A 115343-nucleotide genomic window follows, 5' to 3' on the forward strand; every position below is an offset into this window, starting at 1 on the left:
TCATGACCGGCCCGTACGGGCTGTACTCGGGGTCCAAAGCCGCGGTGGAGCGCATGGTGCTGGCCGCCGGCAAGGAGCTGGGGGCGCGTGGCATCACGGTCAACGCCGTCGCGCCCGGGCCGGTAGACGACGACTTCTACCGAGCGGCCGAGACGCCGGAGTCCATCGCGGCCGCCACGCACCACAGCCCGCGCGACCGGCTCGGTCACCCGGGCGACATCGCCCCCGTGGTCGGCTGGCTGATCAGCGACGAGGCCGGCTGGGTCTCCGGTCAGACCGTACGCGCCAACGGCGCCATGTTCTGAGCTCGTTCTCCAGCCCGTTCTGCGACGGAGTGCCGACCGTCCGCACGAGCCTCAGGTAGCGCATCGGCGGGGGAGATGCTGCCGCGCGTGACGCTATCTCGTTGATCGTCCGGGGGTGGCCAGGCTGTGGAGTTCCAGGCCTCTGCCCTGCGACATTTGCGACTGAGGGGCACGGGTTGCGGGAGGCGCAGTTGATCCTTCGCATGCGGCGGCTGGTCGCGTCGGGGCTGGTGTGCGTTTGCGTCTCCACGGGATGTGCGGGTCGGGAGAGCACCTCGCTCCTCGACAAGGGGACGCTGGTGGCCGGAGTACGCCCGGACCTGCCCGGGATCGGGTCCGTCGCAGCGGGCGGCGGGCTCGAAGGGCTGGACGCGGACGTCACCCGGGAGATCGCCAGGCGGCTGCGGATGAAGGCGCGGATCGTTCCGGCGCGGGCGGCGGACCGGGAGCCGATGCTGAACGAACGGCGCGCCGACCTGGTCCTGACGTTCTGGATCCGGCCCGACTGGAAGCAGCGCCTGGCGTTCGCGGGCCCGTATTACCCCTCGTACCAGGACATCCTCGTCCGCGCCGGCGAGCGCCGGGTGCGGAACGTACGCGACCTGAAGGGCCGCAAGATCTGTGCGGTCACCGGTGCGGGCGCCGCCGACCAGGTCACCAAGGAACGCCAGGTGGCCGCGGTGCAGGTGCCCGCGAGCAGCTATGACGAGTGCACGGCCATGCTGAGGTCCGGCCGGATCGACGCGATCACGACCAACGACACGATCCTGGCGGGCCTCAAGCTGCGCAACGGCGCGGCGTTCCGGCTGGTGAACGCCCGGTTCGGGGAGCAGCGCACCGGCATCGGCATGCGCCGCGACGACCCCGACGGCTGCGAAGCGGTCAACAAGGCGATCACGCAGATGTACCAGGACGGCACGATGGCCCGCCTGATGAACAGATGGTTCAGCGGCTCGGGACTGGACCTCTCCTCCCTGAACGTCCCGGAGTTCGAGGGCTGCCCCACGCAGTGAGCCGGCCGGCGAGAAGCGGCGCCCCGCGCGGACGAAGAGTGGCTCCTCGCCAATGAGAGGCACCTCGCCGGTGTGGCTCAGCTGCTGACGCTGACCTGACCGACCGCCCCGAGAACGGCCATCCCCCCGAGTGCATGGATCAGCTGACCGTGCTGGGTTTGCGGGCTAGGACTAGGCGGTAGTGCGGGGTGCCGTCCTTGCGGTGGCCTAGGGATGGCAAGGGGGCCGTTGTCACGGTGAATCCGGCGGCTGTGAGGTCGTCGCGGACTGTGGAGAGCGGGCATGTGCGGTAGTACATGACGAAGGGGGGACGCCACACGGCGTTGCGGGCTCGCATGGCGAGGTCGAAGCCGAGGAGCGCCCAGTACAGGCCCGAGGTGATGGAGGGCGGGGCGCCGATCGGGAAGGCGAACAGGCCGCCCGGGCGTAGGGCGCGGTGTACGCCGGTGAAGAGCGCGGGGCGTTCGGCGGGCAGGAAGTGTCCTAGCGCTCCGAAGCTGACCGCCAAGTCGAAGCCTGAGGAGAAGGGCAGGGCGCGGACGTCGGCCCGTACCCACTCGGCATCGGGGTGTGCTGTGCGCGCTTGGGCGAGCATGCCGGCGCTGAAGTCGACGCCGGTGATCTGTTCGCGGCACAGGGGCGTGAGGACCTGCATGCCCGCGCCCGTGCCGCAGCACACGTCCAGTCCGTGATCGAACGGGCCGAGGGGGCGCAGGGCCTTGGCGGTCGCGTCGAGGATGCCCTCGGGGGTACGGAACGGCGTGTGGTCGAACTTCGGAGCGAGCAGGTCGTAGCCGTCCTCGACCGAGGACAGCGCCTGGATCGCCAGTTCACGAAGGGACGGACCTTGAGGCGAGAACACCGGGCAAGGCTACTTGCCGGGGGCGGCTCGGAGCCTTCGGGCGATCAGGTCATGCGTCATGTTGTGCGTATCGGGGTTGTTGTGTGAGGCGGCGCTGGCGTTCGGTGGTGGCCAGGTAGAACGCCCAGGCGAACGCGAAGCTGGTGAACAGGCTGGAGACGAAGTACAGCCACGGGCGGTTGATGCCGCGGCGGCGGCCGTCGACGATCGTCATGAGCGGGAGCAGGATCACGTTGCCGATCGTGTAGTCCTGACCGGCCGAGCTCGCGGCGGGGTTGGCGTACATCAGCTTGATGTACTGCGCCCAGCTGCCGTCGCCCCAGATCGGGTTGGTGTTGCCGTCGGCGTACTCGATCACGAAGCGGATGTTGAAGTACCAGCCCACCGCGATGGACGCGACGCCGACGACGTAGTAGACGCACTCGAGGCTTGAGAGCAGGGGGCCCGTCTCCGTACGGCGGAAGATCGCGGGGTTGGAGGCGACCAGGAACCACACGACTGCCACGCCCAGGACGGCGTGCACGAGGAGCGACACCATTTCGCCAGCGTCGGCTCGGTGGCGAGTTTTGTCAATATTGTCGAAACAGATAGCTTGGGGTCCATGGTCCGGTCGGCGCAGACGGCGCGCAGTGAACGCACCCGCGAGGCCCTGCGGCGTGCCGCCGTGGTCCGCTTCCTCGCCCAGGGCGTCGAGGACACCTCGGCCGAGCAGATCGCCGCCGATGCCGGGGTGTCGTTGCGGACCTTCTATCGTCACTTCACCTCCAAGCACGACCTGCTCTTCGCCGACTACGACGCCGGCCTGCACTGGTTCCGCAGGGCGTTGGCGGCACGTCCGGACGACGAGTCGATCGTCGAGTCGGTGCGTACCGCCATCTTCGCCTTCCCCTACGACGTGCAGGCGGTCACGCAGATCGCGGTGCTGCGGTCCGAGGCGCTCGACTCGGAACGGATCGTCCGCCACATCCGGCAGGTCGAGTCGGACTTCGCCGAGGCCGTCGCCGAGCGGCTGGCGCGGATCGCCGCCGAGCGCCCGGCGCGGACCACCGCCGGGCGGCCGGCGCGCAGGACGGCCGCGGAGGGCGAGGCGTCGCTGGACGAACGGCTCGCCGTCGCGGTGACCGCGCGGTGCATCACCGCCGCAGTCTTCGGCGCGATGGAGGTCTGGATGCTGCGGGAGGAACGGTCGCTGGCCGAGTTGGCCGAGCTGTGCCACTCCGCGCTCACCTCGATCGAACGTGGGATGGTCGACGGCATGTTTCGTCACTATTGACGAAACGTGCGGCTCGTGTCAGCTTTCCCAGGAAGCCAAGAGAAGCGGGAGGCGGCACGATGCGAGGCTGCGACGCGATCGTCATCGGCGCCGGACACAACGGGCTCGCGGCGGCGACCCTGTTGCAGCGCGCGGGCCTGAACACGATCTGCCTGGAGGCCAAGCGGTACGCCGGCGGGATGGCCTCCACCGTGGAACTGTTCGACGGCTACAAGTTCGAGATCGCGGGCTCGCTGCAGTTCCCGACCTCGGCGACGGTCAGCCGCGAGCTCGGCCTGGACACGCTGCCCACCATCGACCTGGACGTCATGTCGGTGTCGTTGCGGGGCGTCGGCGACGACCCCGTCGTGTACTACACCGACCTGATGCGGCTGATGACCCACCTGGACGAGGTGCACGGCACCGAGGTGGTCACCGGCATGGCCGACCTGATGGCGTGGAGCCAGGCGCCGGCCCGTGCGCTCGGGCGCTTCGACGCCGGGCGGCCGCCCAGGACGCTGGACGAGATGTACGCCTGCGCGACCACTGAGGCCGAACGGTCCAGCATCACCGACCTGCTGTTCGGATCGGTCACCGACGTACTCGACCGCTACCTCCCGGACAAGGAGAAGCACGGCGCGCTGCGGGGGATGCTCGCGTTCCTGGCGGTCAACACCACCTACCGCGGCCCGGCGACGCCGGGCAGCGCGGCTGCCCTGGCCTTCGGCCTGGCCGTTCCCGACGAGAACGCGCTGCTGATGAAGAAGCCGCGGGGCGGCATCGGAGCGCTCACCGCGCATCTGCAGGAGCTGTTCACCTCGGCCGGGGGAGAGCTACGGCTGCGTACGGAGGTCGAGGAGATCCGCGTGACCGGCGAGCGCGTGGCGGGCGAGGGCTTGACCGGCGGACGCGTGCCGGGCGGGCGCGTGCCGGGCGGGCGCGTGCCGGGCGGGCGCGTGCCGGGCGGGCGTGTGCCGGGCGGGCGCGTGCCGGGTGTACGGACCCGCGACGGCGAGGAGTTCGACGCTCCGATCGTGGTCTCCTGCGTCGCCCCCGACCTGACGATCACCCGGCTCGTATCGCCCGGCGCGGTCGCCGCCGACGTACGCGAACGGTTCTCCCGCGTCGACCATCGCGGCAGCTACGTACAGATGCACTTCGCCCTGGACGGAGCGCCGGAGTTCGCGGCACCGTACGAGCTGCTCAACGACCCGGCGATGCAGGCGGCCATCGGCTTGTTCAGCACGCCGGAGGAACTCCAGCAGCAGTGGGAGGACTGCCGACGCGGGATCGTCCCGGCCGACCCGGCCATCGCGTTCCAGATCCCGTCGGCGCACGACCCCGACCTCGCGCCGCCCGGCAAGCACGCGGCGTCGGCGTTCTCCCTGTGGTTCCCGGTCGAGACCGACCACGCCGACTACGCCCGGCTGAAGAACGAGATGGGCCAGCGTGTGATCGACAAGATCGGCCGGCTCGCCCCCGGCTTCGCCGACCTCATCACCAAGCACACCACGTTCACCCCGCGCCACATGGGCACCATGTTCGGAGCGCCCGGCGGCGACTACTGCCATGGCCTGCTGCACCCCGAGCAGCTGGGCCCCAACCGCCCCGGGCCGAACGGATACGCCGACCAGCCGCTCGGCATCGACGGGCTCTACCTGGGCAGCGCCGGGTGTCACGGCGGCCCGGGCATCACGTTCATCCCCGGCTACAACGCCGCACAAGCCGCCCTCGGCAGGACCTGACGGCGCGGGGTCGGTTGCGCGTAATCGGGTGGCTTTGGGGTGGGCGGGCGTGTGAGGCTTCTGGTGTGGCGCTCCCAGACGATCAAGGTCGTTCCAAGTCCGTGCGGTTCGTCGCCTTGCCGGAACGGGTGATGGCCGCGTTGGCGGAGGGGGATCTGACGGGGGCCAACACGGTGGCCGGGGTCGTTCTCAGCGACTACTTCGTCACCGAGGACGCGCGGTCGCTGTGGAGGCTTCGGCTCCATCAGATCGCCGGTGACCCGAGCGCGTCGGGCTGGATCGCGCGGGCCGCGGTCGCCGAGCCTGAGGGCGTCGTCGTCGGGCACGCGGGGTTCCATGGCCCGCCTGACGGGGCGGGGATGGTGGAGGTCGCCTACTCGGTCGCCCCTTCGTACCGCCGCCAGGGGTATGCGCGGGCGATGCTCCTCGCGTTGCTGGAACGGGCCGTACGCGAGCCTGAGGTCCGGGTCGTCCGGGCGTCGATCCGGCCGGACAACGTCGCCTCGCTCGCCACGCTCGCCGGGCACGGGTTCGTCGAGATCGGCCAGCAGTGGGACGCGGTGGACGGCCTGGAGGTCGTCTTCGAACGTCCCGCCGACTAGCCCAGCCGCTCGGCGTAGCTCGGCGCTCGCCTTAGCCCGGCCGCATGGCTCAGCTGAGCCGCTCAGTCCGGCAGCCCGCCTTAGCCCGGCCGCATGGCTTAGCTGAGCCGCTCAGTCCGGCAGCCCGGCAGCCCGGCGCAGCTCGGCCGCATGGCTTAGCTGAGCCGCATGGCTTGGCTGAGCTGCTCGGCTCACTTCCGCTGGAGGGCCATGCCTTGAGCATCGGGGCGGGCGATCAGCTAAGGCGGCCACCACCTGCGTAAACGGGCGGCTGGTGGGTGCGGCCAGGGCCCGTCGGGAGGGGTATTGGCGGGTGGCTTAGGGCGGCCTAGGGGTGCCGGCGCGGCCTAAGGCGTTCTAAGCCCCATAGATAGGGCTTCGTCCCGATGCCCGAGGTGCCGCCTTAGGGCGAATCTTAAACATGTCGGGCCGGGGAGGCCGGCCCGCAGCAGAAGGAGAAAGTCATGATGCACCCGGACGTAGCCAAGGTCATCGCCGACGACCGCGCCCGCCAGCTGCGGAACGAGGCCAAGCTTCGCCGCCAGGCCGCCAAGGCCAGGGCCCGCAAGCGCTGACGGTAGTCCGAAGACATCCCCCATCCGACACGAGCCCAAGGAGAACGACAATGATGCACTACGACGTAACCAAGACCATCGCCAACGACCGCATCAACCACCTGCGCGCCGAGGCCAAGGCCGCCCGCCGCGCCGCGAAGGCCCGCCGCCGGTGACCCGGCAGGGTCCTGGTGCCGGTCCGGGAACGCGTCCGGACACGCGACCACCCGACCTGCCCGGCTGTCGCGTCGAACAGATCAGACGCCCCCGTCCATCTCCCGCCAGGGAAAGGGACGGGGGCGTTTTAGCGTCTTGTCCGGAGCTGGATGGCGCGACGAATACTTCAAGGTGAAAGTGATCAGGTCAGCCGATGGGAGAAGCGCGGCTGGGCCGAGCGTTCACCGATGCCGCTCTAGCCGGCCTCCGTCTGCCTCCGTCTGCCCTCGGCTGACCTGGACCATCTGCGCCCCCCGGCCTGGATCGTTCCGAAGCACCCCTCGATCAGCTTCGGGTTCGTGGTGTTCTAGCGAACAGGATCTTCATGGCAGATGTTTGTGGGAGCATTTTGGGATGGAGTGGGGCGGAACGCGCGGGGTTTTCGTCTCAGATGTGGTCTCGGGGGCGTCTGATGAGAGGAGCAGTGAAGTGTCTTCCGCCTACGTGACAGCGAAGCGGACCCTGGACGAGCTGCTCGACGCCTCGCCGGCGTTGTTGGACACCACGTTCGACCAGCTCCGGACGCTGCTCGTGGTGTACGAGACAGGGTCGGCACTGCGGGCCGCGCGCGCCCTCGGCCGGGAGCAGTCGAGCGTTCAGAAGCAGCTCGACACGCTCAATCGCACCTCGCAGGCGCTGTGCGGCGAGATGCTCACGTTGCGGCAGGGGAGGGGACGGGACTTCCTGTTCACGCCCACCGGCGAGGAGACCGTCGAGCTCGCCCACCTCACGATGTCGCAGTGGATCGGCGCCATCACGTGGGGGCGCCGGAGGCTCGGGCGGATGCTCTCGGTCGGGACGACCGAGTTCACGCTGCCGATCATCTCCAGGTCCTGGGACCGGGTGCAGCGGGAGTTCGAGCAGGACGAGGTCGAGTTCAAGGTCACGCACGTTCGGACCAAGGACCTGTGGCAGCGCCTGGAGACGCGGCAGGTCGACCTCATCTGCGGCAGCGTCCTCAGCACGCCCGAGACGGACGAACGGCTGCGCGACTATGAGGTCGTGGAGTTCATCCGCGGGCAGCCGGTCATCCTGACCAACCTGCCCGAGGAACGCCTGCCCAGCGGTCCGATCAACGCCAGCCGGTTGGACGAGCTGCCGCTGGTCGTGCCACCCGCGGGCCTCGTCGCCGACCTGCTCAACTGCTGGTACGGGCCCGTCTTCCGCGACCGGCTCGATGTCGTGGCCGACATAGACGACATCCACTACGGGCTGTCGCTGCTGCGGTCCGGCTTCGTGCGCGGCTGCATGATCGTCACCGGCTCGATCGGTGAACGGGTCGCCGCGCAAGGCGGGCCCGACGACATGCCGCTGCGCGCGCTCCCGCTCGAGGGAGACCTGGAGCCGCGAGCCGAGATCATGACCGGCGCGTTCGTACGCCGCGCCGACCTGGAACGCTACGCCGACGGCCATCCGCTCAACCGCCTATGGATCGCCGTTCAGGAAGACGCCAAGACCTTCGCCGCCAACCGCCCCGCCCCCGACTACCTCCCCCGCTAACCCACCCCCCGCTAACCCACCCCGCCGTGAGGCGGCTTGAGGGTGTTGTTAGAGGCCTAGGAGGCGGAGGACCGGGGCTAGGAGGTGGACGACCGGGCCCAGGAGGCCGTCGATGCCGCCGATCTTGATGCTGATGTCGGGCTCGGGGTCGGCGTCGGCCCAGGCGGTGGCCGGGGCCGTGACGAGCAGGGCTGTCGTGGCCAGGACGGTCCAGGCTCTCATCGGATCCTCCAGAGGTCGGATGGATCCGATCTTTCATCACCGAGAGTGAGCACGCACGGACGTGCGCGAGTTTTCGACCGTGTGTCGGGGTCGGTTCGCGGCCTGGTCGTCAGTTCTTGATCTGGTTGTCGACCACGTCGAGGCTCGGGCGGGCGCCGAGGTGCTGCATGGCCTGAACGGCCAGGCGGTTACCGGCGGTGAGGGCCTCGGCCGGGGGCTTGCCCTCCAGCCACGCGGGCAGGAAGCCCGCCACGAACGCGTCGCCGGCGCCGGTGCCATCGATGATCTTGTCGATGGGCTCGGCGGGAACGGAGATCGGCTCGGGGCGGCCGTTGGTGTACCAGAGCGAGCCGTCGGCGCCGGACTTGATGACCACCTGCGGGTACCAGGCGGTGAGCACCTTGGCGGCCTGCGCGGGGGTGTCGCGGCCGGTCAGGACCTCGGCCTCGTCGGCGTTCACCACCAGGAGGCGGGCGCCCTGCGTCCATTCCAGGTAGGGCTCGGCGCCCATCCGCTTGAGCGGGGAGGACGAGCCGCCGTCGACCGAGATCGACATCTGCGCCTGGCGGGCCAGCTCGAACGCGTGGGTCGCGGCCTTGCGCGACCCCTCGTTGATCAGCGAGTAGCCGGACAGGTGCAGGTGCGTTCCCTGGTTGAACAGGTCCTTGCAGCGCTCGATGTCCTCGGGCAGCAGCGCCGCGTTGGCGCCGGGGTCCGACAGCATCGTCCGGTCGCCCTTGTGCGTGATCAGCACGACGCAGGTTCCGGTGGGGCGCTCCTGGTCCATCACGAGGCGGGCGTCCACGCCGTACCCCATGAGTTCCATGTCCCTGTTGCGGCCCGCGATGTCGGAGCCGCGGCGGCCGACGAACGCCACCTCGATGCCCTCGAGGGCCAGCCAGGACGCCACGTTCGCACCCGAGCCACCCCCGTGCGAGGTCACGGCGGCAGGCGTGTCGCTCCCCTTTGCCAGGGGGAACGCAGCACGGGCAACGGTGTCAGTCATCAAATCGCCGACCACGACCACGCGCGTCATGGAGTCATCACCTCGATCAACACGGCCCGCGCGAGCGGCTTCTGGGGCGTGTGCTTGACCGTAACAGTTCTTGGACCCCGAATAGGTCTCGAACGCGCAGCGAAAGCTCAGAACACGGCTTTTTGCGTGCTGGTCCAGGCCGTTCCGGCCGTTCCGGAGCCAAGACCGAACCGGATTCGGCCTGGCGGTGCGCGCCGTTCCACAGCCGTCCCGCAGTCCGTCCCGCGGCCCGTGCCGCAGTCGTGCCTCGGCCCGTGCCGCAGTCGTGCCTCGGCCCGTCCCGCGGCCCGTGCCGCACTCGTGCCTCGGCCCGTGCCGCGGCCGTGCCGCAGGGGAGGCCCAAACGGGGGTGCGGGTGGGGTGGTGGCCTACTCTCGGGTACGTGACGGAGAGGTATCCGGATCATTGGGAGGCCGACGTCGTCCTCACCGATGGCGGGACCGCGCATCTGCGGCCCATCCGGAGTGACGACGCCGAACTGCTGCGCGCCTTCTACGCCCGGCTCTCGTCCGAGTCGATCTACTACCGGTTCTTCTCGCCGCGACCGACGCTGACCGATCGCGAGATCGAGCACTTCACGACCGTCGACTACGACAAGCGCGTCGCGCTGATCGCCACGATCGCGGGCGAGATGGTGGCGGTCGTTCGCTACGACAGCCTGACGGATCGGCCCCTCACCGCCGAGGTGGCGTTCCTGGTGGAGGACGCTCATCAGGGCCGCGGGCTGGGCGCCGTTCTGCTGGAGCACATCGCGGCGGCGGCCAGGGAACGCGGCCTGGAGCGGTTCGTGGCCAGCGTTCTGCCCGACAACCGGCGCATGACGCGGGTGTTCCGCGAGGTGGGCTACCGGGCCGAGCAGCGCTTCGAGGACGGCGTGATCGAGCTCGTCCTGGACCTGGAGCCGACCGACACCTCGGTGGAGGTCATGGCGGCGCGCGAGCACCGGGCCGAGCACCGGTCGATCCAGCGGCTGCTGTTCCCCGCGTCGGTGGCCGTGGTCGGGGCCAGCCGCGCCGAGCACAGCGTCGGCCAGACCGTGCTGCGGAACCTGCTGGGCGGCGACTTCACCGGGCCGGTCTACCCCGTTCACCCGACCGCGACCGCCGTTGCGGGCGTACGGGCCTACGCCACGGTCCTGGACATACCGGACGACGTGGATCTGGCTGTGGTCGCCGTACGCGCCGACTCGGTGCACGAGGTCGTCGAGCAGTGCGCGGGCAAGGGCGTGCGCGGGCTGGTCGTGGTGTCGTCGGGCTTCGGCGAGACCGGCGCGGAGGGGCGGGCGCGCCAGGAGGAGCTCGTACGCCTCGCCCGCGCGTACGGCATGCGCGTGGTCGGTCCCAACTGCCTCGGCATCGCCAACACCGACCCCGCCGTACGGCTGAACGCGACCCTGGCGCCGACCATGCCGGGCCGCGGCCCGGTCGGCTTCTTCTCGCAGTCCGGCGCGCTCGGCATCGCGATCCTGCAGCGTACGGCCGAACGGGGACTGGGCCTCTCGTCGTTCGTGTCGGCGGGCAACCGGGCGGACGTGTCCGGCAACGACCTGATGCAGTACTGGGAAGAGGACCCGGCGACCAAGGCCGTTCTGCTGTATCTGGAGTCGCTGGGCAACCCGCGCAAGTTCGCCCGGCTGGCCCGGCGCCTCAGCCGCCGCAAGCCGATCGTGGCGGTGAAGAGCGGCCGCAGCACGCAGGGCGTGCCGATCGGGCATGCGGCTCAGGCGCTCAGCCTGCCTGACCACGCGGTGAGCGCGCTCTTCGCGCAGGCCGGCGTGATCCGTGTGGAGGACCTCTCCGAGCTGTTCGACGTCGCCCAGCTGCTGGCCTACCAGCCGCTCCCGGGCGGCGACCGCATCGCGATCATCGACAACTCCGACTCGCTGGGCCTGCTCGCCCAGGACGCCGCCGTCGCGCTCGGCCTGGACGCCCGGCCGCCGGTCAACCTCGGGCCGCTCGCCAAGGCCGAGGAGTACGAGGCCGCGCTCGCCGAGGTACTCGCCGACGACACCGTCGACGCCGTCGTGGCGCTGTTCACCCCGCCCACGATCGGCGGCTACGACCTGCGCGTGCCGGAGAAGATCCTGCGCCTGGCCGCCGGAAGCACCAAGCCGATCGTCGCCACGTACCTGGGCTCCAAGGGCATGCCCGCCGACCTGCGGGTCGTCGCCCCCGACGGCTCGGCCGCCGAGGGCTCGGTGCCCTCCTACCCCGCGCCGGAGGACGCCGTACGGGCCCTCGCGTACGCCATCCGCTACGCCCAATGGCGACGCCGCCCGCCTGGCCGCATGCCCGAATTCGCCGGGACCGACCGCAAGCGAGCACGTGGGCTGGTGGAGGAGTGGCTGGGCGCCGGAGACCCTGGTCCCGGCGCTGGCCCCGGTCCCGTCCAGGCCACCGCCGCTCAGGCCGCTGAACTCCTGGCCTGCTACGGCATCCAGGTCGCCCCTCGTACGGCAGACGACCAGGTTGGCGGCCCGGATGCCGTTGCCACCGCCGTTGCTGGTGCTGGTGGCGGCGCCGCTGGTGCTGGCGGCGTTCCGGCCCGGATCGTGACGATGGAGGACCCCTCGTTCGGGGCCGTGATCTCGTTCGGCCTGGCCGACGAGACCGCCGCGCTGCTGGACGATCGCGCCTACCGCCTGGCCCCGCTGACCGATGTGGAGTCCGCCGAGCTCGTCCGCGCCATCCGTACGGCCCCCTTGCTCCTCGGCCATCGCGGCGCCGACCCGGTGGACGTGACCGCGCTGGAAGAACTCCTCCAACGCGTCGCCCGCCTCGGCTACGACCTCCCGGAGGTCGCGAGGCTGGAGCTCAACCCGGTCCTGGTGAGCACCACAGGCGCTTCCGTACGCGAGGTAAAACTTCGCCTAGCGCGCCCCCTGGGTCCGCGCCCCGAACTGGGCCCCCGTCGCCTCCCTTAAACAGCAGCCACACGTTCGCCGCGATCAGCGCCGCGTATCTGGTCGCGCCAATCGGCATCGTCATCGCCGTACGACCGCCTGGCATGCCCGTATGGACCAGCGCCTGCCCGCCGGCCCTAAGCCCCGGCAGAGCAGCGCGAAACGCCTGTCCGGCAGGGCGGAACAGCGCTCGCACGGCCGTCCTAGGTCCTGGCTGAACGACAGCCCGCTCGCCAGTCTTGAACCTGGCGCCCGCCCGGCCAGTCTTGAGCCCTGGCGCGGCGCGGCGGCCGGCGCCCGGCGCCCGGCGTCAGTTCTGACCATGGCTGAGAACCACCGCGCCCAACCGTCCACGCGCCGTATGCGCAGGCGTGGCACGTGTACTGGCGGGTTGGGTGACCGCGGCCGTGGCCCAACCGGGTGGTTGGTCAGGTGGTCAGCCCGGTGGGGTGGGGGGGAGTGGGCTCCGGGGTCGGCGGGACCGGGTCCGGGATGGGACCTGGCGGGCTCGGCTCGGCCGGCGGGCCCGGTGGGACCGGGCTCGGCTCCGGGCTGGGCGGGATCGGATCGGGCGCAGGCCCCGGCGGGATGGGGCCAGGCGGGCTCGGCGCAGGGCCGGGCGTAGGCGGGCCAGGTGCGGGCGGGCCAGGCGAGGGCGGACCGGGTGCGGGCGGGCCCGGGGAAGGGGCAGGCGCGGGCGGGCCCGGGGCCGGTTCGGGCGGCGGAACGGGCGGTTCCGGCGCTGGGATGGGCGGTTGCGGGCCTGGCGGAGGTCCCGGGGTGGGCGGTGGTACGGGGCGTGGCGAGGGCATCGGATCGTTGTATTCCATGGAATGTCCCCTACCCCGGGGGCGGGATGATGACCATGTTCGGGGCGGCGTCATGTGCGCGGGCGGGGCGGGACAGGGCAGGATGGACCCCATGAGGGAAACCCGAGCGACGGCTCACGGGTTGCGTACCGCCATCGAACGCAGCGGTTACTACCCGGCCCTGGTCGCCGACGCGGTCGAGTCCGCCGTGGGCGGCGAGCAGGTGAACGCCTACGTCGTACATCATGAGGCGACCTTCGATCCCGCGATGGAGGTGCGGCGGCACGTGACCGTGCTGGTGCTGTCGCCGTCCAGGCTGCTGGTGTGCCACACCGACGAGCACCCGCCGGGCGACGGGATGGCCCAGCCGCACGCTTCCACGACGACGGAGGCCGTACGGGTGGACCGCGTCCAGTCGGTCGCGGTGACCCGCGTGGTCCCAGATCCGGCTTCGTACGTTCCGGGCGTTCCGCCCACCGAGGTGGTGCTCACCATCGGCTGGGGCGCCATCGCCCACATCGATCTCGAGCCCGCCACCTGCGGTGACGAGAACTGCGAGGCCGACCACGGCTACACCGGGAGCGTGACCGCCGACGACCTGTCGCTGCGGGTCAGCGAGGCCGCCGACGGGGCGGACGCGGTCGGACAGGTCCTGGCGTTCGCCGAGGCCCTCTCCGCCGCCACGGCCCGGTGACCGCCCGGTGACCGCCGCGCCGCCACCCGCGCAGCCCGCGCAACCGTCACCCGAGCAGCAGCCGTCCGCGGAGCGGCAGCCTGCGCAGCAGCCGCTCACGCAGCCGTCACCCGCGCAGCCGTCACCCGCGCAGCCGTCACCCGAGCAACCGTCACCCGGGCAGTCGCCACCTGCGCAGCCCACGGTCCCGGTGCCCCGGTACGGAACGGGGGCGCTCGCGGATCTGCCGGTATCGGTGCTCGCGGCGCTGGGCGTTCCGGGCGGCCAGAACGTGCTGGACCTGCCCACCCTGCCCCGCCAGTGCGTGCTGATCATCGACGGGCTCGGCTGGGAGCAACTGCGCGCCCATCCCGAGGACGCCCCGTTCCTCGCCTCACTCGAGGGCGGCCCGCTGACCGCGGGCTTCCCGGCCACGACCGTCGCCAGCCTCGGCTCGCTGGCGACCGGCCTGCCGCCCGGTGGGCACGGTCTGCTGGGCGTTCAGGTGGCCGTACCGGGCGCCGGGCGGCTGATCAACTGCCTGCGCTGGGGAGACCCGGAGATCGAACCTGAGACCTTCCAGCCCGCCCCGACCGTCTACCAGCGCGCCGCCGACGACGGCGTCTCCGTCTCGTACGTCGCGCTGGGCTTCTACAAGGGCACCGGCCTCAGCCGCGCCACCACGCGCGGCGCCTCGTACCGGCCCGCCGAGGACCTGGGCGAGCTCGTCGGCCGCACCGAACGCGCGCTGCGCGAGGGCGACCGGGCGTACGTGACCGTCTACCACTCCGACCTCGACTCGACCGGCCACCGCTACGGAACGGGTTCGCGGGACTGGCGCTTCCAGCTCCGCTTCGTCGACCTGCTGGCCGAACGCATCGCCTCCGTCCTGCCTGACGGCGCCGCGCTGTACGTCACGGCCGACCACGGCATGGTCGACCCCACCGACCGCGTCGACTTCGACGAGACACCCGCGCTGCAGGCCGGTGTCGCCATGCTGGGCGGCGACGCCCGCTGCCGCTACGTCTACACCGCGCCTGGGGCCGAGGTGGACGTTCTGGCGTCGTGGCGCGAGACCCTCGGCGACCGCGCCTGGGTCGTCTCGCGCGACGAGGCCGTACGAGCTGGATGGTTCGGCCAGGTCGACCCGGAGATGGCCCCCCGCATCGGCGACGTGATCGCCGTCCCGTTCACCGACATGGCCATCATCGCCTCGCAGCGAGAGCGCATGGCCTCCTTGATGGTCGGCATGCACGGCTCCATGGTCTCCGCCGAGCAGCTAGTCCCCCTCCTCAAGGTAATCCGCCCCTAACCCCAGCTCGACCGCCTCCAGGGCTCGCCGGCCGTTGAGAGCTACTAGCTCGGGCAGACCACGACCGACGCGAGGCAGTTCACGGGGACAGCGCGGGCTGACCACGGGGACCAGGGCGGGCTGACCACTGGGGGACTGTCGCGGGGCCGACCACGGGGACTGGCCGACCGTACGCGCCTGAGCGCGCTGCGATCGGTCGCTGACTACGCTGGGGCGATGTGACGAACGATGCCGCGCCTCTCCCTAATCCGGGCGCCGACGGTCAGACTGGCGATGTGCAGCCTCTCATCGACGTGTCCGCACTGGCCCCACTGCTGCGGCGGGAGCCGCCGCCGATCCTCCTTGACGTTCGATGGCATCTGGGCGGCCCGCCCGGGATCGAGGCCTACCGCCACGGCCACCTGCCCGGCGCCGTCTTCGTCGACCTGGACGACGACGTCGCGGGCCCGCCCGGCCCGGCGGGACGGCATCCGCTCCCCAAACCCGCCGACTTCGAGGCCGCGATGCGCCGCGCCGGGGTGACCGGCGACCGCCTCGTGGTGGTCTACGACGACGCCGACTCGACCGCGGCCGCCCGCGTGTGGTGGACGCTGCGTTACTTCGGGCACGAACGTGTCCGGGTGCTGGACGGCGGTTACAGGGCCTGGACCGAGGCCAAGCGCCCCGTGACGACCGAGGACCCGACGGTCAAGCCCGGCGACTTCATCGCTCGTCCTGGCCGCCTGCCGCTGCTGGACGCCGAAGGTGCGGGCGACCTGGCCCACGGCGGCGTTCTGCTCGACGCCCGAGCGGCCGAACGGTACCGAGGCGAGGTCGAGCCGGTTGACCCGGTCGCGGGCCACATCCCGGGCGCGGTCAGCGCCCCCACGATGGGCAACGTCGGCGTGGACGGCCGCTTCCTGCCAGCTGGCCTGCTGCGCGAGCGCTTCGCCAAGCTAGGCGCCACGGACGCGGTCGACGTCGGTACGTACTGCGGCTCAGGCGTCACCGCCGCCCACGAGATCCTCGCGCTCACCGTGGCGGGCGTCCCGGCCGCGTTGTACGTGGGCTCATGGTCCAACTGGGTAGCCGACCCCGACAACCCAGTAGCCACAGGCGACTCCTGACCCCATCCCGCAGTCACCCACCCTCCGCGGCCGTGCCGCGGCCTTTGCGGCTGCGGATCGCGTATTGCTCAGCCGGCGGTGCCGCCCGCACATGTCCGCTGGCGTGGATGCGGAGGCTGCTGCGGACGCGGATCGCATGCCGCTGCGGCTGGCAGCATGCGATCCCGTACGCGGGTCGTCGGCCAGCGGTCCGCGTCGCCCCTTAGCCTGCGCCGAAGCAGAGGAAGCCGGCGGTGCCCGGTGTGCGCGGGGTGGCTGCCAACGCTTGGCGTGGCGACAGGCCGGCCGCCAGCCCGCGGTGGAAGGCGAGCATGAACGCGGGCGCGTCCTCGTCCCGTACGGGCGTGACGCTCGCGATGACCGTGGCGGTACCGAGGCCGAGCAGGACCCCGACCATGCCGATGACCGCATCGTCCGCTGCCGCGCGCCCGACGTCACATGCTGATAGGACGATGATCTCGGGTGGCGTGGTGAGCTCCTCCAGGTCGTACGCCATCAGCGGCCCGTCCTCTAGGCGCAGCCGCGAGAAGAGCGCATTGTCCGCGCGGAACTCCCCATGAGCCGCAATATGCACGAGCGACGCACCCTCCATCGCCTCGTGCACGTCTTTGGCCGTTCGGGGCATGTGCGCCTTCGGATAGAGACCTTGTAGCCCGGACAGCTCGCGCTCTGCGTGGCTAAGGTCAGGGCCCGCGGCCAGTACGACATGCCCTGGTCGTCCGCTCTTAGCCGCGCGCAACCAAGAGGCAGCCGAGGGAACGATCGTGAACGGCCGTTCCGCCAAGCAGGGCAACACGGACCAGGGCAGCGCGTGCAGCACCCCAGTTGGTGCTATCACCAGTTCCCGCTCGCCCAGGTCTTCCAGCAGAGGCCCAAACAGAAGCCCGTCCAGCTGGTCGGCCCCACACTCTCCACGCCCCAGCCCGAACCTGACCGTGCCGACCTCCCGCTTCACGTCGTCGTATGAACCAAGGCAGTGCCGCCGCATGCGCCCGTCCGCAGCGGTCACCGCATGAAGCTCAGAACCGATGCGAATCATCTCGACCAGCGCCCGGCACTCAAGAGCACTTGCCAGCTCCCGACTTCCACCCGCCGCATCCCGAACTCCCGGCTGCCGAAGCGCGCTGGCCCGGATCGCCGACTCGAGCCGTTCCACGTCTACAGCCGACACATCGCCGCGCGCCGTCGCGTGCGCGTGGTTGCTGCTGAGCATGCGGAGTTCGGTCAGGGCTGCGGCGCGTTCTGGATCGGCAGGAGGCCGTACTGACGTAGGACGCCGTACGATCGCGCGCCGACGTTCCTCTGTGGTGAGAAGCTCCCGAGCCGACCGCGCCAGACTCAGGCCCAGGTCCGCCAGCTCCTCGCCCATCCCGGCCGAGCGCGCCCGCAGTTCCAGGGCTCCGAAGACCTCCGCGTGCTCCTCAAGCACCCGCAGCCCGGCCCAAACGGCCGAAACCGCCCCCCGCTTGTCTCCGCGCGTGTGGTATTCGAGGGCCTCCGCATGCCACGCGGCCACCTTGAGCCGTGCAGAGCCCCGAACATCCCTTACCGGCTCCAAGAGATGACCTGCCGGTCGCCTAAGGTGCAGCGCCACGCGTGCAGCAATGATGCGGGCCTCGACGGAAGCCTCTGCCCATCCACCTCGCTCCATCCGTTCAGCCGCCGCGACCGCCGTACGAAGGAAAACCCCTGAGCGTTCCCCAGAAGACCATCGGGCCCTAAGGAGGACATGCTCGGCGACAAGCATCCACCCGGCGCGCTCCTGTTCGGCGAACACGGCTCGCGCTTGCTCAGCAGTGGCCGCCGCCTGTTCGCAGTCCCCATCCGCCAGTTCCGCGTACGCGAGCAACAGGAGCCCATCAGCCACGTCACACGCGTACCCCTGCGCCCTTGCGGCCCCCAACGCAACCGCCAGCAAAGCCCGAGCCTCGCCCGTAAGGCCGACCCCCATGAGCGCCTCGGCCTGGTCGAACCGACACTGCACCAGTCGCTCCTCCGTAAGCCCCGCCTCACTATCAACGAAAAGCCCCAGCGCCCTCGGAACGTCCCCGCGCCGTGCGACCACAAAGGCCAGATTCCCCCTGGCCATCGCGGTCAGATAGCGCAGCCCCGCCTCTTCCCCCGCCGCGACCGCCTCCGCAAGGAAGCCCTCTGCCACCTTCAAGTCGCCGCACATGGCCCGCGCCAGGCCGAGGTTGATGAGCAACCCCATCAACGCAGCCGGATCACCACCTCGCCGAAGCCTCCGCATGGCCGGCGCCGCGACCTGGTGGGCGTCCGTGATCTGCCCCGCCCGAGCCATTGCACAAGCCACGTTGGCAGCGAGCCGATCCGCATCCACCCCCGTCAGTTCGCCCGCCAGCCCAGCCGCCGCGAACGCCCCAGGAAGGTCCCCACTCGCTGCGAGCAGCCCCACAAGGTTCATCTGAACGAGGGCCTTCGCATAGGAAGACCCCGCAACAGCCAGGGCCTGCTGCAGATGCGCGATCCCTTCCTCGAGACGCCCCAGTTCCTTGGCTGCCAGCCCCGCCGCCCGCAACTCCTCAACGAGCTCCGCGCCCTGCGCCTCCTCCGCCCGTTCCACGGCCCGCTCGTAAGCAGCCACCGGATCGTCCGACACCAGCCACAACAACCCACCCGGCTCCAGGCCCATCCCACTTGCCGCATCAGCAGCGGTGTGTACGCCGCTGTATGAGCCGCCTCCGGCGCCGCCCGCACCTGCACCGGCGCCGCCCGCACCTGCACCGGCGCCGCCCGCACCTGTACCGGCGCCGCCCGTAGTGGTGCTGCTCGGTACAACGCCGCCCGGAGCTATGGCCTCCACGCCGCCCGGAGCTATGGCCTCCACTGGAGCAGCGCAAGAGGCGCCATCGCCCAGCTCGCCGGGCGAGCCGCCTTCGTGGCCGCCCGGAAGGGGGTAGCCGCTGGCGCACGCAGTTGCGCTGGCGGGAGGACTCCCGTACGTACCGACGGAACGGCCAGCCACACAGTCGCGTTCGGTCGGACTCATGCCGCGCATTGCATCGTCCTCAGCCGCTTGACCAGAGTCACCAACACCAGGCGTGCAGAAGTTGCAAGGCTCCCCGCCGCCCTCGAACGGATTGTCGGAGGCTCCTGTTACGTTCCGCATGTGGTTGGTCACCGATATTGCTCCGATCTGTGGGATGGGGGGAGGAAGGTCAGAGACGAATCCAGCTGGTCACGATCGCCGTGCCGTCGGGGAGTGAGAAGACAAGGCTGATCAGCCCCTGCGGGATGGAGAGCAGCGCGAACTGCCCGGCGGGGTCGGCTCGGGTAGCGATCTCCTCGTGCGCGTGACCGAGGTGCCGTACGCGCACGTGGGCGGTCGTCGCAGGCACCAGGCGGCCGATGAGCTCGACGTCCCGGCCGTCGGCGGTCACCTCGACCTCGACCGCCAGATCGGCCCCGGCGAACGTCAGGGCCCGCGTGGACTCGCCGCGCATGCCATGGGCGGCCTGCCCCTGATCCTGAATGAGCTCGGCGAGCCCGGCGCCCGGCTCGCGCCAGGCAATGGCCGAACGCCCGGCAGCAAGCACATGCCCGGGCACCGGATCTACGCCATGGAACGCCGCCCGGACCTGGGAGAGGAGATCGTCTTCGTTCATGCCGCGGGCCTCCGTCGTGGGCCGGTCGACCCGGTCGTTCGTCGGGTGAGTCGCCCACCGTTCCGCGTGGGCTGAGCAAAAGAGAGAAGGTGGTTCACTGGCCGAGCTTTCGGCGGAGGTTGTCCAAACATCGAGCACGCGTCGGGCCGATGCTGCCGATCGGCATGTCGAGCGCTGCCGCCAGATCGGCGTACGTGGGAGCCAAGGCGAACATCCGCAACAAGGCCTGGCAGCGTTGCGGGAGCGTGTGAATGGCCGCGGCGACGCGCCCGAGCCGTTCACGAGCCACAGCGACCTGTTCCGGCCCTGGCGAGCTGGAGTCGGGGATCTCGCTCGGCAGTTCACGGCCGCGACGCTGAGCCACGCGCAGGCTCTCGCGCCGCGCCGTCACGGCGAGCCAGCCTCCGACCGCTGCCGGTTCGGCGATCTGGTCGATCCGTTCGACCAAGCGCAGCCAGGTCGTCTGCACGACGTCCCCGCTGTCGGCGTCGTTCAGTGAGAACGACCGGGCGATCGACCACAGCAGGCCGCTGTAGCGATCGACGAGCTTGGCCCAGGCCGCGCCGTCTCCGTCGCGTGCCCTGGCCACGAGATAGGCATTGTCATCTTGCAGGGCCATACGAGTCTCCTCGCGAGGCCCCCCGCTGCCGATGACATTAGGCCCGCCCCGACGCGCGCACGGCCCGACACAGCCCGCGGTTACCTCTTCGCCGCCATGCCGTGTTCAAGGCCTGATGATTACCTCGCCCACCACCGGGGTAACCGCCGCCTGCCCAGCCAAGCCCCACCCCGACAAATGCCCCCCGACCCCACTGAACCGGCCGTGCTGAGTCCTGGTCGCGCTGGGCGGTGGGTGGTGGGGTGTTAGTCGGTGGTGAGGATGGTTTTGGTGGTGTCGCTGGTCATGTGGTCGGCGAGGACCTTGGGGGCGTCGTCCAGGTCGGCCAGGCGGGTGGTTACGGCCTCGGGGTGGAGGGTTGTGGCGGTGACCAGTTCGAGGACTTGAGGAATGAGCGTACGGGTGTGGGCTCGGCCGATGTGGACGGTCACGTTGCGGACGAAGAGGAGGCTCGCGGGGATGCGGGCCGCGTGGCTCAGGGTGCCTACGCTGCTGCACACTCCGTCGGGAGCGGTCTTGGTCAGTGCGGTCCGTACTCCTCGCGGGGATCCGCTGATGTCCACCACGAGTGGGGTGAGGGGGTGGCGGCGCAGTTCGGAGGGGGTGATTGTCTCCAGGCCTAGTCCGGCGGCCTCCTCGCGCACCTGGCTGCGGGCCTCGCAGAAGGTGATCCGGCGGGCTCCCAGGGCTTGGGCCGTCAGGGCGGCGTAGAGGGCGGTGCTGACGCTGAAGGGATAGCGGGACGCGAGGGAGCCGATGATCAGGACTTCGGTGCCGGGGTCGCGTTCGAGGAGTCGCGGCAGGTGTGGGGCCACGTGCCGGAACCCGTCGCAGACCGTGTCGGCCAGGCTTGCCACGGCGGCGGGGTCTACGCCGTCGGGCAGCGGTACGAGCATGGCGTCGGCGTACGGTACGCCGACCAGGTCGGCGTAGGTGCCGCCCCAGTGGCCGCCGATCAGTCCGAAGCCGTACATCGATACTGGGGGTACGGCGCGGCAGCTGCCTGTCAGGCCGGCTTGGCAGGCGCTGCACTTGCCGCAGCTGATCTCGAAGGGGACCACTACGCGGTCGCCCACTTGAACGGTCTGCACCTGGGATCCGACGGCGACCACCTCGGCCACGCATTCGTGACCTAGCTGCAGCGGCCGGGGGAAGGGCGTACGGCCGAGGACGAGCGGCCGGTCCAGGTCGCAGGTGGCCATGGCGATCGGGTGGACCGTGGCTCCCAGCGGGCCTGGTGGGGGAGGCGCGGGTACTTGCCGCCACGAGAGGCGGCCGCTTGGTGAGACGACCAGCGCTCGCATTCGCTCGCGTCCGGGACTGAATCGCTCACGTGTTGCTTTGGCGACCGCTGTGCGTAGCCGGGAGAATCGTTGGTCGGCGTTCCAGCCGAACATCCCCTTCGACGCGGCGGCCATGTCGCGCGGGTCTGTCGTGGCCAACTGCCGCACCGTGCCATACGGCCGAAATCGAGTCGCTGCCATATCGCCCCCTCCGCTCTTTCACCGTAAACCCGGGACTCCCAAGGTCCCCGGCGACCCCCGTTCACGACAAAGCGCCTGGGCTAGGTGCTTGTCTCGGTCTGGTCGAGCGCGCACGGTCAGAGCGCGGCGACGTTGCTGAGGGCCTTGCAACGTGACCCCTGAGCGGCGATGGAGCTTGCGATGGTCGTTTGCGTGTTTCGGTGCGGGGTTGGACGGGGCGGCTGGGGCCGATCCCGTTTTTGGGCTTGTCGGGTTCAGGGGCTGTTAGCCGAGGGGGGTTAGGTTGACGGCCTCTTTGAGGAAGAGGACGGCGTCGATGGTGGTGATGTGGGTCGGGTCTAGGGGGAAGTAGGCGAAGTCGTTGGAAACGCGTGGGGTCGGGGTGGGGACGGCCTCGGCTAGGTGGCGGGCGTTGATTAGGGAGTGGTCCCAGGGGAGCTTGGAAAGGGCGCCTTCGAGGGTTTCTGGGGGTGGGGTGTCGTTGGCAATGGTGCCGAAGGCTGAGGCTATGAAGGCGTAGCGGTCGCCTAGGTGGGTTTCGGTGATGGCGCCGGCGCTCCACCAGTCGATGCGGTGGTCGCCGAACGACATGACGCTCTTGTGGCGCTGCAGGTGGAGGTTGCTGGCGAAGACGAGCGTGGGGTTTTCGGCAGCGATGGCTCGGAGGTTGGCGGCCATCATGGTGTCGCGTAGGGCGGATAGGCGGCCCCAACGTTCTGGGGTGTCCTCGGCCATGTAGCGGTGGTAGCGGAGCAGGCCGACGGCGGTACGGGCGTAGAGGTGTGCTCGTTCTCGGGTCTGGGCGTCTAGGCGGGGTGTCTGAGTGTCGAGGAGTGCGACCATGTCGTCGGCGATCAGGCGGAGGCGCTGGGCGTTGGGGGACTGGCCGATCGATTTGGACGCGTCCATGGCCGTGGCCTCGTTCGACCAGGGGTCGTCCGGGCCCAGGAGGGCGTCGAGGGTTTCCCGGGCGCAGGGGAGCGGGCCCTCTAGGAGGTCGTAGAGGCCGGTGAGCGCTTGGCGCGGGCTTGCGGCCCAGTATTCGAGCGGGCCGTCGAATCCGTGGAAGCGGAGCTTCTCGTCGTGCTGCCGGTTGTACGCGTGCATCCAGCGCACCAGCTCGCGGTTGGCGGGTGAGGTGCCGAAGCTGTGGCTGAAGCCGCGTTCCATGACGTCGTCGAGCGTGCCTTCGCCTGTCGCCAGGTAGTCATCGACGATGAGGCCCATGAGGCAGTCGCTCTCGATGGCGAACGAGCGGTAGCCCTCGTGCTCGACCAGGTGCCGGAAGAGCTCGTTGCGTACTTCGCCGAGTTCGCCTACGAAGTGCCGGGCCTCGCCCAGGCCGAGGAGGCTGGGCTTGGCGGGAAGCGACTGGAGGAACGCCGAGATGGCCGCGCCATCGAGTGGCCGGGCTGTGTTCTTGAGGTCCATTCCTTCAACGGTATCGTTGAACCTTCGGTGGAAACTTTGGCGCGGATATGGCGAGTTGACAGGGGCTGAGCTTCAAACGATGGTGCATTCGTGAGGCCGGTCGATCTGGCGCGTGAGCATGGGCTGTCCACTCAGGCGATCCGGAACTATGAGGACGCGGGGATCCTGCCTGCGGCCGAACGCACCGAGCATGGCTATCGCACTTACAGGGCGTTGCATGCGCAGGCTTTGCGCGCGTTCCTCGCGCTGGTGCCCGGGCACGGTCACCAGACGGCGACGTCGATCATGCAGGCGGTCAATCGAGGGGCCGCGGAGGAGGCGTTGCGGGTCATCGATGAGAGTCATGGGCAGCTGCTCGATGACCGTCGTGTGCTGCAGGCCGTTGAGGCTGCGCTTGTGGATCTGGCGCCGGTGCCGTCCGTGCCGTCCGTGCCGTCCGTGCCGTCCGTGCCGTCCGTGCCGGAGGAACGTGGTGAGGTGTTCATCGGGCCGCTGGCCAGGCGGCTCGGGCTGCGTCCCGCCACGTTGCGCAAGTGGGAGAACGCCGGGCTCGTTCGGCCGCGTCGTGATCCGCAGACGGGTTACCGGGTCTACAGCGCGGCCGACGTACGGGACGTTCGGCTGGCTCATCAGCTGAGGCGGGGCGGCTATCTGCTGGAGCAGATCGCTCCGCTGATCGATCAGGTTCGGAACGCGGGAGGGATCGCTCCGCTGGAGTCGACCTTGCGTGATTGGCAGGGGCGGCTGTCGGCTCGGGGGCGCGCGATGCTCACGGGCGCTGCTGAGCTGGACGAGTATCTGCGGCTCTGCGATAGGTGATGGTCAGGTCGTCTTCCCAGTTCGTTCCGTCGTGCGACAGCTGGCTTTGGCCCTCGATGGTGTCGCCGTTCTGGCTCAGCTTGCCGGTGAAGCGCTGGTGGAAAGGACCCACGTCGCCCCAGAACCGCCACTGGCGTTCGTTGATGCTGACGGCCAGCACCCGGTGTACGCCGCGTACATCGAAATAGTGCATCGACAAGCGGCCGTCGGTGACGCCGGTGATCGCGATCGCGTCCGGGATCTCCGGATGGTCGTACCGCGAACGTTGGATCAGGAACGTGCGGCCCTCAAGCCACTCGAACGTCACCTGCCCCTTGATGAACGCCCCGGGAAGCCCCACGTGCGTCGCCTCGATCTCCCACGCGCCGATCAAGCGCTCCGCGGCCTTGAGCTCGGGCGGTTGGGGTTGGCTGTCTGACATCGTCCGGTCCTCCATCCGGGAGCCTGACCGCGCAGCGAAGGGGCCGAGCGCGGGCGGTGCTGAACGTGAACGCGAACGTCCAGCGATCTAACCCGTTCAGCTAACCAGGCTCGGGATCTTCGCTCCACCTGTCCTCTGGACGCCCCTCACCTCAGAGGATGATCACGCCCAGGTCGGGGAGCGTGGGGGAGGAGTGCGGGTCCAGGACCTGGTCGGCGGCTTCTACTGCGGAGAGGTCCTGTGAAGCGGCCAAAGCGGCTATCCGCCCGGCTACCGCGGGAGTGGCGAAGGATGTGCCGCTCCAGGTGGCGTAGCCGTTGAACGCGTCCGGATCCAGCCCGTTCACCCGAGGTTTGGGGCCGTCGAAGCGAACGTACGCGCTGGGAACGGAAACCCCTGGCGCGCAAGCGTCCACCCACCACCCGTAGTTGGAGAACCAAGCGCGATCGCCGCTGTCCAGAGCCGCCACCGCGATGACCGCCTTGAGCGCCGCAGGAAAGAAAGGACGGTCCGACCCCGAGTTCCCCGCGCAAGCGACGACCACCGTACGACGCCCCAGAGCAGAGATGGCCCGGGACATCACGGGCGAAGGCCGGTCGTCGAACGTGTAGCAGCCGATGGAGAGGTTGACGATGTCGGCGCCGCCCTGGTGCTTGAGCCACGACAGGGCGCGGATGACGTCGACCTCGTCGCCCACACCGTCGCCGCCGATGACGCGGCGGGCGAGGATGCGGGCGGTGGGGCAGTGCTGGAGGAGGACCCCGGCGATGAACGTGCCGTGGCCGGCCTGGGCGTCGAGTTCGAAGTCGAGGTCGGCGTCCAGGACCTCGGCGACCTCCTCGCGCTGCTCCATGTACCAGTCGGTGCCCTCGTACCAAGGATGAGGCGACAGGCCGGTGTCCAGGACGGCGATGGAGACGTCGCGGTGGGCGGTGGCTTCGGGGGCGGGGATAGGGGCCGAGGGGCGCGGAAGGTCGGCGGGGCCGGACCACCACATGGGCTGGCCGTGCACGATGTGGTTGGGGGAGACGCTCAGGCGGCGGTGACGTCCTTCGCCCGCGAGGGTCGCGGAGAGTTCGCAGACGTCGACCTTGGCGGGGGCGCGCAGCCGCAGGCGGGTGACGCCGTGCTCATCGTGCCGCGAGTCGTACCAGCGGCGAACCAGTTCCTCGGCGGCCGACGCGTCGTGGTCGGCGACGAGGATCTGGTCGCGGCGGATGAGCGCGGGGCGGCCGGGGAGGGCTTCCACGATCTGGGCGTCGCGGTGGCGTGCCAGGAGCCGTTCCAGCCGTACTTCTTGGTCGAACATCGACACCAGCCTTAACCGTATGTGACTGAGGGTGACTGCATCATGCCGCATCGTGTCCGCGTTGAAACGGGGTGGCGGGCGGCGTGGCGCGGGTGCGTTACTGGAGTTGTGATCGGACGCCTCGCGCTTCCCCGGTCGGTACGGCTGCCGTGGGAGCGCGTCGGGAGCCTGGCGGCCGGTGTGATGCCGCTGCTGGCGTTCCCGCGCGCCGATTTCGGGTGGCTGGCGTGGGTGGTGCTGGTGCCCGGGATGCTGCTGATGCTGAACGCGCGGGACGTGCGCGAGGCCGCACTGCGCGGGTGGTGGTTCGGCGCCGGGTTCCTGCTCGCGGCGCTGTACTGGACGTTGCCCGACATCGGCCCCGGGCTGCCGCTGCTGGCGATCGTGTTCGGCGTGCCGTGGGCGGCGTGGGGCGCGGCGGTGCGGTGGCTGATGCCGGAGCGGCCGCTGGCGGCCCTGGTCGTTCTGCCGAACGGGTGGCTGGCGATCGAGCTGATCCGTTCCTGGCCACGCCTGGGCGGGCCGTGGGCGCTGCTCGGCGCGACGCAGTGGCGGTACCCGGCGGTGCTGAGCCTCGCGTCGGTGGGCGGCGTATGGCTGATCTCAGTCGCGATCGTCGCGGTCAACACCCTCGTCGTGCTGTTCATCGTCCGGCGCCGGGTCTGGCCGGTCGCCGCAGCGGCCGCGATCCTCCTGGCCGGCCCCCTGACGTACACGCTGACCCCCGCGCCCCCCGCTCCCACGTCCGCGACGCCCGGGCTGACGGGTGGGGGTGGGGGCGGGGATGGGCGGATGTTGCGGGTGGCGTTGGTTCAGCCGGGGATTGTGCATGACCCGGCGGAACGGCTCGCGGCCAGTGAAGGGATCACTGCCGGTCTGCCTGCCGTGGATCTGGTCGTGTGGGGTGAGAGCAGCGTTGGGTACGACCTGGATCGGCGCACCGACATCGTGGACCGCCTGACCGCCCTCAACTCGCGCGGTGACCTGCTGGTGAACGAGGACGCTCGGGACGCCAGGGGGCGCATCTCCAAGAGCTCGATCCTGGTCGGGCGGAACGGCCCACGCGACCGGTACGTGAAGACGCGGCTGGTGCCGTTCGGCGAGTACATCCCGTTCCGTTCGAGCATCGGCTGGCTCAGCCGGATCAGCGCGGCGGCGAGTGAGGACCGGGTGCCCGGGACCGGCCCTGAGGTCATGTCGGCGGGAGGTACGACGATCGGGCCGCTGATCTGCTTCGAGTCGACGTTCCCCGACCTCGCCCGTACGGTCGTGAACCGTGGCGCGCAGGTCATCGTCTACCAGTCGTCGACGTCCTCGTTCCAGGACAGCTGGGCTCCGCGGCAGCACGCGGCGCTCGGCGCCGTTCGCGCCGCCGAGACCGGACGGCCCGTCGTTCAGGCGGCGCTCACCGGAGTCTCGGCCGCTTACGATTCACGTGGCCGACGCCTCACGCACCTCGATACCGACGGCCGTGGTGCGACCTTGGTCACGTTGCGATTGCCGAACGCCTCGTCCCGCACGCTGTACGACCGCTGGGGCAACTACGTTCCCTGCCTTGCGCTCGCCGTCACCTTCGGTGCCGCAGCCGCCGCCGCGTACACCCTCCGCCGCGGCTCACGCGCCACCGGTGCCCGGCGCGACCGCCCCCTGTGAGATCCACGCAGCCCCCCGCCCGACCGCTGGTTCGCCGCCTCTGCGTGCCCTGCGCGCGCTCGTCGTCCCGGCGTTTGCGGGCGGGAGTGTTTTCGCAGGTGAACGGAGGGCCCGGCAGGGCAGGGACAGGTGTCCCTGGTAGGCGGGACGCGTCTGTCCTTACTGTCAGTATTGCGACGGCCACCTGACCACCGCTCGCAGCCACCGCGGATGGGGGTTTCCGCGAGAAGTGCGAGCGGGGTCGTCGCTTTTTCTGCGTTCACCACCGGTCCGATGCGGACCTCCGCGAGCGGGCGTGCGAGCTCAGCCGTCGCCCGGACGCGATGTTGGACCGCGCGAGGCGCGCGGTCAAGCGTTCGGCAAACAATGGTCGTGCGGTGGTGTGTCCGGTTCCGATGATGCACAATGAGGGACGCGGACGCCGTCTTGGGACGTACGAGGCCGTAGGGGAAGACGAGCCTCAGTACAGATCCAGGAGGTCCGGTGACCGCACGTGGCGTTTTTTACGTCCACTCCGCGCCACCTGCGCTGAGCCCGCATGTCGAGTGGGCCGCCGCAGGTGTTGTTGGCGTGCCCGTTTCCCTTGAATGGGCTGATCAACCCGCAGCGCCCGGGACGCTGCGCGCTGAGCTCCATTGGGAGGCGGCGCCGGGAACGGCCGCCGGCATCACCTCGGCGTTGCGCAACTGGAAGTTGCTGAGGTTCGAGGTCACCGAGGACCCGACCCCCGGCTCCGATGGCGTGCGCTATAGCTTCACGCCCTCGCTGGGCGTCTTCACCGGCGTCATCGGAGCCAGCGGCGACATCATGGTCCCCGAGGACCGCCTCCGCTCGGTGATGGCGAACGCCGCCGTGGGCAAGACGACCCTTGAGCACGAGCTGGACCGTTTGCTCGGCACCCCATGGGACAACGAGCTTGAGCCCTTCCGCCGCGCCGGAGACGGAGCCCCCGTCCGCTGGCTTCACGCTGCTGTTTAATCCTTTTCCGGCCTCGGGGCCCTCGCCTGGCGGCTCGGGGCCCTCGCTGGCGCCTCGGGACCCGAACCGCAAAAGCGGCGGGCGCGGCATCGCTTCGCGATCTGAGCGGGGAGCCTCGCCTTCGGCGTTGGCTCCCCGCTCAGGTAACGCGCCCGCGTGCGGGTCGGCGTTGATGGGCGGAGAAAAGAAAGTGGCAGGCGCGTTAGGAACGCGTATTGGTGGGGAAGCTTGGGGCGTCCGGGGGGACAGAGAACGGCCCGGCAGCCGGTGGGGCTGCCGGGCCGTCTCTTGTGCGGCGTAGGTGCGCTTCTGAGCGCTAGATGCGGTCCTGAGCGCTCGCTGCGCGACTGAAGCCTAGAGCGCTCGCTGGAAGGCGACGGAGACGTTGTGGCCGCCGAAGCCGAACGAGTTGTTGAGCGCGGCGAGGGGGCCGTCGGGGAGCTTGCGGGGCTCGCCGCGGACGATGTCGAGGTCGACCTCGTCGTCGAGGTCCTCGAGGTTGGCGGTGGGGGGGATCAGGCCGTCCCGCAGCGCCAGGATGGTGAAGACCGACTCCAGGGCCCCGGCGCCGCCGAGGAGGTGGCCCGTCATCGACTTGGTGGCGGTGACGATCACCTTGGCGCAGACGTCTTCGCCGAGCGCGGCCTTCATGGAGGCGAGCTCGGCGACGTCGCCGGCCGGGGTCGAGGTCGCGTGCGCGTTGATGTGCGCGATGTCCTCGGGCTTCAGGCCCGCGTTGTCCAGGGCGCGGCGCATGGCCTTGGCCTGGCCGGCGCCGGACGGGTCGGGCAGCACGATGTCATAGGCGTCGCCGGAGTAGCCGCAGCCGGCGGCGATGCCGTGGATGCGGGCGCCGCGGGCGCGCGCGTGCTCCTCCGACTCCAGGATCATGACGGCCGAGCCCTCGCCGAGGACGAAGCCGTCACGGTTCTTGTCGTACGGGCGGGACGCGCGCTCGGGCTCGTCGTTGCGCGTGGACATCGCGCGCATGGCGCCGAACGAGGCCATCTGCAGCGGGTGGATGCAGGCCTCGGTGCCGCCGCAGATCACCACGTCGGCGCGGCCGGTGCGGATCATGTCGATGGCGTAGCCGACGGCCTCGGCGGACGAGGCGCAGGCGCTGACCAGCGCGTGCGAGCCGGCCATCGCGCCGTACTCGATGCCGACGTGGCCGGACGAGCCGTTCGGCATCAGCATCGGGACGGTGAACGGTGAGACGCGGGTCCAGCCCTTGTCGCGCCACACGTCGTAGCTGTTGAGGGCGGTGTGCAGGCCGCCGATGCCGCTGGAGACGACGACGCCGAGCCGGTCGCCGTCCACCTCGAAGCCCTCGGCGTCCTCCTCGTAGCCCTTCTTGGTGCGCGCCTTGAAACCGGCGCTGCCCCAGGCCTCCTTGGCCGCGATCAGCGCGATCGCCTGGCTGCGGTCCAACCGGCGCAGCGCCTGCTTCGGCATGACCTCGGAAGGGTCGACCGCGAGCTGCGCGGCGAACTGAACCGGGAGTTCCTCGACGTTCTCCCACTCAAGGGTCCGCACTCCGGATTTCCCGGCGAGCAACGCGGCCCAGGTCGACGGCAGGTCGCCGCCGAGCGGGGTCGTTGCACCAAGGCCGGTGACGACGACTTTGGTGGTGCTGGTGCTCATAGCGAGTACTCCTCAAGAAGACTGGGGGATGGAACGCGACGCGCCGCCCGATGCCGGGGGCCCAGTGGAATGGAAGTAGCGGATCCGTACGACGCTGGACGGATCCGTACGACGGTGTACGGGGCCGCGACGGCGCGTCGCGCCGGCGACCTTAGGCCTGCAGGTTCTGGACGAAGTTGATGACGTCCTTGACCGTCTTGAGGTTGCGAAGCTCGTCGTCGGGGATCTCGACGCCGAACTTGTCCTGCGCGGCCACCGCGATCTCTACCATCGACAGCGAGTCGATGTCGAGGTCGTCGATGAAGTTCTTCTCCGGCGTCACCTCGGCCTTGTCGATGCCGACGATCTCGTCGATGATCTCGGCGAGGCCGTCCAGGATCTGCTGCTCGGTGGCTTCTGCCATGTTGGTGCTTCTCCTCCTTGGTTGGTCCAGAGCACTGTGCGCAGGACGGATGCCTACGGGATCTGGATGACTTGGGCAGCGTAGGCCAGTCCGGCACCGAACCCGATGAGCAGGGCCGGGGCTCCGGACTGGACGTCGCCGCGTTCGATCATGTGGGCCAGCGCCAATGGGATGGACGCGGCCATGGTGTTTCCCGAGGTGACGATGTCGTCCGCCACCACGGCGTTGGTAGCGCCCACCTTGCGGGCGATCGAGTCGATGATGCGCAGGTTCGCCTGGTGCGGCACGATGGCGGCCAGCTGCTCGGGGGCGATCCCGGCGCGTTCGCAGGCCTCCAGCGCGACCGGGGCGATCGCGGTGGTCGCCCACCGGAACACCGCCTGGCCCTCCTGGGTGATGAACGAGGACCGGTCGGCGATGGAGATCATGTGGGAGCTGTCGCCGGCGCTGCCCCACACGACCGGGCCGATGCCGGGCTCGTCGCTGCCGGTCACCACCGCGGCGCCGGCGCCGTCGGCGAAGATGATGCAGGTCGAACGGTCGGTCCAGTCGATCCACTGCGAGGTCTTCTCGGCGCCGATCACCAGCACGTTGCGGGCGCCGCCGCCGCGTACCGCCGCGCTGGCGGTGGCGAGGGCGTAGCAGAAGCCCGAGCAGGCGGCGTTCAGGTCGAACGCGCCGGGGGCGTTGATGCCGAGCCGGTAGGCGGTGGGCGCGGACACGTTCGGCATCGGCACGTCGTGCGAGGCGGTCGCGACGATGACCAGGTCGATGTCCTCGGGGGCCAGGCCGCTGGCGGCCAGGGCCTTCCCGCCGGCGTGCACCGACATGTCCACGAGGGTCTCGTCGGGCTCGGCGATGCGCCGTTCCCGGATGCCGACGCGGGTGCGGATCCACTCGTCGTTGGTGTCGACGGTCTTGGCCAGGTCGTCGTTGGTGACGACCTTGGCGGGCTGGTAGTCGCCGAGCGCCAGGATGCGGGCACCCGCGGTGACGTTCGGTACGCGCAGAGGCGTCCTCTGGCTGGAAGAGGTCATGATGAATGCGCCTCGATCAGGTCACGGGCCTTGTCGAGGTCCTCGGGGGTCTTCAGGGCGAGCAGCTCGACGCCGGTGTCCTTCAGCTCGCGCTTGGCGAGCCCGATCAGGGTGCCGGCCGGGGGCAGCTCGATGATGGCGGTGACGCCCAGCTCGCGGATGGTCTGCATGCAGGCGTCCCAGCGCACGGGCGAGCTGACCTGCTCGACCAGGCGGGCGACGTAGTCGGCGCCGTCGGCGACGACCGCGCCGTCGCGGTTGGACAACAGCGTGATCGCCGGGTCGTTCACGGGGGCTCCGGCGGCGACGCGCCGGAGGGTGTCGACGGCGGGGGCCATGTGCTCGGTGTGGAACGCGCCGGCGACCGACAGCTTGCGCAGCCGCGCCTTGGCCGGGGGCTCCTCGTCGAACGCGGCGAGCTGCTCCAGCGTCCCGGCGGCCACGATCTGGCCGGCGCCGTTGACGTTGGCGGGGGTGAGGCCGTGCTTGTCGATCGCGGCCAGGACCTCCTCGGGCTCGCCGCCGAGCACGGCGCTCATGCCGGTCTCGGTGATCGCGGCGGCCTCGGCCATCGCCTTGCCCCGCTCGCGGACCAGGACCATCGCCGACTCGGGGGACAGCACGCCCGCCATCGCGGCCGCGGCCAGCTCGCCGACGCTGTGCCCGGCGGCCGCGTCGGGGCGGCGGCCGGCGCCGCCGTATCGTCGCTCGCTCCTCAACTCCGTAGACTCCGGATACAGGGCCTCGTAGGCCGCCAGGGCGGCGGAGACCAGCAGCGGCTGGGCGACGGCGGTGTCTCGGATCTCCTCGGCGTCGGCGGTCGTCCCGTAGCGCACCAGGTCCAGGCCGGTGACCGCGGACCACCAGGCAAGGCGGTCGGCGACACCGGGAACCTCAAGCCATGGCTGCAGGAATCCGGGGGTCTGGGCGCCCTGGCCGGGCGATGCGAGCAGAATCACAGAGCCCAGCCTGCCGTCTGCCGGTCTATGGTGCCGATGCGGAACAGCACGAACTTTCGTCGCAGGGGTTTGTACGACACCTACAAGGGCCCTAATCGGGACAATACGCGATGGGCCTCTCGGCGGGCTGAAGCCGAGCTTGAACGACGCCCCGCGCGAGGCGGTCGCCGAGGGTCAGACCCGGGCCGGGCGGGCGCCGAATCGTCCCAGTACAAGGGCGATCCGGAGGGTGAAGGCGTTGCGGCCGTCGGTCGGGGACAGGCCCGTCAGCTCGGCGACCCGGCGGAGCCGGTAGCGCACGGTGTTGGGGTGCACGAACAGGAGCCGGGCCGTGGCCTCCAGCGACGACCCCTGTTCCAAATAGGTGGTCAAGGTATCGAGAAGTGGTGCGCCGGCCGCGCACATCGGCTCGAACACCTGGTCGACCAGGTAGCGCCGGGCGTCGGCGTCGCCGTCCAGGGCCCGTTCGGGCAGCAGCTCGGACGCCAGCACGGGCCGGGGCGCGTCCGGCCAGCCCGCGGCGGCCTTGAGGCCCGCGAGGGCGGCCTGGGCCGACACGGTCGAGTCGTAGAGATCGTCCACGGGCGGCCCGATGACGACCGGGCCGGGCCCGAGCTTGGCGGCGATCGGCCGGGCCGCCTCCAGCTGGTCCTCGGCGCCGCCCACGATCACGATCACCCGGTGGCCCTGGACCCCGGCCAGCACGTCCACCCGCGCGCGGCGGGCGGCCAGCTGCATCTGGTCGATGGTGACCTCGGGCTCCTCGTCCTCGGGCGTCATCCCGGCGATCACCACGACCGGCTTGGACGTCCACCCGAGGGCGGCCGCCCACGAGTGCATGCCGTCGTCCACCTCGCCGCGCAGCACGGCGTTCACGACCAGCGCCTCCAGGCGCGCGTCCCAGGCGGCGCGGGTCTCGGCGGCCTGCGCGTAGACCTGGGCGGCGCCGAACGCCACGTCCCGGGTGTAGCGCAGGATCGCCTCCCGCAGCTGGGCCTCGCCGCCGGGCGCGGCCAGCTCGTCCAGCCGGGTCTCCACCACGTCGATGATCACCCGGACCATGTCGATGGTGTGCTTCAGCTTGATCGAACGCAGCAGCTCGCGCGGGGCGGTCCCGAAGACCTCCCCGGCGATGGCGGGACGGCTCTCCTCCGCGCTCTTGAACCATTCGACGAACGCGGCGATGCCGGCCTGCGCGACCAGGCCGATCCAGGAGCGCTGGTCGGCGGGCATCCGCCGGAACCAGGGGAGCTGCTCCTCCATGCTGGCCAGAGCCGCCGTCCCGAACGTCCCCATGGCCTTCTCAAGGCGCTCGGTGGTCTTCTCGCGGATGGCGGCCTCGCTCGTGGTGTCCACCCTCCAAGAGTGCCATCTCGCCCGTCATGTCCCGTACCAGCCGCCTCGACGAGCGCTGTCCGGCCCGGCCAGACATCGCTCACCCAGACTCGCCTGCCCCGGTGCCCTGGGGCAGGCTGATGCGTTCGGGGCCGGCTGATGCGTTCGGGGTCGCCGGGGCGGGCCGGGCGCCCGATCGCCGCCCGCCGGCCGGGCGGGTCAGGCCTGGGGTGAGGGGGTCACCTGGGAGGGGCGGCCGAGCGCGATGTAGGTGAGATTGCGCAGCGAACGCGAGCCGGGAGTGAAGTAGTCGCTGTGCCCGCCGGGCCCCGCGTCGAAGATCCGCGCGCCGAACGACGGGGAGACCGGATCCGGCCCGAGGCCCAGGCCGAAGATCCGTACGTGCGGCACGTCCTCCATCCAGTCGGTCGCGCCGCGGCCCGCCCACACGCGGGTGTCGCCGAGCCGGGCGGCCGACCAGGCGGTCGTGCCCGGGCTGCCGAACAGGGCGATGTCGGTGACCTGCTTCCAGGCGTCCCCGCCGGGGCCGTGGCCCTCCAGCGCGGCGCGGCCGCAGACGACCGAGCCGTAGCTGTGGCAGAGCAGGCCGACCTTGGCGTCCTGGTTGACCCGGTGGAGCCCGACCAGGAACTTGCGCAGCTCCACGGCACCCTCGCCGGCGCGCTCGTCGGTGAGGACGTCGCTGCTGAACGTCTTGGGCGCCGCGTAGCCGAGCCAGGCGACGACGGCCAGGTCGTCGTGCGCGCCGGACTTGCGGGCCTGGTCGTAGACCGCGCGGGCCGCGCCGCCGGGGGCGGCCCAGGTCTTGCCGGCCTTGTGGTCGAAGTCGGTGATCGTGGTGTCGGCGCCCGGCACGAGCACCGCCACCCGGCGGGCCCGGGTCAGGTCGCCCACGACCTCGATGGCCCGTCCCCGCCCGCGCGGATCAAAATACAGAAACCGCCTCCCCGGCTGCTGGAGGGCCTCCAGGGCCCGCACCCGAGGCTGGTCGCCCACGTTGCGCGCGGTCGCCAGCGCGTCCCCGATCTCGTGCTGCTCCGCCGCGTAGCGGAGGTTCAGCGTGGCGGGCGACATCGACGGCATCGGCCCCGGCTTGGCGTACGGGTCGGCGTGGCCGGTCCCGGCGGTCGTCAGCAGGACGCCTGCGATCGTCGTGACGTACAACAGCGCACGTCGAAGCCGTCGTCTGGCGCGTCGGGGGGGATGCGTACGAGGCGGCATGGTGAGTCTTTTTACCTCATTGGTGGGTGTGGTCTGGGTATCCGGGGGTAGTCCTGCGTGTTTTGAAGCTCCCTTGAGGAGCCTCTAAGTGAGATGTACGAAGCGGTCCAGGAGTTTGGTCAAGAATCTGCGGGTTGGGGCGGCTCGGTGCCTGCGTGGGTGTTTTCCGAGGCGCGTGCGGGGCGTTGGCGGGAGCGCTGACCAGAGCGCTGACCAGAGCGCTGACGAGGGCGTTCGAAACCGCGGAAGACCGCCCAGAGGACCGCCAGGGCGGCGGCGAAAACGGGGAGCCAGGCGAGCCGGTCCAGGATCCATACCGGCCTGTCCGCCACGGTGTGGAGCCCTGGCAGCGTACCGACCGACAGGGCCGCGCCGACGGTGATCGCCATCATCGCCGTCTGATGCCACAGGAAGACCGTCATGGCCGAGAGGTTGGCCAGGGCCACCCCAGCCCAGACCCGCGGGCGCCGCATCAGGCGCGCCAGAGGCCGCCTGAGCAGCAGCGCGAGACCCACCTGGGCGAGGCCGAACGCCACGGCCGCCAGGGTCGGCGGGTTGAGATTGGAGATCGCCGAACCCGGCACCCCGACCATGCTCGCCGGGTACCCCGCGTACACGATCAGCGCCGCCGCGGCCGCCGCGCCGCCCACCATGAGGCCCGCGGCGGTACGGCGTGACTCCAGTTTCCCGTTCGCCCAGGCCACGCCGAGGTAGAACGGGACCAGCCAGCCGGTCAGGACGGTCACCCAGCCCACCCAGGCCGGGCCGCCCAGCCCGAACCGGACCAGGTCGACCGCCGCCGTCACGCCGATCGGGACGGCCGCGCCCCAGACGCCGAGGCGGTTCCAGAGCCGTACGACCAGCGGCGTGAGGGCCGTGAGCGTCCCGTACACCCCGAGGAACCACAGCGGGCTCAGCACGAGCTTGACCAGCGACTGGACGGTGCCGGGGGAGTAGCCCGCCCAGAGCAGGGCGCCCACCGCCGGGACCCAGGCCAGCAGGAGGAAGGGCACGGGCCGCAGCAGCCGCCCCATCCGCCGCCGCAGCCAGGGCAGGGAGGCCTCACCCGCCCGATAGCCCTTCGCCGCCGTGTAGCCACCGACGAGGAAGAAGATCGCGAGGGTCTGGAGCACCCAGCTGATCGGCGCCAGCATCGGCATCGACGCCAGCGGGCTGCTCACGGCCAGCCGCCCGTTCCCGGTCGTCACGATCGCGGTGACCAGCCAGTGCCCGAGCACCACCCCGAGGATCGCGATCGCCCGCAGCGCGTCCACCGCCCGATCCCGCTGCGGCGGCGTCGCCGCGACGATCCGGGCCACCAGCCCCGGCCGGTGACGGGGCTCCCCGTGGCCCGGCTGACGCGGTCGCGGCGGGGTCTGGACCGGCGGGGTCCCGACGGGCGGGTTCTGGAGCGCCGGGGTCTGGACGGGCCTTGGTGTGCGCGTTCTGGTGTCAAGCATGGGTGACCTCCGAGTTCAGGCCGAGGGCGATGAGCGTGAGGTTGCGGAGCGAGGCGGAGCCGGGCTTGAGGTACTCGCTGTGGGTGCCGGAGCCGGCGGCGAAGCGCTGGGCGCCGAACGCGCGGGAGATCGGGTCCTTGCCGAAGCCGATCCCGGCGAAGCGGATCTTGGGGACGTACTGCATCCAGTCGCCGGCGGCGCGGCCCGCCCACACGTGCGCGGGCGTCTTCAGGTCGGTGACCGAGCCGCGGGTGACGCCGGGGCTGCCGAACAGGGCGATCTCGTCCACCGGGAGCCCGGTGAGGTGCGGGATCGCGCGGCCCAGGACGACCGAGCCGTAGCTGTGGCCCAGCAGCGCGATCCGGGCCTTGCCGTTCACCCGGTGCAGGTCGCCCAGGAAGCCGCGCAGGGTCGTGGCGGCGTGGTCGGCGGTGTCGTCGGACAGGACGTCGGTGCTGAGCGTGGACGGCGAGTCGTAGCCCAGCCAGGCGATCACCGCGAGCCGGGAGTTCGGCGCGGCGTGAACGGCCTGCTGGGCCAGGGCGCGGGCGCCGCCGCCCGCCCACTTCCAGGAGTCGAAGTTGGTCAGCTCGCCGTCCGCGCCGGGGACCACGACGGCGATCCGGTCGGCGCGGGCGAGGTCGCCGTGGACCTCGACGACGTGGCCGGTGCCGCGCGCGTCGAACGCCAGGAAGCGGCGGCCGGGCTGGAGGAAGGCGTTCAGTGCCTTCACGCGGCCGGAGTCCTTCAGCCGCACCGCCATGTCGCGGGCGGTCACGATGTCGGCGTGGACCGCGTCGTAGCGGGCCTGGAGGGAGCCGGGCGAGGCGAGCGCGGCGGCGGTGGTGGCGGCGGCCGGAGCCGCGTACGGCTCGGGACGGCTCGCCCCCGCGGCCGTCAGGGTGGCCGCGGAGCAGAGAGCGGTGGTGGCGGCGATCCGACGCAGTCGCTGGCGGCGCAATTTCGGTGTCCTTCCTGCTCAGCGGGTGTTTCCCACTGATCAGAAAGGTAGAAATCGCGGCCTGTAACAGGCATCGGCCTGGGGATCACACTTGCCCGTAGGACCCCGGTATGACGAGGTCTACCGGGGGCCGATGCGGGCCGGCCGCGGTCAGTCCCCGGGGCGTACGAGGCCCACGTCGTAGGCGTAGACGATCGCCTGCGGGCGGTCGCGCAGGCCGAGCTTCATCAGGATGCGGCCGAAGTGGGTCTTCACGGTCTGCTCGGCGACCACCAGTTCGGCCGCGATCTCGCCGTTCGACAGGCCCCTGGCGACCAGGGCCAGCACCTCGGTCTCGCGCTCGGTCAGGTCGTCGAGCTGCTTGCGTGACGGGCCCTTCGGGCCGCCGAGCCGCGAGAACTCCCCGATCAGCCGCTTGGTGATCGAGGGGGACAGCAGGGCGTCCCCGGCCGCGACGACCCGTACGGCGTCGGAGAGCTCGGTCGCCGAGGCGTCCTTCAGCAGGAAGCCGCTGGCTCCGGCCCGCAGCGCCTCGTAGACGTAGTCGTCCAGGTCGAAGGTGGTCAGCATCAGCACCTTCGGGACCTCGCCGTCGCCCGCCAGCAGCCGCCGGGTGGCCTCCAGCCCGTCCATGACCGGCATCCGGACGTCCATCAGCACCACGTCGGGCCGCAGCTCGGCGATCGTGCGCAGGCCCTCCGCCCCGTCCACGGCCTCGCCGACCACCTCGATGTCCGGCTGGGCGTTCAGCAGGACCCCGAAACCGGTCCGCACCATGCCCTGGTCATCGACGATCACGACCTTGATCGTCACGGCGTCCCCTTCTCGACCGGCGGCTTCTCCACGGGCAGCGTCACCCGTACCGCGTATCCGCCCTCGGGCGTAGGCCCGGCGTCCAGTTCCCCGCCCAGCATGGCAGCCCGTTCCCGCATGCCGATCAGCCCGTGCCCCCCGCCCGCGCCGTCCGGCGGGTCCACGCCGTCCGGCTCGTCCGCGCGGTCCGGTGCGTCCACACCGGGCGGGGGAGCGGGCGGCGGGTCGTTGATCACCGCGATCCGTACGGCGTCGTCGGCGTAGGAGACGGCGACCGCGACCTCCGCCCCCGGCGCGTGGCGCATGGCGTTGCTCAGGCCCTCCTGAACGATCCGGTAGATCGTCAGGCCGTAGCCCGGCGGCACCCGGCCGCGCTCGCCCTTCTCCTCGAACGTCACGGTCAGCCCGGCCTGGCGGGCCCCGGAGACCAGCTCGTCGAGGCGGTCCAGGCTCGGCTGCGGGGCGGTCTCGGCGCCGTCCTCCGAACGCAGCACGCCCAGGATCCGGCGCAGCTCGTTGAGGGCGTCCAGCGCGGTGCCGCGGATCTCGGCGAGGTCCTTGCGGGTCTCCTCGGGCACGTCGTCGACCTTGTACGGGGCGGCCTCCGCCTGGATCGCGATCATCGACATGTGATGGGCGACCACGTCGTGCAGCTCGCGGGCGATGCGCTGGCGTTCGGTCAGCACGGCCTCGGCGTCGCGGTGGCGCCGCTCCTGCTCGGCGAGCTCGCGCCGGGTGGACTCCTCGCGTTCCAGCAGGTCGCGCCGGGCCGTCTCGCGCTGCCGTACGACGAACCCGACCAGGAGCGGCAGCAGGATCAGCGCGCCCGCGCCCGCCCCGGACCGCGGCGACAGCGCGATGGCGCCGCCGATCGAGATCAGGGCGACCCCGACCGTGATGTCGCGCGAGCAGCGCACGGCCACCGAATAGAGGATCATGACCGCCGCGACGGCCGCGCCCGGCAGGTAGGGGGTGGTCATCCACCGGTGCACCTCGGGTGTGCCGAGCGCGATGGCCAGGGCGATGATCCGCCAGGCGGCCAGCGGATGGCGCTGCCGCAGGGCCAGCGGCACGGCGGCGCCGAGCGCGATCAGGAAGAACAGGAAGGCCTGGCCGGGGCTGCCGGTGTGCGGGCCCATCCGCTTGGACTCGTTCTGCAGCACCGCGAACGAGCCGAACAGCACCGCGGTCGCGATGCCGAGGTCGACCAGCTGCATGACGGCGCCGAAGCGCAGCCTGCCGATCCCGAGGTACCGGGTCCAGCGCAGGCCCGCCGGCCACGGGCGGTCGGCGGGCGGCGGGTCCGCCCGGCCGGTCAGCGCGGCGGCGGCGACCGGCCGGACGATCATCCGGACGGTCTCGCCGAAGCCGGTGGTCTCGCTGGCCATACGCCCAGGCTAGAGCGCCCGCGCCCGCCCCGAATGCCACCGTGGTGCGACACGTCTCGTCATACCTGGGTACGGTGCGGAGCGTGGAGCCCGTCGAAGCGTTGCGCCGGATCGCCTTCCTGCTGGAGCGCGCGCACGAGCCGACCTACCGGGTGCGCGCCTTCCGCAAGGCCGCCGACCTCGTGGCGGAGACGCCACCGGACGAGCTGGCGGCCCGCGCGGCCGCCGGGACGCTGACCGACCTCGCCGGGATCGGCAAGGTCACGGCGCTGGTCATCGAGGAGGCCCTGCGCGGTGAGACCCCGGTCTACCTGCGGCGGATGGAGGCGACCGAGGGCGAGCCGGTGGACGAGGCCGCCGCGGCGCTGCGTTCGGCGCTCAAGGGCGACCTGCACACCCACAGCGACTGGTCCGACGGCGGCTCGCCGATCCGGGAGATGGCCGAGGCGGCGCGCGGCATCGGCCACGAGTACCTCGCGCTGACCGACCACTCGCCGCGGCTGAAGGTGGCCAACGGGCTGTCGGCCGACCGGCTCCGGCGGCAGCTGGACGTGGTGGCCGAGCTGAACTCCGAGCTCGCCCCGTTCCGCATCCTCACCGGCATCGAGGTCGACATCCTGGAGGACGGCACGCTGGACCAGGAGCCCGACCTCCTCGACCGGCTCGACGTGGTCGTGGCGAGCGTGCACTCCAAGCTGCGCATGGACAAGGTCGCGATGACCAAGCGGATGGTCGCGGCGATCGCGAACCCGCGGGTGAACGTCCTCGGCCACTGCACCGGCCGCATCGTCAAGGCGGGCGGGAAACGGGGCGGGCTGCGGCCGGAGTCGGAGTTCGACGCGCAGCTGGTCTTCGACGCCTGCGCGGCCTACGACGTCGCCGTGGAGATCAACTCGCGGCCGGAACGGCTCGACCCGCCCAAGCGTCTGCTGCGCCTGGCCGTCGAGGCGGGCTGCCGGTTCTCCATCGACTCCGACGCGCACGCGCCGGGCCAGCTCGACTGGCAGCCGTACGGCTGCGACCGGGCCGCGCGCTGCGGCGTCACCGCCGAGCAGATCGTCAACACCCGTTCCGCCGCCGACCTGCTCGCCTGGACGCGCGGCGACGGCGCCTGACCGTTTCATCAAGCAACCAGTGACCAAGACGGGCATTCCCGGTCACCCATATTTCATCGGGGCCGGATAGCGTCGAGATCAACCGACTCTAAGGACGGCAGTGGGATGACCGAGATCAACCACCGTTTCGTGAAGTCCACCAGCGGCCTGAACATGCACATCGCCGAGGCCGGCGAAGGCCCCCTCGTCCTCCTCCTGCACGGCTTCCCCGAGTGCTGGTACTCCTGGCGCCACCAGCTCGTCGCCCTCGCCGAGGCCGGCTACCACGCCGTGGCCCCCGACCAGCGCGGCTACGCCCGTACGGGCGGCCCCGACCAGGTCGACCAGTACACGCTGCTGCACCTGGTGGGCGACGCGATCGGCCTGATCGAGCCGCTCGGCGAGGAGGACGCCGTGGTCGTCGGCCACGACTGGGGCTCCCCGGTCGCGTGGGGCGCCGCCCAGCTGCGCCCCGACCTCATCCGCGGCGTCGCCTCCCTCTCGGTCCCGCACCGCCCCCGCGGCTCGATGCCGCCCATCCCGATCATGCGCAGGATGTTCGGGGACGGCTTCTACATGGTCTTCTTCCAGCAGCCGGACCTCCCCGAAGAGGGCTTCGAGCGCGACCTCACCGACACGTTCCGCCGCATGCTGTACGCGGCCTCCGGCGACTCGCCCGGCATCGTCCCGATCATCCCCGAGGGCGGCAGCATGGTCGACGTCTGCCCGGCCCCCGACGAGCTGCCCTCCTGGCTCACCGAAGAGGACATCGCCGCCTTCGTCCGCGAGTACGACGGCAAGGGCTTCTTCGGCCCGGTCAACTGGTACCGCAACATGGACCGCAACTGGGAGCTCACCGCAGCCTGGCACCGCGCCCCCATCCTCCCGCCCGCGCTCTACATCGTGGGCGACCGGGACATGGTGGTGGCCGCCCCCAACGCGCGCGAGGGCATCGCCAAGCTCACCGACTTCATCCCCAACCTCCAGGAGCCCATCTGGCTCCCCGGCTGCGGCCACTGGACCCAGCAGGAGCGCCCCAAGGAAGTCAACGAAGCCCTGATCTCCTTCCTCGACTCCCTCTGACACCTACCTGCGTCAGTAGGTGGGAAGGGCGAGCATGTTCGTCAGGAGGCTCGCCAGGAAGACGGTCTGCGTGTGCATGAGGTCGGGGTCGATCCTGTCCAGATGGCCGTTGGGAGCCACTTGGACCAGGTAGGCAGGGCCGCTGATGAGCGTGGCGGTGGGGATGCCTAGTCGGTAGGGGTAGGTGGCCTCGCCGTAGAGGCCGTCGTTGAACGGCTTGAGGACGGCGGTACGGGCCAGGTCGTGCTCCTTCACCTGGTCGATGACCAGGGCGGTGAGGGCGTCGCTGTTGCCGGTGCCCAGGACGGCCGGTTCGGAACGGTCTGTGGGGCCGTTCTCGGTCCAGCCCTGGGCGCCCAGGTGTTCGGGGACCAGGCAGGCGACGATGCGGTCGCGGAGGGCCGGGTTCTGCTCCAGCCACGTGCGCAGGTCCGGTGTGTGGTTGTGCGCGGTCATGTGGTTGGGCGAGAGCACGAAGAGGACGTCGCGCGGACGCGAGGCTTGGGGCAGGGCGGCGAAGTAACGGGCGAGCGCTAGGACGGCGGGTACGCCGTTCTCCTCTATGGCGTTCTGGCCGTCGGTGTGGGTGCCGACCATGACGGCGCCGGGGAGCGAGCCGTTGCCCTTCAACTCCGCGGTCAGGTAGTCGATCGTGGTGCGTTGGGTTGCCGCGGTGAGCGTCACGGTGGCCTTGGCCGGGGCTCTCATCAGGTCGCGTAGGAGACGGCCCTCGACGCGGTCCAGATGCAGGGCGGGCAGGCCGGACTGTGGCTGCTGATGCGGTGAGTACTGCAGCCGGGTGTGGTCGGGCGGGAGGTCGATGATGTCGACCATCGCGATGGCGCCGTGCTGCCGGGCCAGGTCCAGAGACAGCTGGGCGGGAACGGTCTGCCAGAGGCGCGTGTAGTCCTCGTTCCGCAGGTCCTCGGGCTGGTGAATGTAGTCGGCCAGTGGGAAGACGGCGCCGAACGGCATGCGCGGCAGGGGATAGTCCGCGACGACCACACGGCCTCGGACGTCCTTGCCCTCGTAGTCGGCGGGCTGGCCGGCGCCGACCTCGATGAGTTCGCCCCGCACGCCGTCACTGGAGGTCTGGCCTGAGTACGGGCGGTACGACGACGGGAGACGGTGCGTTCGTCCGCCCACGTCTTCGACCGTCAGGGACCACGCGCCGGCTTCCCAGGCGTTGATGGGGACGGGATGGCGGCCCACGGTCAGGCCGCAGGACCGCAGTTGCGCCTCGACCAGGTCCACATAGCGGCGATGAGCATGGCCGCCGGTGAAGCGCGGGCCCAGGTCCGACATCGCCTTTACCCAGCTCATGAGCGTGCCTGAGTCGACCAGGTCCATGGGCCGACGGTAGCGGCTCGGGAATGTCGGTGGCGGGGCGTACGGTCGCCGGGTGAACCGGACCGACCGGCTGTACGCATTGGTAGAGGAACTTCGCGCGTGCGCGCCCCGGCGGGTCAGCGCGCGGGAGCTCGCGGCGCGGTACGAGGTGAGCGTGCGCACCATCGAGCGCGACATCGGCGCGCTGCAGCAGGGCGGTGTGCCGATCTACGCCGACGTGGGCCGCGGGGGCGGCTACACGCTGGACAAGAGCCGTACGCTGCCGCCGCTGAACTTCACGCCGGCCGAGGCGGTGGCGCTGGCGATCACGCTGGGACGGGCCGAGGGCTCGCCGTTCTCCCGTTCCGCGCGGACGGCGCTGCACAAGATCGTGGCGGCGATGTCGGCGGCCGACGGCGACTCGGCGCGGGAGCTGGCCGGGCGGATCCGGTTCCTGACGCGCGAGGACTGCGAGGAGCCGGTCTCGGTGCCCGCGGTGCTGGAGGAGGCGATGTCCGCCCGGCGCGTGGTGCGGATCAGCTACGTCGACGGCGCGGGGGCCGAGACCGAACGCGACGTCGAGCCCGTCGCCTTCACCGGCGGCGAGCGGGGCTGGTACCTCATCGGCTGGTGCCGGCTGAGGGGCGGCACGCGGGTGTTCCGGATCGACCGTGTGCGCCGGGCGGGACTGCTGGAGGAGACCTCGCCCGACCACCGGTTCGAGGACATCACCGACAGCCCCGACGGGATCGTGGTGAGAGCGCTCGAGTTCGTCTGAGAAACACCGACACAGGGTTGTCGCGGCCGTCCCGGATCGTGGGTCTCACCTCAAGGAGACGAAGGAGACACCCATGTCAGGACCGGCTTTCGACAGCGTCGCGTGGTTCCAGGTGGGCACCACCGACCCCGACGCGGCACGCACGTTCTACGGGCGGCTGTTCGGCTGGTCGTTCCAGGCGGACCCGAACGTCGGCGGCGGCTACGACCTCGTCACGGCCAAGGGCTCGGAGGGTCCGTCGGGCGGCCTCGCCACCGTGGCCGACCCCGCGCAGAACCACGCCATCTTCATGGTGGTCGTGCGGGACGTGGCGACCGCGGTCAAGCAGACCGAGGAGCTGGGCGGCAAGGTCGTGGTGCCGCCCAAGACCACCGACGACGGGCTGGTGTTCGCCCACCTGCTCGACCCGGCGGGCAACGAGTTCGGCGTCTTCACGCCGCCGGCCACCGACGGGACCAAGCCTGTAGAGGCCTGATTCGCCGTGGGCCGGGGCCCTGCGGCGGGTCCCGGCCTCGCTGCCTCAGCGGAAGCGCACCCACCTCAGCGTGAGTGCACCACCTCAGCGGAAGCGCATCCACCTCAGCGTGAGTGCACCACCTCAGCGGAAGAGCCCCGCGTAGCGGTCCAGGTAAAGGGGCCAGCCGCCGTCGCCGCCGATGCCGTCGGCGACGTTCTGCCAGCCGGGGCCGTGCCTGTCGATGTTGCGGTGTTCCAGTTCGACCCGGGTGCGCTCGGGGGTTTCGGCGATGAACCGGACCTCGACCTCGCTGGCGTTCTCCAGGTCGGATTCCAGCTGCCATTGGGGGCCGATGTCCCAGCTGAACACCACCCGGTCCGGCGGCTCGAAGGCCAGGACGCGCGCCCAGTGGCACTCGGTGCCGTCCTCGGCGCGGTCGTAGATGTGGCCGCCGACGCGGCCCTCGAACACGGTCTCGGCGATGGGCGCGCCGAGCAGGTTGTGCTCGGGCGGCTTGAAGTCGCCGAACCGCTCGGTGAAGGTCTTGAACGCCTGCTCGGCCGGTGCGCCGATGACGATCTGCCGACGCACCACCGCGTTCGCCGCCTGGGTCATGACTCCTCCTGCGCTCGATCTTCGGTGATCTCCTGGAAACCCGCCAGGGTCCGGTTCCAGAACGTCTCCAGCTGGTCCCGCAGGGCGGCCACGCCCTCGGGGTTGAGCCGGTAGATGCGCCGGGTGCCGGCGGTGCGCTCGGAGACCAGGCCGGCGTTCTTGAGCACCTTCAGATGCTGGGATACCGCAGGTCTGCTGACCGGCAGTTCGTCGGCGAGCTCTCCGACGGCGCGCGGCCGTTCGGCGAGGCATTCGACGATGGCCCGCCGGGTGGGATCGCCCAGGGCGTTCCACACCTCGTCTTCGGATCCGTTAGTCGCCACGAACGGTTAGTCTACACTTACCGATAGGCCTCGGGAAGGCTAGTCCTCGAAGAGGTGGAGGCCGTGGGCCTTGGCGGCGGCCTCGCCCCGGCTGGAGACGCCCAGCTTGGCGAGGATGTTGGAGACGTGCACGCTGGCCGTCTTCACGGAGATGAAGAGGCCTTCGGCGATCTCGCGGTTGCTGCGCCCGGCGGCCACCAGGCGCAGGACCTCTTCCTCGCGCGGCGTGAGGCCCAGGCGGGGCGCCTCGGCGGTGATGTCGGAGCCGCCCAGGCTGACGCGGGTACGCCGGGCCAGGTCGTTGATCCGGTCCAGCAGCGGCGTGACGCCCAGCCCATCGGCCAGCTGCGCGGCCCGCTGCAGGGCGGGTGCCACCGAGTCGCGGTCGCCGCCCGCCGCGGTGGCCTCGGCCTGCCGGTAGAGGGCCTGGGCCAGGTCGTACGGCCGGTTGAGCGCGTCCCAGGCGCGGGCCGCGGCCTCCCAGGCGGGCTTGTCGAGCCGGCCCTCGGCACGGGCGGCCTCGGCCTCGAAGGTGAGGTGATGGGCCTCTTCGACAGGGCCGTAGACGCGCAGCTGGGAGGTCCGGGTGCGGACGGCCTCCAGCGCCTCGGTGTCACCGGTCTCCGAGCAGGCCGTGGCGGCGACGATGAGGGCGGGCAGGCCGTAGCGGGAGGAGTTGCGCAGGCCGCGCTCCTCCAGAACGGGCCGCAGGGTCTCGAACGCCTCGGCGGGCTTGCCCCGGGCCAGCAGGATCAGCGCCTCGACACGGCAGACGGGGAAGAGGTCCTGGGCCTTGGCCACCGTTCCGTGCCCGATGAGGCCGCGGGCGGCGGTGGCGTAGTCGGCCGCGAGGGAGAGGTCGCCGCGCGCCACCGCCAGGTCACCGGCCAGGAAGCACAGGCCGCCCCGGTACACCGAGGGCTGCAGATGGCGTAGCGACTGCTCCAGCAGCGTGAGCGCCTCGTCCCAGCGGCCGAGCGAGATCAGCGGCTCGACGAGGTTGAAGGTGAGGACGGAGCCGCTGGTCCTGGACAGCCCGACCTCCTCGGCCCGCGCCAGCCCCCGGCGGGCGGCGTCGGCGGCCTCCTCGTGCATGCCGTACGCCTCCATGACGTCCGACTTGTTGATCATCGCGCGCAGGACGGCGCGGTAGGCCTTGGCCTCCTCCGCCTGCACCCGGGCCGTCTCCAGGAGGGCGAGCGCCGCGTCGACGTCGTCGTCGCGGAACATGTTGAGCCAGGACCGGCGCAGGTTGATCTGTATGAGGACGGAGGGCTCGCCCACCTCCTCGGCGATCGCGAGCGCCTCCTCGGCGGCGGCGTCGGACTCGGCGTCGGTGGCCGGGTCGGCGTAGTGGTCCAGGTGCATAGCGAGGGTGGCGAGCACCCGGGCACGCGTCGCGTTCGGCGGGTCGGCGGGGGCGATCCGGGCCGCCTCCCGCAGGTCGACGAGCGACTCCGGGCGGGCGATCTGCATGGCGAGCTGGCCGCGCAGCTCCAGCAGCCGGGCCACCCGGAGCGGGTCGGAGACCTCCTTGAGCGCGGCCGTCGCCAGCTTGATGCCGAGCTCGGAGTCGGCGCTGTCGGAGGCGAGCTTGACGGCCCGTTCCAGCACCTCGGCGTGCGTCGCGCCGATGCGTTCGGCGGCGCCCGGCACCTCGTCCCACAGCTCCAGGACGCGCGAGGCCATCTGGAGGGACTCGGCGTAGGCGAGGGAACGTTCGGTCGCGCCGATCGCGTCCCACGCGCTGACCAGCGCCTTCACCGTGCTGTGCGCCATGAACCAGTGGTGCGCGACCTCCACGGCGCGCGCCTCGCCCGGCACCTCGTCCGACAGGCACTCGGCGTAGCGGGCGTGCAGGCGGGTGCGCTCGCCCGGCAGCAGGTCGTCGTGGATCGCCTCGCGGATCAGGGCGTGCCGGAACGAGTAGCCGTCGCCCTCGACGACCAGGACGTTGGCCGCGACGGCGGGCCGCAGCCCGCGGGTCAGGGTCATCTCGTCCAGGCCCGCGATGGCCGAGAGCAGGTCGTGCTCGATGCGCGCGCCGCCCGCGCTCGCGACCCGCAGGATCTCCTGGGTGTCCTCGGGCAGCCGCTGAACGGCGGCGAGCAGCAGGTCGCGGAGCGAGCCGGGCAGCTCGGCGCCCGACCCGGCGTCCAGCAGCGCCTCGACGAACAGCGGGTTGCCCTCGCTGCGGGCGAAGATCTCGTCGACGATCTGCGGCGGGCCCTCCTCGCCGAGGATGCTCGCGACGAGCTCGGTGACCTCGTCCCGGCGCAGGCGCGCCAGCTCGATCCGGTGCACGTGCTCGGCCCGGTCGAGCTCGGTGAGCAGCGGGCGCAGCGGGTGTGAGCGGGTCAGCTCGTCGGTGCGGAACGTGATGACGATCAGCAGCCGGGTGCTGCCGCCGAGGTTGCGGATCAGGAACGTGACCAGTTCGCGGGTCGACTGGTCGGCCCAGTGCGCGTCCTCGATCACCAGGACGACGGGCGAGGCCTCGGAGAGCCGTTCGAGCAGGGTCAGCACCAGCTCGAAGAGCCGGGCGCGCGCCTGCCCGCTGGAGATGTCGCCGTCCGGCTCGCCGAACTCGGGCAGCAGCCGGGACAGGCCGCTCGCCGAGCCGCCGGGGAGCAGCTCGGCCACCCCTTCGACCGAGATCTCCCGGACCAGCTCGCGCAGCGCCGCGGTGAACGGGGCGAACGGCAGGCCGTCGGCGCCGAGCTCCAGGCAGCCGCCGACCAGGACGCGCGCCTGACCGGCCCGGGCGCGGGCGCCGAACTCCTTGGTCAGCCTGGTCTTGCCGACGCCGGCCTCGCCGCCGACCAGCACGGCGCCCGGTGTTCCCTGCTCGGCGGCGCGCAGCGCGTCCTCGAGCAGGGCGAGCTCGGTGGGCCGGCCCACCAGGACGGGGGAGATCGTTCGTGCGCTCACCGCCTAAGGATGCCATCCGGGCGCGGTCGTACGTCCAGATCGTCGGGTTTACGGGGTCTTGACCTGCACGGGAAGCCGCTGCTAGCTTTGCCGCAATCCGGAATAGCATTCCGTATCGTGGAAAACAGAGTCTCGACGGAGGAGTCCCGTTGAAGAAACTCGTCCCGATCCTCACCGCGGTGCTCCTCGGCACCGCCACCGCCTGTTCCTCGTCCTCCGGCGGCGGGGACGCGGGCGGGCCCGTCGAACTGACGATCTGGCACGGCCAGGACGACATGGCCGCCCGGTCGATCGAGAAGCTGATCGCCTCGTTCAACAAGACCCACCCCGGCATCAGGGTGAAGAGCGACTCCGGCGGCGCCACCGCCGACACGATGCTGCCCAAGGTCACCGCCGCGTTCGCCGCCGGCACCTACCCCGACATCGCCTACATGTACGGGTCGTGGGGCGCCGCGCTCGCCCGCAGCCCCAAGGTCCCCAACCTGAAGAAGTACCTCGGCGGCCCGGCGGTCGGCTGGGACGACTTCTGGCCCAACACCCGGCAGACCGCGACCGTGAGCGGCAAGGTGATCGGCTTCCCGGCCGTCGTCGACGACCTCACCGTCCTCTACAACAAGAAGATGCTGGCCAAGGCGGGCCTGAAGCCGCCCCCGCCCGACTGGACCTGGGACGACTTCAGGTCGTACGCGGCCAGGCTCACCGACGCCAAGACCAAGATGTACGGCACCACCTGGGCCGTCAGCGGCGGCGAGGAGACGACCTGGGCGCTGTGGCCGCTGGTGTGGCAGCGCGGCGGCGCGATCCTGTCGCCCGACAACAAGAAGGCCGCCTTCAACGCGGCGCCGGGCGTGCAGGCCCTCACGCTCCTCCAGCAGATGGCCGTGCAGGACAAGTCGGTCTACCTGGACTCCAGCCCCGCCGAGAAGGGGCAGAAGCTCTTCGAGTCGGGCCGCCTCGGGCTCTTCCTGTCCGGACCGTGGGTGCTGCCCGACGTCCAGGCCGCGAAGATCGACTACGGCATCGCCCGGCTGCCCGGCACGAACGGCGACCATCAGACGGTCTCGGGCCCCGACAACTGGGCCGTCTTCGACCACGGGACGCGCCGCGTGAAGGCCGCCGCCGAGTTCCTCACCTGGCTGACGCAGCCGCAGCAGCAACTGGTCTGGATGATGGACACCGGCTCGCTGCCGACCCGCCGGTCGATCGTCAAGCTGCCCGGCTACCGGGACTTCGTCAAGAAGTATCCGGGCATCGGCATCGTCACCGACAACCTCGCCGACGCCAAGCAGATCAGGCCGGTCACCTCGAAGTATCCGCGGGTCTCGGCGTTCGTCGCCGACGCCATGGCCTCGGTCATGCTCGGCAAGTCCGACCCGCAGAGCGCGCTGAACGACGCCGCCCGCAAGTCCGACGCGCTGCTCGCGGTGCCCGGCCAATGAGCGCCGCGATCGTCACCAAGGGAGACCGCAGGGACCGCCGCAGGACCTCGACACGGCCTGACCGCAAGCAGGGTGGCGGAGGCGGCAGGCGGCGCCGGCGGCTGGCCGACCAGGCCGCCGGCTGGTCGTTCGCCGGGCCCTCCACACTGCTGGTCCTCGGCTTCTCGCTGCTGCCGATGGGCTGGGCGTTCCGGCTGTCGCTCACCGACTCCGACCTGGTCACGAGCGGGCAGAACGTCGGAACCGCCAACTACAAGGCGCTCGCGCACGACCCGGTGTTCTGGAAGTCGATCCGCAACACCGCGGAGCTGATCGCGCTCTACATCCCGATCTCGCTGCTGCTCGGGCTCGCGGTCGCGCTGCTGCTGAACAAGCCGATCAGGGGCATCGGGTTCTACCGCGCGTGCTTCCTCGTCCCGTTCGTCGCCTCGGCCGCCGCCGAGGGACTGCTGATGGCGTTCGTCTTCGACAAGGACTTCGGCGTGGTGAACGGGCTGCTGTCGCAGGCCGGGCTGCCCACGCAGGGATTCCTGGACGACCCGTCGCAGGCGATGCTCGTCATCACCGGGATCTTCATCTGGACCCAGTTCGGGTTCAACGTGGTCATCTACCTGGCCGCGCTGCAGGAGATCCCGCAGGAGGTGCTGGAGGCCGCGGCGATCGACGGCGCGGGCGCGTTCCGCACGTTCCGGCACATCATCATCCCGGGCGTACGGCCCATCTCGCTGTTCCTGGCGGTCTGGGGACTGATCGACTGCCTGCAGTTCTTCGACCTGCTGCTCACCACCACCAAGGGCGGGCCGGTCAACTCCACGATCACGATCGTCTATTACGTCTGGCAGCTGGCCTTCGAGTACTTCACCGCCGGCTACGGCGCCGCGGTCGCCTACACGCTGTTCGTGGCGAGCCTGGTGGCCATCGTCGTCGGCCTGGTCTTCGGCCGCCGGAAGGGGTTCCTGCTGTGACCACCGCCGACGTGACCATCGCCGAACCGACACCTCGGCGGCGGCTGCCGAGCCCGCGTCACCTGGTGCTGCTGCCGCTGTCGCTGCTCATGGTGATCCCGTTCGTCTACATGCTGGGCGCGTCGGTGATGACCAAGGCGCAGCTGAACCGGTTCCCGCCGCCGCTGATCCCGCCGGGCGTGAACCTCACCGGCTACCGGCAGCTGCTGTCGGACTCGGAGTTCCCGCGCTGGTTCCTCAACAGCGTGATCGTGTCGCTGGCGATCGTGGTGTCGCAGGTCGTGCTGTGCAGCATGGCGGGGTACGCGTTCGCGCGGCTGCGCTTCGTGGGCCGCCGGGCCGCGCTGGTGCTGGTCATCGCCACCACGCTGATCCCGTTCCAGCTGACCGTGATCCCGACGTTCCTGATCTTCCACAAGCTGCATCTCATCAACACGCTCGGTGCGCTGATCGCTCCGCAGCTGGCGTCCGCGCTCGGCGTCTACCTGATGACCTCGTTCTTCCAGAACTTCCCGCGCGAGCTGGAGGAGGCGGCGCGGATGGACGGCTGCTCCCGCTGGGGCGTGTTCTTCCGCGTCGTGCTGCCGGTCGCCCGCCCCGCGCTGTCGGCGCTCGCGGTCATCACGTTCATCTACGCGTGGAACGACCTGTTCTGGCCGATGGTCGCGATCTCCTCCAAGGAGAACTACACCGTGCAGGCGGGCCTGGCCACCTTCCAGGGGCAACATCGTGCGGACTGGCCGCAGATCATGGCCGGGACGGTGCTGACCACCGTCCCGGTCCTGCTGGTGTTCCTCATCGGCCAGCGCCGCTTCGTTCAGGCCCTGGCAGGCGCGGTCAAGGGCTGAGGGTCACAGGTTGAGAAGACGGTTGGCGTTGGCGGCGTAGACCTTCTCCAGAACGTTCGGGGGGAGGTCTAGGCCGCTGATGTGCCAGCGCCCCATCAGCGGCGGGTCCTCCGTCGAATGCGGGAAGTACTCGTCGGCCGTCTCCAGGAAGCGGAAGTGGATGCCGTAGACGTCGGCGTCCGGCGGGATCTCGTCCGTGCCGAACAGCACCCGGTCCGGGAAGCGCAGGATCAGCTCGCGGGTCGCGCGCGGCTGGCGGCCGAGCTCGGCGATGCGCGCGGCGATGTCGATGTGCAGGTTCGGGTAGTCGGCGAGCATGCGCCCGACGCGGCCGAGGTCCTCGGCCTGGCAGCCGCCGTGCACGGCGATGAACGTCGTATCGGGATGCCGCGCGACGAGGGTCTCCAGGGCGTCCATCAGCTGCTCGAAACGCGGGAAGCGGTCGGTGTCGGCGAACGACCAGTCCGGGTGCGCGAGCAACTGCTCGTAGCGTTCGTTGCGCTCGTCGACCGGATCGAAGAACGCGATCGGGTCGGCGGTGTGTATCGCGACCGGGATGCCGAGCTCGGCCGCGGTGTCCCACAGCTCGCCCAGCCGTTCGTCGTCGGGCAGCACGAGCCGCCCGGAGTCGTCCCGCACGTGCAGCCCGAGGTCCTTCCAGACCTTCAGCCCGCGCGCGCCCTCGATCACCGAATGGCACAGGCTCGTCGCCGCGCCGCCCAGGTCGTTCCAGTCGACGTGGCAGAACGTCACGAACCGGCCGGGGTGAGCGCGGTCGTAGCGGTCGAGGTTGTCGCGCAGCTCCGGACCCCACCGCCCGTCCAGGTTGATGATCTTCTGTACGCCGCACGCGTCCATCAGGGCCAGCAGCCGCCCGACGTCCGGCACGGCCCAGTCACCGGTCAGCCAGCGGCCGAGGTGGTTGTGCGCGTCGATCGCCGGGACGGCCGCGCGCGGAACGCGAGACCCCGGCACGCGCAGCCGCGGCCGGGGCCTGTAGTCGCTCAGCTCCATCGGCGGGCTCAGCGGACGCCCTCGGGGAGCGCGTCCCCGTGAGCCTTGATCATGTCCTCGACCAGGTCGTGGATCTGGGCGAGGGTGAGCGTGGCGGCGGCGTTCGGGTCGAGCATCGCCGCGTGGTGAACATGGTCGCGCCGCCCCTCCAGCGCCGCCCGCACGGTCAGGTCGCTCACGTTCAGGAACGTGCGGTTCAGCGCGGCGAGCTGCGGCGGCATCGCGCCGACGCGGGTCGGTTGCACGCCGGCCCGGTCCACCACGCACGGCACCTCGACGAACGCGTCGCCGGGCAGGTTGGTGATGAGCCCCTCGTTGTGCACGTTGCCGTGGACGATCCGGCGCGTGCCGGTCTCGATCGAGTGGATGATCTCCGAGGCCAGCTCCGACATCGGCTCGACCGTCACGCCCTCACCGGCGGCGAGGCGGCGGCGGGTCCCCTCGTAGGTGTCCAGGTTCTCCCGTGACCATTCCAGGTAGGCGCCGACCTGGATGCGGAACAGCTCGACCTGGTCGTCGTGGTGCAGGAACCACGGCAGGTACTCCGAGCCGTGCACGCTGGACTCGGTCGGGAAGTGCCCGAACCGCGTGAAGACCTCGGCGCGCACGGTGCGCCGCAGCGCCGGGTCGGCGTCGACCGCCGCGGCGAGCCGCGGGTAGAGGTCCTGCCCGTGGTGCTCGAACTTCAGCACGAACGCCTGATGGTTGACCCCGGCGGTGACGAACGAGACCTCGTCCTCGGGGACGCCGACCAGTCCCGCCAGCCGCGCCTGGGTGTCGCGGACCGAGTGGCAGATGCCCACGACGTTGCGGAACGGCGTCCCGTCGTAGACCGCGCGGGGGACCATCGACATCGGGTTGGTGTAGTTGAGCAGCAGCGCGTGCGGGGCGAGCTCGGCGAGGTCGTGCCCGAGCGCCACCATCACCGGGATGGTGCGCAGCGCCCGGAAGATCCCGCCGATGCCGAGCGTGTCGGCGATCGTCTGGCGCAGCCCGTACCGGGCTGGGATCTCGAAGTCGATCCGCGTCGCCGCGAACCCGCCGACCGCGATCTCGTTGATGACGTAGTCGGCGCCGTCGACGGCGGCCCGCCGGTCGGTGTGCGCCTCGACCCTGGCGGGCAGCCCGAGGTGGCCCACCATCCAGCGCGCCATGGCCTCGGCGGTCGCGAGGCGGTCGGCGTCGATGTCGTGCAGGACGAGCGTGGAGGTCTCGAGGCCGGGGAGGGTGAGGAGGTCGGACAGGACGTTCTTGGTGAACTCGACGCTGCCGGCGCCGATGAAGACGATGCGTGCCATGGGGGTCTCCGCGTTCCCTTACATGATGGCGAGCTGGCCACCGTCGATGACCAGCTCGGCTCCGTGGACGAAGGAGGCGTCGTCGGAGGCCAGGAAGGCGTACGCGGAGGCGACCTCCGCGGCCTGCCCGGCCCGGCCCAGGGGGATGTGGTCGCGCTGGTACGCCGCGACGAAGTCGGGGTCGAGGGTCGCCTCGATGGATGCGTTCAGCGGGGTCCTGATGTAGCCGGGGCACACGGCGTTGACCCGGATGCCGTGCCTGCCGAGCTCGACCGCCATGGTCTTGGTCAGCAGCAGCACGCCGCCCTTGGAGGCGTTGTAGTGCGCGTAGTCCTCCTCGCCGCCGAGCGCGTTCGTGGAGGCCATGTTGACGATCGCGCCGCCGGTGCCGCGCTCGACCATCAGCCGGCTCACCGCCTGGCCGACGAGGAACATGCCGCGCAGGTTGACCGCGATGATCTTGTCCCAGTGCTCCGGGGCGATCTCCAGGAACGCGTCGCGGCGCGACGTCCCGGCGTTGTTGATGAGGACGTCGACGGAGCCGAGCGCGGCCCGCGCCTCGGCGACCAGGCGGGCGACGTCGTCCTCCCTGCTGACGTCGCAGACCGTTCCGGCGATCTCGCCGAGGGCCGACAGCTCGTCCACGACCTCCTTGACGCGGTCCAGCCCGCAGATGAAGACTCGCGCGCCCTCCTCCAGGAACCGGCGGGCCGCGGCCTCGCCGATCCCGCTGCTGCCGCCCGTGATCAGGACGGTCCTTCCGGTCAGCCCGCGCATCACCGCACCTTCCCCCGGGCCGCGACGGCGAGCTCGTGGTCGAGCCGCCCGCCGCGCACCCCGTACGCCGTGTCGAAGAGGTTGGAGACCGGGCAGGCGTGGCTCGGGATGAGCTCCAGCCGTTCCCCGATCTCGGGTCCGGCGGTCTCGGCGGCGCAGCGGCCGATGCCGTGCTCCTCGCTGAGGAACCGCATCGACAGCTCCGGCCGACCGGCGACCATGATCCAGCCGGGCGTGCCGGCGCCGTCGGAGGTCAGCGACTTGCTGCCCGCGTCCACCACGAACCGGTCGGGCGCCGGGCGCGCGATCACCGTCGTCAGCACCCGCGCGGCGGCCGTGGCCTCGGTGGCGACGCCGAGCCGGATCATGGTGGCGTCGTTGAACACGTAGGTGCCGGGGCGGATCTCGGTGACGCCCGGCACGGCCGCGCCGAAACGGGACGTGGGCGTGGAGCCGACGCTGATCTCCAGCTCGCCGCCGCACAGCTCGGCCGTCTCGGTGAGGTCGGTGACCTCGCGTTCGGCGACCGCGCGCAGCTCGTCCAGCGAGGTCGAACGGTAGGAGTGGCCCGCGTGTGTGAGCAGCCCGGCGACGCTTACGCCCGGCACCTTCCGTACGGCCGCGACCAGCTCGGCCGTCGGGACGCCCGGTGGCCGGCCGAGCCGGTGCAGGCCGGTGTCGACCTCCACGAACACCTCGATCGGATCGTCCGGCGACGCGCCGCCGACGCCGCCGAGGCCCTCGGCGACCTCGACCGAGTCGAGGCTGACCCGCACCCGGGCCCGTTCGCGCAGTGCGGCGATGCGCTCCAGCTTGGGCCGCCCCCACAGCGGGAACGCGAGCAGGATGTCGTCGCAGCCCGCGTCCGCCATCACCTCCGCCTCGCCGAGCTTGGCGCAGGTGATCCCGGCCGCGCCGGCCTCCAGCTGAAGGCGCGCGATCTCGGGCATCTTGTGCGTCTTGATGTGCGGGCGCAGCCGTACGCCGTTCCGGGCCATGACGCCGGCCATCTCGGCGATGTTGGCCGCCACGGTGTCCAGGTCGACGATCAGCGCCGGGGTGTCGATCTCCTCATAGGGGACGGACACGGTTCTCCTCTCAGACGCCCAGGACGACCGGGCGGCCGACCTTGGGAACGAGGTACTCCTGGTCGGGGAACTGCCGGTCGAGCGTGTCGACGAACGTCGTGACCGACTCGGCGTTCACGGCGAACAGGTCGTGGTGGCTCGGCATCAGCCAGCGCGCGCCCGCCTGGGCCGCCAGGTGCGCGGCCTCCCGTACGGTCAGGTTGCCGACGATCCCCATCTCCTCGCGGATGCGGTCGCGGCCGTTCACCGGCAGCAGCGCCACGCGCGGCCGCAGGCCCGCCAGCGCCCGGTCGATCTCGGGATGCAGGACGGTGTCGCCCGCGTGGTAGACGGTCACGCCGTCCTCGACCTCGATGACATAGCCGAGGAAGCGGTGCGCGCCGTCCTGCACCATCACGTCGTAGCAGGCGGGCCCGGTGTATTCGGGGGAGTGGGCGGCCGGGACCGGGTGCACGAGGACGCCGCCCACCTCCAGCGGCTCGCCCGCGTGCGCCGGTCGGAACGCGGCGCCGAGCCTGGTGGCGTCGTCCGCCAGGACGGGCGGGGCGACGAGCTGGAACGGGTGACGCTCGAAGGCGGGTCCGAGCGTCACCGGGTCGAAGTGGTCGGCGTGCTCGTGGGTGATCACGACCACGTCGGCGTCGAGCTCGCCGGGGCCGAACGGTGGCGGGAAGCGCCGCGCCCAGCGTCCGGGCGGCCCGAACTCCGAGTCGGTCGCGAGCCGGTCCGACAGGTAGGGGTCGACGGCCACGACCGTTCCGCCCGACCCCTTGATCAGGAATCCGGCCTGGCCGAGCGCGCAGACGCCCACCATCCCGGGCGGCACGGCCAGCTCGCGGAAGCCCTCGCTGACGTTCATGAGCCGTCTCCTTCCGTGCTCACGGGCCTCAAGGCGCCTCAGTGGCCTCAAAGCGCCTCAGAGGCCTCAAGGGGCCTCAAGGGGTCTCAGGGGGCGAGGAGCGCCTTGACGGGCTCGGTCCCGCCGTTCATCAGGTCGGTGAACACCCGCGCCCCGTCGCTGAGGGGGAAGGTGTTCACCCAGCTGAGGTCCCACTCTGCCGCGAGATCCACGGCGGCGGCGAACTCCGCGTCGGTGTAGCCGAACGAGCCGAGCACGCGTTTCTCGGCGCGGACCAGGTCGGCGCCGTCGAACCCGGACTCGGCCGACAGCAGCCCCAGCCAGACGGCCGTCCCGCCGGGCGCGAGGTGGGCGAGGGCGGCGGCGCGGGTGCCGGGGGAGCCCACCGCGTCGAAGATCACGTCGAACTCGCCGCTCAGCGCCGGGCCCGCGACGTCGGCGCCGAGGCGGGCGGCGACGGCGGCGCGGCGGTCGGACAGGTCGGCCGCGGCGACGGTCGCCGCGCCCCGGCCGCGCGCGAGCTGCATGCACAGCAGCCCGATCGTGCCGCAGCCGATCACGCCGACCCGCGCGCCCTCGGGCACCTGTGCAACGTTCCAGGTGTGGACGGCGTAGGCGATCGGCTCCACCAGCCCGGCCGCCGTCCAGGACATGCCGGCTGGCAGGACGTGCACGGCCGACGCGGGCACGGCCACCCGTTCGGCGAACCCGCCGGGGCGGTGCACGCCGATCAGGGCCCGGTGGCGGCACAGCTGGCTGCGGCCCCGGACGCACAGGTCGCAGGTGCCGCAGGAAAGAATGGGGTTGACCGCCACCCTGCGGCCGTCGATCGTCGTTCCGGCGAACTCGTGCCCCATCACCAGCGGCGGGGTACGAAAGCCCGGGGTGCGCACGCCGTGCAGCTCGCTGCCGCAGATGCCGGCGGCGGCCACCTCGACCAGGATCTCATCGGATTTCACGGACGGTTCGTCGATGTCATGCAGTTCCACCACACTCGGTGCGGTGAACACCAGTGCCTTCATCACGCGGCGAATGTAGCAGGGCATCCGTATCGTGGGCTAGCATTCCGTATGGCGGAAAGATCTGAGAGAGGGCCTCATGTCGAAGAGTGAGTCGCCGGTGGGCAGCGTCGACCGTGCGCTGCGCATCCTCCAGCTGCTGTCCGAGCACGGGCGGGGAGTGACGCTGGAGGACCTGGCGGTCCGCTCCGGCATCCCGCGCAGCTCGCTGCACCGCCTGCTCGGGGCCCTGCGCCACCGCGGCTTCGCGGCCCAGCCCGAGCCGAACGGCCCCTACTTCCTCGGTACCGAGATGCTGGCCGCGGCGTTCCGCTTCTACGACCGGATCGACCTGCGCGCGCTGGTGCACCCCGTGCTGCTGCGGCTGCGCGAGGAGCTGAACGAGACCACCCACATGGCCGTGCTGGAGGGCGCGGAGATCATCTACGTGGACAAGGTCGAGGCGATCCACCCGCTCACCATGACCTCGGTGATCGGCGGCCGCAACCCCGCGCACTGCACCGGCGTCGGCAAGGCCCTGCTGGCCTGGACCTACCCGACCGACGAGGCGATCAAGCTGTGGGCCTCCGCGCACGAGCTGCGCGCCGTCACCCGCCACTCGATCACCTCGCCGGCCCGGCTGGCCGAGGAGATGGCGGCCATCCGGGAGCGCGGCTACGCCCTTGACCTGGAGGAGAACGAGGAGGGCGTGCGCTGCGCGGCCGTCCCGGTCTTCCTGGGCAAGGCCACGCCGTCGGCCGGGGTGAGCGTCACCGCGCCCAAGGACCGGTTCCCGAAGGCGAAGCTGACCGAGGTCGCCACGCGCCTGCGCGCCATCCTCTCCGAGGAGCTCGACCAGCCGGTGGTCTAGGTGCCGGGCCGGACGGTTGACGCGCCCGGCGATCTGCTGGTTGCCTGTAATGCGGAAATACGTTCCGCTATCCGGAATATTGTGGGCGTTTCTAGCTGATACGAAGGTGGATGTGAGCCAGCCCCCCGTTGAGACGCTGGGCGCACTGCTCCCGGCAGGCCGCCTGATCACCGACCCCGACGCCATGGACGCCTACGCCCGCGACCAGACCTACGCGGCCCCGGGCAAGCCCGCCGCGGTCGTGCTCGCCCGCGACACCGCCGACGTCGTCACGGTCATGAAGTGGGCGCGGCAGCACCTCGTCCCGGTCGTACCGCGCGGCGCCGGCACGGGCCTGGCCGGGGGAGCGACCGCCACCGACGGCTGCGTCGTGCTGTCCCTGGCGAGGATGACCGCGATCCAGGAGATCGTGCCGCAGGACCAGCTCGCCGTGGTCGAGCCCGGCGTGATCACCGCCGACCTGGACCGGGCGGCGCGCGAGCACGGGCTGATGTACGCGCCCGACCCGTCCAGCCACGAGATCTCCACGATCGGCGGCAACCTGGCGACCAACGCGGGCGGGCTGCGCTGTGTGAAGTACGGCGTGACCCGCGACTCCGCGCTCGGCCTGGAGGTCGTGCTCGCGGGCGGCCGGGTGATCCGCACCGGCGGGCGCACGGTCAAGGGCGTCACCGGCTACGACCTGACCGGCCTGTTCGTCGGGTCCGAGGGCACGCTGGGCGTGATCACCGCCGCGACCGTGCGGCTGCGCCCGGCGCCCGCCGATGCCCCGGTGACCGTGCTGGCCTCGTTCGGGTCGCTCACGGCGGCCGGCGCCGCCGCGGCCGCGATCATGGGCGCCGGGCTGCGGCCCAGCCTGCTGGAGCTGATCGACAGGGCGACGCTGCGCGCCATCGACGACTATCGCCGGATCGACCTCGACGCCGACACCGCCGCCGTGATCATCGCGCAGACCGACGGGCCCGAGTGCCCCGCCGCCGAGCTCGTCCGGCACTGCGAGGAGGCGGGCGCGGAGTTCGCGGCGGCCTCTACCGACGAGGCCGAGGCCGCCGCGCTGCTCGAGGTGCGGCGGATGGCCTATCCCGCCGCCGAACGCCTCGGGAACTGCCTGGTCGAGGACGTGTGCGTGCCCCGCTCCCGGCTGCCCGAGATGATGGAACGGATCGAACGCGCCGCCGCCCGGCACGACGTGCGGGTCATGACCGTCGCGCACGCCGGGGACGGCAACCTGCACCCGCTGTTCGTCTTCGACCGCGGCCTGACCGGCCCGCCGCCGCCCGTCCAGGCCGCCGCCGACGAGATCTTCACCGCCGCGATCGAGCTGGGCGGCACGCTCACCGGCGAGCACGGCGTCGGCGTGCTGAAGCGGCCCTGGCTGGACGGCGAGTTCGACCCCGACACCCTGGCCGTCCATCGCCAGATCAAGCAGGCCCTCGATCCCGACGGCCTGCTCAATCCGGGAAAGGCGATCTAGGTCACGGGTCGGCCCGGCGCGCGGGTCAGCCCAGCGCGCGGGTCATGGCCATGACGGCCTCGATCTGCTTGCCGCCGTGCTGGGCGTAGCGGGTGTCGCCACCGTAGCCCCACCAGTTCCAGCAGCCGTTCGGGTTGCCCGTCGCGGTGGTGGCCTGCGGGTAGAGGACGATCGTGTCGTTGGTGTCGGCGTACTCGTTCAGGTAGGCCTTCTTGATGAACGCGTCGCCGACCGTTCCGTAGTACTGCTGGCAGCCGTGCAGCGCGACGATCAGGCGGCAGGCCGTGCCGGACGCGCAGGTGCTCGGCACGTAGACGAAGCCGCGCGAGTCCATGCTGATCGCGCTCGCGCTGCCGCCGGGGGCGTAGGCGTTCTGGTCGAACTGCACGAGCTGCCCGCCGGGCGTCGAGGCGGGCGCGTTGACCGACCCGAAGAGCTTGCCGAGCATCTCGCGCTCCGGGTCGTTGCCGCACTTGTTGATGTACGGGGACGCGGTGAGCGAGCAGGAGTTGGGCCCGAGCGGGCTCACCCACGCGTGCCCGGCCGCGGTCGTCTTGTTATAGACGACGGAGGCGCCGAGGTCGCTGTAGTAGGTGGCGAGGTCGTCGTTGACCGCCTGCTTCACGGTGTTGTCGCTGGTGCCGTGGTAGAGGTACACCGGGTCGCCCGAGAGGTTGGAGACCGGGTCGACGGTCCCGGCCGTGGCGCGGTCGCGGGTCTCCTGCTCCAGGTAGGCGGGGGTCTTGCGAGGCTGGAGAGTGTTCATACAGGCGAGCTGCGCGGTGATTGTCGTGGTGTCACCCTGCGCGCAGTCGTAGGCCCCGGCGGTGAAGATGCCCGCCCCGGCGAACGTGCCCGAGTAGGCGACGTGCAGCTGGTTGGCCATGTAGCCGCCAGACGAGACACCCGCGACGTACCGAGTGCTGATGTTGTACGAGGGCAGGGTGGCCGCGGCGGGGGCGGTCAGTTGGCTTGCGGTGAGCAGGGACGCGAGCAGGGACTTCATCCGGTGCCTCCGAGGGAGCATTCGTTGGCGAGGTCGCCCGAGGCCGGGCGGGGGAGTGTTTTGTCCGGTGGCGGGGTCTTGCCCTTGGTGGTCCAGCCTTCGAGCGCGGTGAAGGCGGTGCGGAAGCAGGGCAGGATCGGCCGAAGCTTGTCGGGGTAGGTGCCGTAGAGGCCGTCGACGTGGTTGCCTCCCTCAATGCGGTAGTAGCGGTGCAGGCGATCGCGGCCCTGGGCCTTGATGAGGCGGTCGTAGACGTCGGAGTCCTGCGAGATGGGCAGCAGGGAGTCGAGCGTGCCGTGCAGGGTGATGAGGGGACGGCCGATGCGCCCGTTCAGCGAGATCCTCCGTACGGCCTTGTGCACGGAGTGGGGGCGGGACGCGTAGTCGTAGGCGGTTTCCGCGCCCGTATAGGCCGGGTCGACCTCTTGGCGGTAGATGCGCTGGGTGAGGTCCCAGTAGACCTTGTAGTGGTAGTCCCACAGGAACGACGAGGCGGCGGGGTAACCGGCGGCCTCGATCTCGGCAGTGTCGCCCTTGGTGTAGCCGTCCAGGGCCTTCGGCAGGAACGTGAAGAGGTTGGGCCCGTCCTCCCGCCAGAGCGTGCCCTCCCAGTCCACGCCGCCGGTGTAGAGCTCCGGGTTGTGCTCCAGCTGCCAACGGACCAGATAACCGCCGTTGGAGACGCCCGCCGCGTACGTGTGGCGTGGGGTGCGGCCGTAGTAGCGGGCGACCGTGCGTTTGGCCGCCTTGGTCAGCTGGGTGACGCGGTCGTTCCACTCGGCCAGGGCGTCCCCGGGCTTCCTGCCGTCCTCATAGAACGTGGCGCCGACGTTGCCCTTGTCGGTCGCCGCGAACGCATAGCCCTTGGCCAGCACCCAGTCGGAGATGACGAAGTCGTTGGCGTACTGGCCCCGGACGCCCGGCGACCCGGCCACGACCAGGCCGCCGTTCCAGTGCTCGGGCAGCCGGATGACGAACTGGGAGTCGTGGTTCCAGCCGTGCGCGGTGTTGAACGTCGAGGTGTCGGGGAAGTAGCCGTCGATCTGCGTGCCGGGCACGCCGCTCGGGTTGCGCGCACCGGGCGGGTGCAGCCCGGCCCAGTCGCCGGGGATCGTGTGGCCGGACGCGACCGTGCCGGCCGTGGTGAGGTCGTCCAGGCACGCGGTGACCTGCTTCTCCGCGCCCGGAACGGCGACCGGCGAGCAGGCCTTGGCCTGGGCGGACGCGGAGGGGACGGCCGAGGCGGAAGCGGCCGAGGCCGAGCCGACGGCCGAGGCGGAGGCGGCCGAGGCGGAGGCGGAGGCGGAGGCGGAGGCGGCCGAGGCGGAGGGGGCGGCCTGGGCGGAGGGGGCTGCCACGAGGGACGCGCCGATCGCGAGTCCGGCGGCGGCCACGAGGGGGTGGGTGGCTCTCATGGGCCCATCGTGATGATGCGCTGTGACCCGGACCACGTGCCGCCGCCCCACATTGCGCCGCGGTCAGGTGTCGGCGATCACCAGGGGCGCGGCGGTGGCCTCGCGCACCTCGTCCGCGGTGACGCCGGGGGCGGTCTCGCGCAGCATGAGACCGTCCGCCGTCACGTCGATGACGGCCAGGTCGGTGATGATCCGGTCGACCACGCCGCGCCCGGTCAGCGGCAGCGTGCAGGACCGCACGATCTTGGACGAGCCGTCGCGGGCGCGGTGCTCCATCAGCGCGATGACGCGGCGGGCGCCGTGCACCAGGTCCATCGCGCCGCCCATCCCCTTGATCATCTTGCCGGGGATGGTCCAGTTGGCGAGGTCGCCCGACGCCGACACCTGCATGCCGCCGAGGATCGCCGCGTCCAGCCGTCCGCCTCGGATGACGCCGAACGAGAGCGCCGAGTCGAAGTAGGACGCGCCCGGCAGGACCGTCACGGTCTCCTTGCCCGCGTTGATGAGGTCGGGGTCCACCTCGTCCGCGCGCGGGTAGGGGCCGACGCCGAGGATCCCGTTCTCGCTGTGCAGCACCACCTCGACGCCCGGCGGCAGGTAGTTGGGGACCAGCGTCGGCAGCCCGATGCCGAGGTTGACGTACGAGCCGTCGGTGAGCTCGCGGGCGGCGCGGGCCGCCATCTGCTCGCGGGTGAGCGGTGTGGGGGTCATCGGCTGGTCGTCTCCTTCTCGATCCTCTTCTCGGCGAGGCCGGCCGGCACGACGCGGTGCACGAAGATCCCGGGCAGGTGGATCTCGTCGGGGGCGAAGTCGGTGACCTCCTCGACCTGCGCGATCGTGATCCGTCCCGCCATCGCGGCGAGCGGGTTGAAGTTGCGGGCGGAGGCGTGGAACGCCAGGTTCCCGAACCGGTCGCCGCGGGCCGCGTGCACCAGCGCGAAGTCGGTGGTGATCGCCTCCTCCAGCACGTACGTGCGCCCGTCGAAGTCGCGCGTCTCCCGGCCGCCCGCGATCGGGGTGCCGACCCCCGCCGGGGTGTAGAACGCCGGGATCCCGCAGCCGCCCGCGCGCAGCCGTTCGGCGAGCGTGCCCTGCGGCACCAGCTCGACCTCCAGCTCGCCGCCCATGTACTGCCGGGCGAACTCCTTGTTCTCGCCGACGTACGACGCGGTCATGTGCGCGATGCGGCCCTCGGCCAGCAGCACGCCGAGACCCCAGTCGTCGACGCCGCAGTTGTTGGACACCACGCGCAGCCCGGTCGTGCCCCGGTCCAGCAGCGCAGTGATCACGTTCATCGGAATGCCGCACAGCCCGAACCCGCCGACGGCCACCGACGCCCCGTCCGGGACGTCGGCCACCGCCGCGGCGGCCGAGCTCACCACCTTGTCCATGCCGGTGACCGTACGGAGATGGTCTTCGCGGTTCCTACATGGCCGATCCACATATCCGGACCAGGGGAAATGTGGAAACGCGCCTGACCTGTGAGTGATGTGGATCACATCACTATCGGCCGCCCCAATTGTGTGGCGGCCCCACATGGTTCCCCTTACCGGGCCGACTTAGTGTCCTGCGTCACACACCCCGCAAACCCACGCACACCCCCCCGAGGAGGCCGCATGGACGGTCCTGTTCTGCGTGCGCAGGGCCTGGTCAAGGAGTTCCGCGGGTTCCGCGCCGTGGACGGCGTGGACCTCGACGTCGCCGACGGCAGCGTGCACGCGCTCGTCGGGCCGAACGGAGCAGGCAAGACCACCCTGTTCAACCTGCTCACCGGCTTCCTCAAGCCGAGCGCGGGCCGGATCAGGCTGCACGAGCGCGACCTCACCGGCCGCCGCCCCGAGCACGTGGCGCGGCTCGGCGTGGCCCGCTCGTTCCAGATCACCAGCCTGTTCGCGCAGCTCACCCCGCGCGAGCACCTGCAGCTGGCGCTCGCGGGCGGCACCGGCGTGACCTGGCGGTTCTGGCGCTCGGACCGGTCGCTCGAACGGTTCACCGAGCGCGCCGCACAGTTGCTGGAGGAGGTCGGCCTCACCGCTCAAGCGGACGTACCGGCGGGCACTCTCTCCTACGGCCGCAAGCGCGCCCTGGAGCTGGCGCTCGCCCTCGCGCTCGATCCCAAGGTGCTGCTCCTGGACGAGCCGACCGCCGGGATGGGCGTCGAGGACATCGACCGGACCGTCGACCTGGTCCACCGCGTGCGGCGCGGCCGGACCGTCGTGATGGTCGAGCACAACATGAGCGTCGTCTCCCGGCTCGCGGACCGGGTCACGGTCCTGCAGAGCGGCCGCGTACTGGCCGAGGGCCCGTACGAGGAGATCCGCGACGACCCGCGCGTCGTCGCCGCCTACCTGGGAGACGCGAATGCCGAGCACTGAGCCGATGCTGCGCATCGAGGGCCTGTCGGCCTGGTACGGCGAGGCGCAGGCCCTCCGCTCCGTGGACATCGAGGTGCAGGAAGGCGAGATCGTCACGCTCGTCGGCCGGAACGGAGCCGGGAAGACCACGCTCCTGCGCTGCGTCACGGGTCTGCACATTGGACGGAACGAAGGGCGTGTTTCGTTCCTCTCTCAAGATGTGACCAAACAGGCCGTGCACAAACGAACACGGCGCGGGCTCGGCTACGTGCCGGACGACCGCGGCATCTACGCCACGCTCTCGGTCGAGGAGAACCTCACGCTCCCGCCGCGCGTCGGCCCCGAGCCCTGGTCGCTGGACCGGGTGTACGAGACGTTCCCCCGCCTGAAGGAGCGGCGGCGCTTCCCCGGCACCAAGCTCTCGGGCGGTGAGCAGCAGATGCTCGCGCTCGCCCGCGTGCTGCGCATGGGCGCGCGCCTGCTGCTCTGCGACGAGCCCACCGAGGGCCTGTCCCCGCTGATCGTCCAGCAGATCGGCGACATCCTCCGCGAGGTCAAGCGGCAGGGGGTGACCGTCCTGCTCATCGAGCAGAACGTGCACTTCGCCGCCACCGTCGCCGACCGGCACTACCTGCTCGCCGAAGGGCGCGTCGTCGAGTCCCTCGACAACGACGCGATGAAGGCCCGCGAGGGCGAGCTTCTCCAGCACCTGGGCATTTAGTTAAGGAGTAAGACGATGACAGCTCGTTCGCGTACGGCCGCACTGGCCGCGGTGGGGGCGATCCTGGCGAGCGCGGCGGCCGGCTGCAACGGCGGCCCCGGCGGCGGTGGCGGCAAGATCTCCGACGGCAAGATCGTGCTCGCCGTCCTGAACGACCAGTCGGCGACCTACGCCGACCTGTCCGGCAAGAACAGCATCGAGGCGGTCAGGATGGCCGTCGCCGACTACAAGGCCAAGTACGGCGACAAGGCCGTCGCCAAGAAGATCGACGTGGTCTCGGCCGACCACCAGAACAAGCCCGACATCGCCAACTCCAAGGCGCAGGAGCTCTACGACCGGCAGAAGGCCGACATCATCCTGGACGTGCCGACCTCGTCGGCGGCGCTCGCGGTCGCCAACATCGCCAAGGCCAAGAAGAAGCTCTTCATGGACATCGGCGCCGCGACCACCGCGCTGGAGGGCGCGAACTGCAACAAGTACACCTTCCACTACGGCTACAACACCTACATGCTGGCGCACGGCACCGGCGACACGGTGACCAAGGACGGCGCCAAGAACTGGTACGTCGTCTACCCGGACTACGCGTTCGGGCAGGACATGAACAAGAGCTTCAACACCGCCGTCACGGGCGCGGGCGGCAAGGTCGTGAAGGCCGACCCGGCGCCGTTCCCGAACGACAACTTCTCCACGTTCATGCTCAAGGCCCCGGGCCTCAGCCCGAAGCCGCAGGTGCTCGGCACCATGCAGGCGGGCGGCGACCTGGTCAACTTCGTGAAGCAGTACAACGAGTACAAGCTGCGCGACAAGGGCATCGGGCTGGCGGTCGGGCTGATGTTCCTCACCGACATCCACTCGCTCGGCTCGGACGCGCTCGCCGGGACCAAGTTCACCGACGCCTGGTATTGGAACGCCGACCCGCAGAACCGCGCCTGGGCCGACAAGTTCATGGCCAAGACCGGCAAGCGCCCGACGTTCGCGCACGCCGCCAACTACTCCGCGGCCCTGCAGTACCTGGACGCGGTGCAGCGCGGCGGCACCGACAAGTCCGACGACGTGGTGAAGCAGCTCGAGGGCCACACCTTCCAGGACGTCTTCGCCAAGAACGCCTCCATCCGCGCCGCCGACCACCTGCTGCTGCACGACGTCGCGCTCGCTCAGGTCAAGCCGTCCAGTGAGGTCAAGGAGCCCTGGGACTACGAGAAGGTCCTGAAGACCATCCCGGCGAACCAGGCGTTCCAGCAGCCCGACCCGTCCTGCAAGCTCTAGGGAGGCCAGGCACATGCTCGAACAGGCCTTCAACGGCCTGGTGGGCGGGGCGTTCTTCGCCCTGCTCGCCCTGGGCCTCTCGGTCATCTTCGGGATGCTCGGCGTGGTCAACTTCGCCCACGGGGCGTTCTACATGCTCGGCGCGTTCGGCGCCTTCGTGCTGCTCGACTCGTTCGGCGTGAACTTCTGGGTCGCGCTCGTCGCGGTCCCGATCGTGCTGGGCGTGGCCGGGATCGTGCTGGAACGGCTGTTCATCCGGCGGCTGGCGCCGCTGGACCCGCTCTACAACTTCCTGTTCACCTTCGGCCTCACGCTGATCCTTCAGGACCTGGTGAAGAGCAAGTACGGCGTGCAGTCGCAGCCTTATCCGCGGCCGTCGGCCCTGGACGGCTCGATCGACCTTGGCCTCTTCAGCTACCCGACGTACCAGGTGTTCGTGCTGGCCCTCTCGGTCGTCGTCTGCGTGCTGGTGTGGGTGGCGCTCACCCGGACCCGCGTCGGGATGATCGTCCGGGCGTCGACCGAGAAGCCCGAGCTCACCCGGGCGCTCGGCATCGACGTCGGCCGCTGGGTCACGCCGGTGTTCGGCTTCGGGATCGCGCTGGCGGGCCTGGCCGGAGTGCTCGCCGCCCCGATGCGCGCGGTCAACCCGCTGATGGGCTCCGATCTCATCATCACCGTGTTCGCGGTGGTCGTGATCGGCGGCCTCGGTTCGATCTTCGGGTCGGTGACGGCGGGCTTCGCGATCGGGCTGGTGACGGCGCTCGGCAACTACTACGTGCCGTCGCTGTCGCAGACGCTGGTGTTCATCGTGATGGCGGCCGTGCTGCTGTGGCGGCCGGCCGGGCTGTTCGGCCGCGAGGAGGCGATGTCGTGATCTTGTCCAGGCTGGCCGCAAGGCCCGCGCTGCTCGCGGTGGGCCTCGTCGTGGCGCTCGGGCTGCCGTGGTTCGTCTATCCGCCGGTGGCGATGGACATGCTGTGCTGGGCGCTGTTCGCCGCCGCGCTCGACCTGCTGCTCGGCTACACCGGGCTGCTGTCGTTCGGGCACGCCGCGTTCTGGGGCGGGTCGGCGTACGCCGCGGGGCTGATGGCGGTGCACTGGGGCGTCCCGTTCCCGGTCGCCGTGCTCGGCGGCGCGCTGTTCGCGGCGCTGCTGGCGGTGCCGATCGGCTACCTGTCGGTGCGGCTGCGCGGCATCTACTTCGCGATGGTCACGCTGGCGTTCGCGCAGATGGTCTACTTCGTCGCCAACCAGTGGCGGGACGTGACGGGCGGGGAGAACGGCCTGCAGGGCGTGCCGCGCGAGTTCTTCGGCGTGGACCTGTCCGACCCGTTCTTCTTCTACTACGCGGGCCTGCCGTTCATCCTGCTCGGCATGCTGGCGGTCTGGAGGGTCGTACGGTCGCCGTTCGGCCGCGTGCTGATGTCCATCCGCGACAACCCGGCGCGTGCGCAGGCACTCGGCTACCCGGTCGAGCGCTACAAGCTGCTGGCGTTCGTGCTGTCGGCGGGGCTGTCCGGCCTCGCGGGCGGGCTGTACGCGATCAGCCACGGCTTCGCGTCCCTGCACGAGGTCTACTGGACGACGTCCGGGCAGGCCGTGATGGCGGTCGTCCTCGGCGGCATCGGCACGCTGTGGGGCGGCGCGATCGGCGCCGGGCTCATCGTCGAGCTGAACGACTACCTGGCCACCGCCGGGTTCACCGAGACGGGCCTGGTCACCGGCGGGATCTTCGTGGTCATCGTGCTGGTCTTCCGGCGCGGCATCTGGGGAACGGCCCGCCACCTGCTCGCGTCCCGCCGTACGCGGGCCGCGGGCGCCGGCGCCGAGAAGGAATCCGAGCCGTCCACCCGTCAGGAGGCCGTCGCCCGATGACCGCTACGAGCACGGCCCGCCCATCGGAGGGCCTGGACCTGTCCGGGCGGCGGGCCCTGGTGACCGGCGGCGCGAGCGGGATCGGCCGGGCCTGCGCCCGCCGCCTCGCCGCCGCCGGCGCCGAGGTCACCATCGTGGACCTGCGGCCCGACGTGGCCCGCCGGGCCGCCGACGAGATCGGCGCGGCGGGCGCGCTCGCCGCCGATCTGACCGACATGGCGGCGGTGGACGCGCTGGACTGCGACGGCATCGACATCCTGGTCAACAACGCCGGGTTCCAGCACGTCGCGCCGGTGACCGAGTTCCCGCCCGACGCCTTCGCCGAGATCCTCCGGATCATGGTGGAGACCCCGTTCCGGCTGGGGCGGCGTGCGCTGCCGGGCATGTACGCGCGGGGATGGGGCCGGATCGTCAACATCTCGTCGATCCACGGCCTGCGGGCCTCGCCGTACAAGGCCGCCTATGTGGCCGCCAAGCATGCCCTGGAGGGCCTGTCCAAGGTGGTGGCGCTGGAGGGTGCGGCGCACGGCGTGACCTCCAACTGCGTCAACCCCGCCTATGTCCGCACGCCGCTGGTGGAGTCCCAGGTGACCGACCAGGCCAGGGCGCACGGCATGGCCGAGGACGAGGTCCTGGACAAGATCATGCTGGCGCGGGCGGCGATCCGGCGGCTGATCGAGCCCGACGAGGTGGCCGAGATGGTGGCCTACCTGTGCTCCCCGCACGCCTCCATGGTCACCGGCGCCTCGTTCGCCATAGACGGCGGATGGACGGCGCACTGACAATGGGTGGGTCATGACCTGCACAATCTTCCTCGAACTGCTCGCCCGGGAGGCCTCCCCGGTCGAGTTCGAGGCACCCCTGCTGGAGGCCCGCGCCGCCGGCGCGCCCCCAGAAGAGCTGGCCGAGCTCGAACGCACCAAGCTCGCGGCCCTGCGGGTGCGGACGCTCCTGGAGCGCCGCGCCCGCCGGGAGGCCGAGCTGTCGGCGCTGTTCGACACCGCCGGCGACCTGGCGGGCCTGCGCGACGTCGACGCCGTCCTGGAGGCGATCGTGCGCCGCGCGCGCCGCCTCCTGCACGCCGACATCTCGTACATGACGCTGCACGACGACGAGCGCGGCGACACCTACATGCGGGTCACCGACGGGTCGGTGTCGGCGGCGTTCCGGGCGCTGCGGCTGCCCCCGGGCGCCGGGCTGGGCGGCCTCGTGGCCCAGACCGCGACCCCCTACACCAGCGCCGACTACCCCGCCGACGAGCGGTTCCGCCACATGCGCCACATCGACTCCGCCGTCGGCGAAGAGGGCCTGGTGTCGATCCTGGGCGTTCCCATGCGCCTGGGCACCCGCGTCATCGGTGTGCTGATGGCCGCCAACCGCAGCGAACGCCCGTTCGCCCAGGAGGAGGTGACCCTACTGGCTTCCTTGGCGGCCCACGCCGCAGTGGCCATCGACAACGCGCGGCTGCTGGAGGAGACCCGGGCGGCGCTGGACGAGCTCAGTGCGGCGAGCGAGCTGATCAAGGCCCGTTCCGCCGCCGTGGAACGCGCCGCGCAGGCCCACGACCGCATGACGGCGCTGGTCGTGCGCGGCGGGGGCGTGGAGGACGTCGCCGCCGTGGTGGTCGACGTGCTCGGCGGGGCGCTGGCCGTCCGGGACTCGGGCGACCGGCGGCTCGCCGCGGTCGGCGACATCGGCGACGCGGACGAGGCCGAGATCGCCGCGGCCGCCGAGGCGTCCCGATCGCTGGGCCGTACGGTGCAGCGCGGCGACCTGTGGGTGACCTCCATGGCCGCCGGGGCCGAAGCGCTGGGCATCCTCGTCTGGCGCGGCGACGACCCCGACCAGCGCATCCTGGAACGCGCCGCCCTCGTAACAGCCCTCCTCCTGCTCTTCCGCCGCAGTGTCGCCGACGCCGAAGGCCGCGTACGGGGCGAACTCCTGGACGACCTGCTGACAGGACGCGTCACCGACGCGACCGCCTTGCAGGACCGGGCCAAGCTCATCGGCGTCGATCTGGACACGCCCCACGTCCTGGTCGTGGCCCGGCACGGGGGAGACCGTCAGCGCGCCGCCTTCTGGGCCACCTCCCATGCCGCCGTACGGCACGGCCTGGCAGCGGCCAAGGGCGACGAGGTGATCCTCCTTCTACCGGGCTCCACACCCGGTCCCGAAGCCCGCGCAGCTGCCCGCGAACTGGGCGCCTGCCTGGGGGAGAAGGCCACCGCCGGAGCCGCAGGCCCGCTCACCGTCCTCCAACCCCCGCCCACCACAGTCAATGGACGAGCTTCGCTCGACAGCCCTCCCGCAGGGGTGGCCGATGCCTACCAGGAGGCCGAACGCTGCGCGGACTCCCTGCTCTCCCTGGGACGCCAAGGCGATGGGGCCAGCTCCGACGAGCTGGGCTTCGTAGGCCTGCTCATCGGGGAGGGCCGGGACGTTCCGGCCTTCCTGGAGTCGGCGTTGGGCCCGGTCCTGGCGTACGACAAACGCCGGGGCACGGCCCTCGTCCAGACCCTGGAGGTCTACTTCAGCTCAGGAGGCAGCCTCTCCCGCGCCGCCGAACGCCTCCACATCCACGTCAACACCGTCACTCAGCGCCTGGACCGCGTCTCCCAACTCCTCGGCAACGACTGGCAGTCCCCGTACCGCGCCCTGGAAATCCAGCTGGCCCTGCGCCTGCACCACCTCCGCACGGTGGTCTAGAGGCGCTCCCCGGAACTGTCCGGAGGCCCGTACTCGACTCCTCACAGGAGGGGGCAGCATGACCGAGCAGCTGGGCGGGTCCATCACTTGGGAGCGGACCATTCCTCGGCCAGGAGCGCGTAGGAGAGACCGTCGAGCCATCCCTTGGTGCGGTGGAGAGAGTCTCTTACCGTGTGCTGTTCGCGGCGCATCCCAACCCGCTCCATCAGCCGCCACGAAGGTTCGTTGTCGTAGAAACACTCCGCGTGCAGGCGGCGCAGGCCAAGCCTCCCGAAGGAGACGTCGATGAGCGCGCGCACCGCTTCGGTGGCGTAGCCCTTGCCTCCGTAGGAGGGGTCCAACGTCCACCCGAGCTCAGCCTGCACGCTTTTCGCCTGGTCAGCGACCTCCTCCTGGGCCCAAGCGTCCTGGACCTGCAGCATCAGATCGCCGATGACCCGGCCGTCCAGTTCGATGATGAGCAGGTCGGCGAGCCGCTCCTTGCTGAGAAAACGCTCACGGTAGTCGTCATACGTCACCGTGGCGGCCCCGACCCATTCGTGAGTCTCCGGCAACTGCCGGAAGACCCAGGTCGAGTCCAGGTCGTCGGGGGCAGCCCGGCGCAACAACAGCCGGTCGGTGGAAATCGGCCAGTCCAACGTGTCAAGAGGGTGGCGCATGGGCTACATGCTGGCAGAGAGCCGCGGTCACACAGATCAGGCCCCGCCGGAATGGTGGGGGCCTGACTGAGATGCCGAGGTCTACTTCAGGTCGAGGTCGCGTGCTTTGATGCGGGTCGCGAGGGTGGCGAACGCGGAGCGGTCGATGTGCAGGTGTCCGGTGTCGGGGCGCGGGCTCAACATTGTGGAGGCGCTGGCGGAGGAATGGGGATGCGAGCCCGCGGAGGCGCTCGGGGGGGAAGTACGTGTGGGCCCGGCTCGGGCCGAAGCCGAAGGATGAGCGAGTGGTCATGGGCGGCTGCTGAGGCGGAAGGCGAACAGGTCGGCGCCGTGCAGGGCCACCAGGAGCGGGCCGACGTTGGTGAGGATCCATGGCTCGGTGTCGCCCACCGCGACGTCGCGGTAGCTCCAGACCAGGCGTCCGGTGGTCGCGTCCCAGCCGTAGAGGCCCGGGCCCGTGGAGCCTGCCACGGCCGTGAGGACGAGGCCGCCCAGGGCGAGCAGAGGCGCCTTGTCGTCCCCTGGGGTGCTCGCCGACCAGAGCCGGCGGCCGGTCCGGGCGTCGAGCGCGAGCAGGGTCCGGTTGTCGAGGGTGTAGGCGAACCTGCCGCTCGCGAGGAACGTCCGGTAGTTCGTGCTGGGCACGGCCGGTACGTGGGACCACTTCTCCTGGCCGGTGGCCAGGTCCAGCGCGTGCAGCGTGGAACCGGCGACGTAGGCCATGCCGTTCGCGACCGTGATCTCGCCGTCCTGGATGTTCGCCGTCCAGAGCGTGCGGCCGGTGGACGCCGAGAGGGCGTCGAGCGCGCTGCCGGACTGGTTGTTGAAGATCACGTCCCCGCTGCCCGGCATGGTCATGTCCGAGTTGGCGTACTGGCGGGTCCAGCGGGGCTCGCCGGTGGCGGTGGCGAGCGCGAAGAGGGTGCCGAACGTCTTTCCGTCGTCGCCCTTGCCGGACTTGGCGATGAGGCTGCCGCCCTGCACTCCCTGGAGCTCGGTCCCCGGAGGAGCCCGGTGGGCCCACAACTGTGCGCCGCTGCGGGCGTCGTAACCGATGACCGTCCCCGTGCCGTCGACCACGCCGATGACGGTCCCGTCCTTGGGGCCGCGGATGCCGCGCAGGTCGTAGCCGACCGGCAGCGGCGCCCGCCAGCGCTGGGCGCGGGTGGCGGGATCCAGCGCGACCAGGGCCGTGCTCTGCGGCACGTACATCAGGGCCGAGTCGGTGGTGCCGTCCAGCTTGGCCGACCACAGCTCGCGGCCGGTGGCGGTGTCGTAGGCCGTGGACTTGGTGAGGTAGGCGTTGACGACGACCGCGTGCTCGAAGGCCAGAGGCGACAGGAAGTCGCCGCCGGTGGGCAGCCTGGCCTTCCAGCGGAGAGCGGGCGTGGGGAGGCCGGGCTCGCCGTCGTCCGTCCCTGCCAGCGCCATGGCCGTGCCGCCGCCGACCGCCGCGAGACCGGCGACCGCGGCCCCGCCCAGCAGGAGCCGCCGCCGGGTCCTGGCGCGGGAGATGGCCTTCAGGTCCAGGACGAGGGTGTGCTCGCGGTCGTCGAGCTCGCGGCCGATGGCGTCGGGCAGCCAGCCGTTCGCCAGTGGCTGGGCGGCGAGGAGCTGGGGGAGCAGCGCGACACGCGGGCGATCGGCGGGGTCGCGGCTCAGGCAGGCGGCGACCATCGCGGACAGGGCTCGCGGCACGCCGTCCAGGTCGGGCGGCTCGTGCAGGGTCCGGTGGATCACGGTGTGGACCGGGCCGAGGCCGAACGGCGGGCGGCCGGTGGCGGCGTAGGCCAGCACGGCGCCGAAGGCGAAGACATCGGCGGCAGAGGTGAGTTCCTCGCCGCGGATCTGCTCGGGCGGCATGTAGCCGGGCGTGCCCATGAACTGGCCCTCGGAGGTGAGCCTCGTCCCGTCGGCGGCCCTGCTGATGCCGAAGTCGATGACGCGCGGGCCGTCCTTGGCCAGCAGGATGTTCGCCGGTTTGAGGTCGCGATGCAGCAGTCCGTTCTGCTGGATGGCGATCAAGGCCTCGCCCAGGCCTGCGCCGAGCGTGCGCAGGAGCGGCTCGGGCATCGGGCCGTGTCGCGCGACGGCGTCCTTGAGGTTGAGGCCGTTCACGTACGCCGTCGCGAGCCAGGGGACCGTGCCGTCCGGGTCGGCGTCCACCACCGGGCTGGTGAACGCGCCGCTGACCCTGCGCGCGGCCTCCACCTCGGCGCGGAACCGGGCCCGGAAGGTGTGGTCGTCCGCCAGTTCCGGGCGTACCACCTTGATCGCCACCGCCCGGCCCGCGGGCGACGCGCCGAGGTAGACGCGGCCCATGCCGCCCTCGCCCAGGCGGCTCAGCAGCCGGTAGCGGCCCACATGACCGGGGTCGTCCGGCTCCAGCGCGGCCATCAGGCCTCAGCCCGGAAGCAGTAGAGCCGCCTGTTGTCGGTGGCGTAGACGTTCGTCCCGGACACGGCCACGCTCCACTCGTCACGGCCGTAGGACGGCCCCCAGTGTGCCCAGGCCGTCCCGCCGCCGAAGGGAACGACGAAGATTCCGCCGCCGTCGTGCCTGTCGTCCGAGGACGTCCCGTTGTCGTCGATCGCGGCCGCGAGCAAGCGCGAGGAGCCACCGGCGTCGTTGCGAGGAGAGGAGAGGCCCAATTCGACCGGATCGGTCGGCCGCTTCCAGCGCGGAGCACCGGTGGCCCGGTCATAGGCCTGGAAACTCGTCAGGTCGGCCGTGACCACCATGCCGTTCACCACGAGCACGGGGCGCCCGACGGTGGGCGCCGTCCACTTCACGGCCCCCGTGGCGGTGTCGACGGCACGAAGGCTGCCGTATCCGGTCTCGCTGACGAACAGCAGGCCGTCGCCGAGCATGAGCGGGTGCGCCACCTCCTTGCTCGCGTCGCCGGGGACGAGGGTGCGGGTCCACCGCTGGGCGCCGGTGGCGCCGTCGAGGGCGATGACCTTGGACGGGGTGTTGATGTAGAGGGTGGTGCCTCCGGTGACCCCGTAGACGTAGACGGAGCGCGCCGGGAAACGCCACAGGATCCGGCCGCTGTTCATGTCGACGGCCAGGACGACGACATCCCTGCTGCCCTGGGAGGGTTTCGCGCTCACGTAGGCCGTGCTGCCGATGAGCCCGAACAGGTCCTGGAGGTCGAGGTCGTGCCCGGGAATCTCGACCGTCCTGGCGGCCCCCGTGGTCGCCTCGATCGTGTGGATCGTCTTGGTGGGGAAGAGGTTGGTGCCGTCCGCCTGGACGAGCTGCATCGCGCCCAGCGCGACGATCGTGCTCCCGAAGACCTGGAACACGCACTCGTCGAGCGAGTCGATCTTGGTCGGGCGGCCGGCCGACCAGAGCAGGCGGCCCGAGGCGGCGTCGACCCCGCAGAACCCCTTCTGTCCTCGCCACACCACCGTGCCGCCCGCCATCACGACGTTCAGGCGCGAATCATCCCGGAGATCGCTGGGCCAGGACTGGGCCCAGACGGGCGGGGGAGCGGCCACGAGACCGGTCGCGCGCGGCGCCGGCTTGACGGGCTTGGCGTCCTTGCGGGTCAGCGCCCAGGCCGTGGCGCCGCCGCCCGCGCCCACCACGCCGACGGCCGCGGCGGCGGCGAGGCGCAGGACGCGCCGCCTGCTCGGGGTGACCGGGGCCGTCTCGTCGATGCTCGGCAGCGGGGGAGGCGGGGCGACGGGCGCCGTGGAGGCCGCGGTGGCCGCCGCTTCGAGGGCCGCGATCTCCTCGCGGAGGCCGGGGGAGATCAGCGCGGCCGGGTCGGCGGGCGCGAACGCGTCGAGCATGGCGGGGAGTTCGGGCCGTTCGGCCGGATCCTTGGCCAGGCAGGCGGCGAGGAGTTCACGGAGCGAGGCGGGCACGCCGTCGAGCCGCGGGTCCTCGTACAGCACGCGGTAGAGCAGGGAGGACGGGTCGGCCGTGGCGAACGGCCCGGACCCGGTGGCGGCGAACACCAGCACGCCCGCCAGCGAGAAGACGTCGGACGGCGGGCCCGCGTCCTTGCCCCGGGAGATCTGCTCGGGCGCCATGAACGCCGGTGTCCCGACCAGGACGCCGGTGCCGGTGAGCGCCGAGGCGTCGGCGGACTTGGTGATGCCGAAGTCGATGACCTTCGGGCCGTCCTCGGCCAGCAGGATGTTGGTCGGCTTGAGGTCGCGATGGACCAGGCCCGCCGCGTGAATGGCCTGCAGCGCCTCGACCAGCCCGGCTCCCAGCGCGCGCAGCGGCGGCTCGGGCAGCGGACCTGCGGTGCGGACGGCCTCGCTCAGTGTCGGGCCCGGCACGTAGCTGACGGCGAGCCAGGGGCGGGACGCGTCGGCGTCGCCGTCCAGCACGGGGGCGGTGTAGAGGCCGCTGACCTGGCGTGCGGCGGCGATCTCACGCCGGAACCGTTCCCGGAAGCCCTCGTCGTTGGCGAACTCCTGCCGTACGAGCTTGAGGGCCGCGAGCCTGGCGCCGGGCGACTTGGCCAAATAGACCGTTCCCATGCCGCCCGCGCCGAGGCGGGCGAGCATCTGGTAATGGCCGACCCACGCCGGGTCTCCCGCCTGAAGCGGCTGCACTCGCGTCCTCTCGGCGAAGGTCTGACCTTTCCGCAGGCTACCGCAAAGAGATGCTGCTGTTCATCAGAGAACTCGCGTTTACCGGGATACTGAATGGTCCAATCAACTGATACGTGGAGACCACTGTGCTGGCACAAGAGGATCTGGCGCGCGTCGTCGGCGGCAACGTGCGCCGGCTGCGCGCCGCCGCCAAGATCTCCCTGGCCGACCTCGCCGAGGCGGGCGGCGTGAGCAAGACGACGTTGCACGGCATCGAGCAGGGCGCGGGCAACCCGACGCTGGGCACGCTGTGGGCGCTGTCGGCGGCGCTGCGGGTGCCGCTCGGCGACCTGCTGGAGGCCCCGGAGTCGGCCAAGCTGCAGGTCGTACGGGCGGGCGACGATGTTCCGCGCGCCGCGGGCGACTCGGTGGACGGCCGGTTGCTGCATCGCGTGAAGCTGTCCGGCACGGTCGAGGTGTACGGCCTGGAGATCGCGGACCGGCTGCAGGAGTCCCCGGCCCACCTGCCGGGCGTGCAGGAGTGCCTTGTGGTGACTGATGGGCAGGTCACGGCTGGTCCCGTGGAGGAGCCTGTCGAGTTGGCGGCGGGCGACTCGATGTTGCACCGGGCCGAATCGCCGCACATCTATCGAGGTGAGGGGCGGGCCGTGCTGGTCATGCTCTATCCCGATTCCTGACGCCTTGCCGGGCTCCTGGCGTATCACTATCTTGGGATGCACGTACCAGTAAACTGGAGGTGCCATGCCGGTCTCACGCCTGCGCGACATCCCGGGCATCGGAGTGGACGTCGTCGGCGACGCGGCCGACGCCCTGCACGACCCGGACATCCTGCGCCTGGAGAACCTCGACACCGACGTGCGCCCCCCGGCCGCCGCCCTCGCCGCGACCCGGGAGGCCGTCGACGACGACTCCGCCAACAGCTACCTGCCGTTCCAGGGCCGCCGTTCCCTGCTGGAGGCCGTCGCGTCCCATGTCGGCCGCATCGCGGGCCGTACCTACGATCCGGTGACCCAGTGCGTCAGCGTGGCCGGCGGCCTGAACGGCATCCTCAACGCCCTGCTCGCCACCGTCGAGCCCGGCCAAGAGGTTGTGTTGTGCGACCCCGTGTACGCGGGCCTGGTCAACCGCGTTCGGCTCGCGGGCGGCGTGACCCGCTTCGTGCCGACCGTCCCGACCGGCAAGGGCTGGACCGTCGATCCCGAACAACTGGCCGCCGCAGTAGGACCCAACACCGCCGCCGTCCTGATGATGGGCCCCCTCATGCCGACCGGCCTCGTGCTGGACGACTCGCACTGGACCGCCTTGGCCGAGGCCTGCGAACGCCACGACGCCTGGCTCATCTACGACGCCGCCATGGAACGCATCCGCTTCGACGGCCGGCCGCCGTCCCACCCTGCGCGCCTGGACGCCCTGGCCGAACGCACCATCACCGTCGGCGCGGCCTCCAAGGAACTGCGCATGATCGGCTGGCGCGTCGGCTGGGTCGTGGGACCGGCGGACATCCTCAACGACATTCGCCTGGTCGGCCTCACCAACGTCGTCTGCCAGGTCGGCATCGCCCAGGAGGCCGTCGCCGCTGCCCTTTCCGCCCCCGACGCCGACGCCGACATGGCCGCCGCCACCGCCGAATGGCAGCGCCGCTGCGAGGCGATCCTCCACGAACTCGCCGACTTCCCCCTCGTACGCCCCCACGGCGGCTGGTCTCTCCTGCTCGACACCGCCGAGCTGGGCCTCACCCCGGCCGAGCTGTCCGACCGCCTGCTGACCCACGGCAAGGTGGCCGCCACCCCCATGAACGGCTGGGGCCCCAGCGGCGACCGCTACCTGCGCTTCGTCTTCGCCAACGAGCCAGTGGACCGCCTCACCGGCCTAGGCCACCGCTTCCGCGAAGCCCTCAGCCATTGAGGCGCTCAGTGGTTGAGGCGCTCAGTGGTTGAGGCGCTCAGTGGTTGAGGCGCTCAACCACTGACGCCCTCATCGTTGAGGCCCTCAAGCGTTCTGGCACCTGATCTGGGCCACGCGTTCGCGGTGCTCGCATCCCCACGCGCCCAGGGGGCCGAGCGCCTGGACCAGCGACTCGCCGAACGGGGTCAGCGAATACTCCACCTTGGGCGGCACGACGTGGTGCACCTCGCGATGCACGATCTCGTCGCGTTCCAGCTCGCGCAGATGCTGGATCAGCATCTTCTCGCTGACCCCGTCGACGGCCCTTTTCAGCTCACCGAAGCGCTTGGTGCTCTCACCGAGGGACCAGAGGATCAGGACCTTCCACTTGCCGCCCATGACGTCGATGGCGGTGTCGAGACCCGAGACGAAGACCTGCCTCTGATCTGCCATACATACCTCCAGGTGAGTACCTGACTAAATAGTCGGTACTTGTCCGTCGGTAACCATGCTGGCGAGGATCGGCCCTGTTCACAACCCCTGAGCATTGGACAGGCAGTGCCGCTCTTCGTCTTCGCCCTCATGCTGGTCGTCTTCAGCTTCACGACCGGGGAGTTCGTCATCGCGGGGATCCTCCCCGACGTCGCCGGGGGCCTCTCGGTGACCGTCGCCTCGGCGGGTCACCTGGTCACCGCGTACGCCCTCGGAATGATCGTCGGCGGCCCGGTGGTCACGGTCCTCACCTCGAAACTCCCGCGCAAGCCGCTCATCATCGGCCTGATGGCCGTCTCCATAGCGGGCAACCTCGCCTCGGCGGCGGCCCCGAACTACCCGACCCTCCTCCTGGCCCGCTTCCTGTCGGGGCTGGTGGTCGCCACGTTCTTCGCCGTGGCCATCGCCACCGCCGTCTCGCACGCGGCGGAGGGCAAGCAGGCCTCGACCGTCGCCAAGATCGCCCTGGGCCTGAACCTGGGCATCATCCTCGGCGCCCCGATCGGCACGTTCGTCGGCCAGCATGTCGGCTGGCGCGCCACGTTCGTCACGGTCGCGGCGTTCGCGCTGGTGGCCCTGCCGCTGGTCCTGCGCTACGTCCCCGCTCAGCCCGCCGCGACGACCTCGGCGCTGGGGGAGCTCCGCGTCTTCACCGGCAGGAACGTCCAGCTGGCGATCGCCCTCACGATCTTGGGCAACGTGGGCGTCGTCACGGTCTTCACGTTCATCTCGCCGCTGCTCACCGACGTCGGCGGCTTCAGCGAGGGAGCGGTCCCGATCTTGCTTCTGCTTTACGGAGCGGGGGCCGTCGTGGGCAACTTCCTGGGCGGCTATCTGGCCGACAGGTCGCTTCTGCCCTCCGTGGCGATCCTTCTGGCCGTTCTGGCGGGCACCCTCGCGGCCTTCTGGCAGCTAGGCGACCACAAGGTCCCGGCCGCCGCCCTGACCTTCGCCATCGGGCTCCTGGCGTTCGCCGTGATCCCCGGCATGCAGACCCGCGTCCTCACCACCGCCAGCGCCGCCCCCACCCTCGCCGTGGCGGTGAACGCCTCCGGCTACCAGGTGGCGGCGGCGTTCGCGGGCTGGCTCGGCGGGTGGCTCATCACCGGGTCCGGCCTCCGCTCCATTTACCTGGTGGCCGCCGTCCTCACCCTCGCGGGCCTGGCCGTGGCCGCCTACTCGATCCGCCAGGCCCCGACCTCCTGATAGGCCGAGTCATAGATGACCGAGGCGTCCCCGGGCTTCACCTCGTAGTGCTTCAGGTTGCCGCCCCAGTACCGCAGGATCCGCTGCAGCTCATCGACGGCGTTCTCTTCCGGCACTTCGACTTCGAGTACGAATTTCATACCTTCAATCGTGTCATTGACCTGCCCAGCGAGACTTTTGCCGTGCATAGCAGGGATGGGTGGGTCAAACCTTCAAACGCTGGATGAAGGCAGCGGGATGAAGGCATGAAGAAGGGCGGGATCCGCGGCCTACACCTCCGCGGGTCCCGCCCTGTGAACTACGTGCTCAGGCGTCGCCGCCGGTGTTGCTCTCGGGGCTGCCCACGCCGCCCGCGAAGACCGTGCTGACGTCGGCGTTGAGCTGGTACTTCTCGATGGCCTGCTGCAGCGTCTCGGGCTTCACCTCGCCGTTGCGGGCCAGGCGGGTGAGGACGGCCAGGGTGATGCTCGCCGCGTCCACGTGGAAGAAGCGGCGGGCGGCGGCCCTGGTGTCGGAGAAGCCGAAACCGTCGGTGCCCAGGGACGAGTAGTCGCCCGGGACCCACTCGGCGATCTGGTCCGGCACGGCGCGCATGAAGTCCGAGACGGCGACGATCGGGCCCGCCGCGTCCTGGAGCTTGGTCGTGACGTACGGGACGCGCTGCTCCTGGTCGGGGTGGAGGAGGTTCCACTCGTCGCAGGCGCGGGCCTCGCGGGCCAGCTCGTTCCAGGACGTGGCCGACCAGACGTCGGCGGACACGCCCCAGTCCTCGGCCAGCATGCGCTGGGCCGCCAGGGCCCAGCGGCCGCCGACGCCGGAGGCCATGATGTTGGCCTTGGGCGCCTCGCCGTTCACATCCGACGGACGGTGCAGGTAGAGGCCCTTGAGGAGGCCCTCGACGTCGAGGTTCTCCGGCTCGACCTCCTGCTGGTAGGGCTCGTTGTAGACGGTGAGGTAGTAGAAGACGTCCTCGCCGTGCGGGTGCTCCTCGGTCGAGCCGTACATCCGCCGCAGCGCGTCCTGGGTGATGTGCGCGATCTCGAACGCCCAGGTCGGGTCGTAGTGGACGCAGGCCGGGTTGGTCGCGGCGATCAGCGGCGAGTGGCCGTCGGCGTGCTGCAGGCCCTCACCGGTCAGCGTCGTGCGGCCCGCGGTGGCGCCGAGCAGGAAGCCGCGGCCCATCTGGTCGCCGAACGCCCACATCTGGTCGCCGGTGCGCTGGAACCCGAACATCGAATAGAAGATGTAGACCGGGATCATGTGCTCGCCGTGCGTGGCGTACGCGGTGCCGGCGGCGATCGTGGAGGCCATCGAGCCGGCCTCGCTGATGCCCTCGTGCAGCATCTGGCCCTGCTCGGACTCCTTGTAGGTGAGCAGGAGCTTGCGGTCCACCGCGTCGTAGGTCTGGCCGTGCGGCGAGTAGATCTTGGACGTGGGGAACATCGCGTCCATGCCGAACGTGCGGTACTCGTCCGGGGCGATCGGCACGAAGCGGGCGCCGATGTTCTCGTCCTTGATGAGGTCCTTGAGCAGGCGGACGAACGCCATGGTGGTGGCGACGTTCTGCTTGCCCGAGCCCTTCTTCAGCTCGCCGTAGACCGGGTCGCCGGGCAGCTTGAGCGGCTTGGCCCGTACTACCCGCTTGGGCAGGAAGCCGCCGAGGGCCGCGCGGCGCTCGCGCATGTACTGGATCTCGTCGGAGTCCTCACCCGGGTGGTAGTACGGCGGGAGCTCGGCCTCCAGCGCCGAGTCCGGAATGTCCAGGTAAAGGCGGTCCCGGAACTCCTTCAGCTCGGCCTTGGTGAGCTTCTTCATCTGGTGCGTGGCGTTGCGGGCCTCGAAGTCGGTGCCGAGCGTCCAGCCCTTGATGGTGTGGGCGAGGATCACGGTCGGCTGGCCCACGTGCTCGCGCGCGCTCTTGAACGCCGCGTAGACCTTGCGGTAGTCGTGCCCGCCGCGCGACAGCTTGCGCAGCTCGTCGTCCGAGAGATGCTGAACGATCTTGCGGAGCCGCGGGTCGTCGCCGAAGAACTTCTCCCGGATGTACTCACCGGACTCGACGGAGAAGGTCTGGAACTGGCCGTCGGGCGTGGTGTTCATCTGGTTGACCAGCACGCCGTCGACGTCCTGCGCGAGGAGCGGGTCCCAGTCGCGGCCCCAGATCACCTTGATGACGTTCCAGCCGGCGCCGCGGAAGTACGACTCCAGCTCCTGGATGATCTTGCCGTTGCCGCGGACCGGGCCGTCCAGCTGCTGCAGGTTGCAGTTGATCACGAAGGTGAGGTTGTCCAGCTCCTCGCGCGCGGCCAGGCCGATCGCGCCGAGCGACTCCGGCTCGCCCATCTCGCCGTCGCCGAGGAACGCCCAGACGTGCGAACGCGAGGTGTCCTTGATCTTCCGGTTGTAGAGGTACCGGTTGAAACGGGCCTGGTAGATCGAGTCGATCGCCGTCAGGCCCATGGACACCGTGGGGAACTCCCAGAAGTCCGGCATGAGGCGCGGGTGCGGGTAGGACGACAGGCCGCCGCCCGGATGCGACTTCTCCTGCCGGAACCCGTCCAGCTGGTGCTCGCTGAGGCGGCCCTCCAGGAACGCGCGGGCGTAGATGCCCGGCGCGGCATGGCCCTGGATGAAGACCTGGTCGCCCGACTCGCCGTGGTCCTTGCCGCGGAAGAAGTGGTTGAACCCGACCTCGTAGAGGGAGGCCGCCGAGGCGTAGGTGGCGATGTGGCCGCCGACACCGAGGCCCGGGCGGTTGGCGCGCGACACCGCGATCGCCGCGTTCCAGCGGATGTAGGCGCGGATCCGCCGCTCGACGTGCTCGTCGCCGGGGAACCAGGGTTCCGACTCGGGCGGGATCGTGTTGATGAAGTCGGTGCTCCGCAGTCCCGGCACGCCGACCTGCTGCTCACGGGCCCGTTCCAGCAGCCTGAGCATCACGTAGCGGGCCCTGCTGCGGCCCTCGGTCTTGATGACCGTGTCGAGCGATTCCAGCCACTCCCGGGTCTCATCCGGGTTGATGTCCGGGAGCTGGCTCGGCAGGCCGTCGCTGATGATCGAAAAGCGTTGACGTCCGGAAGCCACGGGGTCCCCTCTGTGCTTACCGTCTCTTTTTCCTAACGACTGTTCGCCGTCGTTTCTGTGATCCATCGTCGTCGGTAACGACGGCTAACGCATCTCTACTTGCCAGTAACTATTTGCGCCGGTCAGCGGGCGTGTCGGGGCCTCGCGGGGTGAGGCCGGTCCCGGCCACTCGACGGCGCGCGCATCTCGTACGAAGCTAATACCCAGACCACGACCCGCCGCCGACTGCAGGGGGTGTGATGGAGGCAACCGTCGGAGACCGGCTGCACATGCACGGCAACATCGTCGGCCAGCCGGACCGGACCTGCGAGATCATCGAGGTGCGCGGCCCGGAGGGCGCGCCGCCGTACGTCGTACGTTTCCCCGATGGCCACGAGACCCTCGTCTACCCGGGCCCCGACACGGTGATCGAGCCCGCCGGATCCTGAGCTCGTACGCCCGGAATCCAGGGCTCGCCCGGATCCAGGGGCCGTTCGCCCGGATCTCGGCCCGCCGGATCCTGACTTCGCGCGTTCCCGTGGCCGGATCGGGTAAACCGGTGATCATGAAGAGTTCCGTGATCCAGGTGAGCACCGGCACCCGGGAGGCCGTGCACGACATCACGGCCGAGTGCGAGCGCTTCGCCGCCGCGGCCGGCGGCGACGGGCTGCTGCACGTCTTCGTGCCGCACGCGACCGCCGGCGTGGCGCTGATCGAGCTGGGTGCGGGCAGCGACACCGACCTGCTGGCCGCGCTCGCGGACCTGCTGCCCGCCGACGACCGGTGGCGCCACGCCCACGGCTCGCGCGGGCACGGACGCTCGCACGTGATGCCGGCGCTCGTTCCGCCGTACGCCACGATCCCCGTGGTGGGCGGCAGGATGGCCCTGGGGACATGGCAATCGGTGGCGATCGTCGATCTGAACATCGACAACCCGGATCGCCAGGTGCGATTGTCCTTCCTTGCGGGATGAGGGCCTCTTGTTACGCTCTGCGTGTGTCCTGTAACGAGCACCGCCGTATTCGGGCCAATGAGGCCACCAAAAGGCGGGAAGACACTTGCGCTAGGGGCCCTCACTTGTGTGGACTGTCCCGCAAACGCCGACGAGGTGTCGTCGGCGAACTACCGACCATGGGAGGACTTTCGTGAGCGCGACCGCGGGCCAGGCGCAGTCTGAGCGCAGCCTGGCCGAACGGCTCGGTTTCAAATCGGGTCAGGTGGTGCAGGAGATCGGCTTCGACGAGGACGTCAGCGAAGAGCTGCGCGAGTCCATCGAGGCGATCATCGGCGGGGAACTGGTCGACGAGGACTACGAGGACGTGGTCGACGTCGTGCTGCTGTGGTGGCGCGAGGACGACGGCGACCTCTTCGACGAGCTCTCCGAGTGGCTGGCCGCGCTCGACGACGGCGGCCAGATCTGGCTGCTCACGCCCAAGGCGGGCCGCGACGGCCACGTCGAACCGAGCGACATCGGCGAGGCCGCCACGCTGGCAGGCCTGTCCCAGACCAAGAGCGTGAGTGCCGCAGGGGAGTGGTCGGGCACGCTGCTGGTCGCGCCGAAGACTCGAAAGTAGCCCTCCTTGGGGGAGGCGGGGCTGATCGCCATGGGGGCGGTACCGGCCGTTTCTCGTCGTGCGGGTGGTGGCAGACTGGGCTCCGAGGCGGACCCGTCCGCCTCGCGCGCACGGTCGCGCACGCCCTCCACGACCGTGGAGGGCGATCGTTGCTCCCGCCCACTCAGGGGCGGGGATGATCCGCGGGAGAGGCATGTCGGTTGAAGTAGGCACTGCGGCACCGGACTTCGAGCTGAAGGACCAGCACGGCACCCCGGTGAAGCTGTCGGACTTCCGTGGAAAGAAGAACGTCGTTCTGGTCTTCTACCCGCTGGCCTTCAGCGGGGTCTGCACCGGTGAGCTCTGCACCATCCGCGACGAGCTGCCGACCCTGGGCGGCGACGACACCGTCCAGGTCCTGGCGGTCTCGGTCGACTCGGTGTGGGCGCTGCGTACGTGGGCCGAGCAGGAGAAGTACCAGTTCCCGCTGCTGTCGGACTTCTGGCCGCACGGTGGTGTGGCGCGGGAGTACGGCGTCTTCGATGACGAGAAGGGCATCGCGATCCGCGGCACCTTCGTCATCGACACCGAGGGCGTCGTCCGCTGGAAGGTCGTGCACGGCCCCGCGGAGGCGCGCGACTTCGACGAGTACCGCAAGGCGCTCGCCGAACTCTGATTCCTAGAGATCGGGTCCGTCCGGCACGCAGGGACGGGCCCGGTCCCCGCACCCATGGAGGTGTGATGCCCTGCTTCCGATGCGGGGCGCGGCAGACCGACCCGAGCCGTGGCGCCAGTCCCTGGCGGCGCGGCGTACGGGCCGAGCATCAGGTGCTGATCTGTCCCCGATGCCAGACCGAGCATGATTGGGCGGCCGACCTGGACCGCTGCTCGGCCTGCGCCTCGGTGGCCCTGGTCTGCCGCCTCGGCGAGGTGGAGTGCCGCGACTGCGGCCACACCCGCGAGGCTCAGCGCGAGATCGACGCTCCCGCGGCGCTGGTCGGCTCCGGCGCGCCGCCGGGCGACTCCGGCCTGTCCGAGGAGGTCGCCGCCGCCCTGACCCGGGTCCTGGGCCGCGGCCCGGCGCACTGACCGGCACCGGCCCGCCCCGCGCGGCTCCCGCGCTCCCACCTGAGTGAACGGGCGGCGAACGCGTTCTGAACAACCCCATGTGACCGGATGGTCTCAATGGGGGTTGACGTCCTTTTTACGGGCTGACACGCTGCGGGACCAGCATCAGCGTGGGGACGGGACGGGGAAGCCGCGATGCCGATCATCTTCATGCGCCTGTACCACCGGGTCGCGGAACGGGCCTGGCGGGCACCGGCCCTGGCGCTGCTGGCGGCGGCGCTGTTCGGCTGGGCGCTGATCGCGATCTTCGAGCCGGACGGCGCGAAGATCAAGCAGCCGCAGAACTTCGTCTGGTACTTCTTCGTCAGCGGCACCACGGTCGGCTACGGCGACCTGTTCCCGACCACCTCGGGCGGCCGGATCGGCGGCGTGATCATCGTCGTGGCCGGGCTGAGCGCGGGGCTGATGCTGTTCGCGGAGCTCACGCTCTTTATGGCGAAGGGCAGGACATTGAAGGCCAACGGGCAGGCCCAGCTGCACCACCGCAAGCACCTGGTGGTCATCGGGTACGAGCGGGACGGGCTGCGCGCGATCATCGAGCAGCTGCGCGCCGACTCCGAGTTCGTGAAGACCCCGGTCGTCACGATCTTCTGGGAGGGCCAGCTCACCGGCGAGAACCCCGATCCCGACCTCTACGACGTCATCACCTGGGACTCCACCGCGTTCCAGCGCGCCTGCCTGGAGGACGCCAGGACCGTGCTGGTCGCCGGCCGTACCGACGACGAGACCGTACGGGTCATGCTCGGCGTGAGCGCCTACCTGCGCGGTCACGACCGCCCGCGCATCCACAAGCTCGCCGGCGTCCACGACGGCGGCCGCCGCGCCGAGATCAACGACGCGCTCAGCCTGATCAGCCGGGACGTGGAGCCGGTCGACATCGACGACCCCGCCGTGGTCGCCGTCGCGATCCGCAACCCCGGCGTCGCCTCGATCTACCACAACCTGGCCAGCACGCTCGACGCCGACTCGTCCCTGTTCCGGGTGGACATCCCCGACGACGCGGGGGAGTGGCCCCGCCTGGACATGGCCGTCTTCCTGCTCCGCCGCGGCAGCACGCTGCTGGCCGTCGGCGAGTCGCACCTGCCGAACGCCCGCTTCCGCCTTGCCGCCCAGCCCGGCGAGATCGTCCGCGGCGGCCAGTCCCTGGCCGTCGTCTCACCCGACCGCCCAGACATCCCCTGGCACGAGCTCCAAGCCACCACCTCAGGCTCCACCGAACCCGCCCCCGCCTGACGCCAACAAATACGCCGATCTTGCTCTGAGCGCCCTTTGGCATGCCTTTTAAGGGCGCTGAGAGCAAGATCGGCGAATTAGAGGAGCCGGGAGGGCACATAAGCGCCCAGGAGGTGCCCTCCCGGCTATGCCGCGATGCGCGCGGCCCGGTGGATGGTCCGGGGCCTCCCCGCGCGCTCGCGGGATCTGGCGACCTCAGCCGACGCGAGCGCGGCCGCAGGTCTGGTCGAGGGACGAGGCCAGATCGCGAAGCGATGCAGCGCTCGCCCAAGCCCGGTTAGGGCGAGCCGCTAGGCGAGCCCGTGGGCCGGGGTTGTTGGAGACAGAGCGGCTAGGCCGCTTGTCGTTGGTCGGCGTCCAGCAGGTGGTAGAGCAGGAGGAGCTGGGTGATGGCCAGCGGGTCGCTGGTGCCGGCCTCGCCGAAGCGGCCCAGAACGTCCTGTTCCAGGTGGCCTGCGCGGGCGCCGAGGCGTTCCCACAGGGCCTTCTTGACGACCTGTGACTCGTCGGGCGAGACGTAGCCGTGCACGTGCAGGGCGTCGACCGGGCGGCCGTCGGTGTCGCGGTGCAGGCGCAGGTGCATGGCGGTGCCGCCGGAGGCGGCCTGCTCGATCACCGGGCCCAGCTCGGGGTGGTCGATCGTGGGGCGCAGGAGCAGCTCTGCTGAGAGCGGCGTGTCGGGCGGGTCGGTGCGGCCCGCGACGGGGGCGAAGCGGACCACGATGTCGGCCGAACGGCGCTGCGGGCGGATGTAGGCGGCGCTCTCGGCCTCGCGGCGGGCCAGCTCGGCCCTGACCTGGTCGGGGGTGTAGCCGCGCTTCTCGCAGTCGCGGCGGATCTTCCACGCGTGCCGCAGGATCTCGGGCGGGTCCAGGTAGACGGTGATGTCGAAGCAGGCGCGGGCCAGGCGGGTGTGCAGCGGCAGGAGGCCCTCCACGATCACGAAGTCGCGAGGCTCCACCAGCTCCGGCCGCACCAGCTCCCCGGTGGCGTGGTCGTAGACCGGCTTGAGGATCGGCTCGCCCATCGACAGCAGCTGCAGGTGCTGCTCCATGATGTCGATGTGGTTGCAGTCGGGGTGCAACGCCGTGAACGGCTTGCCCTTGCGTTCGGCGCGGTCGTAGCGGTGGTAGTCGTCAACGCAGACCGCTGTCATCCGGTCCGCCCCCAGACACTGCACGAGCCCCCTGGTCAGTGTCGTCTTGCCCGCGGCGCTGTCCCCCGCGATGGCGAGCATGACGGGGCGGCGGCCCGTTCCACGCGCCCGGAGCATATGCACGATCCGATGGGGCACTCTGGTCCTCCGTCCGGGGGGCCTGCACTGGTCACCGTGGACGTTAAGGCGAGTTACCCGGCGGTACGTCCCCCGTTCGGGGGAGAGCGCGGGGGAAGTGTCGGAAAGCCTGACCCGGAGGGGGCTACTGGCGAGTAGCTTCCGGTTGTTATCGTGCCGGAATGGGCGCCCCCGTGCGTGTCGTCCTCGTCGACGACCACGAAATGATCCTTGCCGGCCTGCAGGCGATGCTGGCCGGTTTCGCGGGACGCGTGCGCGTGGTGGGCCAGGCGGGAAGCTCGGCGGAGGCGACCCGGCTGGTGACCATGCTGAAGCCCGACGTCGTCCTGCTGGACGTGCGGCTCGGGCCCGAGAGCGGCCTGGACCTGTGCCGGGCGCTGTCGGGCACGGCCCCGGAGTCGCGGGTGGTCTTCCTGTCGGTCTACGACGACGAGCAGTACGTCTTCGAGGCGCTGCGCGCCGGGGCCGGCGGCTACCTGCTGAAACGCGTGGACGGGCCCGAGCTCGTCCGGCGGTTGGAGGAGGTCACTCAGGGAGAGACGGTGGTCGATCCGACGCTGGCGGGACGGATGGCCGTCACCGCGGCCCGGCTGACCCGTGGAGAGTTCTGGCCCGGCGCCAATCGCGGGCTGACACAGCGGGAGAGTGAGGTCCTGTCGCTGCTGGTCGGTGGCCTGTCCAACAAGGCGATCGCCGCCCGGCTCGTCCTCGGCGAGGAGACGGTGAAGAGCCATCTGCGCGCGCTCTACCGCAAGCTGGAGGTCGCCGACCGTTCGGCCGCGATCGCGGTGGCCCTGCGCGAGGGACTGTTCCGGTGATCGCGGAAGAGGACGCCGTGTCGTCCCGTACCGAAGGGCGGGCGCTCGGCGCGCTGGAGTTGCTCGCCGAGCGCGGCCAGGACCTGCTGCTGCGGATCGTGGCGGTCGCCTGCTCGGACCGTGAGCTGCCGGAGATGGCCGACGAGCTGGCCGGGCTGGTGGTCCGCTCGGCCAAGTCGCTGACCTTCTGCGACGTCTACGTGCTGGACGAGGACGAGCGCGCGCTGGAGTGCTCGGGCGGCCCGGCCGTACGGCTCGGCGAGGGCGACGTCGGCTGGGTCGCGGCGCACGGCCGCCCGCGCGACCACGCCGACGGGCGCGGCGCGGCGATCCCGCTGAGCAGCGGCCACGCGACCATCGCCGTCGTCGACGTCCGTTCGGCGGCGCTGGTCCTGGCCGACGACGTCGCGCTGGTCACCGAGCTGGCGGGCCTGTTCGCGCCGGTGCTGTGCTCGTGCCGCCGGTTGCGCGGCGCGCAGGAACGCGAGCACGCCGCCGAACGGTTCGCCGAACGTGCGGTCGAGGCGCAGGAGGCCGAACGGACCCGCCTCAGCCGCGACATTCACGACGGCATCGCGCAGCGCCTGGCCAGCCTCGGGTTCCACCTGTCGGCGGCCCAGGCGGCGCTGCCCGAGCACCATCCCGAGGCGGCCGAGCAGATCCGGGTGGCCCGCGACCTGTGCGACCTGACGGCCGCCGAGACGCGTGCCGCGATCGGCGGCCTGCGCCCGCCCGTACTGGACGACCTGGGCCTGTCGGCCGCGCTCGCGACGCTGGCGCGCGAGGCCGACGGCCCCGGCGGATCGCTCGACATCATCGTCACCGTGGAGGGGGAGCTGGAGGACGAGCTCCCCGACCACGTGCAGACCGCGCTCTACCGCATCGCCCAGGAGGCGGTCGGCAACTGCCTTCAGCACGCGCGGGCGTCCTGCGTGGACCTGCTGCTGGAGCACGAGAAGGACCGGGTCCGCCTCACCATCACCGACGACGGCATCGGCTTCTCCATGCAGGACGTCTTCGCGCCCGGACGCCATCTCGACTCCTACGGGCTGCGCGGCATGGCCGAACGCGCCGAACTGCTCGGCGGGCGCGTCACGGTGAGCAGCCGCCCGGGGGTCGGCACGACGATCGAGGTCGCCGTGCCGCTCCCGCGCTACACCTAGGCCTGCTGCCGTTCGAGGACGCGGAAGGTGATCCCGGCCTTGTCGAGGCGGTCGATCAGCGCGTCGCCCATCGCGGTGGCCGTGGTGACCTGGCCGGAGGTCTCCGGCAGGTCGTCGAACGCCAGGCACAGCGCCGACTCCGACAGCATCTTGGCCGTCTCGCCGTAGCCGGGGTCGCCGCCCGCCACCTCGGTGACGACGCGCTTCCCGCCGCCCTCGCCGACGAACTTCACGCTGAACCAGTGCGTGGCGCGCTTCTCGGCGGACGGCCCGTCGCCGGGCTTGCGCAGCCGGCCGATGGCGGATCGTACGGGCGGGATCTGGGCCGCGACCGTGAGCGCTCCGGCGCCCGCGGCCAGGCCCACGGCGGCGGGCAGGCGCTTGACGGCCAGGTAGTGGCCGTAGGAGAAGTCCGGCCCGTAGCGCTCCAGCGCGGCGGCGGAACGGGTGATGATGCGCGGGTCGATCGTCGGCATCGGCAGCGTCCAGCCGACGCGGGCCTTCGGCACCGGGCGCTGGGAGATCCGGATCCGGCGGCCCTCGGGGCGGCCCTCCAGCCGGTTGCGCTCGCGCTCGGCGCGGATCATGCCGGGCAGGTCGCCGAAGATCCCGAGCGCCGACTCCAGCGTGCCCCCGGAGAAGTCGGCGTTGGCGCGGACGAAGCCCTCGACGTGCAGCGGGACGCCCTCGGGGAGCTGCTTGACGGTGAAGTAGGCGCCCAGGTCGTGCGGGATCGAGTCGAAGCCGCAGGCGTGCACGATCCGCGCGCCGCTGCGCACGGCCTCGGCGTGGTACTTGACGAACATCCGGTCCACGAACGTCGGCTCGCCGGTGAGGTCCACGTAGTCGGTACCCGCACGCGCGCACGCGGCGACCAGGGGCTCGCCGAGCCTGACGTACGGGCCGACCGTGGTGATCACGACCTTGGCGGCGGCCGCTACGGCGTCGATCGAGGCGGTGTCGCCGGTGTCGGCGTGCAGCAGCGGCAGGTCCTTGCAGGCGGGGTTCAGCTCGGCGAGCCGGTCCCGTACGGCCTCCAGCTTGGCCTGGCTGCGGCCCGCCAGCGCCCAGCGGGTCTCGGGCGGTGCGTGCTCGGCCAGGTACTCGGCGGTGAGCTCGCCGGTGAAGCCGGTCGCGCCGAACAGGACGATGTCCAAACGCCGCTTTTCACGGGGGGTGTGGGGGGTCGTCCCCCCACCGGAACTCGAGCGCTCGCTGGCGGCCATGCGGGGTTGCCCTTCAGATCGAGGTCCTCGTCGAGGTCTTCAGAATCCGATTCTGTCGCGACTCGCCCGCGCTGTCACTAGACGCCACGTCCAATAGCGCGTGAGACCGCTCATATCCGGGTCCATCCGGGCGCCTCCAGCAGGTGGTCCACGAAGAGCCGGGTGGTCGCTGTGGGTGCGGCGCCCGAGGTCGCGTGCCAGGGGCGGTGCAGGGGCGTGCCGGGCGAGTCGATGATCACCAGGCGTCCGGCCGACAGCTCGGCGGGGATCGCGTCCCGCGAGACCAGCGCGGCGCCCAGCCCGGCGGCGGCGCCCGCGATGACCGCGCCGTTCGAGCCGAGGACCAGCTGCGGCGGCGTGGCGTCCTGATCGGCCAGGTAGGCCTCGGCGGTCGCGCGCGTGCCCGACCCCGGCTCGCGCATCACCCACGGCGTCGTCCCGAGGACGAACGACTCGGCGACCTTGGGCGCGGCCACGACGACCAGGTCGTTCGCGCGCGTGGCCAGCACGCTGGAGGTGAGCTCGGCGGGCGGGCGGCCGCCCAGGACGAGGTCGGCGTCGTGATCGGCCAGGCGCCGCCACACGTGCCGGCTCGGCCCGACCTCCAGCGACAGGTCCACGTCCGGGAAGCGCGCACGGAACCCGGCGAGCAGCTCCGGCAGCACCTGGTCGGCGGCCGTCGTCACCGCGGCCAGCCGCAGCGGCCCGCGCGCCGGGTCGGCCTCGCCGCGCGCCGCCGCCCGGCCCTGCTCCAGCAGCCCGAGCACCTGCCGCGCGTACTCCTCGTACGCCAGTCCGGCGGGCGTCAGCTCGACACCGCGCCCGATCCGTTGAACCAGCTGAACGCCCAGGTCACGGGCCAGTGCCGCGACCGCCGCCGACACCGCCGACTCGGTCACGTACAGCCGTCCGGCCGCCGCGCGCACCGAGCCGGTGTCGGCGAGCGCGACGAACGACCGCAACCTGGATTCAGTCATCGCTCAAGTATGGGCCCGAAACACTTGATGGACAACAAAAGTGTCGGCGGGCGATGCTCGACCCGTTCCACTGGGCGAAGAGGAGTGGCGATGAGCGCGGGCAGATGGTCGGCGGGCGTGATCCCGTATGCGGAAATGGGTTACTGGCGGCCCGACTACCAGCCGAAGGACAGCGACATCCTCGCCGCCTTCCGGATCACGCCGCAGCCCGGCGTGCCGCCGGAGGAGGCGGGCGCGGCGGTGGCGGGTGAGTCCTCGACCGCGACATGGACCGTCGTGTGGACCGACCGGCTGACCTCGTACGAGAACTACCAGGCCAAGTGCTATCGCGTTGAGCCGGTGCCCGGTCAGGAAGGGCAGTTCATCGCCTACATCGCCTACGACCTCGACCTGTTCGAGGAGGGGTCGATCGCGAACCTGACGTCGTCCATCATCGGCAACGTCTTCGGGTTCAAGGCGCTGAAGGCCCTGCGGCTGGAGGACATGCGCATCCCGCCGCACTACGTGAAGACGTTCCAGGGCCCGGCGCACGGCATCGTCATGGAACGCGAGTACCTCAGCAAGTTCGGCCGCCCGCTGCTCGGCGCCACGGTCAAGCCCAAGCTCGGCCTCAGCGCGCGCAACTACGGGCGCGTGGTGTACGAGGCCCTGCGCGGCGGCCTCGACTTCACCAAAGATGACGAGAACATCAACTCCCAGCCGTTCATGCGCTGGCGCGACCGCTTCCTCTACTGCATGGAGGGCGTCAACAAGGCGCAGGCGGCCAGCGGTGAGACCAAGGGGCACTACCTCAACGTCACCGCCGGGACGATGGAGGCCATGTACGAGCGGGCGGAGTTCGCCCAGGAGCTCGGCAGCGTCATCATCATGATCGACCTGACCATCGGCTACACGGCGATCCAGTCGATGGCCAAGTGGGCGCGCGCCAACGGCATGCTGCTGCACCTGCACCGCGCCGGGCACTCCACCTACACCCGGCAGAAGAACCACGGCGTGAACTTCCGCGTGATCGCCCAGTGGATGCGCCTGGCGGGCGTCGACCACATCCATGCCGGGACGGTCGTCGGCAAGCTGGAGGGCGACCCCAACAGCGTCGCCGGGTACTACGACACGCTGCGCCTGGACAAGGTCGCGGCCGACCCGGTGAAGGGCCTGTACTTCGACCAGGACTGGGCGTCGATGCCGGGCTGCATGCCGGTCGCGTCCGGCGGCATCCACGCCGGCCAGATGCACCAGCTGCTGCACTACCTGGGCGAGGACGTGATCCTGCAGTTCGGCGGCGGCACGATCGGCCACCCGATGGGCATCGCCGCGGGCGCCGCCGCCAACCGCGTCGCGCTCGAGGCCATGATCAAGGCGCGGAACGAGGGGCGCGACTACTTCAAGGAGGGCCCCGACATCCTGCGCGCCGCGGCCAAGCACAGCCGCGAGCTGGACGTCGCGCTGTCCACGTGGGGCGACATCACCTTCACCTACGCCTCCACCGACACCCCCGACGTCGTCGAGACCCCTGTGAGCGTGTGACATGCGGATCACCCAAGGCACCTTCTCGTTCCTGCCCGAGCTGACCGACGACGAGATCGCGAGCCAGGTCGCGTACGCGCTCGGCAACGGCTGGCCGTGCTCGGTGGAGTTCACCGACGATCCGCACCCGCGCAACACCTACTGGGAGATGTGGGGGTTGCCGATGTTCGACCTCACCGATCCCGCGGGCGTGGTGTACGAGATCAACGAGTGCCGCCGCGCCTACCCCGAGCACTACATCCGCCTGAACGCCTACGACGCGAGCTACGGGCGCCAGACGACCGCGCTCTCGTTCATCGTCCAGCGGCCGACGAACGAGCCGGGCTTCCGGCTCGACCGTGAGGAGACCTCCGACCGGCGGGTGCGCGTGCGGATGCATCCGTACGCGCTGGACCGGCCGCAGGGCGAGCGTTACAACGGGGACGCGCCTTGACCGAGCGTCCCGGATTCGGGATGCGCCCGCAGGCGCGTCCCGCCACGAATGGCGGTTCCCCGGCTGGCCCTCCCTCTTCCCTCCATGCCGGGGAACCCCTCGATCCCGACGATCCGGCGCTGACGTCAGACGCGGCGCCGGGGCCGGATTCTGGGGTGGGGCCGGCGCCGCTGCCGTCGGACGCTCGCGTCGACCTGGCCAAGGAGCGGGCAGAGTCGCAGGTGGACGGCGTTCTGGACGCGCTCGACGCCGAGCTGGTCGGGCTGGCGCCGGTCAAGACCCGCATCCGGGAGATCGCGGCGCTGCTGCTGGTCGACCGGGTGCGGGCGCGCTTCGGCATCGACTCGGGGCGGCCGAACCTGCACATGTGCTTCACCGGCAGCCCCGGCACGGGCAAGACGTCGGTCGCCGTACGGCTGGCCGAGCTGCTGCACCGGCTCGGCTACATCCGGCGCGGCCACCTGGTTTCGGTGACGCGCGACGACCTGGTGGGGCAGTACGTGGGCCACACCGCGCCCAAGACCAAGGAGGTCCTGAAGCGGGCGATGGGCGGCGTGCTGTTCATCGACGAGGCCTACTACCTCTACCGGGCCGAGAACGAGCGCGACTACGGGCAGGAGGCCATCGAGATCCTGCTCCAGGTCATGGAGAACCAGCGCGACGACCTGGTGGTGGTGCTGGCCGGTTACAAGGACCGGATGGACTCGTTCTTCACCTCCAACCCGGGCATGAGCTCGCGCATCGCGCATCACATCGACTTCCCCGACTACGAGTTGGGGGAGCTGGAGGCGATCGGGCATCTGATGCTCGAACGGGAGGGCTATCGGCTGGGGGAGGAGTCGGTCGGGGTCTTCCGCGACTACCTGGAGCGGCGCCGGGAGCAGCCGCGCTTCGCCAACGCCCGTTCCGTGCGCAACGCCATCGAACGGGCCAGGCTGCGGCACGCCAACCGGCTGCTGGCCGAGAGCTCCGAGGTGGGACGCGATGAGCTGACGACGCTGTTCCCCGAGGATTTTCTGGCCAGCCGCGTCTTCACCGGGGTCAAATGATCGTTCCGTGTGGGATTCTCCGGTCGAACGATCTTCGTTCGGAAGATCGGAAACTCCCCGCACAGGAGGTGGGCCCATGCGGGCTCGGCTCATCGGTCTCGTCGCCGCCGTCCTGCTGGTGGTCACCGGCACGGCGGCGGCCGACTCCTCCGGCCACGGGCGGCTGCGGTTCGCCGTCTCGATCTCGCCGGCGCTGCAGAAGGCGGCGGTCGACGGCCGCGCGTACGTCATCGTCACCCGCGACGGCTCGTCCGAGCCGCGGCAGCAGATCGACATCACCGGCGGCGTCCCGTTCTGGGGCCGTAACGTCGACGGCCTGAAGCCCGGTCGCGCCGTGACGCTCGGCGGAGGCGGCGACACCTACGGCTACCCGCTGCCGACCCTGGCGTCGCTGCCCAGCGGGCGCTACACGGTCCAGGCGTTCTTCAACACCTACGACACGTTCCGGCGGTCGGACGGCTCCACGGTGAAGATGCACATGCCGTGCGGCGACGGGATGGACCTGTTCGGCTCGCCGGGCAACATGTACGGCGCGCCTCAGCAGATCAGCATCGACCAGCGCAGCTCGGGCACGATCCCGCTCCAGGTCGACAAGCTGATCACGCCGGCCGACCCCGTTCCGGCGGGCGGAACATGCCAGCAGGGCAACCCGACCGACACCGACCACGTGAAGCACGTCAAGATCCAGAGCCCGGTGCTGTCGAAGTTCTGGGGACGGCCCATCTACATCGGCGCCAACATCCTGCTGCCCGCGGGCTACGACCCGGCCGCCTCGACCCGCTACCCGGTCGAGTACCACTTCGGCCACTTCACGCGGAACGCGCCGCGCGGCTTCCGTGAGGACGGCGGCAACGACTTCTCCAAGTGGTGGCTGTCGGACGCCGCGCCGCGCTTCATCGTGGTCGAGCTGCGCGAGGAGAACCCGTTCTACGACACCTCCTACGCCGTCGACACCCCGAACCTCGGGCCGTACGGGCAGGCGACCACCAAGGAGCTCATCCCGGAGATCGACAAGCGGTTCCACACGATCGCCGAGCCGTGGGGCCGCATCACCAGCGGCGGCTCGACCGGCGGCTGGATGGCGCTGGCGAGCCAGGTCTTCTACCCCGATGTGTACGGCGGGACGTTCGCCGGGTACCCCGACCCGGTCGACCTGCGGCGCGAGCAGATCGTGAACGTCTATGACGACGGCAACGCCTACGACACCGTCCGCGAGTGGGACCGCACGCCGCGCCCCGACAGCCGCGCGGTCTCCGGCGACACCCAGTACGTGAACGCGCAGGAGAACCTCTGGGAGCTGGCGCGCGGCGACCGCGACCGTTCCGGCGGCGCCTGGGCGATGTGGGAGGCGCTGTTCAGCCCGCAGGGCAAGGACGGCTATCCCGCGCAGGCCTGGGACAAGCCCACCGGCGCGATCGACAAGTCCGTCACCGCCCGCTGGAAGCCGATGGACCTGTCGGCGAAGATCTCCTCTGAGTGGTCCACGCTCGGGCCCAAGCTCAAGGGCAGGCTCTTCGTCTACGTCGGCGACACCGACACCTACTTCCTCAACACCGCCGTGGAACTGCTTCAGCAGCGCGTCCAGGGGCTGACCGACCCGGCGGCCGACGCCACGTTCGTCTACGGGCGGGCCAAGCCGCACGGCTGGTCGCCCTACACCGTTCAGCAGTGGTTCCAGATCTACGCCGACTACATCTCCAAGAACGCGCCGAAGGGCACCGATGTGTCGGCCTGGCGCGGGCCTGAGATCGCGCCGCGCCTGAACGTCTCGGAAGGGGAGATCGTCAAGGCTCAGCCGCAGGTCGGCCTGCCGCGCTGAAACCCCGCGCTGAAACCCCGCGCTGAAACCCCGGGCGGGAGCGGCCCTGCGGGTCGCTCCCGCCCCACCCGTTACGCAATGCGACGGCGATCACATCCGAACGAGGGGAAGGGCCCGGCATGTCCTAGGGTTGTTAATACCGACCTGGAGATGTGGGGGAGACGGTGCTGAACCCTGAGGACCTGTACGAGCTGGACTCCGACCGGCCTGAGCTGACCGGAACGGTGCTCCTGCACAGCCTTGACGGCTTCGTGGACGCGGGGTCGACTGGGCAGCTCGTACGCGAGCACCTCCTGGACTCCCTGGAACACCGAGTGATCGCCCGTTTCGACGTGGATTCGTTGATCGACTACCGGGCCCGCCGCCCGATGATGACCTACGACCGCGATCACTGGGCCTCCTATGACGCCCCGGAGCTGGCCGTTCATCTGATGGTGGACGAGAACGGGACCGAGTTCCTGTTGCTGACCGGGCCCGAGCCCGACCGGCTGTGGGAGGGCTTCACGGCCTCGGTACGTTCGCTGGTGGAACAGCTCGGGGTGCGCCTGGTCGTCGGTTTCCACGGCATTCCGATGGGCGTTCCGCACACCCGCCCGGTCGGCATGACCCCGCACGCCACCCGGCCCGAGTTGATCACCGGGTCGTCGTGGTTCGACAAGGTGCAGGTGCCCGGGAGCGTGGCGGGCCTGCTGGAGTTGCGGCTGGGCGAGGCCGGGCACGACGCCGTCGGCTACGCCGTGCACGTGCCCCACTACCTGGCCCAGTCGGCCTACCCGGCCGCCGCCGTCGCCGCGATCGAGTCCGTGGTCGGCGTGACCGGCCTCGCGCTGCCGACGAGCAAGCTCCGCGAGGAGGCCGTCAAGACCGACGCCGAGATCGCCGAGCAGGTCACCGGCAACGACGAGGTCGAGAAGGTCGTGCGCGCCCTGGAGCAGCAGTACGACGCGTTCGCCGGGGCCACCGAGCGGGACAACCTGCTGGCCGAGGACCAGGACATGCCGACCGCCGAGGAGCTGGGCGCCCAGTTCGAGCGCTTCCTGGCCGAGCAGGACGGCCCCGACCCCCAGCAGCCCTAGGCCATTTCCGGCTTATCGGATCGCAGTCACGAGGGTCCGGAGATCGTCTTCGGCGATCTCCGGATGCGCCTCGAGCAGCTCGCGCACCGACCGCAGGACGGGCCCGCCGCCCGCCAGCGCCATGTCCTTGGCGGCCAGGCGGATCGGGAAGTCCGAATCCTCGGAGAACGCTCGCTTGACCGCGCCGCCCAGCGGCCCGGCCTCCAGTGCGCGGATCGCGAGCTGCTCGTCCAGCCCGAGGCGTTCGGCCACTGCCAGCGCCTCGGCGACCACGGCCACGCCCGCGATCGCCGTGCTGATCAGCACCAGCTTGAGCGCGGCCCCCGCCCCGGGGCCACCGGCCCGGACGACGCGCCCCAGCACGTTCAGGATGGGCAGGACCCTCTCGACGGCCTCGTCCTCGCCGCCCACCAGCAGGATCAGGCCGCCCGACGCCGCGGGGCCGACGCTGCCCATCACCGGGGCGTCGATCACCTGAACCCCGTCCGGAACGGCCTTGGCCGAGGCGGCCACCGAGTCGGGGCCAACCGACGACATGTCGATCCAGACGGTCCCGGGCGCGAGTGTCCCGGCGAACCGGGCCGCCACGTTCTCGACCGCCGCGGGGTCGGCCAGCATCGTGATGACGACCTCGGCCCCGGCCACAGCCTCGGCGGGGCTGGGCGCCGCGTCCAGGCCCTCCGCCTTCTTCGGGTCGCGGTTCCACACGGTCACGGGATGGCCCTCGGAGACGAGGCGGCGAGCGATCGGCTGGCCCATGCGGCCCAGGCCCAGGAAAGCAATCTTGTTCATGCCCATGACGCTAGGGAGCGCCGACCCATCTGACAAACGATGGTATGTCATGGTATCCATGCGAAATGGACATGGCTTGGCTGGCGGTCTTCCGTGAGGCGGCACGCCACGGGACGTTCACCGGCGCCGGGGAGAGCCTCGGCTACACCCAGTCCGCGATCTCCCGGCAGATCGCGCTGCTGGAGAACGAACTGGGCGCCGTCCTCTTCGAGCGGCTGCCGCGCGGGGTCCGGCTCAGCGAGCACGGCGAGGCGTTCCTCCCGCACGCCCAGGCGCTCCTCGACCGCATGAGCGGCGCGCGCAAGGACCTCACCGCCCTGACCGACCTGTCGGCCGGGCGCCTGCGCCTGGGGGCGTTCGCCTCGGTGGACGCGGTCCTGGTCCCTCGCGCGCTGGCCACGTTCCGCGCCGCGCATCCCGACGTCTCGATCTCCTTGATCGAGGGGCTGTCGCTGCAGCTCCTGGGCCGTCTGCTGGCGGGCGAGCTGGACGTGGCGCTGGTCGCCGCCTACCCCGACGCGCCGTTCGACACTGGCCTCTACGACCTGCGCCTTCTCATCGCTGACCCCGTTCTGGTGGCCCTGCACCCCGACCACCCGCTGGCCGAACGGGATGAGATCCGCCTCAAGGAGCTGTCAGGCGAGAAATGGATCGCCGGTCATGGCCGGGCCGAGGACACCCTGCTGAGCGCCTGCCTGTCCAGCGGCTTCCGTCCCGACATCGAATATGTGGTGCAGGAATGGACGGCCAAGCTGGGCCTGGTCGCCGCGGGCCTAGGCCCGACCCTCGTTCCGTCGCTGGCCGCCCAGGCGGCGCCTCCCGGCGTGGCGCTCCGTTCCATCCACCCGGCCGACCGCCCGACCCGCCACGTTCACATCGCGACGCGCCGCACCCAGCGGCCGAGCCCCGCCCTCCAGGCCTTCACCGCCCACCTGGAAGAGGCCACCACGACCCTCGTTCAGCACTAGACGGCGCCCGTCGAGAAGACGGGCCAGCCGATCTCGGTGCGCCACCGCGAGGTGTCCGGGGTGTCGTGCGGGCCGACCAGGTAGTACTCGCGAACGGGCCCGTCGACCGCCAGCGCGTGGCGGGCGACGTGGGAGGCCAGGGCGCCGTACGCGCGGTCGTTGTCGATCGTCGGGCCCGCGTTCTCGATGACCGCCAGCTCCGCCGCCGGCACCGTCAGGGACGTCACCCGCCCGATCGGCCTCACCGGGCCCGAGCACGGAACGAAGATCGTCGACTGCCCGCGATGGTGGGTGAACATGTCGTCGGCGAAGATGCCGCCCGCCGCCCCGCCGGCGATCAGGCCCTGGGCGTCGAGGGTCGCGTACAGCTCACCGAGCGCGCCCCGGTACCAGGAACGGACGTCGTCCCCACCGATGACCTCGGTGATCGCGGCGGCGGGCGTCGCGGGGACGCTGCGCAACTCGATGCCGTCGGGCGCGCCGGGGGAGGGGTCGAGCAGGTCGCGCAGCGAGGCGACGGCGCTCTGCGTACGGCCGAGCTCCTCCTCCAGGCGGGCCAGGTGCGCGCCGATCCGCTCGTTGCGGGTGGGCAGGTCGGGCGCGGACAGCACGGCCTGGATCTCCTCCAGCGGCATGCCGAGCGCGCGGAACCGGCGGATCACCTGAGCGGTCGGGATCTGGTCGGTGGTGTAGCGCCGGTAGCCGGTGTGCGGGTCCACGTCGGCGGGCTCCAGGAGCCCGATCCGGTGGTAGTGGCGCAGCGTCTTCACCGTCATGTGGGTGGCGCGCGAGAAGTCCCCGATGGCCAGGTACGTCGGCATGCGGTCCATTGTGCGGCCTCCCGTAGGGGGAGAGTCCGCCCGGGCAGACCGGGTTGACCCGTCCCGTGCGGCAGCGCCGAGCGTGGTCCCACCGACACGAAGGGACGCACCCATGATGGATCTTCACCTCACCGCCGCCACCGCCGAGCGGATCGCCGAGCGCTACTTGGCGGTCTGGAGCGAGCCCGACGCCGCCCGCCGCCTCGCGACGATCAAGGAGCTGTGGGCCGAGGACGGCGTGGAGTACGTGGAGGAGGCCGAGTTCCGCGGCCACGCGGAGCTGGACGCGCGGATCGCCCAGGCGTACGAGGCGTTCGTCGGCAGCGGGCGGTTCACCGTCACGCCCGCGGGCGACGTGCGCTGGCACCACGACGTCATCACCATGACCGTTCACCTGACCACGCCGTCCGGCGAGAGCGCCTGGGCGGCCCGCGCCGTCCTCATCATCGGCGCCGACGACCTGATCCGCCAGGACTACCAGTTCGTCGTCCAAGAACTCGCCGAATGACCTGAGGCCCTCGCCGAGCCTCGTGATCCGGATCTGGTCGGGAAGTCGGCTTCGCGTCCGTTCGCTGGAATGATGCGGGTGGGCGAAGGGAGCGGCGGTGTACGAGGGGCGTGTGCTGGGCGGGCGTTACCGGCTGGAGAGCCGGATCGGCCGGGGCGGCATGGGTGAGGTCTGGCGGACGATCGACGAGCGCCTCGACCGGCCCGTGGCGGTGAAGCTGCTGCCCACGGCGGCGGACGCCGATCCCGACCTGGTCGCCAGGTTCCGCCGGGAGGCGCAGCTCGCGGCCGTTCTCCAGCATCCGGGCGTCACGGTCGTGCACGACATCGACGAGGACGACGGCCTGCTCTACCTGGTGATGGAGCTGCTGGACGGCGAGGACCTGGCCAAGGTCCTCGCCCGCCGGCCCGACGGGATGCCCGTGGAGCAGGCCGTCTCGTACGCCATGCAGATCTGCGGCGCGCTCGCCGCCGCCCACGCGCGCGGCATCGTGCACCGCGACATCAAGCCCGCCAACCTGATTCTGACGGCGAGCGGCTGGGTGAAGATCTGCGACTTCGGCATCGCCCGGTTCGTTCAGTCGGCGACCGGTCTGACGGGCTCCGCGGTCATCGGCAGCCCGATCTTCATGGCGCCCGAGCAGATCGGCACCGGCGAGATCGACGGCCGCACCGACCTGTACGCGCTGGGCTGCCTGCTCCACCAGATGCTGTGCGGCCTGCCGCCGTTCCTCACCGAGAAGGGCATCCCGGCCCTCATCAACGCCCACCTCAGCCTCGCCCCGCCCGGCCCGCGCAGCATCAACCCGCAGGTCCCGGAGGAGGTGGACCGGCTGGTCCTGGAACTGCTCGCCAAGGACCCGGCCGAACGCCCGGCGGACGCCGACACCGTCCTGCAGCGACTCCAGGCCCTGGCCTCCGGCGGCCCCTCGCAGCCCAGTCCCAGTCCCGTTTCCGCGGCCAAGCCCGTCGCTCCGGCCGATCCCGTTCCTGTGCCCGACGACGTTCCGATGAGCCAGGAAGAACGGGTGGCCACCGAGCATCTGGACCGCGACCGGCCTGACCTGGCGTTCCCGCTGGCCGATCACGTGGCCCGCGAACGCGAGCGGCTGCTCGGCGCCGATCACCCGGCCAGCCTCGCCGCGCGCCACCTGGTCGGGCGGACGCTGTTCGCGCTGGACCGGGAGCAGGACGCGGCGCCCGTTCTGCACGCCGTCGCCCTGTCCAGAAGCCGGGTGCTCGGCCGGCGCCACGCCGACACGCTCGACAGCTGGCACCTGCTGGCCGGCTCTCTCTACGTGCTCGGCCGGTACGCGGAGGCGCTGCCCATCGCGGGAGGCGTCGCCGCCGACCGCGAGGCGCTCCTCGGCCCGCATGACCCCCTCACCCTGGAGAGCCGTCTCACCCTCGGCTGGACCCTGCACATGCTCGACCGCAACGACGAGGCCCTGGCGCTCGCCCAGGACCTCGTCGCCACGCAGTCGAGGGTCCTCGGAAACGATCATGAGGACACCTACGACACGCTCCAGCTCGTCGGCTGGATCCTGCTCACCCGGGGGCAGAAGAGCGAGGCGGAGGCGGTCGCCGCCCAGGTGCACCAGGGCCTGCTGCGCAAGCTCGGCCCCACGTCCGAAGCCACCGTTCAGGCCCAGGCCCTGCTGAGCGCCTGCCAGTCCCAGCCCCGCCGTCGCCGCCGCTAACGGCCCGGTCCGCGCCGTTAGCGGCCCGGGCCGTGCCGCTAACGGCTCGCTCCGCTGCCGCTAGCTCTCCAGACCGAAGTGCCGGCGGAAGAACCGGATCGAGCTGGCGACCTCGAACGCGGGCACGTCGCCGTGCCCGCCGGAGTTGGCGTGCATCGTCTTCTCCTTCGAGCCGAACGCGTCGAAGAACGCGAGGGCCGACTGGCGGTCGACGTGCTCGTCGTCCCACTGGAGCAGGTAGCGGACCGGAACGGTGACCCGGCGCGCCGCCTCGACCAGAGCGCCGTGCACGACGAACCCGCCGCCGAACAGCGCGGCGGTGATCCTGGAGTCGGCCGCCGTCAGCGGGACCCCGATCGCGGTGCCGAGGGTGATGCCGCCGCCGTAGCCGACCGGCCCGTCCGTGCCGATCTCCGGCAGTTCCTGGAGGGCGTCCAGGGTGGCCTGCCACTCCGGTACGGCGCGCAGTGCGAGCGAGGCGCCGTAGCGTGAGCTGATCTCGCCGATCGGCGCGCCGGTCTGCCAGGCGTGCCGGAGGTCGGCGCGGGCCTGCTCGTCCTCCGCCGAACGGGGCCGGTCGCCGTGCCCGGGCGCGTCGATGGCGGCGACGGCGAAGCCGCGGGTCACGAACTCGCGGGCACGGGCCAGCTGAGCCGGGGTCTTCTTGTCCTGCCCGCCGCCGTGCCCCATCAGGATCAGGGGCGTCCGGCCGGTCTCCGATGCGGGCGTCCAGAGAACGCCGGGGATCTCGCCCAGGGTGAAGTCGCGTTCGATGATGACGCCGTCCGCCGACGTCTCCGCAGTGAAACGCAGTGAATTCATGGTGTTGCCTTTCGGGAGTGCCTGTTGCGGGGCGCTCCCGGCGACACCTATGTCAGTCGCCCGCCCGTGACCAGGAGAGTGGGAGCACCCACCTCGATGTGTGGTTCATGGGGGCTCACCTCCTCGCGTTGTGTCACGGCAGGCTGGACGTTAACAGGCCGTCGCACGCCCTGCCAACCCCATTTCCGCCGCCCCGCCACCTGCGGGTTCGTGAACGGCCAATCGGACAGAACGCCAACGGTCCATCGGCCCCACGTCCTGACCAGCATGGAAACCAATCGTCCGTACTCGGTTTTCTTAATTGGTCAGACAACAATTTAGAGATCAACCTCTGACCGAATCAGGACGATCATCTCCCTTGAAGCACTTCCGTCGCCCACTTAACGTCAAGGGCCGGAAGCGGTCGCGAATTCGCTCCGCTTTCCGGTGTGACGCACCACACAATTCGCGTCGCACCGTGCCGAACGCCGCAGATCGCGGCGCTCGACAAAGGAGGAGAAATGCGCAAGAGACGAGCCGAATGGCTCATCACCACGCTGGCCGTGGCGCTGCCCCTGGCGGCCGCGACCGCGCCGGCCCGCGCCCAGGTGATCCCCGGCGAACCCGAGGGAGCCTACGTCCTCATGGTCATCCTCGGAAACTCCGCCCCCACCAGGACGAACACGCTCCTGTGCGACCCCGACGGCGGCACCCACGTCACGCCTGTCCTCACCTGCGACCAGCTACGCGACGCCGACGGCGAGGTGGGTTCGATCCCTGCCGACCCGGGACCCTGCACGAAGGTCTACGATCCCGTCAGAGTGAGCGTCCACGGCATCTGGCGCGGTCATTCCCGCCATTTCACCAAGGTCTACGGCAATCAATGCGAGGCCATCCGCTCGACCGGCGGTTCGCTCTTCTCGTTCTGACCCACTGCACGACAACGACGTCACGCAAAGGGAGCCACCTTGCTCACCAAGGCCCTCATTCTCGGCATTTCCGTCCTGCCTCCGCTGCCGCCCACAACCGCAGCCCACGACGCCTCGCTCGTCGTCTACGAACGCACCGGAGGATTCGCCGGACGCAATGACAAGGTCATCGTCGACCGGGACGGCACCGCCACGGTCCTGAGCGCCGGGCACCTCACCCTCACCAGCACCGAGCTCCGCGGCCTCACCACCGACCTGGCTCGCATCACGACCACCTGGAGCTCCTCGGCGGGCTGCCAGGTCGCCGACCACTTCACCTACACGATCTCGTACGAGAACTGGCGCGCCACCCGCTGTCACGAGATCCCCGCGGACTGGCGACCCGCGGTCGACCGGCTGGACGCACTGATCGACCGCTGATCGCCTCGCCGCCCTCCGGGATCGGGGTCCCGGAGGGCGGCGTCCCCGTCCTCCCCCTCGAGCGTGGCGAGGGGGAGGACCCCGCGTTCAGGCCAGCGAGTACGCCCGCACGGTCACCGGCACGTCCTCACCGTCGACGCCCGGAACCAGCGCCGTGACCGGCTGCTCCTCCACCTCGCCCAGCGCGACCAGCCCCGGAAGCACCTTCTCGATCTCCATCCCGATCACCCGCACCGCCGACCCCGTCCGGGCCCGCATCGGGCAGGCGTCCAGGGCGATCGCGGGCAGGTCGCGCGGCGCACCATCGGCCAGCACGCCCAGGACCAGGGCCCGGGCCAGCGCCACCCCATCGACGTCTTCACTCATCGACCCACCCTCGCAGACCCACCCGCCCACCCCCGGGACGACCCGCCGTCCCCATGCTGCGGCGAAGACGATGAGGCGTGTCGCGGATGGGCAGCCAGGCACCCGCGTGGCCAGGCACAACACGGCTACGTACAGGGCGGGGCGTAGGCGCGGCCGGGCACGTACTGCGCCCACTCCCGCTTGGTGATCGCCAGTCCGCTCTCGTCGCAGGCCAGGCGGATGGCCTTGACGGCGTCGATCGTCCAGAACCGCACGGTCCGGTCATGGCCGCCGGCCGCGACCACGTCGCCGTTCGGCCGGAACGCGACCACCAGCAGCCCTTTCGCCGGTCCGGTCAGCGTGGCGAGCCGTCTCGGGTCGTCGGGCCGGGACAGATTCCAGAGCCAGGCGGTGCCGTCGGTGCTGGCGGCGGCGAGTGTCTCGCCGTGAGGCGCGAAGGCGAGCGAGTAGACGTAACCGGCCGGTCCGCTCAGGGGCGGCCCGCGTACGACGGGATGGGCCGGGTCCGCGATGGACCACAGCCTGATGGTGCCGTCGGCGCCGCCGGCGGCCAGGAACTGCCCGCCGGGGTCGAACGCGGTGGAGTAGACGGTGTCGTCGAATCCGCCGAGGACCGCCCGTACGGCCGGCTTGGTCGGATCGCGCACGTCCAGGAGATAGGCGTGATGGTCCTCGCTGCCGACGGCCAGCAGCCTGCCGTCGCGGCTGAACGAGGTCTGGAAGACGTAGCCGCCCGTCTGCTTCGTGGCGAGCACCGCGGGCCGCCGGGGATCGGCGATCGAGACCAGCCGCACGGTGTGGTCGTCGGAGCCGATGGCCAGGAGTCTCCCGTCGGGGCTCGGGGTGATGGCCTCGATGAGGTCGTTCGCCGCCGTGACGGCGCCGAGGCGGCGTGGCCGGCCCGGATCGGCGACGCTCCACAGCTCGACGGATCCGCCGACGGTGCCGACCGCGATCATCTTGCCGTCGGGCGTCAGCGTTCCCGAGCCGGAGAACGCGTCCGCGCCCTCACCACCACGGATCGAGGTGCCGAGGCGGCCGGGCGCGTGAGGATCCGCCGTGTTCCAGAGACCGATCGAGTCGTCTCCGGCGCCGGGTGCGACCGCCATGCGGGTTCCGGTGGCATCGAAGGTCACCGCCCAGACGCTGTCCTTGGCTCCGCCGACGAGTGGCCCAGGGAGCGTCCAGGCGATCAGCGAGTTGTCATCGCTCCTGGTCAGCAGGGTGGTGCCGGACGCGAAGACGGTCTGGCCTATCGGATGCGCGTGCGGCAGCCGCTGGATCTGCCGCCTCGTCGCCAGGTCGTACAACCACAGGAGGTTGTCGGCGGCGCCGGCCGCGAGCGTCCGCCCGTCGGGGCTGAACGCCACCGTCGTCACCCAGCTGTCGGGGCCGGTCAGCAGGGGCCCGTCGGGCCGTGGCCGGTCGACCTTCCAGAGCAGGACCGAATGCTGTTTCCCCAGCCCGGCCGCGAGGCGTTGCCCGTCAGGGCTGAAGGCGACGGAGAAGATGCGGCTCGCCGACCCGGTCAGCGGAGCCAGTGCCAGCGGACCGCCGGTGACGTTCCACAGATGAACGAGGTGGTCGTTCCCACCCGCGGCGGCGAGGGTGCGGCCGTCGGGGGCGAACGCGAGGGTGTCGATCGTCGTGGCGTGCCCTGGCAGCCGCACCGTCGTGGTGGAGCCCACGTCCCAGAGTGAGACCGCGCCCGCGTCGCTGCCCGCTGCGATCTTCCGGCCGTCCGGTGACACGGCGACGGCGGTGACGGCCGTGCCGGGAAGGCCGCTGATCGTACGCACCGCGACCTGCCGGCCAGAGGGGGCCAGGGACCAGACCCGCACGTTCCGGCCGTACGCCGCCGCCAGAAGGTGTCCGTCGCGGCTCGCCGCCATGCCCTTGGCGGGGCCACCGGCTCCGGTCAGCGGCGGTACGGGCAGCGGGTCGAATGATCCCGCCGCGTCGGCCCACAACCGAACTGTCCCGTCCTTCTCGCCCTCGGCCAGACGTCTGCCGTCGGCGCTGAGGGCCATCACCGCCGTGCTGGTCGAGAGGCGGCGTGCGGGTGGGACGGCGGTCGAGTCGAGCACGCTCTCCAGCGCCTCGGTGGTGGGCGAGATCTTGTACGCGGCCACCGCGAGCTGCGCGGCCAGCCCGACGTTCGTGGCGCGCATCCGCTTCGATTCACCGGCGACGAACTGGGAGAGGGCGACCGCCTGGGACCGGCGCTCGTTCTTGCGCGCCTGGGAGGCGTAGCCCGCGCCGACGCCGACCACCAGGGCCGTCAGGGTGAGAAGCGCGATCAGGGCCCGTTGCATGCGGACGCGGCGCCGGCGGAGGGCCTGGCGCGCCGCGGTCTCGGAGTCGCGGAGCTCGAGGCTGAGCCGCAGGAACGCGCGAACCGACTCGTCCACGCCGTGACTGTCCAACCGGCTCTCGGCTTGCTGCAGCAGCGTTCCGCGGAGCAGCGACCCCTCGTCGTGCCCGCTCTTTTCCCAGGTCCGGGCGGCGGTGACGATCGTGCCGCGCAATCGGCGGTCCTCGGCGTCCTCGGCCAGCCACGCGATGAGCCGCGGCCATTTCCGCAGCAGGACCTCGTGGGCGAGTTGGGCGCCGGCCCGGTCCACGGTGATCAGCCTGGCGTCGACGAAGCGGTCGAACGTCTCGCGGGACGACGGCCCCTCGAAGAGATCCTCGACCGGGAGCGTGCGGCGGGTGGGCCCGGTTTCGTCCTGCTCCTCGGAGAGGTTGAGGAACAGCAGGCGTGCCGTCTCCTTCTGCTCGTCGGTGAGCCCGGTGTAGACCTCCTCTGCAGTCTGGGCGATCGCCCCGTGGATCCCGCCGGTGTCCTGGTAGTTCCGCAGTGTCAGCTCGTCGCCTTCCGCTCTTTCGGTGGTCTGGAGCAGCGCGTGGGAGAGCAGGGGGAGCGCGCCGGCGTCGAACGTGGTCCGCCCGGACCGGGGGAAGCCGAGGTCGCGTAGCAGGATCTCGACGAGTTCGGGATGCGGCCTGATGCCCGCCGCCCTGGCCGGTGCCTCGATCGCCTGCCGGATCCCGTTCTCGTCCATCGGGCCGACGGCGAGGAGCGCGCTGTTGATCAGCGGGATGAGCGCGGGGATCCGGACCGCGTGCTCGTAGAAGTCGGCCCGCATGCCGATCACCACCATGATCCCGCGGGCGGCGTGCGCGCGGAGGCGCTCGACGAATTCCTGCTGTTCCTGCGGGTCGGCGCCGCCGGTGAACAATTGCTCGAACTGGTCGACGAGGATGAGCCGCGCGTTTCCCGGGTCCGGAACGGAGCCGGAGGCGGGATTCACGCGTAGGTATCCGTCCGTTCGTTCAGCCGGCAACGAGGCGAGCAACCCTGCCTGGATGAGGGATGTCTTTCCCACACCCGAAGCTCCGGTCACAATGATAGGCCGGTCTAGATCGCAGTTCTCGAGAGCGAACTTGACCAGTTCCTCTGTGATGCTCGTACGGCCGAAGAAAAGCCCTGCGTCCTCCTCGCGATAGGGCTCTAGACCGCGATAAGGGGACGGTCCGGAGGTGCGCCCCGAGTTGGAGCGTCCGCGCCGGAGGCGCTCGAGACTCTCCAGCCACGCCTCCCGGCCACTCTCGTCCACGCCGGCGACACCGAGCAGTGCCCGGAGGCCCGGACTGCTCGACGGCCCGGGCAGATGGTGGCCGTTGCACCAGGCGGAGATCGTTCCGGTGGGCACGCCGATCCCTGGAAGATCGAGATTCTTGATCTCTCTTTCAAGGGTCCGATACGACTTTCCGGTTGCCGCAATAAGCGCCTTAAGGGAGGCGGCAAAATCGGTCGCGGTTCTCATCTCGGGAGGGCCGGGCGGCAGCTCTCTGGAGGTCCCCATGGCTTCCAGGATGCACTTCTGTAAGCGAACGATTGTGTCAGGTGACCGTTGTCACGGACCGTGGTGATCGAAATTCGGGCCGGATGCATGGTCTGTACGGCTTTGTATGGCCATACGGGAATGCCTTGTCGATATCCAAGATCATGGGATCTTCTGTGCGTGTCGGACCAAGTCCCGGGGTGTGCTGTGCCTGAACGCCCCGGGCGTGGCGGTCGAAACGACGGGGGTGTGGGCATGGAGCAACGACCGGCCGCCGCCTACTTTCACGGACCGGTGAACGTCGGCGGGAACATCGTCATCGGCGGGAGCGCGGCGCGCAGTCCCGCAATGCCCATCTGGCAACTGCCGATGGAGCCCGAGCCCTTCGTCGGGCGGGAGTACGAGCTCCAGGTGATGGACGCGGCCCTGGGGTCCCAGTCCCTCGTAGAGATTCACGGTATGTCCGGGACGGGCAAGACGGCGCTCGCCGTCCATTGGGGCCACCGGAGGATCGGCGATTTCCCCGGTGGGCAGATTTTCCTGGACCTGCATGACGCCGGCGGGCGAATCCTGGCGCCGAGCAGAATCCTCTTCGGTCTGTTGCGGGGACTTGGATTGGCCGCCTCTGAGATACCGAAGGGCGAGGGGCCGAGAGCGGCGCTTTTCCGCTCGGTCCTCGCCACTCGAAGAGTCCTGGTGGTGCTGGACAACGCCGCCGATGCCGGCCAGGTCATGCCGTTGCTTCCGGGAAGCCGGAACTGCTTCGTCGTGGTCACCAGCCGGACCCGTCTCGACGGTCTGGTCGCGCGCTATGGCGGGAACTCGCTGCCCCTCGGTCCGTTGTCGGTGGAGGACTCCGAGGAACTCGCCACCCGAATGCTGTCCGCGGGACATGCCGAGGCGGACGGCGAGGCCGGGGCGCTCTCCGAAGAAGCCGCCCGTCTCGCCAAGTCGTGCGCGCGGATGCCGCTGGCGATCAGGGTCGTGGCCGCCGGGCTGGCCAACTCGCCGAACAGTGCGGCCGCCGAACTGCCGGGGCCGGAGGACACGCTCCGGGCGGCGTTCGACGTCTCCTATCAGGCCCTCGACGCGCGGTTGCGCCGGGTGTTCCGGATGCTCAGCCTCATTCCGGGACCGGATTTCGGTATCGGGAGCGTGGCCGTGCTGTTGGGAGTCCCTGTCCCGGTGGCACGGCGCTTCGTGGACGAGCTGGTTCGGCGCGACCTGGTCGAGGCGCGACGCGCGGACCGATTCCGGTTGCACGAGCTGGCCCGCGCCTATGCCGAAGTCAGGCTCGGTAACGGCGAGCAGCCCGGTGGCGTCGATGACGTCGACGCGGCACTGCGTCGTCTCTGGGAGTCGTATCTCCTGGCCTTGCGCCGTGCGGCGGGGAGGCTGCCCACAGGCCCGGCCGGCGCGGGGACGGGGAACCACCCGACCTGGTTCGAGGTGGAGCGTGCCGGTCTGGTCGCGGCCGTCCGGCAGGCCGCGGCGATGGGGCAGTGGGAGATCGCCTGGGAGCTTGCCGCCGCCCTGTTCACGTTCCTGCGCCGTGGCAGGCACCGTAGCGACAACGTCGAGGTCCACCGCCTGGGGCTCGCGGGGGCTCGGACGATGGGAGACCGATGGGCCGAGGCTCTGATGCTCGATCACCTGGCGGTCATCCACTGCGACCAAGGAGGCTACGGCGCCGCGGCGAGAGACGCGGAGTCGGCTCACCGCATCTTCGTCGAGCTGGATGAGGAGCGCCTGGCGGCATGGGCGCTCAACACGATGTCGCGGGTGGAACGCTCGCGCTCCGAACACGGCAAGGCGCTCGAGTACGGCATCCGTGCCCTGAGGACGTTCGAGGCCGTGGGCGATCGGCACGGCGTCGCGGAAGGGCTGGAGAAGATCGCGCAGGTCTACTGGAGACTGGCGCGCTACCGCCTGGCACTGCGCTACGCGCGCCGGTCGCTGAGCATCCATCGTGAGCTCGGCAACGAGTCAGGCGAGGCCGACGCGCTGGAGACGGTGTCGCGCGTGCTGCGCCGCATGGGCCACTGCACCACCGCGCGCCGGTTCGCCGAGCACGCGCTCGCCGTGCGCGAGCGGCTGAGCGACCGGCGCGGACAGGCGGAGGCACTGGACAACCTGTCACGGATCCTGCGGCGGACGGGCCGTTCGGTGGAGGCGCTCCGCCATGCCGACCAGGCGCTGAGCATTCGCCGGGACATCGGCGACCTGGCCGGGGTCGTCGAGAGCCTGAACAGTCGTGCGCACATCCTGCGCAAGCTGGGCGACTACTCCGCGGCGCTGCGGAGCACCGCCGAAGCCCGGCAGATCTGCCAGGAGATCGGCGACCGCCATGGCGAAGCCGAGTCCCTGGCGGCCGCCGCCACGATCCAGCATGATCGCGGGGAGTACGACGCCGCCATGCGGCACGCCCGGCAGGCCAAGGCGGCACGGGCGCAGATCGGTGACACGTGCGGGGTGGCGTCGGCGATGAACATCATCGCCATGGTCGAGCGCCGCCTCGGGCGCCACGCCGACGCCCGCCGGGACGCCGAGACCGCCCGGGCACTGCAGGTCCGGATGAGGGACCGGTACAGCCTCGCCGAGTCGCTCAACAACCTCGCGGAGATCGAGCGGAGCGCCGGAGAGTACGGGGCGGCGATCGCGCACGCCGAGAACGCGCTGGAGGTCCGCAGGCAGATCGGCGACCGGGTCGGGACCGGCGAGAGCCACGCGACCATCGCCCGCGTCCTCTGCCGGACCGGCGATCACCGCCAGGCCCTCGTACACGCCACGAAGGCGCTCCGCCTGCAGTTGGAGGCCGGTGACCGGCGAGGCCAGGGAGCGACCCTGGACGTTCTGGCGCGCATGGACATCCGGGCCGCGGACTTCGCCTCGGCCGCCGCTCACATCGAGGAGTCGCTCAAGATCCGCCGCGAGACCGAGGATCGGCAGGGCTGCGCGGAGAGCATGTCGCTGAGCGCGCTGGCGCTCTGGCACCAGGGGGCGTACGAGGACGCGCGATCCCAGGCGGAGGCGGCTCTGGCCGTCCAACGCGAGATCGGTGACGCGTCGGGCGCGAGCCACACGCTGTACATCCTGGCCCGGATCCACTCGCGGACGGCTCAGTACGACCTGGCCCGGGCCCAGGCGTACGAGTCGATCCAGATGTGCCGTCGCGCCGGCGACCAGCACGGTGTCAGCGACGACCTGCTGACCCTCGCCCACATCGACCGCAGGCAGGGCAGGTACGCCGAGGCCGCACGGACGGGGCGCGCGGTGCTGCGCATGAAGCGGCAGATCGGCGACCGGACGGGGGAGGCCGACTGCCTGACGCTCATCGGACGCGTCCAGACGTCCATGGGCCTGCCTACCGCGGCCCTTGACGACCTGGCCGGGGCGCTCGCGATCCAGCGGGACGTCGGCGACCGTTACGGCGAGGCCGAGACGCTGCTCGCCATCGGCCTCGTTCACAGCGCGTCCGCCCACTATCGCGAGGCGGCGGCCTGTCTCAAGGAGGCCCGGGGCATCGGCCGGGAGATCGGTGATCGCGCCATGGAGGGCAGAACGCTGAACGCCCTCGCCACCGTGTGCCGGTATCGCGGGGCGTATCGATCCGCCGTGCGGAACGCGCGCAAGGCGATCCGGATCCAGCAGGAGATCGGCGACCTCAAGGCCGAGAGCGACGCGCGGGACGACCTGGCCCGGATCTACCGCTCGCTCGCCCGCTACGACCGGGCGCTGCGCTGCGCCGAACGGGCCCTGCGGATCCGGGTCGACCTCGGCGACCGTCATGGCGAGGCGCAGACGCTGGACACCCTGTCGCATGTCCGCCGGCAACTGGGCGGCAACGAGCATGCGCGGGAACTCGCCGACCGGGCGCTGGCCCTGCACCGCGAGATCGGCGACCGGCGGGGCGAGGCCGAGAGCCTGTTCACGCTCGCGTACGCGTGGTGGCGGCTTGGCAACGAGGAAACGGCGCTCGCTTCGGCCGAGGAATCGTTGCGCATCCGACGGGAGACGAGCGACCTGCGCGGAAAGGCGCAGACTCTGAACCTCCTGGCCCGCATCCACCGCTATTACGGCCGGTACCGCGAATCCCTCGTCCTCGTCACCAAGGCGCTGGCCCTGTGCCGTGAGATCGGCGACCGGAACGGCGAGGGAGGCTGCCTCAGCACCATGGCCCGGTTGATGCGCAGGATCGGCGACCTCGACCAGGCCTTGGACTACGGGCGTCAGGCGCTCGCCGTGCACCGCGAGGTCGGTGACCGTCGGGGCACGGCCGAGACCCTCGACAACATCGCCCGGGTCCACGCGCTGGCGGGAGACCACGAGGAGGCCCTGTGCCGGGCGCACGCCGCGCTGGAGATCCAGAGCTCGATCGGAGATCAGTGGGGCCGGGGGCGCTCGCTGCTCTCGCTCGGCGAGATCAACCTCGCCCTCGGCCGTTCCGGCCGGGCCAGCGAGTGCTTCGCCCAGTCCGCGACGTGTTGCGAACGGACCGGTGACAGCGCGAGCGCCGCGACGGCGCGCGCCCGGCTCGACGAAATGCAGGACCGCACTCTGGTAGGTGAATCATGAACGGGACGATCGCCCATCGTCAGGACCTGTCGCCGCAGGCGTGGTCCTCGCGCAACTGCACGATCCTTTACACGGACGTGGCCGGATTCAGCATGCCCCACAGGACCGCGTCGGATCGGGAGGCGGTCCGCCTCAGCCTGTACGAGCTTCTCCGCGACGCACTCGAGGAGTCAGGCGTCTCCTGGGCGGCTTGTTACCACGAGGACCGCGGTGACGGCGTTCTGGTGATCGTTCCACCCGAGATCCCGACCCTGGCCGTCGCCGATCCCTTCCTCACGATCTTGGCCGCCGCGCTGCGCCGGTACAACCGGCGAGCCGGCGCGGCCGTCGCGATCAGGATGCGCGTCGCGCTCCACGCGGGCCTGGTGAGCCGGGACGCCGAGGGGCTCAACGGCGATGCGATCATCCACACGGCCCGCATGCTCGATGCTCCGCCGCTGCGGGAGGCGCTGAACTCCACCGACGCCCACCTGGCCTTCATGACCTCGGCGCACGTCTTCGACACGGCCATCAGCGGCGACTTCGGTCTCCTCGATCCCGGGTCGTTCACCGAGGTCGACTTCCAGGTCAAGGAGTCGCGGATCACCGCCTGGATGTGCCTGCCGAACTCCAAGGCGTTCGTCCCCGAACCCCCGCCGCCCAGCCCACCCGGCGACGGAGGCACCCACTTCCACGGGCAGGTCCACGTTTCCGGCGACCTGGTGGTCGGCACGAAGGCCGCACCCGGCACGTGACACCCCCCTGGGCCAGGCGCGCGCCGGAATCCGTTTCGCGGTGGGTCCCCTGGACCGGGTACGCTTGCCCGGTCGCCGGGGACACTTCCTGGCAGCGGGCGCGTAGCTCAGGGGTAGAGCTCTCGGCTTACAACCGAGCGGTCGGCGGTTCGAAACCGTCCGCGCCCACCGTGGTTTCTCTGGGCCGACGATTGTCGGCCAGTGAGTGTTTTCTGCCGTGTGTCGTCATGGGCGGACAGCGGGCGAACAAGATCGTTCTGGGGTCTGGACTTTCATGATCACTGGGGTGACCATGTGGTCAGCCGAAGATCAATTAGGCTCTCCGCCCACCCCGCAGAGGTCGTCGCATGCGCTCTTCGTTCCATACCGTCGTGTCCGCCGCCGCCCTGAGTCTGGTGTTCGTCGGGACCGCTCAGGCCGCCACCACCAC

Annotated in this window: 102 protein-coding genes, 1 tRNA gene and 1 pseudogene (2 of these 104 running past the window's edge); 54 read left to right on the forward strand and 50 right to left on the reverse strand. The window is 70.8% G+C overall.

Annotated elements, in window-relative coordinates; genetic code table 11:
- Window positions 1-305: the 3' end of an SDR family oxidoreductase gene (locus J4573_RS32600; RefSeq protein WP_208259762.1), read on the forward strand. It extends 445 nt beyond the left edge of the window; the window shows 305 of its 750 coding nt (coding positions 446-750); its start codon lies beyond the left edge, outside the window; its stop codon occupies window positions 303-305.
- 191 nt (window positions 306-496) lie between these two features.
- Window positions 497-1318 carry a transporter substrate-binding domain-containing protein gene (locus J4573_RS32605; RefSeq protein WP_243773902.1) on the forward strand — a complete coding sequence of 274 codons (822 nt, stop codon included), beginning with the start codon at window positions 497-499 and terminating at the stop codon, window positions 1316-1318.
- A gap of 139 nt (window positions 1319-1457) precedes the next feature.
- Here the strand turns inward: J4573_RS32605 and J4573_RS32610 are convergent, their stop codons facing one another.
- The gene (locus J4573_RS32610; protein ID WP_208259763.1) at window positions 1458-2180 is read right to left on the reverse strand and encodes a class I SAM-dependent DNA methyltransferase; all 723 of its coding nucleotides are present in this window, start codon (window positions 2178-2180) and stop codon (window positions 1458-1460) included.
- Window positions 2181-2229: 49 nt separating this feature from the next.
- On the reverse strand, window positions 2230-2718 hold the full coding sequence (locus J4573_RS32615; protein ID WP_208259764.1) for a DUF2834 domain-containing protein: 489 nt from the start codon (window positions 2716-2718) through the stop codon (window positions 2230-2232).
- 63 nt (window positions 2719-2781) lie between these two features.
- On the opposite strand from J4573_RS32615, the gene J4573_RS32620 reads away from it, so the two are divergent.
- The 4 genes from J4573_RS32620 to J4573_RS32635 all read left to right on the forward strand — a co-directional run bounded on the left by J4573_RS32620 (window position 2782) and on the right by J4573_RS32635 (window position 8049).
- The gene (locus tag J4573_RS32620; RefSeq protein ID WP_208259765.1) at window positions 2782-3453 is read left to right on the forward strand and encodes a TetR/AcrR family transcriptional regulator; all 672 of its coding nucleotides are present in this window, start codon (window positions 2782-2784) and stop codon (window positions 3451-3453) included.
- 59 nt (window positions 3454-3512) lie between these two features.
- Window positions 3513-5177 (forward strand): phytoene desaturase family protein, encoded by a 1665-nt coding sequence (locus J4573_RS54465; protein WP_243773903.1) that lies wholly within the window; start codon window positions 3513-3515, stop codon window positions 5175-5177.
- Window positions 5178-5242: 65 nt separating this feature from the next.
- Window positions 5243-5779 carry a GNAT family N-acetyltransferase gene (locus J4573_RS32630; protein WP_307797074.1) on the forward strand — a complete coding sequence of 179 codons (537 nt, stop codon included), beginning with the start codon at window positions 5243-5245 and terminating at the stop codon, window positions 5777-5779.
- Window positions 5780-6978: 1199 nt separating this feature from the next.
- Window positions 6979-8049, forward strand: a complete 1071-nt coding sequence (locus J4573_RS32635) for a LysR family transcriptional regulator (RefSeq protein ID WP_208259766.1) — start codon at window positions 6979-6981, stop codon at window positions 8047-8049.
- Between the two features lie 48 nt (window positions 8050-8097).
- On the opposite strand, the gene J4573_RS32640 is transcribed toward J4573_RS32635, so the two are convergent.
- Both J4573_RS32640 and J4573_RS32645 read right to left on the reverse strand, forming a co-directional pair.
- Window positions 8098-8271 (reverse strand): hypothetical protein, encoded by a 174-nt coding sequence (locus tag J4573_RS32640; protein ID WP_208259767.1) that lies wholly within the window; start codon window positions 8269-8271, stop codon window positions 8098-8100.
- Between the two features lie 109 nt (window positions 8272-8380).
- The gene (locus tag J4573_RS32645) at window positions 8381-9307 is read right to left on the reverse strand and encodes a carbohydrate kinase family protein (protein WP_208259768.1); all 927 of its coding nucleotides are present in this window, start codon (window positions 9305-9307) and stop codon (window positions 8381-8383) included.
- 382 nt (window positions 9308-9689) lie between these two features.
- Here J4573_RS32645 and J4573_RS32650 point away from each other — a divergent pair, with 382 nt between their 5' ends.
- The 4 genes from J4573_RS32650 to J4573_RS32665 all read left to right on the forward strand — a co-directional run bounded on the left by J4573_RS32650 (window position 9690) and on the right by J4573_RS32665 (window position 16109).
- Entirely contained in the window at window positions 9690-12230 is a 2541-nt protein-coding gene (locus J4573_RS32650; protein WP_208259769.1) for a bifunctional acetate--CoA ligase family protein/GNAT family N-acetyltransferase, read from the forward strand.
- Window positions 12231-13130: 900 nt separating this feature from the next.
- Window positions 13131-13712: a DUF5998 family protein gene (locus J4573_RS32655; RefSeq protein WP_208259770.1), complete on the forward strand. Its 582-nt coding sequence runs from the start codon at window positions 13131-13133 to the stop codon at window positions 13710-13712.
- Between the two features lie 190 nt (window positions 13713-13902).
- A complete protein-coding gene (locus J4573_RS32660) occupies window positions 13903-15003 on the forward strand; it encodes an alkaline phosphatase family protein (protein WP_208259883.1) in 1101 nt (366 codons plus the stop codon).
- Window positions 15004-15278: 275 nt separating this feature from the next.
- Window positions 15279-16109, forward strand: coding sequence for a sulfurtransferase (locus J4573_RS32665; protein ID WP_208259771.1), 831 nt, complete (start codon window positions 15279-15281; stop codon window positions 16107-16109).
- Window positions 16110-16311: 202 nt separating this feature from the next.
- Here the strand turns inward: J4573_RS32665 and J4573_RS55535 are convergent, their stop codons facing one another.
- The 5 genes from J4573_RS55535 to J4573_RS32690 all read right to left on the reverse strand — a co-directional run bounded on the left by J4573_RS55535 (window position 16312) and on the right by J4573_RS32690 (window position 23269).
- A complete protein-coding gene (locus J4573_RS55535; RefSeq protein ID WP_279575640.1) occupies window positions 16312-18762 on the reverse strand; it encodes a CHAT domain-containing protein in 2451 nt (816 codons plus the stop codon).
- Between the two features lie 526 nt (window positions 18763-19288).
- Window positions 19289-19735: a hypothetical protein gene (locus J4573_RS32675; RefSeq protein WP_208259772.1), complete on the reverse strand. Its 447-nt coding sequence runs from the start codon at window positions 19733-19735 to the stop codon at window positions 19289-19291.
- A 94-nt stretch (window positions 19736-19829) separates the two neighbouring features.
- Complete coding sequence (locus tag J4573_RS32680) at window positions 19830-20354, reverse strand: RNA polymerase sigma factor (protein ID WP_208259773.1); 525 nt, start codon at window positions 20352-20354, stop codon at window positions 19830-19832.
- Window positions 20355-20599: 245 nt separating this feature from the next.
- A complete protein-coding gene (locus J4573_RS32685; RefSeq protein WP_372442933.1) occupies window positions 20600-21838 on the reverse strand; it encodes a zinc-dependent alcohol dehydrogenase in 1239 nt (412 codons plus the stop codon).
- Window positions 21839-22102: 264 nt separating this feature from the next.
- Window positions 22103-23269, reverse strand: coding sequence for an erythromycin esterase family protein (locus tag J4573_RS32690; RefSeq protein WP_208259775.1), 1167 nt, complete (start codon window positions 23267-23269; stop codon window positions 22103-22105).
- Between the two features lie 90 nt (window positions 23270-23359).
- On the opposite strand from J4573_RS32690, the gene J4573_RS32695 reads away from it, so the two are divergent.
- Window positions 23360-24088, forward strand: coding sequence for a TioE family transcriptional regulator (locus J4573_RS32695; protein ID WP_208259776.1), 729 nt, complete (start codon window positions 23360-23362; stop codon window positions 24086-24088).
- On the opposite strand, the gene J4573_RS32700 is transcribed toward J4573_RS32695, so the two are convergent.
- Both J4573_RS32700 and J4573_RS32705 read right to left on the reverse strand, forming a co-directional pair.
- Window positions 24039-24509 (reverse strand): SRPBCC family protein, encoded by a 471-nt coding sequence (locus J4573_RS32700; protein WP_208259777.1) that lies wholly within the window; start codon window positions 24507-24509, stop codon window positions 24039-24041. The two genes, J4573_RS32695 and J4573_RS32700, sit on opposite strands and share 50 nt — an antisense overlap.
- 151 nt (window positions 24510-24660) lie before the next feature.
- Window positions 24661-25818 (reverse strand): S8 family peptidase, encoded by a 1158-nt coding sequence (locus J4573_RS32705; RefSeq protein WP_208259778.1) that lies wholly within the window; start codon window positions 25816-25818, stop codon window positions 24661-24663.
- A 108-nt stretch (window positions 25819-25926) separates the two neighbouring features.
- On the opposite strand from J4573_RS32705, the gene lnt reads away from it, so the two are divergent.
- Entirely contained in the window at window positions 25927-27471 is a 1545-nt protein-coding gene (gene lnt / locus J4573_RS32710) for an apolipoprotein N-acyltransferase (RefSeq protein WP_208259779.1), read from the forward strand.
- A gap of 483 nt (window positions 27472-27954) precedes the next feature.
- Window positions 27955-28449 (forward strand): DUF3145 domain-containing protein, encoded by a 495-nt coding sequence (locus tag J4573_RS32715; protein ID WP_208259780.1) that lies wholly within the window; start codon window positions 27955-27957, stop codon window positions 28447-28449.
- A 354-nt stretch (window positions 28450-28803) separates the two neighbouring features.
- Here J4573_RS32715 and fabF read toward each other — a convergent pair whose 3' ends face one another.
- From fabF to J4573_RS32765, 10 genes are all read right to left on the reverse strand, one after another.
- Window positions 28804-30093 (reverse strand): beta-ketoacyl-ACP synthase II, encoded by a 1290-nt coding sequence (fabF, locus tag J4573_RS32720; RefSeq protein WP_208259781.1) that lies wholly within the window; start codon window positions 30091-30093, stop codon window positions 28804-28806.
- 151 nt (window positions 30094-30244) lie between these two features.
- A complete protein-coding gene (locus J4573_RS32725; protein ID WP_208259782.1) occupies window positions 30245-30496 on the reverse strand; it encodes an acyl carrier protein in 252 nt (83 codons plus the stop codon).
- Window positions 30497-30549: 53 nt separating this feature from the next.
- Window positions 30550-31533, reverse strand: coding sequence for a beta-ketoacyl-ACP synthase III (locus J4573_RS32730; RefSeq protein WP_208259783.1), 984 nt, complete (start codon window positions 31531-31533; stop codon window positions 30550-30552).
- The gene (locus J4573_RS32735; RefSeq protein ID WP_208259784.1) at window positions 31530-32492 is read right to left on the reverse strand and encodes an ACP S-malonyltransferase; all 963 of its coding nucleotides are present in this window, start codon (window positions 32490-32492) and stop codon (window positions 31530-31532) included. Before J4573_RS32735 ends, J4573_RS32730 begins: the two co-directional genes overlap by 4 nt.
- Window positions 32493-32666: 174 nt before the next feature.
- Window positions 32667-33848: a PucR family transcriptional regulator gene (locus tag J4573_RS32740; protein WP_208259785.1), complete on the reverse strand. Its 1182-nt coding sequence runs from the start codon at window positions 33846-33848 to the stop codon at window positions 32667-32669.
- Between the two features lie 198 nt (window positions 33849-34046).
- A complete protein-coding gene (locus J4573_RS32745) occupies window positions 34047-35012 on the reverse strand; it encodes an alpha/beta hydrolase (protein WP_208259786.1) in 966 nt (321 codons plus the stop codon).
- A 176-nt stretch (window positions 35013-35188) separates the two neighbouring features.
- Window positions 35189-36529 carry an acyltransferase family protein gene (locus tag J4573_RS32750; RefSeq protein WP_208259787.1) on the reverse strand — a complete coding sequence of 447 codons (1341 nt, stop codon included), beginning with the start codon at window positions 36527-36529 and terminating at the stop codon, window positions 35189-35191.
- Entirely contained in the window at window positions 36522-37490 is a 969-nt protein-coding gene (locus J4573_RS32755; RefSeq protein WP_208259788.1) for an alpha/beta hydrolase, read from the reverse strand. Before J4573_RS32755 ends, J4573_RS32750 begins: the two co-directional genes overlap by 8 nt.
- Window positions 37491-37640: 150 nt before the next feature.
- Window positions 37641-38303 (reverse strand): response regulator, encoded by a 663-nt coding sequence (locus tag J4573_RS32760; RefSeq protein WP_208259789.1) that lies wholly within the window; start codon window positions 38301-38303, stop codon window positions 37641-37643.
- A complete protein-coding gene (locus tag J4573_RS32765; RefSeq protein ID WP_243773905.1) occupies window positions 38300-39691 on the reverse strand; it encodes a sensor histidine kinase in 1392 nt (463 codons plus the stop codon). Before J4573_RS32765 ends, J4573_RS32760 begins: the two co-directional genes overlap by 4 nt.
- 83 nt (window positions 39692-39774) lie before the next feature.
- Between J4573_RS32765 and J4573_RS32770 the strand changes: the two genes are divergently transcribed.
- Both J4573_RS32770 and J4573_RS32775 read left to right on the forward strand, forming a co-directional pair.
- Window positions 39775-40806 carry a PHP domain-containing protein gene (locus tag J4573_RS32770; protein WP_208259790.1) on the forward strand — a complete coding sequence of 344 codons (1032 nt, stop codon included), beginning with the start codon at window positions 39775-39777 and terminating at the stop codon, window positions 40804-40806.
- Window positions 40807-40911: 105 nt separating this feature from the next.
- Window positions 40912-41868, forward strand: coding sequence for an alpha/beta fold hydrolase (locus J4573_RS32775; protein WP_208259791.1), 957 nt, complete (start codon window positions 40912-40914; stop codon window positions 41866-41868).
- 12 nt (window positions 41869-41880) lie between these two features.
- On the opposite strand, the gene J4573_RS32780 is transcribed toward J4573_RS32775, so the two are convergent.
- Window positions 41881-43218 (reverse strand): protease-associated domain-containing protein, encoded by a 1338-nt coding sequence (locus tag J4573_RS32780; RefSeq protein WP_208259792.1) that lies wholly within the window; start codon window positions 43216-43218, stop codon window positions 41881-41883.
- Between the two features lie 52 nt (window positions 43219-43270).
- Between J4573_RS32780 and J4573_RS32785 the strand changes: the two genes are divergently transcribed.
- Window positions 43271-43975 carry a helix-turn-helix transcriptional regulator gene (locus J4573_RS32785; RefSeq protein ID WP_208259793.1) on the forward strand — a complete coding sequence of 235 codons (705 nt, stop codon included), beginning with the start codon at window positions 43271-43273 and terminating at the stop codon, window positions 43973-43975.
- Between the two features lie 73 nt (window positions 43976-44048).
- Window positions 44049-44450 carry a VOC family protein gene (locus tag J4573_RS32790; RefSeq protein WP_208259794.1) on the forward strand — a complete coding sequence of 134 codons (402 nt, stop codon included), beginning with the start codon at window positions 44049-44051 and terminating at the stop codon, window positions 44448-44450.
- Between the two features lie 123 nt (window positions 44451-44573).
- On the opposite strand, the gene J4573_RS32795 is transcribed toward J4573_RS32790, so the two are convergent.
- The 3 genes from J4573_RS32795 to J4573_RS55540 are packed head-to-tail and all read right to left on the reverse strand — an operon-like array spanning window position 44574 to window position 48301.
- A complete protein-coding gene (locus J4573_RS32795) occupies window positions 44574-45047 on the reverse strand; it encodes an SRPBCC family protein (protein WP_208259795.1) in 474 nt (157 codons plus the stop codon).
- Entirely contained in the window at window positions 45044-45370 is a 327-nt protein-coding gene (locus J4573_RS32800; protein WP_208259796.1) for an ArsR/SmtB family transcription factor, read from the reverse strand. Before J4573_RS32800 ends, J4573_RS32795 begins: the two co-directional genes overlap by 4 nt.
- A 39-nt stretch (window positions 45371-45409) precedes the next feature.
- A complete protein-coding gene (locus tag J4573_RS55540) occupies window positions 45410-48301 on the reverse strand; it encodes a helix-turn-helix transcriptional regulator (RefSeq protein ID WP_208259797.1) in 2892 nt (963 codons plus the stop codon).
- A 149-nt stretch (window positions 48302-48450) separates the two neighbouring features.
- Here J4573_RS55540 and J4573_RS32810 point away from each other — a divergent pair, with 149 nt between their 5' ends.
- Genes J4573_RS32810 through J4573_RS32820 form a run of 3 tightly spaced genes read left to right on the forward strand, consistent with a single transcriptional unit; the run spans window position 48451 to window position 51553 of the window.
- Complete coding sequence (locus J4573_RS32810) at window positions 48451-49740, forward strand: ABC transporter substrate-binding protein (RefSeq protein WP_208259798.1); 1290 nt, start codon at window positions 48451-48453, stop codon at window positions 49738-49740.
- The gene (locus J4573_RS32815; RefSeq protein WP_208259799.1) at window positions 49737-50705 is read left to right on the forward strand and encodes a carbohydrate ABC transporter permease; all 969 of its coding nucleotides are present in this window, start codon (window positions 49737-49739) and stop codon (window positions 50703-50705) included. Before J4573_RS32810 ends, J4573_RS32815 begins: the two co-directional genes overlap by 4 nt.
- Complete coding sequence (locus J4573_RS32820) at window positions 50702-51553, forward strand: carbohydrate ABC transporter permease (protein WP_208259800.1); 852 nt, start codon at window positions 50702-50704, stop codon at window positions 51551-51553. Before J4573_RS32815 ends, J4573_RS32820 begins: the two co-directional genes overlap by 4 nt.
- Window positions 51554-51556: 3 nt before the next feature.
- On the opposite strand, the gene J4573_RS32825 is transcribed toward J4573_RS32820, so the two are convergent.
- From J4573_RS32825 to J4573_RS32850, 6 genes are all read right to left on the reverse strand, one after another.
- Window positions 51557-52567 carry an amidohydrolase family protein gene (locus tag J4573_RS32825; RefSeq protein WP_208259801.1) on the reverse strand — a complete coding sequence of 337 codons (1011 nt, stop codon included), beginning with the start codon at window positions 52565-52567 and terminating at the stop codon, window positions 51557-51559.
- A gap of 8 nt (window positions 52568-52575) precedes the next feature.
- Complete coding sequence (locus J4573_RS32830; RefSeq protein ID WP_208259802.1) at window positions 52576-53865, reverse strand: alpha-glucosidase/alpha-galactosidase; 1290 nt, start codon at window positions 53863-53865, stop codon at window positions 52576-52578.
- Between the two features lie 18 nt (window positions 53866-53883).
- A complete protein-coding gene (locus tag J4573_RS32835; RefSeq protein ID WP_208259803.1) occupies window positions 53884-54642 on the reverse strand; it encodes an SDR family NAD(P)-dependent oxidoreductase in 759 nt (252 codons plus the stop codon).
- Window positions 54642-55730, reverse strand: a complete 1089-nt coding sequence (locus J4573_RS32840; RefSeq protein ID WP_208259804.1) for an alanine racemase — start codon at window positions 55728-55730, stop codon at window positions 54642-54644. Before J4573_RS32840 ends, J4573_RS32835 begins: the two co-directional genes overlap by 1 nt.
- Window positions 55731-55740: 10 nt before the next feature.
- A complete protein-coding gene (locus tag J4573_RS32845; protein WP_208259805.1) occupies window positions 55741-56589 on the reverse strand; it encodes an MBL fold metallo-hydrolase in 849 nt (282 codons plus the stop codon).
- 86 nt (window positions 56590-56675) lie between these two features.
- The gene (locus J4573_RS32850) at window positions 56676-57611 is read right to left on the reverse strand and encodes a zinc-binding dehydrogenase (protein ID WP_243773964.1); all 936 of its coding nucleotides are present in this window, start codon (window positions 57609-57611) and stop codon (window positions 56676-56678) included.
- Window positions 57612-57687: 76 nt separating this feature from the next.
- Here J4573_RS32850 and J4573_RS32855 point away from each other — a divergent pair, with 76 nt between their 5' ends.
- Window positions 57688-58458: an IclR family transcriptional regulator gene (locus J4573_RS32855; protein ID WP_208259807.1), complete on the forward strand. Its 771-nt coding sequence runs from the start codon at window positions 57688-57690 to the stop codon at window positions 58456-58458.
- 112 nt (window positions 58459-58570) lie between these two features.
- On the forward strand, window positions 58571-59932 hold the full coding sequence (locus J4573_RS32860; protein ID WP_307797077.1) for an FAD-binding oxidoreductase: 1362 nt from the start codon (window positions 58571-58573) through the stop codon (window positions 59930-59932).
- A gap of 25 nt (window positions 59933-59957) precedes the next feature.
- Here J4573_RS32860 and J4573_RS32865 read toward each other — a convergent pair whose 3' ends face one another.
- The 4 genes from J4573_RS32865 to J4573_RS32880 all read right to left on the reverse strand — a co-directional run bounded on the left by J4573_RS32865 (window position 59958) and on the right by J4573_RS32880 (window position 63744).
- Complete coding sequence (locus tag J4573_RS32865) at window positions 59958-60938, reverse strand: extracellular catalytic domain type 2 short-chain-length polyhydroxyalkanoate depolymerase (RefSeq protein ID WP_208259809.1); 981 nt, start codon at window positions 60936-60938, stop codon at window positions 59958-59960.
- Window positions 60935-62353, reverse strand: a complete 1419-nt coding sequence (locus tag J4573_RS32870; RefSeq protein ID WP_208259810.1) for a tannase/feruloyl esterase family alpha/beta hydrolase — start codon at window positions 62351-62353, stop codon at window positions 60935-60937. The genes J4573_RS32865 and J4573_RS32870 overlap by 4 nt, the downstream gene beginning before the upstream one ends.
- A gap of 63 nt (window positions 62354-62416) precedes the next feature.
- The gene (locus J4573_RS32875) at window positions 62417-63064 is read right to left on the reverse strand and encodes a CoA transferase subunit B (RefSeq protein WP_208259811.1); all 648 of its coding nucleotides are present in this window, start codon (window positions 63062-63064) and stop codon (window positions 62417-62419) included.
- Window positions 63061-63744, reverse strand: coding sequence for a CoA transferase subunit A (locus tag J4573_RS32880; RefSeq protein ID WP_208259812.1), 684 nt, complete (start codon window positions 63742-63744; stop codon window positions 63061-63063). Before J4573_RS32880 ends, J4573_RS32875 begins: the two co-directional genes overlap by 4 nt.
- Before the next feature lie 225 nt (window positions 63745-63969).
- Between J4573_RS32880 and J4573_RS32885 the strand changes: the two genes are divergently transcribed.
- Genes J4573_RS32885 through J4573_RS32915 form a run of 7 tightly spaced genes read left to right on the forward strand, consistent with a single transcriptional unit; the run spans window position 63970 to window position 71278 of the window.
- A complete protein-coding gene (locus J4573_RS32885; RefSeq protein WP_208259886.1) occupies window positions 63970-64728 on the forward strand; it encodes an ABC transporter ATP-binding protein in 759 nt (252 codons plus the stop codon).
- Entirely contained in the window at window positions 64715-65428 is a 714-nt protein-coding gene (locus J4573_RS32890; RefSeq protein ID WP_208259813.1) for an ABC transporter ATP-binding protein, read from the forward strand. Before J4573_RS32885 ends, J4573_RS32890 begins: the two co-directional genes overlap by 14 nt.
- A 15-nt stretch (window positions 65429-65443) precedes the next feature.
- On the forward strand, window positions 65444-66694 hold the full coding sequence (locus J4573_RS32895; protein WP_208259814.1) for an ABC transporter substrate-binding protein: 1251 nt from the start codon (window positions 65444-65446) through the stop codon (window positions 66692-66694).
- Between the two features lie 13 nt (window positions 66695-66707).
- Entirely contained in the window at window positions 66708-67571 is an 864-nt protein-coding gene (locus J4573_RS32900) for a branched-chain amino acid ABC transporter permease (protein WP_208259815.1), read from the forward strand.
- A complete protein-coding gene (locus tag J4573_RS32905) occupies window positions 67568-68572 on the forward strand; it encodes a branched-chain amino acid ABC transporter permease (protein ID WP_208259816.1) in 1005 nt (334 codons plus the stop codon). The genes J4573_RS32900 and J4573_RS32905 overlap by 4 nt, the downstream gene beginning before the upstream one ends.
- Window positions 68569-69354: a 3-hydroxybutyrate dehydrogenase gene (locus tag J4573_RS32910; protein ID WP_208259817.1), complete on the forward strand. Its 786-nt coding sequence runs from the start codon at window positions 68569-68571 to the stop codon at window positions 69352-69354. The genes J4573_RS32905 and J4573_RS32910 overlap by 4 nt, the downstream gene beginning before the upstream one ends.
- Window positions 69355-69367: 13 nt before the next feature.
- Window positions 69368-71278 (forward strand): helix-turn-helix domain-containing protein, encoded by a 1911-nt coding sequence (locus J4573_RS32915; RefSeq protein ID WP_208259818.1) that lies wholly within the window; start codon window positions 69368-69370, stop codon window positions 71276-71278.
- A gap of 83 nt (window positions 71279-71361) precedes the next feature.
- On the opposite strand, the gene J4573_RS32920 is transcribed toward J4573_RS32915, so the two are convergent.
- The 3 genes from J4573_RS32920 to J4573_RS32930 form a co-directional block, all read right to left on the reverse strand.
- Complete coding sequence (locus J4573_RS32920; protein ID WP_208259819.1) at window positions 71362-71937, reverse strand: GNAT family N-acetyltransferase; 576 nt, start codon at window positions 71935-71937, stop codon at window positions 71362-71364.
- 288 nt (window positions 71938-72225) lie between these two features.
- Complete coding sequence (locus J4573_RS32925) at window positions 72226-74334, reverse strand: serine/threonine-protein kinase (protein ID WP_208259820.1); 2109 nt, start codon at window positions 74332-74334, stop codon at window positions 72226-72228.
- A complete protein-coding gene (locus J4573_RS32930) occupies window positions 74334-76514 on the reverse strand; it encodes a protein kinase domain-containing protein (RefSeq protein ID WP_208259821.1) in 2181 nt (726 codons plus the stop codon). The genes J4573_RS32925 and J4573_RS32930 overlap by 1 nt, the downstream gene beginning before the upstream one ends.
- A 125-nt stretch (window positions 76515-76639) precedes the next feature.
- Here J4573_RS32930 and J4573_RS32935 point away from each other — a divergent pair, with 125 nt between their 5' ends.
- On the forward strand, window positions 76640-77191 hold the full coding sequence (locus J4573_RS32935; RefSeq protein WP_208259822.1) for a helix-turn-helix domain-containing protein: 552 nt from the start codon (window positions 76640-76642) through the stop codon (window positions 77189-77191).
- Between the two features lie 64 nt (window positions 77192-77255).
- Window positions 77256-78419, forward strand: coding sequence for a pyridoxal phosphate-dependent aminotransferase (locus J4573_RS32940; RefSeq protein WP_208259823.1), 1164 nt, complete (start codon window positions 77256-77258; stop codon window positions 78417-78419).
- Between the two features lie 84 nt (window positions 78420-78503).
- Here the strand turns inward: J4573_RS32940 and J4573_RS32945 are convergent, their stop codons facing one another.
- Window positions 78504-78851 (reverse strand): winged helix-turn-helix transcriptional regulator, encoded by a 348-nt coding sequence (locus J4573_RS32945; RefSeq protein ID WP_208259824.1) that lies wholly within the window; start codon window positions 78849-78851, stop codon window positions 78504-78506.
- Window positions 78852-78956: 105 nt separating this feature from the next.
- Here J4573_RS32945 and J4573_RS32950 point away from each other — a divergent pair, with 105 nt between their 5' ends.
- Window positions 78957-80096, forward strand: a complete 1140-nt coding sequence (locus tag J4573_RS32950) for an MFS transporter (protein WP_307797079.1) — start codon at window positions 78957-78959, stop codon at window positions 80094-80096.
- On the opposite strand, the gene J4573_RS32955 is transcribed toward J4573_RS32950, so the two are convergent.
- Window positions 80066-80236 carry a hypothetical protein gene (locus J4573_RS32955; RefSeq protein ID WP_208259825.1) on the reverse strand — a complete coding sequence of 57 codons (171 nt, stop codon included), beginning with the start codon at window positions 80234-80236 and terminating at the stop codon, window positions 80066-80068. The genes J4573_RS32950 and J4573_RS32955 overlap by 31 nt on opposite strands.
- Window positions 80237-80402: 166 nt before the next feature.
- Complete coding sequence (gene aceE, locus J4573_RS32960) at window positions 80403-83180, reverse strand: pyruvate dehydrogenase (acetyl-transferring), homodimeric type (RefSeq protein ID WP_208259826.1); 2778 nt, start codon at window positions 83178-83180, stop codon at window positions 80403-80405.
- A 239-nt stretch (window positions 83181-83419) separates the two neighbouring features.
- On the opposite strand from aceE, the gene J4573_RS32965 reads away from it, so the two are divergent.
- The 6 genes from J4573_RS32965 to J4573_RS32990 all read left to right on the forward strand — a co-directional run bounded on the left by J4573_RS32965 (window position 83420) and on the right by J4573_RS32990 (window position 87073).
- Entirely contained in the window at window positions 83420-83608 is a 189-nt protein-coding gene (locus J4573_RS32965; RefSeq protein ID WP_208259827.1) for a DUF1918 domain-containing protein, read from the forward strand.
- Window positions 83609-83724: 116 nt separating this feature from the next.
- A complete protein-coding gene (locus tag J4573_RS32970) occupies window positions 83725-84132 on the forward strand; it encodes a secondary thiamine-phosphate synthase enzyme YjbQ (RefSeq protein WP_208259828.1) in 408 nt (135 codons plus the stop codon).
- A gap of 172 nt (window positions 84133-84304) precedes the next feature.
- Window positions 84305-84733, forward strand: a complete 429-nt coding sequence (locus tag J4573_RS32975; protein ID WP_208259829.1) for a DUF3052 domain-containing protein — start codon at window positions 84305-84307, stop codon at window positions 84731-84733.
- Window positions 84734-84926: 193 nt separating this feature from the next.
- Window positions 84927-85388 (forward strand): peroxiredoxin, encoded by a 462-nt coding sequence (locus J4573_RS32980; protein WP_208259830.1) that lies wholly within the window; start codon window positions 84927-84929, stop codon window positions 85386-85388.
- Window positions 85389-85453: 65 nt separating this feature from the next.
- Window positions 85454-85801, forward strand: a complete 348-nt coding sequence (locus tag J4573_RS32985; RefSeq protein WP_208259831.1) for a hypothetical protein — start codon at window positions 85454-85456, stop codon at window positions 85799-85801.
- A 174-nt stretch (window positions 85802-85975) separates the two neighbouring features.
- The gene (locus J4573_RS32990) at window positions 85976-87073 is read left to right on the forward strand and encodes a potassium channel family protein (RefSeq protein WP_208259832.1); all 1098 of its coding nucleotides are present in this window, start codon (window positions 85976-85978) and stop codon (window positions 87071-87073) included.
- A 331-nt stretch (window positions 87074-87404) separates the two neighbouring features.
- On the opposite strand, the gene J4573_RS32995 is transcribed toward J4573_RS32990, so the two are convergent.
- Window positions 87405-88346: a phosphoribulokinase gene (locus J4573_RS32995; RefSeq protein ID WP_208259833.1), complete on the reverse strand. Its 942-nt coding sequence runs from the start codon at window positions 88344-88346 to the stop codon at window positions 87405-87407.
- A gap of 182 nt (window positions 88347-88528) precedes the next feature.
- Here J4573_RS32995 and J4573_RS33000 point away from each other — a divergent pair, with 182 nt between their 5' ends.
- Window positions 88529-89185: a response regulator gene (locus J4573_RS33000; RefSeq protein ID WP_208259834.1), complete on the forward strand. Its 657-nt coding sequence runs from the start codon at window positions 88529-88531 to the stop codon at window positions 89183-89185.
- On the forward strand, window positions 89182-90348 hold the full coding sequence (locus J4573_RS33005) for a GAF domain-containing sensor histidine kinase (protein WP_307797081.1): 1167 nt from the start codon (window positions 89182-89184) through the stop codon (window positions 90346-90348). Before J4573_RS33000 ends, J4573_RS33005 begins: the two co-directional genes overlap by 4 nt.
- On the opposite strand, the gene J4573_RS33010 is transcribed toward J4573_RS33005, so the two are convergent.
- Both J4573_RS33010 and J4573_RS33015 read right to left on the reverse strand, forming a co-directional pair.
- Entirely contained in the window at window positions 90345-91574 is a 1230-nt protein-coding gene (locus J4573_RS33010; protein WP_208259835.1) for a saccharopine dehydrogenase family protein, read from the reverse strand. The genes J4573_RS33005 and J4573_RS33010 overlap by 4 nt on opposite strands.
- Window positions 91575-91684: 110 nt before the next feature.
- Window positions 91685-92551 (reverse strand): LysR substrate-binding domain-containing protein, encoded by an 867-nt coding sequence (locus J4573_RS33015; RefSeq protein ID WP_208259836.1) that lies wholly within the window; start codon window positions 92549-92551, stop codon window positions 91685-91687.
- Between the two features lie 90 nt (window positions 92552-92641).
- Between J4573_RS33015 and J4573_RS33020 the strand changes: the two genes are divergently transcribed.
- From J4573_RS33020 to J4573_RS33040, 5 genes are all read left to right on the forward strand, one after another.
- Entirely contained in the window at window positions 92642-94075 is a 1434-nt protein-coding gene (locus tag J4573_RS33020; RefSeq protein WP_208259837.1) for a form I ribulose bisphosphate carboxylase large subunit, read from the forward strand.
- A 1-nt stretch (window position 94076) separates the two neighbouring features.
- Window positions 94077-94508 carry a ribulose bisphosphate carboxylase small subunit gene (locus J4573_RS33025; RefSeq protein WP_208259838.1) on the forward strand — a complete coding sequence of 144 codons (432 nt, stop codon included), beginning with the start codon at window positions 94077-94079 and terminating at the stop codon, window positions 94506-94508.
- 155 nt (window positions 94509-94663) lie between these two features.
- The gene (gene cbbX / locus J4573_RS33030) at window positions 94664-95557 is read left to right on the forward strand and encodes a CbbX protein (protein WP_307797082.1); all 894 of its coding nucleotides are present in this window, start codon (window positions 94664-94666) and stop codon (window positions 95555-95557) included.
- A 76-nt stretch (window positions 95558-95633) separates the two neighbouring features.
- Window positions 95634-97376, forward strand: a complete 1743-nt coding sequence (locus J4573_RS33035) for an alpha/beta hydrolase-fold protein (RefSeq protein WP_208259839.1) — start codon at window positions 95634-95636, stop codon at window positions 97374-97376.
- Between the two features lie 164 nt (window positions 97377-97540).
- Window positions 97541-98452, forward strand: a complete 912-nt coding sequence (locus J4573_RS33040) for a PAC2 family protein (RefSeq protein WP_208259840.1) — start codon at window positions 97541-97543, stop codon at window positions 98450-98452.
- Window positions 98453-98464: 12 nt separating this feature from the next.
- Here the strand turns inward: J4573_RS33040 and J4573_RS33045 are convergent, their stop codons facing one another.
- Complete coding sequence (locus J4573_RS33045; RefSeq protein WP_208259841.1) at window positions 98465-99244, reverse strand: NAD(P)-dependent oxidoreductase; 780 nt, start codon at window positions 99242-99244, stop codon at window positions 98465-98467.
- 65 nt (window positions 99245-99309) lie between these two features.
- Here J4573_RS33045 and J4573_RS33050 point away from each other — a divergent pair, with 65 nt between their 5' ends.
- Window positions 99310-100212 carry a LysR family transcriptional regulator gene (locus J4573_RS33050; RefSeq protein ID WP_208259842.1) on the forward strand — a complete coding sequence of 301 codons (903 nt, stop codon included), beginning with the start codon at window positions 99310-99312 and terminating at the stop codon, window positions 100210-100212.
- Here J4573_RS33050 and J4573_RS33055 read toward each other — a convergent pair.
- Window positions 100209-101033: a MerR family transcriptional regulator gene (locus tag J4573_RS33055; protein WP_208259843.1), complete on the reverse strand. Its 825-nt coding sequence runs from the start codon at window positions 101031-101033 to the stop codon at window positions 100209-100211. The genes J4573_RS33050 and J4573_RS33055 overlap by 4 nt on opposite strands.
- Before the next feature lie 112 nt (window positions 101034-101145).
- Between J4573_RS33055 and J4573_RS33060 the strand changes: the two genes are divergently transcribed.
- Both J4573_RS33060 and J4573_RS33065 read left to right on the forward strand, forming a co-directional pair.
- Window positions 101146-101541, forward strand: coding sequence for a hypothetical protein (locus J4573_RS33060; RefSeq protein ID WP_208259844.1), 396 nt, complete (start codon window positions 101146-101148; stop codon window positions 101539-101541).
- A gap of 97 nt (window positions 101542-101638) precedes the next feature.
- Window positions 101639-103240 (forward strand): serine/threonine-protein kinase, encoded by a 1602-nt coding sequence (locus tag J4573_RS33065; RefSeq protein ID WP_208259845.1) that lies wholly within the window; start codon window positions 101639-101641, stop codon window positions 103238-103240.
- A gap of 60 nt (window positions 103241-103300) precedes the next feature.
- Here J4573_RS33065 and J4573_RS33070 read toward each other — a convergent pair whose 3' ends face one another.
- On the reverse strand, window positions 103301-104062 hold the full coding sequence (locus J4573_RS33070) for a dienelactone hydrolase family protein (RefSeq protein ID WP_307797084.1): 762 nt from the start codon (window positions 104060-104062) through the stop codon (window positions 103301-103303).
- 500 nt (window positions 104063-104562) lie between these two features.
- Here J4573_RS33070 and J4573_RS33075 point away from each other — a divergent pair, with 500 nt between their 5' ends.
- Window positions 104563-104970, forward strand: a complete 408-nt coding sequence (locus tag J4573_RS33075) for an SSI family serine proteinase inhibitor (RefSeq protein ID WP_208259846.1) — start codon at window positions 104563-104565, stop codon at window positions 104968-104970.
- A 39-nt stretch (window positions 104971-105009) separates the two neighbouring features.
- Window positions 105010-105390 carry a hypothetical protein gene (locus J4573_RS33080; protein WP_208259847.1) on the forward strand — a complete coding sequence of 127 codons (381 nt, stop codon included), beginning with the start codon at window positions 105010-105012 and terminating at the stop codon, window positions 105388-105390.
- Window positions 105391-105477: 87 nt separating this feature from the next.
- Here the strand turns inward: J4573_RS33080 and J4573_RS33085 are convergent, their stop codons facing one another.
- The 3 genes and pseudogenes from J4573_RS33085 to J4573_RS56760 form a co-directional block, all read right to left on the reverse strand.
- A complete protein-coding gene (locus J4573_RS33085) occupies window positions 105478-105756 on the reverse strand; it encodes a hypothetical protein (RefSeq protein WP_208259848.1) in 279 nt (92 codons plus the stop codon).
- 125 nt (window positions 105757-105881) lie between these two features.
- Window positions 105882-109070 carry a WD40 repeat domain-containing protein gene (locus tag J4573_RS56320; RefSeq protein WP_208259849.1) on the reverse strand — a complete coding sequence of 1063 codons (3189 nt, stop codon included), beginning with the start codon at window positions 109068-109070 and terminating at the stop codon, window positions 105882-105884.
- A gap of 36 nt (window positions 109071-109106) precedes the next feature.
- Window positions 109107-109625: pseudogene (locus J4573_RS56760) on the reverse strand (nSTAND1 domain-containing NTPase); the annotation flags it as partial.
- Window positions 109626-109859: 234 nt separating this feature from the next.
- Between J4573_RS56760 and J4573_RS33095 the strand changes: the two are divergent.
- The 4 genes from J4573_RS33095 to J4573_RS33110 form a co-directional block, all read left to right on the forward strand.
- Window positions 109860-114179: a tetratricopeptide repeat protein gene (locus tag J4573_RS33095; RefSeq protein ID WP_208259850.1), complete on the forward strand. Its 4320-nt coding sequence runs from the start codon at window positions 109860-109862 to the stop codon at window positions 114177-114179.
- Window positions 114176-114913 carry a nucleotidyl cyclase domain-containing protein gene (locus tag J4573_RS33100; protein WP_208259851.1) on the forward strand — a complete coding sequence of 246 codons (738 nt, stop codon included), beginning with the start codon at window positions 114176-114178 and terminating at the stop codon, window positions 114911-114913. The genes J4573_RS33095 and J4573_RS33100 overlap by 4 nt, the downstream gene beginning before the upstream one ends.
- A gap of 96 nt (window positions 114914-115009) precedes the next feature.
- Window positions 115010-115081: transfer RNA gene (locus J4573_RS33105), tRNA-Val, on the forward strand.
- Between the two features lie 179 nt (window positions 115082-115260).
- On the forward strand, window positions 115261-115343 hold the 5' portion of the coding sequence (locus tag J4573_RS33110) for a hypothetical protein (protein WP_208259852.1). Its footprint extends 544 nt past the window's final position; only the first 83 of its 627 coding nucleotides appear in the window; its start codon is at window positions 115261-115263; its stop codon lies off the right edge, out of view.

It is taken from the genome of Actinomadura barringtoniae, assembly GCF_017573505.1.
Classification (GTDB): domain Bacteria; phylum Actinomycetota; class Actinomycetes; order Streptosporangiales; family Streptosporangiaceae; genus Spirillospora; species Spirillospora barringtoniae.

Coding starts and splice junctions, on each gene's coding strand:
- J4573_RS32615 (WP_208259764.1), bottom strand. CDS start 2,718: ATGGTGTCGCTCCTCGTGCACGCCGTCCTGGGCGTGGCAGTCGTGTGG.
- J4573_RS32620 (WP_208259765.1), top strand. CDS start 2,782: ATGGTCCGGTCGGCGCAGACGGCGCGCAGTGAACGCACCCGCGAGGCC.
- J4573_RS54465 (WP_243773903.1), top strand. CDS start 3,513: ATGCGAGGCTGCGACGCGATCGTCATCGGCGCCGGACACAACGGGCTC.
- J4573_RS32640 (WP_208259767.1), bottom strand. CDS start 8,271: ATGAGAGCCTGGACCGTCCTGGCCACGACAGCCCTGCTCGTCACGGCC.
- J4573_RS32645 (WP_208259768.1), bottom strand. CDS start 9,307: ATGACGCGCGTGGTCGTGGTCGGCGATTTGATGACTGACACCGTTGCC.
- J4573_RS32655 (WP_208259770.1), top strand. CDS start 13,131: ATGAGGGAAACCCGAGCGACGGCTCACGGGTTGCGTACCGCCATCGAA.
- J4573_RS55535 (WP_279575640.1), bottom strand. CDS start 18,762: ATGGGCCTGGAGCCGGGTGGGTTGTTGTGGCTGGTGTCGGACGATCCG.
- J4573_RS32675 (WP_208259772.1), bottom strand. CDS start 19,735: ATGAACGAAGACGATCTCCTCTCCCAGGTCCGGGCGGCGTTCCATGGC.
- J4573_RS32680 (WP_208259773.1), bottom strand. CDS start 20,354: ATGGCCCTGCAAGATGACAATGCCTATCTCGTGGCCAGGGCACGCGAC.
- J4573_RS32685 (WP_372442933.1), bottom strand. CDS start 21,838: ATGGCAGCGACTCGATTTCGGCCGTATGGCACGGTGCGGCAGTTGGCC.
- J4573_RS32690 (WP_208259775.1), bottom strand. CDS start 23,269: ATGGACCTCAAGAACACAGCCCGGCCACTCGATGGCGCGGCCATCTCG.
- J4573_RS32700 (WP_208259777.1), bottom strand. CDS start 24,509: ATGTCAGACAGCCAACCCCAACCGCCCGAGCTCAAGGCCGCGGAGCGC.
- J4573_RS32705 (WP_208259778.1), bottom strand. CDS start 25,818: ATGTTCGACCAAGAAGTACGGCTGGAACGGCTCCTGGCACGCCACCGC.
- fabF (WP_208259781.1), bottom strand. CDS start 30,093: ATGAGCACCAGCACCACCAAAGTCGTCGTCACCGGCCTTGGTGCAACG.
- J4573_RS32725 (WP_208259782.1), bottom strand. CDS start 30,496: ATGGCAGAAGCCACCGAGCAGCAGATCCTGGACGGCCTCGCCGAGATC.
- J4573_RS32730 (WP_208259783.1), bottom strand. CDS start 31,533: ATGACCTCTTCCAGCCAGAGGACGCCTCTGCGCGTACCGAACGTCACC.
- J4573_RS32750 (WP_208259787.1), bottom strand. CDS start 36,529: ATGCTTGACACCAGAACGCGCACACCAAGGCCCGTCCAGACCCCGGCG.
- J4573_RS32765 (WP_243773905.1), bottom strand. CDS start 39,691: ATGGCCAGCGAGACCACCGGCTTCGGCGAGACCGTCCGGATGATCGTC.
- J4573_RS32775 (WP_208259791.1), top strand. CDS start 40,912: ATGACCGAGATCAACCACCGTTTCGTGAAGTCCACCAGCGGCCTGAAC.
- J4573_RS32780 (WP_208259792.1), bottom strand. CDS start 43,218: ATGGACCTGGTCGACTCAGGCACGCTCATGAGCTGGGTAAAGGCGATG.
- J4573_RS32790 (WP_208259794.1), top strand. CDS start 44,049: ATGTCAGGACCGGCTTTCGACAGCGTCGCGTGGTTCCAGGTGGGCACC.
- J4573_RS32795 (WP_208259795.1), bottom strand. CDS start 45,047: ATGACCCAGGCGGCGAACGCGGTGGTGCGTCGGCAGATCGTCATCGGC.
- J4573_RS32815 (WP_208259799.1), top strand. CDS start 49,737: ATGAGCGCCGCGATCGTCACCAAGGGAGACCGCAGGGACCGCCGCAGG.
- J4573_RS32825 (WP_208259801.1), bottom strand. CDS start 52,567: ATGGAGCTGAGCGACTACAGGCCCCGGCCGCGGCTGCGCGTGCCGGGG.
- J4573_RS32830 (WP_208259802.1), bottom strand. CDS start 53,865: ATGGCACGCATCGTCTTCATCGGCGCCGGCAGCGTCGAGTTCACCAAG.
- J4573_RS32835 (WP_208259803.1), bottom strand. CDS start 54,642: ATGCGCGGGCTGACCGGAAGGACCGTCCTGATCACGGGCGGCAGCAGC.
- J4573_RS32845 (WP_208259805.1), bottom strand. CDS start 56,589: ATGAACGTCAGCGAGGGCTTCCGCGAGCTGGCCGTGCCGCCCGGGATG.
- J4573_RS32850 (WP_243773964.1), bottom strand. CDS start 57,611: ATGAAGGCACTGGTGTTCACCGCACCGAGTGTGGTGGAACTGCATGAC.
- J4573_RS32855 (WP_208259807.1), top strand. CDS start 57,688: ATGTCGAAGAGTGAGTCGCCGGTGGGCAGCGTCGACCGTGCGCTGCGC.
- J4573_RS32865 (WP_208259809.1), bottom strand. CDS start 60,938: ATGAAGTCCCTGCTCGCGTCCCTGCTCACCGCAAGCCAACTGACCGCC.
- J4573_RS32870 (WP_208259810.1), bottom strand. CDS start 62,353: ATGAGAGCCACCCACCCCCTCGTGGCCGCCGCCGGACTCGCGATCGGC.
- J4573_RS32875 (WP_208259811.1), bottom strand. CDS start 63,064: ATGACCCCCACACCGCTCACCCGCGAGCAGATGGCGGCCCGCGCCGCC.
- J4573_RS32880 (WP_208259812.1), bottom strand. CDS start 63,744: ATGGACAAGGTGGTGAGCTCGGCCGCCGCGGCGGTGGCCGACGTCCCG.
- J4573_RS32885 (WP_208259886.1), top strand. CDS start 63,970: ATGGACGGTCCTGTTCTGCGTGCGCAGGGCCTGGTCAAGGAGTTCCGC.
- J4573_RS32890 (WP_208259813.1), top strand. CDS start 64,715: ATGCCGAGCACTGAGCCGATGCTGCGCATCGAGGGCCTGTCGGCCTGG.
- J4573_RS32895 (WP_208259814.1), top strand. CDS start 65,444: ATGACAGCTCGTTCGCGTACGGCCGCACTGGCCGCGGTGGGGGCGATC.
- J4573_RS32900 (WP_208259815.1), top strand. CDS start 66,708: ATGCTCGAACAGGCCTTCAACGGCCTGGTGGGCGGGGCGTTCTTCGCC.
- J4573_RS32910 (WP_208259817.1), top strand. CDS start 68,569: ATGACCGCTACGAGCACGGCCCGCCCATCGGAGGGCCTGGACCTGTCC.
- J4573_RS32915 (WP_208259818.1), top strand. CDS start 69,368: ATGACCTGCACAATCTTCCTCGAACTGCTCGCCCGGGAGGCCTCCCCG.
- J4573_RS32920 (WP_208259819.1), bottom strand. CDS start 71,937: ATGCGCCACCCTCTTGACACGTTGGACTGGCCGATTTCCACCGACCGG.
- J4573_RS32925 (WP_208259820.1), bottom strand. CDS start 74,334: ATGGCCGCGCTGGAGCCGGACGACCCCGGTCATGTGGGCCGCTACCGG.
- J4573_RS32940 (WP_208259823.1), top strand. CDS start 77,256: ATGCCGGTCTCACGCCTGCGCGACATCCCGGGCATCGGAGTGGACGTC.
- J4573_RS32945 (WP_208259824.1), bottom strand. CDS start 78,851: ATGGCAGATCAGAGGCAGGTCTTCGTCTCGGGTCTCGACACCGCCATC.
- J4573_RS32955 (WP_208259825.1), bottom strand. CDS start 80,236: ATGAAATTCGTACTCGAAGTCGAAGTGCCGGAAGAGAACGCCGTCGAT.
- J4573_RS32965 (WP_208259827.1), top strand. CDS start 83,420: ATGGAGGCAACCGTCGGAGACCGGCTGCACATGCACGGCAACATCGTC.
- J4573_RS32970 (WP_208259828.1), top strand. CDS start 83,725: ATGAAGAGTTCCGTGATCCAGGTGAGCACCGGCACCCGGGAGGCCGTG.
- J4573_RS32980 (WP_208259830.1), top strand. CDS start 84,927: ATGTCGGTTGAAGTAGGCACTGCGGCACCGGACTTCGAGCTGAAGGAC.
- J4573_RS32985 (WP_208259831.1), top strand. CDS start 85,454: ATGCCCTGCTTCCGATGCGGGGCGCGGCAGACCGACCCGAGCCGTGGC.
- J4573_RS32990 (WP_208259832.1), top strand. CDS start 85,976: ATGCCGATCATCTTCATGCGCCTGTACCACCGGGTCGCGGAACGGGCC.
- J4573_RS32995 (WP_208259833.1), bottom strand. CDS start 88,346: ATGCTCCGGGCGCGTGGAACGGGCCGCCGCCCCGTCATGCTCGCCATC.
- J4573_RS33000 (WP_208259834.1), top strand. CDS start 88,529: ATGGGCGCCCCCGTGCGTGTCGTCCTCGTCGACGACCACGAAATGATC.
- J4573_RS33010 (WP_208259835.1), bottom strand. CDS start 91,574: ATGGCCGCCAGCGAGCGCTCGAGTTCCGGTGGGGGGACGACCCCCCAC.
- J4573_RS33015 (WP_208259836.1), bottom strand. CDS start 92,551: ATGACTGAATCCAGGTTGCGGTCGTTCGTCGCGCTCGCCGACACCGGC.
- J4573_RS33020 (WP_208259837.1), top strand. CDS start 92,642: ATGAGCGCGGGCAGATGGTCGGCGGGCGTGATCCCGTATGCGGAAATG.
- J4573_RS33025 (WP_208259838.1), top strand. CDS start 94,077: ATGCGGATCACCCAAGGCACCTTCTCGTTCCTGCCCGAGCTGACCGAC.
- J4573_RS33035 (WP_208259839.1), top strand. CDS start 95,634: ATGCGGGCTCGGCTCATCGGTCTCGTCGCCGCCGTCCTGCTGGTGGTC.
- J4573_RS33045 (WP_208259841.1), bottom strand. CDS start 99,244: ATGAACAAGATTGCTTTCCTGGGCCTGGGCCGCATGGGCCAGCCGATC.
- J4573_RS33050 (WP_208259842.1), top strand. CDS start 99,310: ATGGACATGGCTTGGCTGGCGGTCTTCCGTGAGGCGGCACGCCACGGG.
- J4573_RS33055 (WP_208259843.1), bottom strand. CDS start 101,033: ATGCCGACGTACCTGGCCATCGGGGACTTCTCGCGCGCCACCCACATG.
- J4573_RS33060 (WP_208259844.1), top strand. CDS start 101,146: ATGATGGATCTTCACCTCACCGCCGCCACCGCCGAGCGGATCGCCGAG.
- J4573_RS33070 (WP_307797084.1), bottom strand. CDS start 104,062: ATGAATTCACTGCGTTTCACTGCGGAGACGTCGGCGGACGGCGTCATC.
- J4573_RS33075 (WP_208259846.1), top strand. CDS start 104,563: ATGCGCAAGAGACGAGCCGAATGGCTCATCACCACGCTGGCCGTGGCG.
- J4573_RS33085 (WP_208259848.1), bottom strand. CDS start 105,756: ATGAGTGAAGACGTCGATGGGGTGGCGCTGGCCCGGGCCCTGGTCCTG.
- J4573_RS33095 (WP_208259850.1), top strand. CDS start 109,860: ATGGAGCAACGACCGGCCGCCGCCTACTTTCACGGACCGGTGAACGTC.
- J4573_RS33100 (WP_208259851.1), top strand. CDS start 114,176: ATGAACGGGACGATCGCCCATCGTCAGGACCTGTCGCCGCAGGCGTGG.